Origin of the sequence: Streptosporangium sp. DT93 (assembly GCF_049844535.1) — a bacterium.
Taxonomy (GTDB): Bacteria; Actinomycetota; Actinomycetes; order Streptosporangiales; family Streptosporangiaceae; genus Streptosporangium.
In genome coordinates, this window is sequence record NZ_JBNCLF010000013.1 from 1 (window position 1) to 107,489 (window position 107,489).

The window sequence follows — 107,489 nt, forward strand, 5'->3', positions numbered from 1 at the left end:
CAACATCGTCCAGTACGACGACTGGGGCGGCAACAACCAGCAGTGGCAGCTCGTCCAGGTCGGCGGATCGGACCCGACCCCGACCCCGACCCCCACGCCGACGCCGACGCCGACGCCCGGCGGTACCTACAACAACCCGACCGTCTGGCAGGACTTCGCCGACGGCGACATCATCCGCGTCGGCGACGCCTACTACTACTCGGCCTCGACGATGCACTACTCCCCCGGCGCGCCGATCCTGCGCTCCTACAACCTGGTCGACTGGGAGTACGCCGGTCATTCGGTGCCCCGCCTGGACTTCGACTCGAACGCCTACGACCTCAACGGCGGCCGGGCCTACGTGAAGGGCATCTGGGCCTCGACGCTGAACTACCGGCCGAGCAACAGCACGTACTACTGGATGGGGTGCACCGAGTTCAACCGCACCTACGTCTACACGGCGTCGGCGGTCGACGGCACCTGGACCAAGCGGGCGCGGATCAACAACTGCTACTACGACGCGGGCCTGCTCGTCGACGACAACGACACCATGTACGTCGCCTACGGCAACGGCACGATCAGCGTCGCCCAGCTCTCGGCCGACGGCCTCAGCCAGGTGCGCAGCCAGCAGGTGTTCCAGACCCCCTCCAGTGTAGGCACCCTGGAGGGCGCCCGCTTCTACAAGCGCGGCAACTACTACTACATCTGGCTGACCCGCCCCGCCAACGGCCAGTACGTGCTGCGTTCCACCAGCCCGTTCGGCCCGTACGAGATGCGCCAGGTACTGCTGAACATGCCCGGCCCGATCTCCGGGGGCGGCGTGCCGCACCAGGGTGGCATGGTCCAGACGCAGAACGGCGCCTGGTACTACATGGCGTTCGTCGACGCCTACCCCGGTGGCCGGATGCCCGCCCTGGCACCGATCAACTGGAGCGCCGACGGCTGGCCGAGTGTGCAGACGGTCAACGGCGGCTGGGGCAGCACGTACCCGCGGCCGAACATCCAGACCACCAAGACCGTGCGGTCGATGATCGGGCCGGACACGTTCACGTCGAGCGCGCTGGACCACCGGTGGGAGTGGAACCACAACCCCGACAACTCCAAGTGGTCGTCCGGCAGCGGGCTGCGGCTGCAGACCGCGACCGTCACGAACGACCTGTACAACGCGCGCAACACGCTGACGCACCGCATCCAGGGCCCGTCCTCGACGGCGACGATCGAGCTGGACTACTCGGCGATGGCCAACGGCGACCGGTCCGGGCTGGCGATGCTGCGCGACTCCTCGGCGTGGATCGGTGTGCGGCGTGACAATGGCGCCTACCGGGTGGTCATGAACAACAACCTGACGATGAACAGCAGCTGGCAGACCACGTCGACCGGCAGCGAGGCGGCCTCGGCCGCGATCTCCGGAGGCCGGATCTGGTTGCGAGCCAACGCCGACATCCGGCCGGGCTCGGGACGCCAGGCCCGTTTCTCCTACAGCACCGACGGGGTGAACTTCACCTCCCTCGGCCCGGCGTTCACGTTGAACAACGCCTGGCAGTTCTTCATGGGCTACCGCTTCGCGATGTTCAACTACGCCACCCAGTCCCTCGGGGGCGCGGTGACGGTACGCCGGTTCGACCTCACCACTCCGTAGAACGAAAGGCGTCATCTGATGAACCCCCCAGACCGCTCGGCCCGGCCTTCCGGGCGCCCGAGGCTTCGGAGATTCCTGTCCTTCCTGAGCGCCGGTGTACTCGCCGCCGGCCTGTCGGTGGCGATCTCCGCCCCGGCTGACGCCGCCTCCACGCTGGGCGCGTCGGCGGCCGAGAGAGGCGGCCGCTACTTCGGCGCCGCCGTCGCCGGAGGCAAGCTGAGCAACTCCACCTACGTCAACATCCTGAACCGCGAGTTCAACTCGGTGACCGCCGAGAACGAGATGAAGTGGGACGCCACCGAGCCCCAGCGCGGCACCTTCAACTACACCAACGCCAACCGGATCGTGAACCACGCCCTGGGACAGGGCATGAAGATGCGCGGTCACGCCCTGCTCTGGTACCAGCAGCAGCCCGGCTGGGCCAAGAACCTGTCCGGTTCGGACCTGCGCAACGCCGCGATCAACCACGTCACCCAGGTCGCCACCTACTTCCGCGGCAAGATCCACTCCTGGGACGTCGTCAACGAGGCGTTCGCCGACGGTGGCTCCGGCGCGCGGCGCGACTCCAACCTCCAGCGGACCGGCAACGACTGGATCGAGGCCGCCTTCCGCGCCGCCCGCACCGCCGACCCGGGCGCCAAGCTCTGCTACAACGACTACAACACCGACGGGATCAACGCCAAGAGCACCGGCATCTACAACATGGTGCGCGACTTCAAGGCGCGTGGCGTGCCGATCGACTGCGTCGGCTTCCAGTCCCACCTGGGCGGCTCCCTCTCCGGTGACTACCAGGCCAACCTCCAGCGCTTCGCCGACCTCGGCGTCGACGTCCAGATCACCGAGCTCGACGTGGCCCAGGGATCCAACCAGGCCAACATCTACGCCGGCGTGACCCGGGCGTGCCTGGCGGTGTCCCGGTGCACCGGCATCACCGTCTGGGGCATCCGCGACAACGACTCCTGGCGCGGTGGTGAGAACCCGCTGCTGTTCGACGCCTCCGGCAACAAGAAGGCCGCCTACACCAGCACGCTCAACGCCCTCAACGCCGGCGGTACCCCCAACCCCACGCCGACCCCGACCCCGACGACCCCGGGTCAGGTCGACACCAACGCCTGGTACGTGCTGGTCAACCGCACCAGCGGCAAGGCCCTGGACGTCTACAACATGGCCACGAACGACGGCGGCCGGATCACCCAGTGGACCCGTAACAACGGCAACCAGCAGCAGTGGCAGTTCGTCGACTCGGGCAGCGGCAACTACCGCGTCAAGTCCCGCCACTCGGGCAAGGTCCTCGACGTCAGCGGCTTCTCCACCGCCAACGGCGGCGCGGTCGTGCAGTGGTCCGACCTCAACGGCACCAACCAGCAGTGGCGCCTGGCCACCTCGTCGGACGGTTACCTCCGTCTGATCAACCGCAACAGCAACAAGGCCCTGGAGGTCCAGGGCGCCTCCACCGCCGACGGCGCCAACGTCGTCCAGTACGACGACTGGGGCGGCAACAACCAGCAGTGGCAGCTCTCCCGTGTCAGCTGAGCGGTTCTCGAACAAGGAGTTCACCTTGGACATCACACACACCCGGCATCCGCGCCGGAACACGGTGGCGATCATCGCGGCCGTGACCACGCTCCTGGCCGGTCTCCTGGTCGCGCTGGGAGCGACGACCGCCGCGAACGCGGCGACGGTCGACACGAACGCCTGGTACGTGCTGGTCAACCGCACCAGCGGTAAGGCCCTGGACGTCTACAACCTGGCCACGAACGACGGCGCGCGCATCACCCAGTGGACCCGTAACAACGGCAACCAGCAGCAGTGGCAGTTCGTCGACTCCGGCGGCGGCAACTACCGCGTCAAGTCCCGCCACTCGGGCAAGGTCCTCGACGTCAGCGGCTTCTCCACCGCCAACGGCGGCGCGGTCGTGCAGTGGTCCGACCTCAACGGCACCAACCAGCAGTGGCGCCTGGCCGACAGCGCCGGCGGCTACGTACGACTGGTCAACCGCAACAGCAACAAGGCCCTGGAGGTCCAGGGCGCCTCCACCGCCGACGGCGCCAACATCGTCCAGTACGACGACTGGGGCGGCAACAACCAGCAGTGGCAGCTCGTCCAGGTCGGCGGATCGGACCCGAGCCCGACCCCGACCGTGACCCCCACGTCGGGGATCTGCAACCTGCCCTCGACCTACCGCTGGAACTCCTCCGGCGTGCTGGCCAACCCCAAGTCGGGCTGGGTCTCGCTCAAGGACTTCACCGTCGCCCCCTACGAGGGCAAGCAGCTCGTCTACGCCACCACCCACGACTTCGGCAAGAGCTGGGGGTCGATGAACTTCGGCCTGTTCACCAACTGGTCGGAGATGGCCTCGGCCAGCCAGAACACCATGTCCGCCTCCACGGTGGCACCCTCGCTGTTCTACTTCGCCCCCAAGAACATCTGGGTGCTGACCTACCAGTGGGGCGGCGGAGCGGCCTTCTTCTACCGCACCTCCACCAACCCCACCAACCCCAACGGCTGGTCGGCCCAGCAGGTCATGTTCTCCGGCAGCATCACCGGCTCCGGCACCGGCCCGATCGACCAGACCGTCATCGCCGACGACACGACCATGTACCTGTTCTTCGCCGGCGACAACGGCAAGATCTACCGGACCAGCATGCCGATCGGTAACTTCCCCGGCAACTTCGGCACCTCCTCGACCGTCGTCATGAGCGACACGACCAACAACCTCTTCGAGGCCGTGCAGGTCTACAAGCTGCAGAACCAGAACCGCTACCTCATGATCGTCGAGGCCATCGGCTCGCAGGGGCGCTACTTCCGCTCCTTCACCGCCACCAGCCTGAACGGCTCGTGGACCCCGCAGGCCGCCACCGAGTCCAACCCGTTCGCCGGCAAGGTCAACAGCGGCGCCACCTGGACCAACGACATCAGCCACGGTGAGCTGCTGCGCACCAACGCCGACCAGACCATGACCGTCGACCCCTGCAACCTGCAGCTCCTCTACCAGGGCCGCAACCCCAACGTCAACCCGCCGGACTACGGCCTGCTGCCCTACCGTCCGGGCCTGCTGACCCTCCAGCGCTGACGACGTGACACCGATCCGGCTCTTCGCGGATCACCCATGAACCGGTCCCGGGCGCGGGGGAGGGAGAGACCTCCGCGCCCGGGACCAACCAACACCCCCCGTGAAACATGTGTCCGAGGGAGACGACAGGTGAGATCCGCTCCGCGCACGATCCTGTGCATCGTGGGCCTGCTTCTTACGACCATGCTGTTCCCGTACCCGGCCAGGGCGGACAACCCGATCGTGCAGACGATCTACACCGCCGACCCGGCGCCGCTCGTCCACAACGGCCGCGTGTACGTCTACACCGGCCACGACGAGGACGGCTCGACGTACTTCACCATGCGCGACTGGCGGGTGTACTCCTCCTCGGACATGGCCAACTGGACCGACCACGGCTCGCCCATGAGCCTGTCCACCTTCGCCTGGGCCGACGCCAACGCCTGGGCCGGCCACGTCGTCCCCCGCAACGGGAAGTTCTACTGGTACGTGCCGGTGCGGAACCGGGCGACCGGCGGGATGGCCATCGGCGTCGCGGTCGGCGACAGCCCCACCGGGCCCTTCCGTGACGCGCTGGGCCGCCCGCTGGTCGAGAACGGCGAGATCGACCCGCACGCCTTCATCGACGACAACGGCCAGGCCTACCTGTACTGGGGCAACCCCCGCCTGTGGTACGTCCGGCTCAACGCCGACATGATCTCCTTCTCCGGTGGCCCGACCCAGATCCCCCTGACGGCCGCGGGCTTCGGCGCGCGCAGCGGCAACGCGAGCCGTCCCACCCTCTACGAGGAGGGTCCCTGGGTCTTCAAGCGCGGCAACCTCTACTACAACGTGTTCGCCGCCGAGTGCTGCTCGGAGTTCATCGCCTACTCCACGGCTCCCAGCGCCACCGGACCGTGGACCTACCGGGGAACGATCATGCCCCGCCAGGGCGCCAGCTTCACCAACCACGCCGGGATCGTCGACTTCGCCGGAGGGTCGTACTTCTTCTACCACAACGGCGCCCTCCCCGGCGGGAGCGGTTACACCAGGTCGGTGGCCGTGGAGAAGTTCGCCTACAACGCCGACGGCACCATCCCGACCATCGGCATGACCTCCGCCGGGCCACCGCAGGTCATCCCCCTCAACCCGTTCGTCCGCCAGGAGGCCGAGACCATGGCCTGGGCGTCCGGGGTGGAGACCGAGGTCTCCGGTGAGGGCGGCATGAACGTCGGCTTCATCGAGAACGGCGACCACATCAAGGTCAAGGGCGTCTCCTTCGGCAGCGGAGTCTCCTCCTTCACCGCCCGCGTGGCATCGGGCACCTCCGGCGGCCGGATCGAGGTCCGCCTCGGCGGCACCACCGGCCCCCTCGTGGGCACCTGCACCGTCCCCGGCACCGGCGGCTGGCAGACCTGGACCACGGTCACCTGCCCGGCGTTGGGCGCGAGCGGCACGCGCGACCTCTACCTGCGGTTCGCCGGCGGCAGTGGCTACCTGTTCAACCTCGACTGGTGGCAGTTCACCCCGGGCGGGGGCAACGGCGGCGGGAACCTGCTGACCAACGGCACGATGGAGGACGGCACCACGGGCTGGACCGGCTCCGGCGGCACCGTGTCCTCGGCCACCACCGTGGCCCACGGCGGCAGCCGCTCCCTGCTCAACTCCGGCCGCACGGCCGCCTGGCAGGGCCCGCACCAGAACGTGACCGCGCAGCTCACCAACGGCAAGAGCTACACCACGAGCGTGTGGGTCCGATCGCAGAGCGGCACCCCCGGCGCGAAGGCGACCCTGACGCTCACCGCGAACGGCACGACGAACTACGTCCAGCTCACCCCGGCCCAGACGGTCAACGCCAACGGGTGGACCCAGCTCACCGGCACCGCGACGGTCTCGTGGACCGGGACGCTGACCAGCGCCTCCTTCTACGTCGAGACGGCCGCGGGCACCGACGGCCTCTACGTCGACGACGCCTCCTTCCAGTGACGAACGACATGCCGTACCACCAGCGGTGACGCGACCACCCCCGGTCGCCGACGCCCGAACCTCGCTAGGAGCGACAGCGATGAGAAAACAACGAGCACGTGTGCTGCTGAGCCTGGCGGCACTGGCCGTGGCGCTCACCCCCGCCACCCAGGCGCAGGCCCTGGAGAACGGTGTGGGCCGGACCCCGCCGATGGGGTGGAACACCTGGAACACCTTCGGCTGCAACATCAACGAGACACTGATCAAGCAGACGGCCGACGCCATGGTCAGCAACGGCATGCGCGACCTGGGCTACCAGTACGTCGTCGTCGACGACTGCTGGATGGACCCCAACCGCGACTCCGCCGGCAACCTCCAGCCCAACCTGTCGCGGTTCCCCAGCGGGATGAAGGCGCTGGGTGACTACCTGCACGCCCGGGGGCTGAAGTTCGGCATCTACCAGGCGCCCCTGGACAAGACCTGCGCCCAGTACTTCAACTCCTACCCGGGCGCGACCGGCAGCCTCAACCACGAGGTCCAGGACGCCCGGCAGTTCGCGGCCTGGGGCGTCGACTACCTGAAGCACGACTGGTGCTCCCCCACCGGCACCATCGACGACCAGGTGCGCATCTTCGCCAAGATGCGCGACGCCCTGGCGGCGACCGGGCGGCCGATCCTCTACAGCATCAACCCCAACAGCATCCACGACAAGACCGGCCCCCGGCGCAATTGGGGTGACATCGCCAACATCTGGCGGACCACCGAGGACATCACCAACAAGTGGGACACCGGCCAGACCAACGGCTACCCGATGGGCATCCAGAACATCGTCAACGTCACCGTCCCGCTGGCCTCGTACGCCAAGCCCGGCCAGTTCAACGACCCCGACATGATGGAGGTCGGCCGCGGTGGCATGAACGACACCGAGATGCGCAGCCACTTCGCGCTCTGGGCCATGATGGCCTCGCCCCTCATCGCCGGGAACGACGTCCGGAACATGGACAACGCGACCAGCACGATCATGAAGAACCAGAACCTGATCGCCATCAACCAGGACACGCTCGGCCTGCAGGCCACCCAGGTCAGCAACGACGGGACCCGCCGCATCCTGGCCAAGCGGCTGAGCAACGGCGATGTCGCGGTCGCCCTGTTCAACCAGGGCGGCAGCACGACCACGATCAGCACCACCGCGGCCGCCATCGGCCAGACCGGCACCTCCTTCACCCTGAAGGACGCCTGGACGAACGCCGTCACCACGACCGGCGGCGCCATCTCGGCGAGCGTCCCGGCCCACGGCACCGTGGTGTTCCGGGTCAGCGGCGGCACGCCGAACCCCACCCCGACCCCCACCCCCACCCCCACTCCCACCGCGTCCACGACCCGGATCCAGGGGGTCGGCTCGGGCAGGTGCCTCGATGTGACCGGCGCCTCCCAGGCCAACGGGACCCTGGCGGGGATCTGGGACTGCAACGGCCAGAGCAACCAGCAGTGGACCTCCACCGCCTCCGGTGAGCTGCGGGTCTACGGCAACAAGTGCCTGGACGTCGACAACGGCGGCACCGCCGACGGCACGAGGGTCATCATCTGGGACTGCAACGGCCAGAACAACCAGAAGTGGCGCCTCAACACCGACGGGAGCATCACCGCCCTCGGCGCGAACAAGTGCCTGGACGTCGTGGGCAACTCCACGGCCAACGGCGCCAAGGTCCAGATCTGGTCGTGCACCGGTGGCGCCAACCAGCGCTGGAACCGCCCCTGATCACGACGTGCCCGAAGCCCCGGGTCACCTGACCGGGTGACCCGGCCGGCGGTCGTGCCCCCCGTGCCCCGCCCCCGCCCCCGCTTTCCGGCGGGTGGGGGGCACGACCGTCCCGTCGATCACCGGCGGATTCCCGGCATGGTGCGGGGCGGGCGCCGGCCGTCCCGCACACGCCGCACGCCCTACCTCCGGGCGGGCGGCGCGGTGCTTCCCCGGACGATCAGTTCGGTGCTCAGGATGAGGCGGTTCTGGGGCAGGGACTCACCGTTGGCGAGGCTCACCGCCATCGACGCGCCGGCCATGCCCATGTCCTTGAGCGGCTGGTGAACGGTGGTCAGGGGCGGGCTGACCCACTGGGAGGGCGTGAGGTCGTCGAAGCCGATCACGCTCACGTCGTCGGGTACGCGCAGGCCCGTCCTCGCGACCGCCTGGTAGATCCCCATGGCCAGGCCGTCGTTGGAGCCGAAGATCGCGGTCGGCGGGTCGGGAAGGGCGAGCAGGGCCAGCGCGTGCTCGATGCCTTCCTCGAAGACGAAGCTGTCCCCGCGTACGAGGCCCGGGTCCACCGGCACGCCCGCCTGGTCCATCGCCGCGCGGTAGCCGTCGAGCCGGGCGCGCGCCGAGAGCAGGGACGACGGGCCGGTGATGATCGCGATCCGCCGGTGCCCCAGTTCCAGCAGGTGACGCGTGGCCGTCAGCCCCCCGCTCCAGTTGCCGGCGCCCACCGACGGGACCTCGTGGGAGGGTTCGCCCGTCGGATCCACGAGGACCAGGGGAATCTCGCGCTTGCGCAGGTGTTCGGTCTGGGCGGCGGTGAACCCGGAGAACACGGCGATGACCCCGGAGGGACACCGGTGCACGAGGCCCTCGAACCACGCGGGGTCCGCGACCTGCCGCCCCTGCAGTTGTGAGAGCACCAGGGACAGCCGGTGCCGCCGCGTCACCTGTTCGACCCCGCTGATGATCTCCATCGCGTAGCCGGACGCCGGTTCCAGCTCGTGGAAGACCAGCTCGATCGCCGCGGAGCGGCTCGCCCGCTTGCGCTGGCGGCGGTAGCCGTGTTCCTCGATGATCTTCTCGATGGCCACCCGGGTGTCCAGGGCGACCTCGGCCCTGCCGTTGACGACCTTGGACACCGTCGAGATCGACACCGCGGCCCGTTCGGCGATCTCCGCGATGGTCAGGGGCGCGGGCCGGTCGGGCGACGGCTCCCGTGAGGCGGTCATGGGGACAGCTTAGATCCCGGAGCGGTTCAGTCCGATGATCTTCTCGGTTCCCGCGATCACGCGATCCCCCGCGTGCGGACCGGCCGTCGCGTCCGGCGGCCGGTCGCGAGACCCCCGCACGCCCGGGCCGGCGTCACGGTCAGCGGCCGGTCGGGGCGGGGCGCCCGGCCGGGTCGTGGTCGTGGCGCGCCGTGACGTGCCCGGTCAGCCTCTCCCAGTTGCCGGACCCGATCGCGGCCTTCTCCTCGTACGTGAAGGGTGCCTGTTCGAGGAAGGAGCGGGCGACCCCGCCCGCGGTGTCGAGGAAGGGGAATCCGCCGGGCCTGGTCCCGAAGGTGTAGGGGTAGTCGGTCGAGTACATCATGCGCCCGGTCCCGACGACCTCGGAGGTCCACCTCATGTAGCGTTCGCTGACCGTGCCGCTGCCGCAGACCCAGAAGTTCCGCGTGAAGTAGTCGGCGAGCGGGCGCTCCAGCCCGGCGTTGTGCGCCATGATCCCGGTGTGGTCGAGGTAGAACAGGACGACCTCGCCCCAGTGTCCCGCGATCACCTGCAGTCCGGGGTGCCGGTCGAAGACGCCGGAGAAGATCATCCGAAGGTACTGGACACCCAGGTCGTAGTACCAGCCCAGGCCGGCCGTCGCGAGCGCCATCCCGGTGCCGCGCGACAGCCCGCCTCCGTCGTCGAAGCCCGAGTAGTAGGCCTTGACGACCTCGGGGACCGGGGTCTGGGGATGGAAGTGCAGCGGCACCCGGAGGCGTTCGGCGGTGGCGTACAGGTCGTCGAACTCCGGGGCGTCGGCCGTCCTGTCCCCCGTGCGCCCGTACAGCATCGCGCCGGGGAGACCGAGCTCGGTCACCGCGCGTTCCAGCTCGGCCGCGGCGGCCTCGGGCGCCGCGGTGGGGATGGCGGCGAAGGCCCGGAACCGGTCGGGGCGCCCGGCGACGATCTCGGCCAGCGTGTCGTTGGCCTCGCGGGCCACGGCGACGGCGTCGGCGGCCGCGAGGTTCTGCACGCCCGGTGAGGCCAGGGACAGGACCGCGACGTCGACGCCCTGGTCGTCCATGTCGGCGATGCGCTCCTCGCCGAAGTCCCGCAGCCGCCGCGCGAAGGGCTCGTCGCCGAAGCCGAGCTGCGGGATCGGCGGAACCCCCGCCCTGGCCCACGCGTCGAGCAGCGAGGGCAGGGCGATGTGCTCCTCAAGCGCCACGATCTTAATCTTTTCCGGCATGTCGTACTCCCTGATCTGCTGTTTCCATTGGAATCGCTTTTACCGTATCACTGGAACTACCAATGGAACCACCAGCACGATATCGTTGGAAAATGACATCACGTTCACGCGACGAGGACGGCGAGGACGGCACGGGCGGCGCGGGCGGCGAGGCCGCCGCCGGGTCCGGCACCGCGGCCCCGGGCCGCGAGCGGCTCCGGCAGCGGATCATCGAGGCCGCCGCCGGCCTGCTGGCGCGCGAGGGCCGCGACGCGGTCACCACCCGCGCGGTCGCGGTCGCGGCGGGAGTGCAACCACCGGCCATCTACCGCCTCTTCGGCGACAAGGACGGCCTGCTCGACGCGGTGGCCGAGCACGGCTTCGCCAGGTTCCTCGAGACCAAGGACGCCGGCCCCGATCCGCGGCACCCCGTCGAGGACCTGAGGGCCGGCTGGGACCTGGCGGTCGGGTTCGGCCTGGCCAATCCCGCGCTGTACACGCTGATGTACAGCGAGCCCACGAAGGAGACGTCGGCCGCCTTCAGGGCGGGCCTGGAGATCCTGCGAGGCCGCATCCGGCGCCTCGCCGTCGGCGGCTGGCTCCGCGTCGACGAGGAGCTCGCGATCACGCTCATCCACGCCACGGCGCGCGGTGCCGTGCTCACCTGGCTGACCCTGCCCGAGGACCGGCGCAACCCGGCCCTGCTGACCGCCCTCCGGGAGTCCATGGTCGCCGCCGTGACCGGCAGGGAACCCGCCGTGCGGGACGCGGGCCCGGCCGGCGCGGCCCGCGCCCTGCGCGCCGCCCTGCCCGAGCAGACGGTCCTCAGCGACGCGGAACGGCGCCTGCTGACCGAGTGGCTGGACCGCTTGGCCGCCGACGAGGGAGGGTGACGCTCGTCGCGACGCCTCGAATCCGCAACAGGTACCGTGAGGGAATGACCGGCAGCCGGCCCGGCGACATCATGACCCGCGTACGCGACCGCATGCGCGCCCGGCCCCCACGCTCCGCCGCCCCCCGCAGGGGGCACGCCGCTCCCGCGGCCACGCGCCCGGCCGCGTCCTGACCGGCTGGCGGGTGCCCGCCGGCACGACGGTTCAGTCCCGTGCCGCCCCCGTGGAGATCTCCCAGAAGCCGGCGTAGCGGCCGCCGTGGCGCAGCAGCTCGTCGTGGCCGCCCTCCTCCACGATCCGGCCGCCGTCGAGGAACACGACGTGGTCGGCGCGCCGGACGGTGCGCATCCGATGCGCGACCATCACCGTCGTCCGGCCCGCCGTCAGACGCTCGATGCCCTCGTGGACGGCCGCCTCGTTCACCGGGTCCAGGGCGGACGTCACCTCGTCCAGCAGCACGACGGGCGCGTCCTTCAGCAGCGCGCGGGCGAGCGAGATCCGCTGCGCCTCGCCGCCCGACAGCCGGACGTCCTGGCCGATCACCGTCTCGTACCCGCGCGGCAGCTCCAGGATCCGGTCGTGGATGCCGGCCAGCCGGGCGGCGCGCGTCACGTCGTCGGGGCCGGCGTGCGGCACCGCGAGCGCGATGTTGTCGGCGACCGTCGCGCGCAGCAGGCGGACGTCCTGGAAGACGAAGGAGACCGTCCGGTGAAGCGTGCGGCCGTCGAGCTCGCGCAGGTCGGCACCGCCCAGGAGGACCGCGCCGCCGGTCGGGTCGAAGAAGCGCGGCAGGAGCCGGACCAGCGTGGACTTCCCGCCCCCCGACGGGCCGACGATCGCGGTGACCGTCCCCGGTTCGAGCACCAGGTCGACGCCGCGCAGCACCTCGCGGTCGGCGTCGTAGCCGAACCGGACGCCGCGCAGCTCGATCCGGTGTCCCCGGGGCGCGACCGGGTGCGCGGGCTCGGGGAGCGGCCGCACCGCGAGCACCTCCCTGACGCGGCCGAGCGCGCGGCCGGCGGCCTGCAGGTCGTCGAAGCCGTGGCCCAGGGCCGCCACCGGGGCGGTCAGGCCCAGGCCGAGCAGCAGGAAGGGCAGCAGGTCGGCCCGGGCCAGGCCGCCGGAGACGATCAGGGCCGTGCCGCCGGTGAGCACGACCAGCAGCACGAACGGCGGCGACAGCGCCAGCTGCATCCCCGCGGCGACCGGGGACATGCCGCGCACCCACCGGGAGAAGACCGCGACGAAGTCGTCGGTGGCCGTCAGGAACCCGCGATGGGCGCGCTCCGGCCCGCCGAACGCCTTGACCACCGCGATCCCCTGCACGAACTCGATCACGGAACTCGCGATCCGGCCCATGGCGGCGTCGAACTCCTCCTGCTCGCGCCGGCGGGCGGGGAGCATCAGCAGAGGGACCAGCGCCACCGCCGTCGCCACCGGGATCAGCGTGATCAGCGTGAGCCGGTGGTCGACGGTGAACAGGTAGACCAGCGACACCAGCGGCACCACGAACGCCGAGACGAGCTCCCCGGGAGCGTGCGCGACGAACGGGTGCACGGCGCTCACGTCCTCGCCCACCACCTTCGCCAGCTCGCCGGTCCCGCGCCGGGAGAGCCAGCCGATCGGCGCGCGCCCCAGCCGCGCCGCCAGCCGCCGGCGGAGCGCGAGCTGCACGCGGATGTCGAGGAGGTGCCCGAGCCCGGACGAGGTGGCCGTGAACAGCAGCCTGACCAGCAGGCCGGCCACGCCCGCGAGCACGGCCGTCCGGACACGGGCCTGGTCGACGGGGCCGGGCGACAGCAGGACGCGGCCCAGCTCGACGACCGCCAGCAGCGGCACCAGGCCCGCGACGGCGCCGATCACCTGCAGGATCACCACGGTCGCAAAACTCCGCGCGTGGGGGCGGAGCAGCCCCGCGGTACTCTCTGCCGTCGCGGGATCGGCGTCAGGCGGTGGCGCGGACGCCTCCCTCGCCCCGGCGAGGCCGGTGGTGGTCATCGCTCTCCCGTCTTCATCGGTCTCGTTCGTCCCGTCCCGTCCCGGCCCGTCCCGGTCCGGCCCGGCCCGCGGTCGGGCAGTGGTCGGCAGTGGTCGGGCCGTGCCACGGACTCCCCCGGCCGGCCCGCCCCTGTGCCGGCCGGCCGGCGGTCATCTCGTCCACGGTGGCGATCCGGTGGCCTCGCGCACGCGATCCTCCCGGCTCGACCGTTTCGCTACCCCAGGTATCGATACCTAAGGTAGCGCAACCCGTCGCCGTACGGCCAGGGTCCGGGCGCGCTCGTCCGCCGGACCGCCCGGACGGCGCGGCGGGGCCACGCGGGGGCCGTGACGCCACGCCGTCGACGGAGCCGCCGGACCTCGGGCCCGGTCGCGGCGAGGTCACCTCGCCAGAGCGCGGCGCAGGGTGGCGCCGAGCTCGGCGATCTGCCGCTGCGACACCTCGGCCGACAGGATCGCCTGCGACCCGTGGAAGGTGCCGGGCCACTGGTGCAACTCGACCGACACGCCCGCCCGCGGGCGTACGCGCGGGCATCGGCGCCGCCGAGAGCCCCGACCGGTCGTGGCACCAGGCCCGTACCGCCCTGCGTTTCACCACCCCGCGCCGGCCGGTCGTCCACCACGACGAGCTGGGCGCGCTTGCGCTGCTCGCCCAGGTGCCCCCGGACGCCGCGCGGGGCAACCCCGACGTTGCCGCGATCGCCCGGGCGGCCGCGAACCCGGAGGACCTGGAGACCCTGGACGCCTACTGCGAGACCGGCTCCCTGCGCCGGGCCGCCGACCTTCTCCACCTGCACCACAGCAGCGTCGCCCGCCGCGTCGAACAGCTCGGGAGGAGCCTGGGCCTCGACCTCACCGAACCCGCCGGGATGACGCGGGCCAGGCTCGCCCTCACCGCCTGGCGGCTGCTCGGCGACTGAGGACCCCGCCCCACCGGCCGGGGGCTCTCCGGACCGTGCTCTACAGCCTGTAGAGTATCGGCGATCGTTCGGAGGGAAGGGTGAGGCATGCTGCGCTGGTTCCGGGTCCTGGCGGTGGCCGAGGCGTGCTCGTGGGCGGGGCTGCTGGCCGGGATGTTCTTCAAGTACGTGGCCGCGACCGGTGATCTCGGGGTGAAGGTGTTCGGGCCGGTCCACGGGGCGCTGTTCGTGCTGTACGGCGCCGGGGTGGTGCTCTCGGCGCGGGAGGCCGGCTGGAAGTGGGGCACGGTGGCGCTCGGCCTGGCGTGCGCGGTGCCGCCGTTCACCTCGGTGTGGTTCGAGCGGCGGATGGCGGCGCGCGAACCGGCGCCGCGAACCGCCTGACCGCCGGGCCTCAGGCCGGGTTTCAGCCCGCCTCCCCGGTCGGCGGGTGCGGGCGGCCGGTGTGCTCGCGGATCGCCGAGGCGAGCACGGCCCAGTCGGCGCGTTCCACGCCGTGTCCGGAGCCGGGCAGGACCAGCAGCCGCGCGCCGGGGATCTCCCCGGCCAGCGCGCGCCCGTGTGCGAGCGGGAACATCGGGTCGGCGCCACCGTGCACCACCAGCGTCGGCACCCCGAGGCCCGACAGCGGCGGGCGCTCCCTCGGCGCGTCCGCGAGGAGGTCGTGGTTGCGCGCCGAGGCGGGGTCGAGCGCGCGGCCGAGGTCGGCCCGCACCAGCTCCCGGACCTCCCGTTCCGGGAAGGGACGGCGGCCACCGGTGAGCATCCTGGCGTACTCCACGAGGTGGTCGGCCGCCGGCGCGCGGCCGGCCGGGTCCGGCTCCGCCTCCCGCGCGAAGTCGGCGAACGCGCGGGAGGGTCCCGGCAGGTCGCGACCGCCGGGCGCGGGCACGGCGAACGTGGTGCTGATCAGGGTGAGGGTGACGACCCGGCCGGGATGATCGAGCGCCACCAGCTGCGCCAGGGCCCCTCCCGCGGAGACCCCCACCAGGTGCGCCGCCCGCACCCCGAACGCGTCGAGCACGCCGGCCGCGTCCCGTACGAGGTCGCCCGCGTCGTAGCCCGGGCACCCGGGCTCGTAGGTGACGGACCGGCCGGTGTCGCGGTGGTCGTAGCGGATGACGAACCTTCCCTGCGCGGCGAGCAGGCGGCAGAAGTCGTCCTCCCACCACAGCATCGACGCGCCGGTCCCCATGATCAGCAGCACCGGCGGCCGGTCCGGGTCGCCGAAGGACTCGGCGCACAGCCGCACCCCTCGCACCGTGATCATGCGCTCAGTCACGACGGGCCCCTCCGGCCGAGACGGTGGCCTCGCGCGGCGCCGGGAGCGCGGGGCCGTCCCTGAGCACCCCGCGCACGTGGTCGAGCGCCGTCTCCTCCGGTTCGAACTCCGTCAGGCACCAGGTGGCGCCGGCGGCGACGTACGCGGCGGGGTCGGCCCCCGGCCGCAGGGGCACCGCGATGTCGTAGGGCGCCGCGGGGTCGGGGCGCAGGCCGCGGATCGTCTCGCCGATCTCCGCGAGCTGCTCGGGATGGCGCAGCTCGACCGGGAAGAACCCGTCGAGGCCCGCCGCCCGGCGCAGCGGCCCGCGGCGGCCCGCGTACCCCCCGGCCCAGATCGGCACGCGCGGCCGCTGGACCGGCGTGGGCAGGAACGTCAGGTCGTCGACCACGTAGTGCGGCCCGCGGTGGCGCACGGGCCGCCCCGACCAGGCGGACGTGAGAACCTCCAGCGCCTCGTCCAGCATCCGCGCCCGGCCCCGGTCGTCGGCCCGCTCCCCGGTGCGTGCGAACTCCGCGCCGTAGAGGTCGCCGCCCAGCCCCACGCCCAGCGTCAGCCGGCCGCCGCTGAGCCGGTCCAGCGAGGCGGTCTCGCGGGCCAGCTTCGCGGGGCGGCGGCGCGCGACCGGCGTGACCATCGGGCCAAGCCGCAGCGAGCAGGTCGCCGTCGCCGCGGCCGCCAGCGAGATCCACGGGTCGGCGACCCGTTCGACCGGTGCGGGCCAGGTGAGCCTGTCCCACACGAAGAACCCGTCCCAGCCGGTCTCCTCGGCCTCGGCCGCGAGCCGTGCCACCACGAGAGGATCGGCCAGGTCGTCGAAGAGCGGCACCCACAGCGCCGATCGGGGATTAACAGACATGTCTGCGACCCTAGGTTTCCTCTTCCATCGTGAAAAGCGATGATTTCCGATGGTGGTGATGTGATTCTCCGAAGTACCGTGGCAGGTGTGACGGACGTGGAGCTTCGGCATCTGGCCACCCTCACCGCCGTCGTCGGCGCGGGTTCCTTCGGCCGGGCGGCCTCCCGGCTCGGCTACACCCAGTCCACCGTCAGCCAGCACGTCGCCGCCCTGGAGCGGGCGGTCGGCGGGCGGCTCTTCGACCGCCCGGGCGGCCCGCGCCGGGTCCGGCTCACGCCGCTGGGCGAGGTGGTGCTGACCCACGCCGAGCGGCTGCTCACCGGGGTCGAGACGATGCGCACCGCCGTCGAGCGGTTCAGGGCCGGTGAGGGCCGCCTCACGATCGGCACCTTCCAGAGCGTGTCCAACACGCTCCTGCCGGTCCTGGTGCGCGTGCTCCGCGAGGAGTTCCCCGGTTGCGACATCCGGCTCTTCGAGGACGAGCCGGACTCCCCGGACCTGTCGGCGGCCGACCTGCTCTTCCGCGACCACCGCGTCGCCGGCGCCGACGTCGAGCACCTCGAACTCCTCGACGACCCCTACCTGCTGGTGTGCCCCCGCGGGCGCTTCCCCGGCGCACCCGGCGAGCCCGTCGACCTGGCACGACTCGACGGGGAACCGATGGTCGCCTGGCCGCCCGACTGCGCGCAGCCCGCGCTCGACGCGGCGCTCGCCGCCGCCGGCGTCCACCCCGACATCGTCTTTCGCGCGGCCGGCAACGAGACCGTGCTCTCCATGGTCCGGGCCGGTCTCGGCTCGGTGGTCCTGCCCTGGCTCGTCGTCCACGCCGCCGGTGCCGCGGCCGACGAGGCGCTGAGCGTCCACGCGCTACGACCGCCGCCGGCCCCCCGGAAGATCTATCTGGTACGCCGTGCCCACCGCACCCTGTCCCCCCTCGCCGCCCGTGCCGCGCGCCTGGCCGCCGAGATCGCCGGCGACCTCGGGATCAGGGGCGGCCCGGAGGGGGTTCGCGCGCGAACCGCGCGGTGACCGACAGGCCGCCCTCGGGGCGCGCGACGGTGGTGAGGGTGGCGCCGTGGACCCGCGCGACGGCGTCGACGATGGCCAGTCCCAGGCCGTAGCCGTCGTGGCGGCCCCGGCGGTCGGGCGCCAGTTTCCGGAAGGGGTGGAAGAGGCGCGGGATCTGGTCCTCGGGGACGACCGGCCCGCTGTTGGCGACCGTGAGGGTCGCCCGCGCGCCGGAGGTCCCGGTGGTGACCCGCACGTGCCCGCCCGCGTGGTTGTGGCGGACGGCGTTGTCGATCAGGTTGGCGACGAGGCTCTCGACCAGTCCCGGGTCCCCGGTCGTCACCGCGGGCGTCAGGTGCCCCACGAGGTCGACGCCCGCGCTCTCCGCCCGGTCGCGGCGGGAGGCGAGCACCTCTCCGGCGACGCGGGCGAGGTCGAGGGGGTCGCGGCGGGCGAGGCCGCGCTCGCCGGTGGCCAGGGCGAGCAGTGCCTGGACGAGCCGCTCCTGGTGCGCGCCCAGGGCGAGGGCCTCCCGGCAGGCCGCGCGCAGGGTGCCGGTGTCGGCCTCGGGGTCGGCGAGGGTCACCTCCAGGAGGGTACGCAGGCCCGCGAGGGGGGTGCGCAGCTCGTGGGAGGCGTTGGCGACGAAGTGGCGCTGGGCCTCGAAGGAGGCGTGCAGGCGGGCGAACAGGTCGTCGAGGGTGTGGCCGAGCTCGGTCAGCTCGTCCGTGGGCTCGCCGAGATCGAGGCGCCGGTGGAGGTCTCCCGCGGAGATGATCCGTGCCGTGGCGGTGATGGCGCGCAGCGGGCGCAGGAACCGGCCGGCGACGAACCAGCCCAGCGTCAGGGCGACGGGAACCAGGAGGACCATGGCGACGGCGGACGCCGTGAGGAGCCTGGGCGGGCCGACCACGGGTCCGGTCGCGGGTCCGGTCACGGGTCCGGTCACAGGTCCGGTCACAGGTCCGGTCGCGGGTCCGGTCACGGGTCCGGTCACAGGTCCGGTCACAGGTCCGGTCGCGGTGATCGTGCCCGGTGAGGGCGGGCCCGCGGGGACAGCCGCGTGGACGCCGGCGAACGGGACCGCGACGAGGAGGAGCACCAGGAACCCGGCGGCGTAGAAGCCCGCCGCGTAGGCGAGCGCGAGCCGCGTCCGCAGGGACCTTCTGGTGATCGCGCGGGGAGTCACGACGAGCCGATGCGGTAACCGCCCTCGCGGACGGTCTCGATCACCGGCGGGTCGCCGAGCTTGGCCCGCAACCGGTGCACGGTGTGCTTGACGGCGCTGCTGAAGGGGTCGGCGGCCTCGTCCCAGACGCGTTCGAGCAGCTCCTCTGCGGAGACGACCAGGCCGGGTACGGCCAGCAGGCATTCGAGCAGGGCGAACTCCCTGGGGCTCAGCTCCAGGCGGCGGTCTGCCCGGGACGCGGCGCGGCGGGCAGGATCGAGGGTGATGTCCCCGCATGCCAGGACGGGTGGCAACGGCGGGACGGCGCGGCGGGCGAGGGCACGGACGCGGGCGACCAGCTCGGCGAACGCGAACGGCTTGGGCAGGTAGTCGTCGGCGCCGAGGCCGAGCCCGGCGACGCGGTCCTCGATCGTGCCCGAGGCGGTGAGCATCAGGACGCGGGTCTCGCAGCGGCCGCGGGCGAGCCGCCGGCAGATCTCGTCCCCGTGGACGCTGGGCAGGTCGCGGTCGAGGATCACCACGTCGTAGCGGGTGACGGCCAGGCGGTCGAGGGCGGCGGTCCCGTCCAGGACGACGTCGACGGCCATGCCCTCGCGGCGCAGCCCGGTCCCGAGGGAGCGGGCGAGGATCTCGAAGTCCTCGGCGACGAGGACCCTCACCGCCGCTCACCGCCGGTCGTCGTGCGGGTGGTGCGGCGCAGCCTGCCGCCGGGTGGGGGTGCCATGGCTCAACGATCCCAGCCCTCCGGTCGCAACAGGGTCGCGGCCGTCGCGACCCCGGTGCGACCGGGTGCCGCGTACAACCGTCGGCATGAGTTCATCCACGCCTCACCGATCCGGCCGGCGGGCCGGGCGGGACGGCTTCTCCCGATCGCTGCGCGCGCAGTGGGCCGCCTTCCGCTCCGCGCGGGACCTGCTGCTCACCCTGGCGGCCTCCGTGCTGGTCACCGTGTCGCTCGGGCTGCTGGTCGCCGGAGGTGCCCGCAGCACCTGCGTGACCTCGAAGGGCGAGGGTCCCTGCCCGGCGCCCCTGGTGGGACCCGACGGCACGGCGGTGAGGGACAGGTACTACTTCGTGCACCGGCCGCTCAGGGGGAACGGCGAGATCACCGCCCGTGTGTCGGACCTGACCGGGCGGATGCGGCTGCCGGACGCCGTGCCCGGGGTGCGCAACGTCAGGGAGGGCGTGGTTCCGTGGGCGAAGGCCGGCCTCCTCGTCAGGCAGAGCCTCACGCGGGGCACACCGTACGCCGCCGTCATGGTCACCGGTGGCCACGGCGTGCGGATGCAGCACGATTTCGTCCACGACGTGGCCGGTGGTCCCGTACGGGGGCCCGTGTGGCTGCGGCTGACCAGGTCGGGCGACACGCTCACCGGCCACGAGTCCCGCGACGGCACGAGGTGGACCGAGGTCGGCACGGTCACGCTGCCCGGGCTGCCGGAGACGGTCGAGATCGGGCTGTTCGCCACCTCGCCGGGCGTGCTGTGGCAGGCGGCGCAGGCCTTCTCCCAGGTCACCGCCACCTTCGACCGGATCGGGCTGCGGGGTGCGGACGGTCCGTGGCGGCGTGACGACGTCGGCGTCTCCCTCGGGCCCGACGGCAGGACCCCGCACCACCCGGGCGGGGTCGTCGAGTCCGGCGACAGGTTGCTGGTGACCGGGGGCGGTGACATCGGGCCCGCCTCGGTGGAGGGCGGTATGCGCGCCGATCTCATGCTGATCGGCGGGACCGTGGGGCTGATCCCGGTGCTCGTGGTGGCGGTCCTGTTCCTCACGACGGGACACCGGCGCGACACCCGCGAACCGGCCGACACCCGCGAACCGGCGAACACCGGCGGACCGGCCGACACCGGCGGACCGGCCGACACCGGCGAGCCGGCCGACACCGGCGGACCGGCCGACACCGGCGAACCGGCCGACACCGGCGAACCGATCGACACCCACGGATCGGAGGGCACCCGCGGACCGGCCGGGAGCGGACCGCCAGCCGAGCCCCGGCCCGCGCTCCTCCTGGCGGCCAGGGTCACGGTGGCCGGCGCGGCCGCGTTCGTGACGGGGCTGGTGGCGGCCGGGATCGTGATCCCCGCCGGCCTGGCGATCCTGCGCGCCAACCAGAACCCGATCCAGCCGATCACCCTGGGCACCGGGCTGCGGGTGGTCGTCGGGTACGCGGCGCTGACCGCGACCGCCGCCGTGCTGGCCTCGGGCCTCGCCGCCCTGGTCAGGCGGAGTGTCGTCGCCATCGGGCTGGCCGTCGCGCTGGTCGTCGTACCCCACCTGACGGCGACCGCGGGCCTGGCGCCGTGGCTGTCGGCGGTCACCCCTGCCGCCGGGTTCGCGATCACGCAGAGCGTCCCCGCGTTCGCGCACGTGGACGTGCGGTGGTCGCCGATCGGCGGCTACCACCCGCTCCCGCCCTGGGCGGGCCTGGCCGTGACGTGCGGGTACGCCGCCCTCGCCCTCGGGGCGGCGACGGTCGTGCACCGCAGGAGGGCTGCGCGCCCGCCCGCTTGATCAACGCGAATGGATTCATGAATCCAACCCGGTTGATGATCCTGGACCTGCCGGCGGCCCAGGGCCCGTTGCACGGTCACGAGATCAGGCGCGTCGCCACCTACACCGACGTGTCGGAGTGGGGCGGCGTCGGCGTCGGCGCCATCCACCGCGAGCTGCGGCAGGCCGACGCGGCGGAGCTGATCAAGCTCGCCAAGGCCACCCTGCGCGGCCGCCGGTCCGGCCCCCGTCACGGCCCCCGGTTCACCACGGTCGGTCAGACCATGAGCCGGACCTCACCGGGAGGCGGTCACCTCCATCCTCACTGTCAGCCCAGGCGGCCCAGCCTGACGGCCCGTTTGAGGAAGACGATGCCGTCGATCATGTGGAGGTGATCCGGGTCCAGCGGGAAGTAGGCGAAATCGCGGGAGACGCGCGGGGCGGGCTCCGCGACGGCCCCGGCCAGGCGGCGGGCGTCGACGAGGGCGTGGTCCCACGGGAGCGTGGACAGGATGCCCTCGACGGTGCCGGGGGCCGGGACGTCGTCGCCGGCGGTGCCCAGGGCCGAGGCGAGGAAGGCGTACCGGTCGCCCAGGTGCGCCCCGGCGATCGCCCCCGCGCTCCACCACTCCAGCGTCCGGTCGCCGAACGCCATGAGGCTCCTGTTCCGTTGCAGGTGGAGGTTGGAGGCGAAGACCAGGGCCGGGCCGTGCTCGGCGACGGCGCGCAGGTTGGCGGCCATCATCGCGTCCCGCAGGGCCGACAGCCGGGTCCAGCGTGCCGGGGAGTCGTCGGCCATCCAGTGGTGGTAGCGCAGCAGGCCGGTGGCGGTGCGCGCGTACAGCTCCGCCCGCTCCCTGTCCTCCGCGCTCAGCTGCGGCGTCCGCGTCTCCAGCAGCGCCACCAGGTCGTCGGCGATCAGGCGCAGCCGCCGGGCCTCGTCGGTGCGGCCGATCGACCGGGACGGGTCCATGGCCGTGGCCTCGTCCGACCACCGCTCGTCCGGGCCCAGCAGCGCGTCCAGGGTCTCCGCGGTCACCACGGTGCCGAGCAGCGGGCCGTCGAGGAGGTCGTACAGGCCGGTGAGCGCCTGGCGCGGGCTCGCCGCCCAGTACTCCAGGGGGCCGTCGAACCCGAAGAAGCGGATCTTGTCGTCGTGCTCCTCGTTGTGGGCGCGCATCCAGCGTACGAGCTCGCGGTTGGCCGGGAACGCGCCGAAGCCGTGGCTGAAGCCGCGTTCCATGACGTCGTCGAGCGTGCCCGCGCCCGTCGTGACGTACTCGTCGACCACCAGGCCCATCAGGCAGTCGCTCTCGGCGGCGAACGACCGGTAGCCCTCGTGCTCGACCAGGTGCCGGAAGATCTCGTTGCGCACCTCGCCCAGCTCCTCCACGAAGTGCCTGGCCTCGCCCAGGCCGAGCAGCAGGGGCGGGGCGGGAAGCGACCGCAGGAACTCCGAGACGCCCGCGCCGTCGAGCGGCCTGGCCATGTTCTTGATATCCATTCCCTCAACGGTATCGTTGAACTTTCGGTGTAAACTTTTCCCGGAAAAAGCCCGCTTTCTCGCGAGGGACCTTCAATCGGTGATGCACCCATGAGGCCGGTGGACCTGGCGCGCGAGCACGGCCTGTCCACCCAGGCGGTCAGGAACTACGAGGACGCCGGCATCCTGCCCCCCGCCGGTCGCACCGTCCACGGCTACCGCGTCTACACGCCGCTGCACGCCCACGCCCTGCGCGCGTTCCTGGCCCTGGCGCCCGGGCACGGGCACCGCACGGCCACGGCGATCATGCAGGCGGTCAACCGGGCCGCCGTCCAGGAGGCGCTGCTGCTCATCGACGAGAGCCACGGCCGGCTCCTCGACGACCGCCGCACCCTGCGGGCCGTCGAGGCCGCGCTCCGCGATCTGGCGCCCGTGCCGCAGGAGCGCGGCGACACGTTCATCGGCCCCCTGGCCGGCAGGCTCGGCGTCCGCCCCGCCACCCTGCGCAAGTGGGAGAACGCCGGGCTGGTGCGGCCGCGCCGCGATCCGCGCACGGGCTACCGGATCTACGACCCGGCCGACGTACGGGACGTCCGGCTGGTCCACCAGCTCAGGCGGGGCGGTTACCTGCTGGAGCAGATCGCCCCGCTGATCGCCCAGGTCCGCGCCGCCGGAGGCGTCGCCCCGCTGGAGTCGGCCCTGCGCGACTGGCAGGCCCGCCTGTCGGCCCGGGGCCGCGCCATGCTCGCGGGTGCCGCCGGCCTGGAGGCCTACCTCGGCGCCCGCGACCTCTGAGGCCGGGGCGGCGCCCGGCCGTCGGGCCGCGCGGTGGTCGGCCGTTCCCACATGTGATCTGCAACACTTCACAATATGAAACATTGCAGAAACTGAAAGGTCTTCCCTACTGTTGGCCCGTGACCACCCCGCAGAGCGCCTACGAGCTCGGCCGTAGAGATCGTAAGAAGCTCGAGACCCGCGCCGCCCTGGAGCAGGCCGCCCTGACGCTGGTGGCAGAGCGCGGTCTGGCGGGCGTCACCGTTGAGGACATCGCCCAGGCGGTGGACCTGTCCTCACGGACGTTCTTCAACTACTTCCCCTCCAAGGAGGACGCGCTCGTCGGCGCGAGCCCCGCCTCGGCCGACGAGCTGCGCGAGAGGCTGGAGAGCGTGCCGGCGCGGGTGCCGGTCCTGGAGGCCCTGCGCCTGACACTGCGGGCCGAGGCCGAGTGCGTCCAGGAGCGGCGCGAGCAATGGCTGCTGCGGCTGAAGGTGTTCGAGCAGAACCCCTCACTGCTGCCGCGCCTGGTCGCCGGCGGCACCGAGACCGAGCGCGTCATCTCGGCCGCCGTCGCGCGCCGGTCCGGCGTCGAGCTCGGCACGAGCGGCTTCCCCGAGCTGGTCACCGCGGTCGCCACGACGGCCTTCAGGGTGGCGATGATGCGCTGGAGCGCCGCGCGGGGCCGCCCGGCGCTGGCCGGCCTGGTCGACGAGGCCTTCTCCCAGCTCGCCGCCGGCCTGCCCAACCCCTGACCGTCCCGTTCCCCCCGAACGTCTTCGTTCATCCGGCGCCCGCACGAGTCCCCGTGGCGCCGGCCCCCGCATGAGAGATCGAGGAAAGATGACATCCACCAGCGCGCAGCCCGAGGCCGAGGCCGCGGCGCCCGCCTCCAGGAAGAAGGTCCTGCAGGCGCTGTCGGGGCTGATGGTGGGCATGTTCGTGTCCATCCTGGCCTCGACCGTCGTGGCCAACGCCCTGCCCCGCATCATCACCGACCTGCGGGGCTCGCAGACCGTCTACACCTGGATCGTCACCTCCGAGCTGCTGGCCATGACGGCCACCGTGCCGCTCTGGGGCAAGATGGCCGATCTCTACAGCAAGAAGCTGCTGATCCAGCTCTCGCTGGGACTGTTCGTGGTGGGCTCGCTGATCGCGGGCCTCACGCCGAACGTGGAGATCCTCATCGTCAGCCGCGTCGTGCAGGGCGTCGGCGCCGGTGGCATGACCGCGCTCGCCCTGATCGTGATGGCGGCCATGATCCCGCCGCGCGAGCTCGGCCGCTACGCCGGGATCTTCGGCGCCGTGTTCGGTGTCGGCACCGTGGCGGGGCCGCTCATCGGCGGCGTGCTCGTGGACACCTCCTGGCTCGGCTGGCGCTGGTGCTTCCTCATCGGCGTGCCGTTCACGATCCTGGCCATCGTCCTGCTGCAGCGCACGCTCGACCTGCCGGTGGTGCGCAAGGACGTCAAGGTCGACTACCTGGGCGCCCTGCTGATCACGGTGGGCGTGTCCACGCTGCTGATCTGGTCGTCACTGGCGGGCAACCAGTTCGACTGGGTCTCCGGGTGGAGCGCCGTCCTCGTGGGCTCCGCCGTGGTCGTCCTCGGGCTGGCCGTCCGGGTGGAGTCGCGGGCGGCCGAGCCGATCATCCCCCTGCCCATCCTCAGGAACCGCACCGTCGCCCTCGCCACCGTCGCCAGCGTCCTGGTCGGCGTGGCCATGTTCGGCGGCACGGTCTTCCTGTCGCAGTACTTCCAGGTGGCGCTCGGCAAGTCGCCGACGGTCGCCGGCCTGATGAGCCTGCCGATGGTGTTCGGCCTGCTGATCTCCTCCACCGTGGCCGGCCAGCTCATCACCAAGTGGGGCCGCTGGAAGGGCTTCCTGGTGGCCGGCGGCATCGTCATGCTCGCCGGAATGGGACTGCTCAGCACCATCGACGGCCGGACGAGCACGGTGCTGCTCGGGATCTACATGGCGGTGCTCGGCGCCGGCGTGGGCATGCTCATGCAGAACCTGGTCCTCGCCGCCCAGAACGACGTCCCCGCCCACGACCTGGGCGTCACCACCTCGGTGCTGACCTTCTTCCGCAGCATGGGCGGCGCCGTCGGCGTCAGCGCCCTGGGGGCGGTGCTGGCCAGCCGGATCACCACGCTCATGACGGAGAAGCTCGGCCCGATGACCGCCGGTGCGGGCGGCGGGAGCGACGCCGTCCCCGACATCTCCGCGCTGCCCGCCCCCGTCGTCCGCATCGTCCAGGACGTGTACGCCACGGCCACCGCCGAGCTGTTCCTCATCGGCGTGCCGCTCACCGCGCTCGCGCTGGTGGCGGTGCTGTTCATCAAGGAGAAGCCGCTCAACACGCTCTCGGGCGAGGAGCGGCTGGCCAGGGAGCAGGCCATGGCCGCCGGTCACTGAGCCGCCCCCGTCCGGGCCGCTCACGTCCGGGCCGCTCACGCCTGGGTCGCGCCGGGGGCGCGGTTCGCGAGGAGAACGAGCACGGGTTCCCGCACCGGCCCTGATCCGCCGGTACGGGGACCCGCGCTCGCCGCGGATCCGGCCCCGGCGCGGGTCACCTCCCCGTGGCTTTGGTGGTCGCGGCGGCGTGCTCACCGGCACCCGTGCCGCTCATCCCTCCGCGGCTCTGGCGCACGCGGCGGCGTGTTCGTCGGCGCCCATGCCGCGGTCGGGGAAATGCCGGTTGAGGTCGTACTGGTCGTCGGCCCACCGCCGGTAGTCCCGCCGGACGGCCGCCTCGTCGGAGTCGGTGACGCGGGCGATGTCGGCCCAGGTGACCCCGGCCAGCAGCGCGTGGTGGACGTTGGAGGGGTGGCGCACGGTGCGCGCGATGCTCTCCGCCAGCGCCAGCAGCTCGATGTGCTCGGCCACGGTGAGCGCGGGCCGCTCACCGGCCCCGTGGCGGGCCGGATCGTAGATCCCCCGGGCCACCAGCTCGGTCCGGGCGCGGGACGACGCGCCCTTGGCGGCCAGCTCGTCGTAGCGCTCCAGTTGCCGGCCGACGGGCATGTCGTAGTGGGCGTCGTGCCAGGTGGTGCCGTGCCCGGGTGCGGTCATGAGGGCTTCTCCAGAGGGTGGGGGTGGGTGGGAACTCCCGGCCGGCGGGCCCGTGGACCGGTCGCGGCACTGTCATCCGGCACCGTCGGCGCTGTCAGGCGGAGACGTAGCCAGCGCGGTGCCGGCGTACCGCGTCGCGGTTGGCGCACCGCTGGGAACAGTAACGCCGGCGCCCGGTGCGGGAGGTGTCGGCGAAGACCAGGACGCACCCGGTCACGGCACACCGCCGCAGCCGATGCATGCCCCGCCCCGCCAGGTGCAGCGCGGTGCCGACGCAGATCAGCGAGAACAGTACCGAACCGAGTGGCTGCCCGTCGCCGCGGTAGTGCAGGTGCCAGCCGGTGCCGGCGTGATCGGTCAGCCGCGGGTAGGCCGCCGCCTCCGCCAGCATCCGGTTGACCAGCTCGGCACGCCCACTCTCGCCGGTGGCGTCGACGACCCTCTCCCACATCTCCAGGACGGCGTGGACACGCTCCAGATCCTGTGACGTCACCGGGCCCTCCAGCACGAGCCCGGCGGCGCGGCAGCGCTCCGCGAGCTCCCCGGCACTCGCCGGACGCCGGTTGACCAGATCCGCCGCCAGGTTCACGGCATCCTCGCCGTAAGGGTTGAGATGCATAAGACCATTACATCACCCTGTTCACATGACACACCACCCCCGGGTACGGCAGGCCTCGCACGACGACATCCCCGAGCTCGTACGCCTTCGGGCCCTGCTGTTCGGCGACCTCGGTGGTGACTTCTTCAACCCCCCGTCGGCGGACGAGTCCTGGCGCGACGCCCTGACCATGGTCCTGAAGGAGAAGCTGACGGACGACGACGCGCGGATCCTGGTCGTGGAGGGCAACCGCGGCCTGGCCGCCTGCGGCATCGGCACCGTCGAGCGGTGGTTTCCCGGCCCCCACTCACCAACGGGCCGGATCGGGCACGTGATCGGTGTGGTCACCGACCCGGCACACCGCCGGCGCGGTCACAGCCGCGCGATCATGCAGGACCTGCTCACCTGGTTCCGGGAACGCCGGGCCGTCCGGGTGGACCTGTACGCCTCCCGCGAAGGCGAACCTCTCTACCGGGAACTCGGTTTCTTCGACCACCCCGACCCTGCACTGTGCTGGCGTCCATGACGTCCCCTCGGCACCCCCGGCGCACCCGGCGCGCCGGATGCTCCGGCCCGCCACCCCCCACCGGCCCGGCCGGGCGTCGTACGAGGTGCGAGATCCGATGAGCGGCGACCGGCTCGCCCACCACGCGTGGCGGTACCGCTGGGTCGTCCTCGCCGTCGCCACCTTCACCCAGGCCGCCTCCGGATTCTTCGTCCAGGGCATCGCGGCGATGAGCGCCCACCTGCAGCACGACCTGAACATCGGCACCACCCAGCTCGGCCTCCTGCTCTCGGCGGCGCAACTGCTCCCCCTGGTCGGGCTGCCGGTGGCCGGTGGACTCCTGGACCGCCACGACGAACGCTGGGTCGTCGGCGCGGGCGCCACCGTCGTCGCGCTCAGCCTGGCGGCGGGAAGCACGGCACCGGGGTACACCTTCCTGCTCGTCGTCCTGCTCATCGCCGGCGCCGGATACAGCACCGTCCAACCCGGCGGCAGCAAGTCCGTGGCCTCCTGGTTCCACACCTCCCGGCGCGGACTGGCGATGGGGGTCCGCCAGGCCGGGCTGCCCCTGGGCGGCGTACTCGCCGCGGCCACGCTGCCCGGCCTCGCCACCGCCCTCGGCCTGCGGGCGACGCTCATGACCGGCGCGCTCGTCGCCCTGGCGGGTGCCCTCGCCTTCATGTGCCTCTACCGCCGCCCTCCCGCCCAAGGCCCTTTCCCCGGCCCCGCCCCTGCCGGTCCTGCTTCCGCCGGCACCACCCCTGTCGGCCCCGCTCCTGCCGGCCCCGCTTCCGCCGGCACCGAATCGCGTCTTCCGCTCACCTCGCGATTCGGCGCGCGACTGCGGACGCTCCGCGAACCGCCCATGGCGAGGATCGTCCTGTCCGGAACGGCCATGGTCTCCGTGCACAGCGGCATAGGCGTCCTGACCGTGCTCCACCTCCGCGAGGTCACCTCCCTCGGAGCGGGCCCGACGGCCCTCGTGTTCGTGGCCGTACAGACGGCCGGTGCCGCCGGCCGCGTCTGCCTGGCGGCCTGGAGCGACCGCGGCCGCCCGGGACGCCACACCTGCGTCCTGATCTGCATGATCGCCGCGACCGCGGGAATGATCGCCCTGACGACCCCCCTGGGGCACTCCCCCGCGACGGCCTGCCCGCTGTTCGTCTGGCTCGGCTTCTTCGGGATCGGCTGGTACGGCCCATGGGTCACCCACGCCGCCGAGTCGGCGCCACCGGGCAGGACGGGAACCACCCTGGGCCTGGCCATGGCCGTCAACCAGATCGCGATCATCGTGGCACCGCCCGCCCTCGGCCTGCTCAAGGACCTCACCGGCAGCTTCGTACCGGCCTGGGGCCTGCTCTCCGTGATGACCGCGACCACCCTGACGATCACGGCCCGCAGGCCGTGACGCCGCCGCCCGCCCTCAGCCGCCGTCAGCCGCCATCAGCCGCCCTCAGCCGTCGAGGCGCTCGTACGCCGCCGCCGCGACGACCAGGTCCTGCCAGGACATGCCGGTGGACTTGAACAGCACCGGCCGGTCGAGGTCCACCGAGTCCGGGTCGGTCACGATCCGGCGCATCGGGATGAGGCGCGCCTCCTCGGCGTGGCCTTCCCGGATCGCCTGGATGATGTCCCCGGCCTCGCGCAGCGCGGTCGCGACGTCGTCGACGACGACGTGCGCCCGGCCCGTCAGCGCGCCGTCGACCTCGCGGGCGCCGGGCTCGTGCGAGCCGACCGCGATGACGACGGCCCGGTCGTGGAGTACGGCCGAGTCGAAGAGCGGTTCGCGGGCGGTCGTGGCGCAGACCACGACGTGTGCCCGGGAGACGGCCCGCGTGGCCCCCGTGCCGCCGGAGGCCGCGACCGTGACCGGCACCGCGCCGTGACCGGGCACCTCGGTTCGCCGAGGGTCGCGTACGAGATAGGTCACCTCGGCGAGCGGGCGGTGCCCCGAGAGGGCTCCGAGGAGGGTGTCGACATGCCCGCGCCCCTGGGGACCGGCGCCGAAGACGGCGACGCGCAACGGGTCGCGCGTACGGCGCAGCAGCGGCAGGACGGCGGCTACCGACACGGCCGGCGTGCGCACCGTGGTCAGCGCGATACCGTCGATCAGGGCGACCGGGGACAGGCTCCGCGCGTCGAAGAGCAGGTAGAACCCCTGGATGCGGGGTCGCCCGTGTGCCGGGTTGTCCGGCGCCACGCTCACGACCTTCACCCCCGCGTGAGCGCCGCTCTCGGCCGGCATCAGCAGCAGGTGCCCATGAGCGGTGGGCACGACGGTACGCGCGGGGCCCGCGGCCGGATCGAGACCGTCCCGCAGCGCGTCGACGACGGCCTGGACGGCTTGGCGGGGACCGAGCAGCCGCCGCAGGCGGTCGCCGGTGATCAGTGGAACCTGGTCGGTCATCGCGGGTGGACTGTTTTCGGTCATCGCAGGTGGAATCTGTTCGGTCATCGCAGGACGAATCCGGGGAAGAGCTCGTCGGCGGGGTCGGCCGTGAACAGGTGCTCGCCGGTCCTGTGGGCGGTGCCCGAGACGACGGGAACGACCGCCGCCCGCCCCTCAGTCGTCACGTGCCGCAGGACCCGGGCATGGAAGCGCGATCCCACGATGGAGTCGTGGACGAGGTGACGGTCGTCGCCGAGGCGGCCGGTGGCGCTCAGCACGGCGACGCGGGAGGCCGTGCCCGACCCGCACGGGGAGCGGTCGACCTCCCCGTCCGCGAAGATCGTGACATTGCGCTGGTGAAGGTCGCCCCCGTCGTCCTGCCCCAGGTCGTCGTAGAAGATCACGCCGTAGATGCCGCTGAGACGGTCGTCGCCGGGGTGGCGGGCGTGAGGGCTGCCGCTGAGCACCCCCTTGATCTCACGGCCGAGGGCGATGAGCCGGTCGAGGTCGCGCGGCTCCACGGCCAGCCCGGCCGCCGAGGCCGCCACGTGCGCGTAGATGGCCCCGCCGTAGGCGATGTCCGCCCGGACGTCGCCGTACGTGGTCGGCACGGTGACGTCGTGGGCGATCGGGTAGGCGGGCACGCTGACGAAGTCGACGCCCCGGACCCTGCCGTCCTCGGTGTGCACCCGCGCCGTCACCCGGCCGGACGGCACGTCGATCACCACCTCGGTGACGCCGGAAGGATCGGTCTCGACCAGTCCCGACTCCACGGCCCACGTCCCGAGCGCGATCGTGCCGTGCCCGCACGCGGTGGAGAACCCGTCCTTGTGCCAGAACAGGACGCCGAACAGCGCGCCGTCGTCGTCGGGAGGGGTGATGAACCCCCCGTACATGTCGGCGTGCCCGCGCGGCTCGAAGCACAGCATCCGGCGCAGCCCGTCGACGGCCGGATCGGCGATGGCGAAGACCCGGCGATCGGCCACCGACTCACCGACGATGGCGACCGGCGGGTCGGCGACGATGCGGAAGGGTTCGCCGCCGGTGTGGTAGTCGACGGTACGGACATCGGACTGCGGCATTGCGAGGCCCATCTGCTGGTGACCGGGTGAGGCCCCTCGGAGCGTACCGCCCGTGCGTGATCTTCAACCCGCCGGTGCTCGCACGGCCGGTGCCCGGACGGCCTTCCCGGCCCGGACGGACGATGCGGCCCGGCCGGACGATAGCGGCCCGGCCGGACGATGCGACCCGAGGCCCCGTCACGGTCCGGGCGGCGGGGCGGCGAGTCACCGCCCCGCTCGTCAAAGCGGGGTGCGGGTGAGCTTGTCCGCCATCCTCGCGGCCTCGACCCCGCCGTACTCCGACCGGCGCCGCGTGGGATGGATCTCGCCCGGGCGGGTGTAGAGGGCCACGGTCCTGCCGTGCCGCATGACGGTGGCCCCCTCGAACGAGGTGACCTTGAAGATGCCGACCATGAACGCCTCGTCGCCGATGCGCGTGTCCTTCACCCGACAGGTATGGGGGTTTCGCGCATCGCATCGCCGGATGTCCGAGCGCAGGCCCCTGACGGCCGCCCGTGCGGCTCTCTCGTCCCGGTAGACGATCAGCTGTTCGGAGTGGTCGCCGTCCCCGGTCACCGAACGACCGGTGACGGTCCGTGCGGCCAGGCGGTGCCCGTCCGCCTGCTTCGCGCGGTTACAGGGATTGACCAGCAGTGGCACCCCAGGACGGTCGGTCACCTTCCAGCGCATGGGGCGTTCGAACGAATTTCTTCTCGGTCTCCTTTCTCGTCTTCTTGCTCTCGAACAGAAGGAAACCTTCGGGGATGACCGTCTTGACGGCCATGCCCCCCGCGGTCGTCGGGGCCACCGTGGACGACGTCCGGCTCGCCGCACCGGCAGGCCCGGCCATGCCGATCACCCCCGTCGCGCCGATCATCGTCGTCACGGCGAGCACAACCGTCGGCAGTGCCGCGGCCCGGCGAACGGCGAAAGGTCGCGCCGAGATTTTCTTGTGAACACCCATGGCTTACCTCCTGGACCGTCAGCATTCAGTGACGTAGATGCCGAGATCACTTGATTGGTTCGCCATGGGCGCCCGCACGATCGAGAACTTCCACGCCCGCGCACGGGACCTCCGGACGGCCGTCGACCGTTGGCCACCGACCGCCGACCGCCGACCGCCGACCGCCGAAGAGCGGACAACAAGGTCGCGCACCCCCTCCGTACACACCCGGCGAAATCGCCCCTTGTGCGCGCTCGGTAGCGGGGAACCGGCAGTCGATTCCCCGCTGTCGGCTCCCCGCGCCCGGACCACGGCGCGGGTCCGGCCGCCGACGGGCACTGAACTGATGGGCACTGATGGGCACTGACGGGCACTGAAAAAGCACTGACAAGCGCCGACGAGCACGCAACCACGGGCGCCGACGGGCTCGTCAGGCCCAGGGGTCGAAGGGGATGGCGCCGGGCTTGGCGCGCGAGAGCAGGTCCCCGAACCGGCCGTCATTGATCTTGATGGTCGCGGAGCCGAAATTCGCGTTCATCAGCCTGTCGCGCAGCCAGGTACCGGGCCAGCCGTTCCAGTCCACGAGCGGGGGGTAGCGCCAGTTGTGATAGTGGTTCTCCGGTGGCTCGTCGTTGCCGTTGGCGAGCCGGATGAAGTGCGTGGACGCCCCGTCCTTGTGGTAGACGACCTTGGGGTGCGACCCGTCGAAACGCACCTGCGAGCGCGGGTAGGTCACGACGGTGCTGTGTTGCGTGGTCGAGACGTACTCCACCTGGTTGGACGCCTGGTTGATCCAGGAGATGACGTGTTCCCAGTCGTGTCGGTGGCCACCGAGGCTGATGCCCGGAAGCGCCTGGTCCTTCTCGAAGTAGCTGGCGTACACGACGGCGCACCAGCCGTTGTTGCACTTGGAGCGTGCGTAGGTCTGGGAGTTGTCCAGGTCCGACTGGTCACGGCAGCTGCCGTTGACCGCGCCGGTGGGCTTCAGACCCGGGGCGAGGGTTCCGTCCGGGCCGATGGCGGAGGTGGCGTAGCAGCCGTCGCCGTCGTAGTCGTAGGCCGGTGAGAACGACGTCTCGTACCCTCCGGCCGACTGGGGCAGGTTGCCCGGCGGATCGGCGTGGGCCGCCGACGCGGGGATCACGATCCCCAGAGCGGTGATGCCGAGCACGATCCCGAGCCGGGAACGCACACGCGTGAGAAACGCCGGGGAGGGCCTCCTTTTCCCTGGCACGGTCGCTGACGTCGATGCTTTCGCGGTGGATGTGAATGACGACGGCTTTCGCATGCTTCCGCCTTCTCGAGGGACTGGCTCCATGACCTGACGACGCGTCGGCGCGGTGGGATGTCGGTGGCGTTCTCCGCGCCGAAATGAGGACGTCTCACACTTTTCCGGCACAACGGAACCACGGAACCGACGCTTGATCAAGGTCCTCGCGTCAGATGACGCCGACATGCATCGGCGAGGACAGAAAGGCGAACCACGAGCGAACGATCATGGCGACGTTCACATGACGAACGCCCGGGCAAACAAACCCTTTTCGGCTGGCCACGGTCATGCGTCGCGAAAAGTGATCGCCACGGACGCCACGAGGAGGGCGATCACGACGTACCCCGCCAGGACGGCGGCGGCCGTGAAAGGGCCGAAGGCACCGGAGTCGGGAACACCGGCCAGTTGCCTCGCCAGCGCCGGGATCGTCAGGGAGCTCATCCAGTCGTTCCAGGGGGCGGGAAGGAAGCGCTCGACGCCGACCGGAGCCAGCAGGAGGGTGACCAGCGCGATGAGTGCTCCCGGTGTGGAACGCAGGAGCGTGGCCAGGCCCAACCCCGTCACCGCGGCGACGGCGCAGCAGACGCCTGCCACCAGCACCTCGGTCAGAACGGCCGCTTCGGAGAACGAGGCGCCGATCGGGCGTCCGGCCACCACCGCCTGCGCGGTGAGGAAGGTGGCGAACGCCAGCACCTGGCCACCGATCGCGGCGACGGCGGCCAAAACGGTGGCCTTGGCCAGGGGCAGCGTCCAGGGACGCCGGATCGTGGTCAAGGTCAGCCTGATCATGCCGGTTCCGTACTCGCCGGAGATGGCGAGCACACCCAGCGTGCCGAACAGGACGGCGGGAATGTCGGCGCTGAAGGCGAGCCCGGTACCCACGGGCTCGGTACCGGGCCCCTCGGTGTCGAAGTAGCGCGAGATCGAGAAGGCTGCGAAACCGGTGAGCACCAGGGCCGAGAGCGTGGAGGCCAGGACGTGGTAGGTGGATCGGAGCGAGCGCAGCTTGAGCCATTCCGACGCGACGACGTTGATCATCGGGTGATCTCCAAGAAGGCCTCTTCCAGTGACCGCCGACGTGCCGTCAGCTCGTGTACGGCGCAGCCGTTCGCCAGGGCGACATCACCTACGGCGGCCGCGGGCAGGCCACTCACCAGCAACTCCTCCTCGCCCCCTGCGGAAGAAGCCGGCGTGGTTGAGGCGTCCGTTCCCCGCGTGCGGCGCACGGTCGCCCCCGCGGCTTCGAGCACCTCGGCCAGGCGGACGGCACGGGGTGATCGGACCAGCACGTCGCCCTGGAAGCGGGCCAGCAGTGCAGTCGTGGTGGTGTCCTCGATCAGCCGCCCGTGGCCGATGATGACGAGCCGGTCGGCGGTAAGGGACATCTCGGTCATCAGATGGCTCGACAGCAGAACGGTTCGCCCCTCGGCCGCCAGGGATCTCAGCAGCGTCCTGAGCCAGCGGATCCCGTCGGGGTCGAGGCCGTTGACAGGCTCGTCGAGAATAAGCACCCCCGGGTCGCCGAGCAGTGCCGCCGCGATGCCGAGACGCTGGCGCATCCCCTGGGAGAATCCGGCGATCCGCCTGCGTGCCGCGCCGGTCAGCCCGACCTCCTCAAGAACCTCCGTAACCCGGCGGCGCGCGATCCCCCCGGCGTACGCCAGCGCCTGGAGGTGATCGAACGCGTTGCGCCCGCCCTGCACCTCGGCGGCGTCGAGCATGGCGCCGACCTCGCGCATGGGGTCGCAAAGGTCGTGCTTGCGGACGCCGTTGATCAGCGCCTTGCCCGAGGTCGGCGCGTGAAGGCCGAGGATCGCTCGCATGGTGGTGGACTTGCCCGCGCCGTTGTGCCCGAGAAAGCCCGTGACCTGCCCGGGCTTGACGTCGAACGTCAGGTGCGAGACCGCCCGTGTGGAGCCGTACGTCTTCGTCAGATCGATGACCTGGATCATTTTCCCACCCTGTGGATCCGTTCGGCCGGGCAGCGTGTGCCCGGCGCGGGCAGCGCCCCCGTTGTCAGGTAGGCGTGGACGTACCGCCGCAGGCAGGTGTTGCCCGCCCATGAGGCGTGGCCGTCGCCGTGCCAGAGGATGCGCGCGGAGGGAATCTGCTCGGCCACATGCCGCTGCCCGAGATGGTTGGTGTTGTTGTCCAGCTCCCCGATCGCGAAGAGAATCGGCGGGACGTCCCTCACACGCAACGGGTGGGGCGCCCAGGACGCGCCCCCGGCGCGCCCCCAGCACCGTCCGAGCTCGTAGCGTCCTTCGATCCAGCCGAACCTCGGCGCGATCTCACGGAGCCTGGCCTCGATGCCCTGGAACTCCTCATACGTCGGGAGCGTCGGCATGAAGTCGTTGCACAGGGAATCTCCGCCCACGGACGAGGCACCCTGGTTCGGCGCGAGCTCCGTCAGGAAGTTCGCGGCGTCACCGTCGAGGGCCTTGCGGATGGCGGTCGCGAGCAGCGGCCACAGCGCCGGGCTCATGCCCTTTACCGCGCCCGCGTACAACTGTCCCTCGTGCACCGTCCTGCCGGCCGACGCCGGCAGGGGCGCGCGGCGGGCCCGTGCGACCAGCTCGTCCCAGGCTCGGCCCGCGTCCCTGCCGTGCAGGGCACAGTCCGGGCGGCGAGCGCACCAATCTCTGAAAAGAGTGAGGTGCCCCTCCTGTGTCAGTGCGTAGTTGCGCAGCCAGGGCTCGAACCCGGGCTGGGTGTGATCGGCGGTGCCGTCGAAGTACATCCGGCCCACCCGTTGCGGGAACAGTTCCAGGTAAGCCTGGGCGTAGACGGTGCCGTAGGAGTTGCCCGCGTAGCGAAGCCGCTCCTGGCCGAGCGCGGCGCGCAGCGCGTCGAGGTCGTGCGCCACGTTCCACGACGTCAGCCCGTACCACGCGGATCTGACCGCCTTGCGGCAGCTCGCCTGATGGGCCGCGTTCAGGGCGGCGTGGGCATCCCAGTCCCGCCTCGTCCTCGCGCTGATCAGCCCGAAGGAGGAGGCCTCGGGTTGCGCGCAGCTCACCGCTCTGCCGCTCCCGGGCTCGGACAGGCCGCGCGGATCGAGGGCGATGACGTCGAAGCGGCCGCGCAGTTCCTTGAGCAGGGTCGGCAGTTCCGGTGGGATGTCGGGATCGCTCGACGGCCTGAGCATCGACGTGCTGGTGCCGGGGCCCCCGAAGTTGACGATCAGCGGCCCCGCGCTCCTGCCCGTCGCGGGAAGTTTTGCCACGTGCACCGAGGTCTTCGGCCCGCCCGGGTCCGCCCAGTCCACGGGAACGACCAGCTCGGCGCATCGCAGGCCGTCACCGCACTCCCGCCAGACGAGGCGATGCGCCTGCGCCGAGGCCACGGCGAGGCCGCCGAGCGACACGACCAGGCAGGCGGCGATGCACAGGGCTGTGAATGCGCGTCGATTCATGCCGACAACGATCCCGCTCGGTGACGGGTGCGCGCATCGGAGCCGGATCCGGTTCTTCCGATCGGACCGGGGTCGTACGGTGCGGGGTGTTCGGCAGGAGGATACGACCGTGGTCCGACGGCTCGTACGCCGATCCGCCGGCGGTCGTTCCTCGATAACGTCGGGGTGTGAATCTGCTCGTCCGGCGGCCCCCGCAGTGGCTGCTCGTCCACGCCGACACCGCCGTCGCGGTGCTGCTCGCGCTGGTGTCCGTGACGGATCGTCCGGGCCTGAACGTGAGCACCGCGTCGGCGCTGGTCTGCTGGCTGCCTGTGGCGGTGCGAAGGATCCGGCCGGTGCCCGCCTACTGCGGCGCGCTGCTGGCCGGCCCCCTGGTGCTCGCGCTGCAGGTGAACCGTATGACGACGATCGCGGTGGTGGCCCTGACCCTCTATCCGGTGGCGCTCACCCTGCCGGTGCGGCGATCGGCGATCGCCCTCGTGCCGGGTCTCCTCGTCACCGCGGGCGTCCTGCTGGTGTCGGTGATGAGCGCACCGCGCCGGGCGAGCGGCTGGCCGGACCCGGTCTTCATCGTCGGGATGGCGTGGCTGGTCGTGGGAGCGAGCTGGAGTCTCGGCACGGCGGCGCGCACCCGCCGCGAGTTCGCCGCGCGCGAGGCCGACAGGCGGGCCGAGAAGGCGGTGGCCGACGAGCGGTTGCGTATCGTGCGCGAGCTGCACGACGTCGTCGCCCATTCGATGAGCGTGATCACCGTCAGGGCGGGGGTCGCGGCCAAGGTCCTGGACCGTCATCCCGAGGAAGGGCGTGAGGCGTTGCGGGCCATCGAGGAGATCGGGCGCGGCTCGCTCGTGGAGATGCGCCGGTTCCTCGGTGTGTTGCGTTCGCCTGGCGGCGCACCCGAGAGCGCCCCGCTCCCCGGCCTCGCCGACCTGCCGTCCCTGGCGCACCGGGCGGCGGAGGCGGGTGTACGGGTCGATCTCTCGGTGAGCGGAACCGTGCCCGAGAGCATGGAGCTGCCCGTCTATCGCATCGTCCAGGAGGCGATCACCAACGTCGTCAGGCACGCCGCTCCCGCCCGCTGCCGCGCCGGCGTGTCGGTGGCCGACGGGATGGTGAGGATCTCCGTGGTCGACGACGGGCCGGAGCGGCGGATTCGGCCGGGTGAGATGGGACGGCGGGTACCACCAGGTGAGATAGGGCGGCAGGTCCCTCCAGGTGCGACGGGCGAGGCAGACATAGCGAAAAAAGCGGGCAAGGCAAACAGGGTAAAGAAGGCGGGCGAAGCGGGCAGAATGGAAAAGGCGGGCGAGGCGGGCGAGAGGGGCGGACACGGCCTTGTAGGGATGCGTGAACGAGCCATGATGTACGGCGGCGCCTTCGAGGCCGGCCCTCTGCCGGGGAGGGGGTTCGGCGTGTACGCGTCCTGGGAGATTCCTTAGCCCCGGACAGAGGTCCGCGGATCAGGCCGGGCCTGCCAGAAGTGGGCGTGTTGGGAGAGATCTCTTGATTCGAGTGCTCGTCGCCGACGATCAGGCACTGCTGCGCGGCAGCTTCCGTCTGCTGATCGACTCGGAGGACGATCTCGTCGTGGTCGGTGAGGCGGCCGACGGGCGGCAGGCGGTGGCGCTCACGCGGACGGAATCACCCGACGTTGTCCTCATGGACGTCAGGATGCCGGAGATGGACGGCATCACCGCGACCGAACAGATCTCCGGGGACACCAAGGTCCTCATCCTGACCACGTTCGACCTCGACGAATACGTCTACTCGGCGCTTCGGGCGGGTGCCAGCGGGTTCCTGCTCAAGGACGCGCCACCCGACGACCTTCTGAGGGCGATCCGGGTGGTCGCCTCAGGCGAGACGCTGCTCGCGCCGAGCGTCACCACGCGGTTGATCGCGGAGTTCGTACGGCGACCGGCCCGGCCGGTCCTTCACGGGCTCGACACGTTGACGGATCGGGAGCGCGAGGTGCTCACGCTCATCGCTCACGGGCTGTCCAACGCCGAGCTCGGCGCCCGGCTCCGGCTGAGCCCCGGGACCGTGAAGACGCACATCGGCCGGCTGCTGGCCAAACTACGGGCCAGGGACCGTGCCCAGCTCGTCATCTCCGCCTACGAGTCCGGCTTGGTGACGCCGCGTTAGCCGTACTCGGTGATGACGCCGGTGACAGTCGGCTGATCGGTGGAAAGCCATCGGTGCGCGGGAGCCGGGCGCGGCAGGACCTCCACGCGTCACCTTTCCCGCGTCTCCGTTGCGCACGTCACCTTTCTGTGCCTCCCCTTTCCGCGCGTCACCTTTCCTACGCCCCCTTTCCGCGCCTCCCCTTTCCAACGTCACTTTTCCGGCGTCACCTTTGGGCACGTCACCTTTCCGCGCCTCCCCTCCCCCCGAGTGGACGCACGAGCTCTTACCTGTGGACGCGTACGGACAGCGACTCCCGCGCGCGCAGGGTGTTGTTGTGATGGCGCCGAGTTGTGCCTGCGAGCAGGTCAAAAGTCTAGAAACGAGCCAAAGAACCGAGAACAAGTCAGAGGTCGAGGACGAGGCGGTCGGGTCGCGTCCTCGGAGCGGCGTAAAAGGCTCGACGAGGTAGGTGCCGCGGGCTGATCTTAGGTGGCTGCCGTTTCGGGTGTCGAGTCGGTGGCCGGGGTGGCCGTAGTGGCTGTCGGGCGGAACAGCTGGGCGAGGCAAGCAGGGCTCTGCGCAGGTACTGCAGGATGCGCAGGCCCTTGGAGGTGATGGTGAAACCGCGCCAGCCGCGGGCGGCGCGGTCCAGCACCGCCCAGGCCGGCGAACCGCCGAAGCGGCTGGTGGGCTGGGCCCGGGTGACCCTCGCGCCGAACGCGTCCCGCATGGTGGAGATCACCGTGGATCCGGCGGCCGTGAACCGTCCGCTGTCCTACTGGGACGCCGCGGCGGACCGGTGGACCATGCCGTCGGGACAGTACACGGTCCAGGTCGGCGGCTCCTCACGGAACATCTCGCTGAACGGCACGTTCCGCGTGTCCTGACGGGACGGCCTTCTCCCACGGACGTTTCCCCGATGGAGCGGTTGTCCCCGGGACACCCCCGGCGGGACGGTCGCTCCCCGAGCCGGGGATGTTCAGGGATCGGCCCCGGAGCGGGTGGAGCGGTTCCCCCGCCCCCCGCTCCCCCGCTCCCCCGCTCCCCCGCTCACTGTCGCTCCACCCGCTCTCCGACGTCCACCAGGACCGCGCGCAGCCATCGGTGCCCCGCGTCGGCCTGGTGGACCGAGTGGTACCAGAACGCCTCGATGACGGGCACCGCCTCGTAGGGGCAGGGCAGGATCTGGAAGTCCTCCAGCCCGGACATGCGCAGGGCCAGCCGCTCCTGCAGCAGGCAGATGCGCCGGGTGCCGGGAACGAGGAACGGCAGGGACTGGAAGTTCTCCACCACGATCTCGACCCGTGGCTCCACGCCGAGCATGGTGAGCTGGCGTGCCGCCGAGGCGATCGCCGTCGGGCCGCGGAAGGTCACCGCCCAGGGAAGCTCGCGCAGGTGGTCCATGGTGACGCCGTCGCGCAGGTCCGGGTGGTCGCGGTCGGCGACGATGACCCAGCGGTCGGTGTAGACGTCCACCGCCGGATGGGTGGAGATGAAGCCGTGCGGCATCAGCAGGCCGTCCACCGAGCGCAGGGTGGTGTCGATGTCGTCGACCCGCTGGACGTTGATCTGCAGGAACCGCAGGCGGACCCCGGGGGCCTCGCGATCGAGGGCGCGCATCAGCTCCTTCCCCAGGACGGTCAGCGCGTAGTCCGAGCTGACCAGGGTGAACTCGCGGTCGCTGACGGCGGGGTCGAAGTCGGGTCTGGCGGAGAAGACCCGGTCGACGACGTTGACCGCCAGCGCCGTCGCGTCGACCAGTGAGGTGGCCAGCGGGGTGAGCTCGAAGCCGTTGCCGACGCGCAGCAGCAGCTCGTCCTGGAAGTGCCGGCGCAGGCGGCCCAGCGCGGCGCTCGTGGCCGGCTGGCTGAGCCCGATCCGCACGCCGGCGCGGGTGACGTTGCGCTCCTCCAGCAGCGCGTGCAGCGCGGCCAGCAGGTTCAGATCGAGGCTCTCCAGTCTCATCGGATTCCCGGGATTCACTCGGTGGATGGGTTATCGAACACTATCCCCCTCCTGGATTCACCGTACGACGGCCGACCGTCCGCCATCTCGACGATTTAACCCCCTGGGGGTATGTTAAAGTCGCATGTCGAGATACCCCGCAGGGGTACATACGAGAGGGGAACCCTATGTGCACGGCATGCTCTTGCGGCACCGCGGACAACGCTTCCGCACGGAAGGAGACCGGCGGCGAGAGCGTCTACCGGGTCGACGGGATGACCTGCGGGCACTGCGTCTCCTCGGTCTCCGCCGAGATCGGCGAGGTCACGGGCGTGAGCGATGTCCGGGTCGACCTGGCCGGCGGCAGCGTCACCGTCACCGGGACGGGCTTCTCCGACGAGGAGATCCGCGCGGCCGTGGACCGGGCCGGCTACACGCTGGGGGGCGTCTCGCCCGCCGTGGCCTCCTGAGACGACCTTCGAGAGAACGAACGGCGGGCGCGCACCCGCACGCATGCCCGCCCGCCAGGCCGGTCGGACCCGAGCCCGCGACGCGTCCTGTCACCATGGCGGCGCGTGACGGTTCCCGGGGCGCACCCGTGGAACCGTCACCCCCGGAACACCGCCCGGAACACCGCCCGGAACACCGCCCGGAACACCGCCCGGAACACCGCCGACGACCGTACCCGGCGGTCCCGGAACCTCTACGCATACCATACGGGGGTATCCTGGCGGAGGAGATGACGACGAAGGGCGGCGGCATGCACGGCTACACGCACAACAAGCAGGACCACCTGCGGCGACTGCGCCGGATCGAGGGGCAGGCGCGGGGACTGCAGCGGATGGTCGAGGAGGACACGTACTGTATCGACATCCTCACCCAGGTGTCGGCGGCCAACCGTGCCCTGCAGTCCTTCGCGCTGTCCCTGCTGGAGGAGCACCTGGCGCACTGCGTGGCCGAGGCCACCGCCAAGGGCGGCGCCGAGGCCGAGCAGAAGGTCAAGGAGGCCACCGACGCCATCGCCCGCCTCGTGCGCTCCTGACCGGCGAACAGGCGCGGACCAGAGGCCGGGGCGCCAGCAGTTCCCGCCCTTCGACGGTGATCGGCACCAGGTCGGGGGCGACGGCCTTCCACTGGGAGCGGCGGTGACGGGTGTTGCCGCGCGAGGTCCTGCGTTTGGGGACGGCCACGTTCACCAACTCGCCTTCGTGACGGTGGTGCCGCGTGAGGTCCTGCACTCAGGGACGACCATGGTTCGCCAGCTCGCCTTCGTGGTGCCGGGCAGCTCGCCGCGGTGGGCCATCTCGCGGAAGCGGATGCGGGACAGGCCGAACTTCGTCAGGTGGCCGCGGGGGCGGCCGTCGACGGAGTCGCGGTTGCGGACGCGGGTGGCGGAGGCGTCGCCGGAGCCCGTACCGGTTCCGGTTCCGATTCCGGCGCCGATCGCGGGACGGGGGCGTTTCTCGTCATTGTGTTCCTCTCAGGGTGTCGAGGCATGCAATGATAATGGGAACGGTTTTCATTTACGCAAGCGGAGCCCGACACACGAGACCGTTCCCACACCCGGAAGGAGACCCGTGCCCACTCCCGTCCTCCTCGTCGCGGGCCTGCACGCCCAGGCCCGCACCGCCACCGTCGACCGGCTGCTGCACGACCACCCCGGCGCCGTCGCCGTCCACCACGACCTGCGCTCGGTGGCCACCGGCCGCGTCGAACGCCTCGTCCGCGACCGCTCCGGCGTCCTCGACCTCACCGAGATACGCCTCGCGCACGGCTGCGTCACCTGCACCGTCCGCGAGGACCTGCTCCCCCAGCTCCTCCGGCGCGCCTCGACCGCCTCCCTGCTCGTCGTGGACCTGTGGGACTCGGTCGAGCCCCGGGCGGTGGCCGAGGCGATCGACCGCGAGGAGGCCCGCGGCCCGCTGCGCCTGACCGCCGTGCTCACCGCGCTGCACGCCGAGCACATGCCGATCGACATCACCCGCGGCGACCGCCTCGCCGAGGCCGGCCTGTCCGCGGCCGGCGGCGACCGGCGCCACCTGGCCGAGGTGCTGGCCCGTCAGATCGAGTACGCCACCGGCCTGGTCCTGTACGGCGGCGACGCCGACGACGAGGACCTGTCCCGTCGCGTGCTGACCCACCTCGCCCCCCTCACCCCCGTCCACCGGACCACCGCCCTGCCCGGGGTGCGCGCCGACGCGCTCTGCACCGTCGAGCTGGCCGAGCGGGTGGACCCCGCGACCGCCCGGCTGCCCTGCGACACCAGCACCGAGGAGATCACCACGCTGGTCTGGCGCAGGCGCCGCCCGCTGCACCCGGCGCGCCTGTTCGACGCCGTGGACGAGCTGGTCACCGAGTCGGTCCGCTCCCGCGGGCGGTTCTGGCTGGCCACGCGCCCCGAACGGCTGCTGGCCTGGGACGCGGTGGCCGGAGCCGTCTCGGTGGAGGACGCCGGGCCGTGGCTCGCCGCCCTTCCCGGAGCCGCCTGGGAGCTGGTGTCCCCCGCCCGCCGTACGGCCGCCTCCCTGGACTGGGACGCCGAGTACGGCGACCGCGTCCAGCACCTCGTCCTCACCGGCCCCGACCTCGACGTCGGCCGCGTCACCGCGTTGCTCGACTCCTGCCTGCTCACCGAGGCCGAGCGGCGGGCCGGCCCCGCGGCCTGGACCGCCTGCCCCGACCCGTTCGCACCCCTCCTCACCCTCCGGGAGAGCGCATGAGGCCCCGGCGCCGCGCACGGCGGCCCCTCAGCCGTCCCGGCCCCACCGGTGCAGGGCGGTGAACCGGCCTCTGGAAAACTTGGTATTCCGAAATTTCGGATTTGTGGTTGAATCGATGTATGCATTCCATCCTCAGCATGCTCCTGACCACGGCGCTGGCGGCTCCGATGACCGGCGCCGTCGCCGCTCCCGCCGACCTCAAGGACGTTGAGGCCGTCCTCGCCTACATCCGCGCCCACCCCGACGACGTCGCGCTGGTGACCCGGGGCCTCAGCCACAACGCCGGCCGCCTCACCCCTGTGGCGTCGGCCATCAAGATCACCCACCTCGCCGCGTACGCCGACGCCGTCCGCAGGGGGAAGGTCACGCCGGGCGAGCGCGTCCCGGTGGCCCTGTGGAACGCCTACCACCTTCCCGGCACCGACGGCGGCGCCCACGAGGCGGCGCTCAAGAGGCTCAAGCCCGGTGCGAGCGTCACGCTCGACCAGGTCGTCTCCGCCATGATCGAGGAGAGCGACAACGCCGCCGCCGACCTGCTGCGCGACCGCCTCGGCCCCGGCGCGCTGCGCAAGGTCGCGCGGACGCGCGTCGGCACGATCAACGGCGAGATCCTGCGCGCCTTCGGCGGCTGCCGCCTCCCCGCCGACACCTGCCTGAGGAAGTACGTCAAGGCCGGCAAGCCGGTACAGGTCACGCTCCCCGCCTTCACTCGGCAGGCCGACTGGGCCGAGACCGTCACCCGCGTCGAACCCGGCGTCCTGCGCGGGGTGCTCGCCGGGCTCAGGAAGGACAGGACGGCGAGCCGGCACCTGGAGTGGCCGATGCGTCAGCCCGGCGCCGACCCCGGCACGCTGCTCATCGGCACCAAGGGCGGCTCGCTGCCCGGCGTCATCAGCGAGGCCATGTACACCGTCCGGCCCGGTGAGAAGCCGCGCGAGACCGTCCTCGCGCTGCGGCGCCTGCCCGAGGAGACCTGGTCCTCCGGGATGCGAAGCTATGCTCATCAGCAGTTCCTCGTACGGATGGCGACCGATCCCGCCTTCTTCTCGAGGGTCCGCGCAGCGTTGAAGTGAGGCCACCCTGACCAGTGCCGACGACAGGTTCCGCGACCTCGAGGCACGGGTCGCCGCCCTTGAGACCGCGCTCGCCGCCTCGACGGCACCGCAGACACCGGAGATCGGCGACGACAGCGGCCTGATCACCTACGGCGGCCAGGCCAGGTTCGGCGGCTACCGGTGGCTGTGGGAGATGGCACGCAGTCCCGGCTGGCTGCTTCGGCAGCCGGCCGGTCCGCTGGCCGCGGTGCTGGCCGCCGCCGGGCATCCGGCGCGCTTCGAGATCCTGCAGCTCCTGGTCGTGGGGCCCAGGGCGGTCGCCGACCTGCAGACCGAGCTGGCCCTGGCCTCGCCCGGCCAGCTCTACCACCACCTCAAGACGCTGGCCTCGGCCGGGCTGGTCGAGCAGCCCGAGCGAGGGGTCTACCGGGTGCCGCCGCACGCGATCTTTCCCGTGCTGGCCCTGGCCGCCGCCGCGACCGACGTGACCGAAAGCCCCGGCACCTCGGCGAGGCCCCACGACCCTCCCGGCTGAGGTCCGGGGAGCGCGCGACGGCGGGGCACCGCCGGGCCTGACGCGACAGGGAACGGGTCGATCAGGAATCGAGAAGCGCCGGCCTCCGGTCCGCCCCTAGCATGACCGGCAGGAGCGTCTCCGTTCGCGCGGGTCCTCCTCCCGCACGGCCCGGACGCGTCCCCGGCCCTCCGTTCGCCCTCTCCCGGGGCGATCCCGGCCGGAGACCCACGACACCAGGAGCGACCATGACCGGCTCTTCCCCCCGGGGCACCTCGACCGTGCCGCATCACGTTCCCGGCCCGGTGAGCGCCGAGGTCCGCGGCCGATGAGCGCCGCTCCCCGCTCCCCCGCCCGGCGCCGTCAGGACAGCGAGCACCGGCTCGCCCACGACGTCGACGTCTGGGTGGCCACCGCCTCGGCCGACGGCGTACCCCACCTGGTGCCGCTGTCCTTCGACTGGGACGGCGAGGCGCTGCTGTTGTCCACGTCGGCCGGCAGCCCGACCGGCAGGAACCTGGCCGCCACCCGGACCGTCCGGCTGGGCCTGGGCCACACCCGCGACGTCTCCATGATCGAGGGCGACGTCGAGGTCCTCGAGATCGACGCGCTGCCTCGGGAGCGGGGGGACCGGTTCGCCGCGCGCACCGGCTTCGACCCGCGCGCGGCCTCCACGCCCTACCTCTGGTTCCGCGTCGTCCCGCGCCGCGTCCAGGCGTGGCGCGAGGTGAACGAGATGTCCGGCCGGGAGCTGATGCGCGACGGCCACTGGACGACCTGACCTCCCGGCCGGGCGCACCTGCCGGAACGTCGGCATGGTCGGGATGTCCGTCCCGTGCGGCGCGGTGCCGCGTTTCCCTCCCGGCCCCGGGGCCGGGATTCTCCCCTTGAGAGGTACTCGATGAGCATGGCCGAGAGCACGGACCCGCCCGCGCCGCACGCCGCCGACGGGCACGACCTGATCCGCGTGCACGGCGCGCGCGTGAACAACCTCAAGGACGTCAGCGTCGAGATCCCGAAGCGCCGGCTGACGGTGTTCACCGGCGTCTCCGGCTCGGGCAAGAGCTCGCTGGTGTTCAGCACGATCGCCGCGGAGTCCCAGCGGCTGATCAACGAGACCTACAGCGCCTTCGTGCAGGGCTTCATGCCGACACTGGCGCGTCCCGAGGTGGACGTGCTCGACGGCCTGACGACCGCGATCATCGTGGACCAGCAGCGGATGGGCTCCGACCCCCGCTCCACCGTCGGCACCGCCACCGACGCCAACGCGATGCTGCGCATCCTCTTCAGCCGGCTCGGGCAGCCGCACATCGGCTCGCCCCAGGCCTTCTCCTTCAACATTCCCACGGTCCGGGCGAGCGGCGCGATCACCGTCGAGCGCGGCTCCCAGAAGACCGAGAAGGCGACCTTCACCCGCATCGGCGGCATGTGCACGCGCTGCGAGGGCCGGGGCTCGGTCACCGATCTCGACCTCGCCGAGCTCTACGACGACTCCAAGTCGCTCGCCGAGGGCGCGTTCACCATCCCCGGCTGGAAGTCCGACAGCTTCTGGACCGTGCGGACCTACGCCGAGTCGGGCTTCGTCGACCCGGACAAGCCGATCCGCGACTACACCGAGAAGGAGCTCCACGACTTCCTCCACAAGGAGCCGGTCAAGGTCAAGGTCGACGGCGTCAACCTCACCTACGAGGGGCTGATCCCGAAGATCCAGAAGTCGTTCCTGTCCAAGGACCGGGAGGCGATGCAGCCGCACATCCGGGCGTTCGTGGACCGGGCGGTCACCTTCACGACCTGCCCCGAGTGCGAGGGCACCCGGCTCAGCCAGGACGCCCGCTCCTCGCGGATCGCGGGCGTCAACATCGCCGACGCCTGCGCGATGCAGATCAGCGACCTCGCCGCATGGATCGGCGGCCTCGACGAGCCGTCGGTCGCGCCGCTGCTGGCCGCGCTGCGGCACACCCTCGACTCGTTCGTGGAGATCGGGCTGGGCTACCTCTCGCTCGACCGGCCGTCGGGCACGCTGTCGGGCGGCGAGGCGCAGCGCGTCAAGATGATCCGCCACCTCGGCTCGGCGCTCACCGACGTGACCTACGTCTTCGACGAGCCCACCATCGGCCTGCACCCCCACGACATCCAGCGCATGAACGACCTGCTGCTGCGGCTGCGGGACAAGGGCAACACCGTGCTCGTCGTCGAGCACAAGCCGGAGACGATCGTGATCGCCGACCACGTCGTCGACATCGGCCCCGGCGCCGGTACGGCGGGCGGCACCATCTGCTTCGAGGGCAGCGTCGAGGGCCTGCGGGCCGGCGGTACCGTCACCGGCCGCCACCTCGACGACCGGGCCTCCCTCAAGGAGACGGTGCGGACCCCCAAGGGCGCGCTGAAGATCCGCGGCGCCGACCGTCACAACCTCCAGAACGTCGACGTCGACATCCCGCTCGGCGTCCTGTGCGTCGTCACCGGCGTCGCCGGATCCGGCAAGAGCTCGCTGATCCACGGATCGATCCCCCCGGGCGCGGGCGTGGTGTCCGTCGACCAGGCACCCATCCGCGGCTCACGGCGCAGCAACCCGGCGACGTACACCGGGCTGCTCGACCCGATCCGCAAGGCGTTCGCGAAGGCCAACGGCGTGAAGCCCGCGCTGTTCAGCGCCAACTCCGAGGGCGCCTGTCCCACCTGCAACGGCGCCGGCGTCACCTACATGGACCTGGGGATGATGGCCGGCGTCGCCACCACCTGCGAGGAGTGCGAGGGGAAGCGGTTCCACGCGTCGGTGCTGGAGCACCACCTCGGCGGCCGCGACATCAGCGAGGTGCTCGCCATGCCGGTGGTCGAGGCCGGGGAGTTCTTCGGTGCCGGTGAGGCGCGCACCCCGGCCGCGCACGCCATCCTCGGCCGCCTCGCCGACGTCGGGCTCGGCTACCTCCGGCTCGGCCAGCCGCTCACCACGCTGTCCGGCGGCGAGCGGCAGCGGCTCAAGCTGGCCACCCACATGGCCGACAGGGGCGGCGTCTACGTCCTCGACGAGCCGACCACCGGCCTGCACCTCGCCGACGTCGAGCAACTGCTCGGCCTGCTGGACCGGCTCGTCGAGTCCGGCACGTCGGTCATCGTCATCGAGCACCACCAGGCGGTCATGGCGCACGCCGACTGGATCGTCGACCTCGGTCCCGGCGCCGGCCACGACGGCGGCCGAATCGTCTTCGAGGGCACACCGGCCGACCTCGTCGCCGCCCGCTCCACCCTCACCGGCGAGCACCTCGCGGCCTACGTCGGCACCGGCGCGAAGGTGGCTCCCTGACGCTCCCGCCGGGCGGCGGGACCACGGCGAACGGCAGGATCGCGGCGAGCGGCGCACCCGGGGGCGCCCTCGTCGCGTTCCACCCGCGGACGCGTTTCATCCGCGGACGCGTTTCTCCTCAACGGACGCGTTCCCGCCGTGGAGGCGGTCCACTCACGGACGTGATCCACTCGCTGACACGCTTCCCCCACGGAGCGGACGCGGTCCACCCGCGGCCCCGGACGCGCCCCACCCGCGGACCGGACGCGCCCCACCCGCGGAGTGGACGCCCCCCCTCGGATACGTGATCGATGTCCGGCCGAGCCGCCGCTGATACACCGCTTCGGCGGGGTTGACATCCGCGTCGCCCATGGTGACTCCCATGAGAGCCCGTCGTCCTGTCACCACCCCGGCGAGCGGCACCGCCCCGCCCGGTCCGGTCCTGCCCGCCCTGCTCACCCTGGTCCTGCTCACCCTGGTCATGACCGGCCTGGTCCTGGCCGGTCTCGTCCTGCCCGGTCCGGGGAGGGCCGGGTCCGTGACCGACGGCGACGGGTTACCCTGGCCGCGGGAGGGCCAGGCCGCCGTCGAGATCGAAGGCCGCGGTGTCCTCGGCGTCAGGGGCACCCGGACGCCGGTGCCGATCGCGAGTCTCGCCAAGGTGATGACGGCCTACGTGGTCCTCGAAGACCATCCCCTCATGGGGAGTCGGAGCGGCCCGCTCATCACGATCGACGCCACGGCCGAGCGGGAGAGCTCCTCCCCCGACGAGTCGACCGTCTACGTCATCCGGGGCCGGACCTACACCCAGCGGCAGTTGCTGCAGCTCATGCTGATCCGCTCGGGCAACAACATCGCCCGGCTGCTGGCGCGCTGGGACGCGGGCGGTCAGGCCGCCTTCGTCGCGAAGATGAACCGGACCGCCGCCGCCCTGGGCATGGCCGACACCGTCTACACCGGCGCCAGCGGCTACGAGGACACCACCCGCAGCACCGCGGCCGACCAGTTGAAACTGGCCCGCGCGGCCATGGGGAACCCGGTGTTGCGCGCCATCGTCGCCACGAGGGAGACCACCGTTCCCGGCATCCCGGGCATGATCGTCAACACCAACACGCTGCTCGGCACGTCGGGCGTGATCGGCCTCAAGACCGGTTCCAGCACCGCCGCGGGAGGGAACCTGATGTGGGCGGCACGCGGCGGGCGGCGCCTGATCCTCGGCGTCGTCCTGCACCAGCGCGCGGGCTCGCCGCCCGCCCGGGGGCTGGGGGCCGCCCTCGACGCCTCCGGGCGGCTCGTCGCGGCGATCCAGCGGGACATGGGAGAGCCCGCCGGCGGTCGCGACGGCCCCGGTGTCCGCGGGGTCAGCGGTCCGGCGGCGGGTCGTCCGGCGGCGGGTCGGGCAGGGTGACGGTGACGCTCGCGCCACCGCCGGGGGGATCGGCGAACCGGAGAGCCGCGCCGATGACGCGGGCGTGACCGAGCACGATGGTCAGCCCGAGCCCGTGCCCCCGCCCCCGTTCGGCCCGTCCCGTGCGGAAGCGCTGCGCCTGCCCGTCGTTCAGATTCGCGAGGAGGTCGGGAGGGAAACCGGGGCCGTGGTCGCGGACGACGACCCGGTGGGAACCCACGGTGATCTCCACCGGACCGGCGCCGTGCGTGCGGGCGTTGAGGACCAGGTTGGCGATGATCCGCTCCAGGCGCCGCGGGTCGGTGACGACCGTCGCACCGGCTCCGCCGCCCCCGCCGCCGTCGGCCGCGCCACCGGCCGCGTCGTCCCCGTCGCAGGCGGTGGTACGGAGATCGTCGGTGGTACGGAGATCGGCGGGCACGCCGAGGCGGTGCAGCGACTCGCGGACCAGATCGGCCAGCGGCACCGGCTGCCGGTCGGCCCGCTCGTCCCCGGCGTCCAGGCGGGATATCTCCAGCAGGTCGTCGACCAGGCCGCGCAGCACGTCGATCCGGTCGCGGACCAGGTCGGTGGCCTGCCCCTCGGGCAGCAGCCGGCCCGCGGTCAGCAGTCCCATCAGCGGGGTGCGCAGATCGTGTGCGACGTCGGCCGTGAAGCGCTGCTCGGCCAGCAGCCGCCGCTGCAGACCGGTGGCCATGGAGTTGAGGGCGGCACAGATGTCGGCGATCTCGTCCCGGCCGCCCGCGTCGGCGCGGGCGTCCAGGTCTCCGCCGGCGATCCGGCGGGCGGTGCGGGCGACCCGCCGCAGCCTCCGGTTGGGCAGTTCGGCCACCAGTACCGACAGCGGTACCACTCCGGCCAGGGCGAGCAGCCCGGCCTTGGCCATGTCGCGATCCAGCGCGTACAGGCCGCGCAGTTGTGAGCCCATCGAGATCTGTACGCGCACCACCTGGCGGCCGTCGCCACCGTAGGGCCGGGCGGCCCACATCCACGGTTCGTCCCGGTGATCGAGCCCGTACCAGGTCACCGGCCGGTCGGGGCGCAGCCGGCCCGCCAGGGCGGCCGGGAGCTCCCCGGCGTCCACGACGTCGCCGGGCCGGTCGCCGGGCGGGTCCGCGAGCACCTCCCCGGCAGGACCGCCGGCGGGGGTCGTGAGCCGGTCGACGGCCTGCAGGGCCCGTGCCTCTCCCTCGTCCAGGCTGCGCTGCCAGCTCGACCGGTGCACCAGGAGGCCGACCACGGTGGCGACGGCGGCGGCGGCGAGCGTGACGAGAGCGGCGATCTTCCAGCGCAGCGAGGCCGGATTCACGTGCCGCACAGCTTGTAGCCGAATCCCCGGACCGTCTCGATGCGATCGGCGCCGATCTTCCTCCGCAGGCGCTGCACGCACAGGTCGACCACGCGGCTGTCGCCGTCCCAGCCGTAGTCCCACACGCTGCGCAGCAGCGTCGCACGCTCCAGCACGATGCCGGGGTGGGCGGCGAACTCCAGCAGCAGCCGCAGCTCGGTCGGGGCCAGCTCGACGCGCCGCCCGGCCCGCCGTACCTCCAGTGCGGCGGTGTCGATGCTCAGCTCGCCGAAGGTCAGCACGCCGCCCGCCGGGTCCTGTCCCGTCGCGGGCCGGGTGAAGGTGGCGCGGCGCAGCAGGGAGCGGATCCTGGCCACCAGCACCGGCAGGTCGACCGGTTTGACCACGTAGTCGTCGGCGCCGCCCTCGAGGCCGGCGACGACGTCCAGGCCGTCGCCGCGGGCCGACATCATGAGGATCGGCACCTGGCTGGTCTCCCGGATCCTGCGGCACACGCTGATGCCGTCCAGCCCGGGCAGCATCACGTCGATCAGCAGCAGGTCGTGGTCGCCCGCCAGGGCCGCCTCCAGGCCGTCCAGCCCGTCGGCGGCGGTGCTCACCCGGTAGCCGTAGCGCTCCAGGGCCAGGCCGACCGACGTACGGATCACCGCGTCATCTTCGACGAACAGCAGAGACGTCACCCGGACACCGTATATGCACCTATATGTACGAATTCTCGTTTCCGGCGTCGCACTCGGGGAGATCCCGACCTTTCCGATCTTCCCGGCCCCCGGCCGGGTGATCCCGACGCTGCCGGTCCCACCGGCCGCGCGGTTTGTCCCTCCCGTAACGGGAGGGTCTACCGTCCCGGGGCATGAGAATCATCGTGCACGACACGGCGTCCGCCATGACCGACCTCCTGCGGCGCCCGCTGGAGGAGCGGCCCGACGCCCTGCGGGACCTGCTCGAGCCCCTGCGGAGCGTCATGGCCGTGGCGGGTCACGGGGACATGGTCCAGTTGCACCTGATGGGCAGCGGTTTCCGCATCGACCGCGAGGACCCGCGCTACCTGACGGCCCTGGAGCGGATGCGGGAGGCGGGGGTGTGGAACGAGATCGAGAACCGCCTCGCCGCGGCGTGGAAGCGGCTGAGCGACGCGGTCCCCGGGGTCGGGAGCGCCGAGACGGTGCACGTCTTCCTGGTGCTCGGCAATCCCGACGAGGAGCTCCTGACGGGCCTGAACTCCGGCTACTTCGGCATGGGCGGCATCCCCGGGGGGATCCACCTGACGATGTGGCCCACCGGGACGAGCCTGGCGAAGATCGGCCACGCCGCCGCGCACGAACTCCACCACAACGTCCGCTACGCCAACGTGGTCTGGAACCCCATGACGGTCACGGTGGGCGAGCAGGTCGTGGCCGAGGGGCTGGCCGAGGCGTTCGTACGGGAACTGTCGGGCGAGGAGGCCATGGGCCCCTGGGCGACGACGCTGACCGGCGCGGCGCTGGACGAGGCCTACGAGAAGGTCGTGGCCGGGATCGACGTGGCCGGGATGGGGAACCTGTCCGCGTACGTGCACGGCGACACCACCGCGCGGCACATGGGACAGGAGCCCGTCGGGCTGCCGGACTTCGCCGGATACGCGGTCGGCCTCAGGATCGTGGACGCCCACATGGCGGCCTCCGGCCTGACCGCCGCCCAGAGCGTCGCGCTGCCGGCACGCGACATCCTGGTGAACGCGGGCGTGCCGACCCGCGCGTGACGCGCCCCGCGGATCGGGCGGCGAGACCCCGTCCGACGATCCGGCCGGCGATCCGGACGACCGGGCCGGCCGGGCCCGCCGGGAGCGCGTCGCAGGGCACGGGGCGGACACCGGGGGTGCGGCTCCGGCTGCCTGCCGCGCGGCACTGGGACACTGACCCGGTGACGAGCGACGACCGCGAACGGGAACCGGCCACCACCGGGCAGGACGCCGGGCCGCCCGGCGTCGGCGGTCTCACCGTCGGCCGGACGGCCGCCCTGGTCGGGGTCAGCGTGCGGACCCTGCACCACTGGGACGAGATCGGCCTCGTGTGCCCCAGCGAGCGCACCTGGGCCGGTTACCGGGTGTACTCGGGCGACGACGTCACCCGCATCCACGGCGTCCTCGTCTACCGCGAGCTCGGCCTTCCGCTCGCCGAGATCGGCCGCATCCTCGACGACCCGGACGCCGACGCGCGCCACCACCTGCTCCGGCAGCGCTCACAGCTCGCGGAGCGCATCTCCCGGCTGCAGACGATGGTCGGCGCCGTCGACCGCATGCTGGAGGCGTCGAGACCCGGGATACGGCTGACCCCGCAGGAGCAGGTGGAGATCTTCGGCGCCGACTGGCGGCCCGCCCTGGTCGAGGAGGCCGAGGAGCGCTGGGGCGGCAGCGCGCAGTGGGCGCAGTACGCCCGGCGGGCCGCCGCGATGACACCGCAGGACTGGAAGGAGATCATGACCGTGACCGAGACCCTCAACGCCGATCTCGCCGCCGCCCGGCGCGCCGGCGTCGTGCCCGGCTCCGACGAGGCGAACGCCCTGGCGGAGCGGCACCGCGCGTCGATCGCCGGGTACTTCGACTGCACGCACGCGAGGCAGGCCTGCCTCGGGCGGATGTACGTCGACGACCCCGGATTCACGCGGACCTACGACGCGCTCGAACCGGGCCTGGCCGCCTGGCTGCGTGATGTGATCTTCGCGAACGCCCGGCTCCACGGGGTCGACCCGGAGTCCGCGACGTGGGAGTGACCGCCCCGGGCGGCGCGGGAGCGCCACCGGGCGGCGCGCCCGGTGGCGTGGCGTCGGCCCCCCGGCCCGGCGCCACGGCCCCCTCGGGACGGTCAGGCGTCCGACGTCGCGAATGTTGTCCAACCGATACCGGGACGAGCGGCTTTTCGATCACGTCGTGAGGAGGATGGTCACCATGTCGCGTACCCTCACGGCGGGAGCGGGGGCGGCGATCTTCGTGATCTCCCGCATCGCCGCGCGAGGGGTGTTCGGCCTGATGCAGGGCTGCCTGTGGGCGCGCTACCGCAACATCTGGGCGATCATCCTCGTCCACGTCCTGACCGACCTCGTCCACGTGGGCCTGCTCATGGGACGATGAGTCATCACGCGCCCGAGACCGCATCGGCCGTACCTCATCCACCCAGCGGGCGCGTTTGTCCGAGCCCCACAACTCCGGCCGCGAAAGACGCGCCGTCCCCGCCATTCCGGCGGCCGGGGGCAGCCGGGAGGATGGAGCCCCGTTGGGGCGGGGACGACCGCCGTGTTCACCGCCTCCGAAAGGCCCGCTCAGTGTTCAGTCGTGTCGCCATCGTCAACCGCGGTGAAGCCGCCATGCGGCTCATCCACGCCGTCAGGGACCTGTCCGCCGAGACGGGGACCCGGATCGAGACCGTCGCGCTGTACACCGACTCCGACCGGACGGCCACGTTCGTCCGCGAGGCCGACCTCGCCTACGACCTGGGACCCGCGGCGAACCGGCCCTACCTCGACCACGCGGTCCTGCGCAGGGCCCTGGTCGAGACCGGCGCGGACGCCGCCTGGGTCGGCTGGGGCTTCGTGGCCGAGGACCCGGCGTTCGCCGAGCTGTGCGCCGAGGTGGGCGTGACGTTCGTCGGCCCCAGCGCCGAGGCGATGCGCAAGCTGGGCGACAAGATCGGCTCCAAGCTGATCGCCGAGCAGGTCGGCGTGCCCGTCGCGCCGTGGAGCCGCGGCCCCGTGGAGACCTTGGAGGAGGCCACGGAGGCCGCGGAGCGGATCGGCTACCCGCTGATGCTCAAGGCGACCGCGGGAGGCGGCGGCCGCGGCATCCGCATGATCTCCAACGCCGAGGAGCTGGCCGGCGCCTACGAGCTGACCCGCCAGGAGGCCGCGCGCGCGTTCGGCAGCGGCGTGGTGTTCCTGGAGCGCCTGCTGACCGGCGCCCGGCACGTCGAGGTGCAGGTCATCGCGGACGGCCAGGGCGGTGCCTGGGCGCTGGGCGTACGCGACTGCTCCGTCCAGCGCCGCAACCAGAAGATCATCGAGGAGTCGGCCTCGCCGGTCCTCGACGCCGGCCAGGTCGCCGAGCTGAAGGCCTCGGCCGAGCGGCTCGTCCTGGAGGTGGGCTACCGGGGCGCCGGGACCATCGAGTTCCTCTACCACCCCGGCGACCGGATGTTCGCCTTCCTTGAGGTCAACACCCGGCTGCAGGTCGAGCACCCCATCACCGAGATCACCACCGGCGTCGACCTGGTCAAGACCCAGCTGCACATCGCCGCCGGTGGAAAGCTGGAGGGGGAGGCGCCCGCCGAGTGGGGACACGCCGTCGAGGCGCGCCTCAACGCCGAGGACCCCGACCGCGACTTCGCCCCCTCCCCCGGCCGGATCGCCCGCCTGACGCTGCCCAGCGGCCCCGGCGTCCGGGTGGACACCGGCTTCAGCGAGGGCGACACGATCCCCGCCGACTTCGACTCGATGATCGCCAAGATCATCGCGCACGGCCGTGACCGCGCCGAGGCGCTGGCCCGCCTGCGCCGCGCCATGACGCAGACGACCGTCATCATCGAGGGCGGCGTGACCAACAAGGGCTTCGTCCGCATGCTGCTCGACGAGCCCGCCGTGATCGACGGGTCGGCCGACACCGGCTGGATCGACCGCGTACGCGCCCAGGGCGCCCTGGTCTCCCACCGCCACTCCGCGATCGCGCTCATCGCCGCCGCCGTCGAGGCCTACGAGGACGAGGAGAGCCTGACCCGCGGGCGCTTCCTGACGGCCGCCCACGGCGGCCGCCCGCAGTCGCAGCACGACAGCGGCCGCGCGCTGGAGCTCAAGCTCCGCGACGTCGGCTACCGCGTCCGGGTCGCCCGCACCGGCGGGCACCGCTTCCGCATCGGCATCGCCGTCGGCGCCGGGGGCCCCGAGCACGCCGCCGACGTCGACATCGAGCGCTTCGACGAGCACAGCGGCCACCTCACCGTCAACGGCGTCCGCTTCAAGGTCGTCACCGGCACCCACGGCCCCACCCACCTGGTCGAGGTCGACGGCGTCACCCACCGCATCAGCCGCGACGAGGGCGGCGTCGTCCGCTCGCCCGTGCCCGCGCTCGTGGTGGCCACCCCGCTGCAGGCGGGCGACGAGGTCGAGGCCGGCGCCCCCCTGCTGGTGGTCGAGAGCATGAAGATGGAGACCGTGCTGCGCGCCCCCTTCAACGGCCGCGTACGCGAACTGTCGGTCTCCGTCGGCAGCCAGGTCGAGACCGGCGCACGCCTGCTCAGCCTGGAGCCGCTCGGCGACGGCGACGAGAAGGCGGGCCCCGCGGCCGGCGCGCCGGACGTCGAGCTGGACCTGCCGCCCGAGCCGGCCGGCGTGCCCGCCGCCGAGAGGGCCGCGCGCGGCCTGCAGGACCTGCGCGGCCTGCTGCTCGGCTTCGACGTCGACTCCCGGGACGAGAAGCGCCTGCTGGAGGGCTACCTGGCCGCGCGTGACGAGCTCATCGCGAGCGGCGAGCACGACCCGGCCGGCGAGGTCGAGCTGCTGCGCCTGTTCGCCGACCTGAGCGAGCTCAGCCGCAACCGGCCCGCCGTCGAGGAGACGAAGTCCCCCGCCGCGGTGCACAGCCCCCGCGAGTACTTCCACACCTACCTGCGCTACCTCGACCCGGACCGCTCCGACCTGTCGGAGACCTTCCGCCAGCGCCTGACCCAGGTGCTGTCGCGCTACGGCGTCGAGAGCCTGGACCGCACCCCGGAGCTGGAGGACGCGGTCTTCCGGATCTTCCTGGCCCAGCAGCGCGCCGCCACCGACGTCGCCGTGGTGACCACGCTGCTGCGCCGGTGGGCCGAGGAGCCCTCGCCCGCCGAGGCCCACCGCGTCACCGTCGGCCTGGCGCTGGAACACCTGGTCGCCGCCACCCAGATCCGCTTCCCCGTCGTCGCCGACCTGGCGCGCGGCGTCGTGTTCGCCTGGTTCGCCCAGCCGCTGCTGCGCCGCGCCCGCGCCAAGGTCTACGCCTCCGTACGCAAGCACCTGCGCCACCTCGACCACCACCCCGACGCCCCCGACCGCGCCGAGCGCATCTCCGCCATGGTCGCCAGCGCCCAGCCGCTGGTGCGGCTGATCGGCCAGCGCATCGGCCGCGAGGGCGCCGACCCCGTGCCGCTGCTGGAGGTGCTGAGCCGCCGCTACTACGGCAACCGCGCGCTCGGCGACATCCGCGTGCGCAAGGTGGCGGGCTGCACGTTCGTCGTGGCCGACCACCGCACCGCCACCGGCACCGGGCGCGTCGTCACCACCGCCATCGACCTGCCCGCCCTCGACCAGGCCGTCAAGGCGGTCGACGCCTTCGTCGGCGACGGCGAGCTCGTCGCCGACATCTACCTGAGCTGGCCCGACGCCCCCGGCGACCCCGACGAGATGGCCGGGCGCCTGCGCGAGGTCCTGGCCGCCCAGCAGCCGTCGGGCCGCATCGGCCGCATCACCGTGACCGTCGCCGGCAGCAGCGGCGCCGTCATGCACCCCCACTTCACCTTCCGGCCCTCCACCGGCGGCTTCGCCGAGGAGCGCCTGCTGCGCGGCCTGCACCCGCGCATCGCCGAGCGCATGCAGCTGGAGCGGCTGCGCGACTTCGACCTGGTGCGGCTGCCCGCCCCGGACGAGGAGGTCTACCTCTTCCGCGCCACCGCCCGGCAGAACCCCTCCGACGAGCGTCTCGTCGCCCTGGGCCAGGTCCGCGACCTGACCCCGCTGCGCGACGACGAGGGCAGGCTCGTCGCGCTGCCCGCCGCCGAGGACATCATGGTCACCTGCCTGGACGCGATCCGCCGCGCCAGGAAGCCCGGCGCCAAGACCTCGGCCACCAACCGCATCGTCATCTACGTCTGGCCGCCGACCGACCTATCCCCCGAGGACCTCAAGGCGGTGGCCGAGCGCGTGCTGCCCACGACCGCGGGCGCGGGCCTGGAGGAGGTGCTCTTCCTGGGCCGGCGCCGCGACGCCACCACCGGCGAGCTCGTCGACATCGCCGTCCGGGTCGGCTACGAGGTCGGCTCCGGCATGCGGCTGTCCATCACGGCACCGCCCACCGAGCCCGTCGAGCCGCTGGACGACTACCGCCAGGAGGTGCTGCGCGCCCACGCCCGCGGCACCCACCACCCCTTCGAGCTGACCGACATGCTCGCCGGGCCGCTCGGCTCGTTCACCGAGTACGACCTGGACGAGCGGGCCGTGCTGGTGCCGGTGAACCGTCCCAAGGGGCGCAACACCGCCGCGCTCGTCGCCGGTGTCGTCAGCACGCCCACGCCGCGCCACCCCGAGGGCATGACCCGCGTCGTCCTGCTGGGCGACCCCACCAAGGCGCTGGGCGCCCTGTCGGAGCCCGAGTGCGCGCGGGTGATCGCCGCCCTGGACCTGGCCGAGCGGATGCGGGTGCCGCTGGAGTGGTTCGCCCTGTCGGCCGGCGCCCGCATCTCGATGTCGTCGGGCACCGAGAACATGGACTGGGTGGCCGCCGCGCTCAAGCGCATCGTGACCTTCACCCAGGACGGCGGAGAGATCAACATCGTGGTCGCGGGCATCAACGTCGGCGCCCAGCCGTACTGGAACGCCGAGGCCACGATGCTCATGCACACCAAGGGCATCCTGGTGATGACCCCGGACTCGGCGATGGTGCTGACCGGCAAGCAGTCGCTCGACTTCTCCGGCGGCGTGTCGGCCGAGGACAACCACGGCATCGGCGGATACGACCGCATCATGGGCCCCAACGGCCAGGCCCAGTACTGGGCGCCCGACATCCGCGGCGCGCGGGCCATCCTGATGGCGCACTACGACCACACCTACGTCGCCCCCGGGGAGAGCCGTCCCCGCAGGACCGTCACCGGCGACCCCACGGACCGCGACGTGTCGACGTTCCCCCACGCCGTGCCCGACAGCGACTTCACCACCGTGGGCCAGATCTTCTCCGTCGAGTCCAACCCCGACCGCAAGAAGCCCTTCGACATCCGCACGGTGATGCGCGCGCTGTCCGACCAGGACCACCCGGTCCTGGAGCGGTGGGCGGGCATGGCCGACGCCGACACCGCCGTGGTCCAGGACGTCCACCTGGGCGGACGGCCGGTCTGCCTGCTGGGCATCGAGTCCCGCTCCGTGCCGCGCCGTGGCTTCCCGCCCACCGACGGCCCCGACACCTACACCGCCGGTACCCTGTTCCCGCAGTCGTCCAAGAAGGCCGCCCGGGCCGTCAACGCCGCCAGCGGCAACCGTCCCCTGGTCGTCCTGGCCAACCTGTCGGGGTTCGACGGCTCCCCCGAGTCGATGCGCAGGCTCCAGCTGGAGTACGGCGCCGAGATCGGCCGCGCGGTGGTGAACTTCCAGGGCCCCATCGTGTTCTGCGTGATCTCGCGCTACCACGGCGGCGCGTTCGTGGTGTTCTCCAAGGCGCTCAACCCGAACATGACCGTCCTGGCCGTCGAGGGCTCCTTCGCCTCGGTGCTCGGCGGCGCCCCGGCCGCCGCCGTGGTCTTCGCCCGCGACGTCGACAAGCGCACCGGGAACGACCCCCGCGTCCAGGCGCTCGCCGCCCGCGTCGCCGAGGCACCGGCCGCCACCCGTGCCGCGCTGGCCGCCGAGCTGGCCGAGCTGCGCTCCTCGGTACGGGCCGAGAAGCTCACCGAGGTCGCCACCGAGTTCGACCGCGTGCACAGCATCCAGCGGGCGGTCGACGTCGGCTCGGTGGACGCGATCATCAGCTGCGCCGAGCTGCGCCCGCGGATCATCGAGGAGGTCGAGAAGGGCCTCGCCGGCCACTCCTGACCCGGAGACGACCGGCCGCCCCCGGGGCCTGGGCCCGGACCGGGGGCGGCCGGTCGCCACACGTGCCCGCGCACATCGGAGCGGGCGGCCGGTCGCCACGCGTGCTCGCATCCACCGGCCCGGGGGCGGCCCCGCCGGAGTGATACGGCGCTGAAGAGCCTCAGCGTTCCCCGAGAGTTCGTGAATTCCGAAGGGGGCATGGGGCGGAACCCACGGTGAGATACCTCGGAGGGTGGCATGTCAGGTCGCGGGTTGGCGAACAGGAGCCGTTTCTCCGTGACCTGCGATGTAGGGGCCTGGGTGCCGCCAGGACGGCCGTCGGCGTTGGTGGCTTCGGGCCTCGGGGCGTCGCCCATTAGTGCGGGGCTTCGTGGTCCCGACGCTGGCCGGGGCGGCGATGGCGGCATCGGGGAGAGGATGCATGTGGCGGGGCTGCGGCACAGGTGATGGCCGGATGAGGTCATGTGGTGGCGGTGTTTACGGCGGTCCTGGCCGTGACCGATGGGACGAAAGTGACGCAGCGGGTGCGGGGCGCCCTTCGGAGGGCGGGCCAGGCTTGCCGGTCCGGCTTTTTCAGGCCTGGACCTGCGGTTTCGCGTCGGCTGAGGTCTGCCGGGGAGCCTGTCTGGTCCTGGCCGGATGGATAGTGAATGGGTATGGAACGGTCCGCAATCAAATGAGAACTTCATTCGGTTTGTTTTGGTCTGACCTGACTTGATGTGGTCATTGTGTGTATCGACGTGATTTCTTACCGTCATCGGCGTGGGCCCGCGGGGCCCGGCCGGGAGGCGTGCGATGGGATTTTTGCGCAGTAGGACCACAGGATTCTCTGCGGCCGTCACGACGACGTTGAACCAGCCGTGGACGTTGTGGTGCCTGCGCGGGGATGAGGCCGCGCTGGTCGACACGAAGGCTCTGCAGTGGCGCAAGCCGCTGGCACAGGCGTTCGACGGAGCGTTCGCCACGCTGCCCGAGCCGTTCGCCAGCTGCAGCGACGGCCTCATACGCCTTAGCCACGGCTCCACGCTCTTCCTCGCCGGCGACCAGTGCCTGGAGCAGGACTGGGGCAAAAAAATCCTCTATCGGGGGCCGATCACCGGCTACCCGGGCCTGGGGGCTCACATCCCGGCCGCGTTCCGCAGCGACCTCGACATCGCCGTGCAGTTACCCGCCCTCTACGACACACGCCGCACCCTGCTGATCAAGGGCGATCAGTGCGCGGTCATCATGTGGGGCCAGGGCGTGGGCTATCAGGGCCCGCTGTCGGGCATGGAGGGCGCCGGGTGGAAGAGGCTGCCCAAGGACATGAGCGGCGACTTCGATCACGCCATCATGTGCTTCCCCGGCGGGGGGTATCGGACCTTGTTCATCAAGGGCGACAAGGCGATGGACCTCGACTGGGGCCAGGGCCCCATAGCCGTGGGCACCTGGGCGGAGGTCCTGCCCGGACTGGCCGCCCTGCCCGCCGACTTCCAAAAGCCCCGCCTGCCGGCCGCGGGGCGGTTCATCGGGACCACCGAAGACGGCGGCTCGAAGATCGACTTGCGGGTCGACCTGGTCGGTGCGCTCCCGGTCATCTCCGGCGACATCTTCGACATCACTGCAAACGGGGAGGAGTACTCCAACTCCTTCGTGCTGGAGGGAACCGCGCCCCTCGCCCTGCCGGGCACCCTGGAGGGCACCGCGACCTACGCCGAGGAGACCATGCGGCCAAGGCTGTCGGTGACGGTCGGCAAGCTCGCCCCCGGCGGCACCGCCACCGTCACCCGCAGCAACCCCGACGACGAGGACGTCGAACCCTACGTCTACACCTGCGCCTACGTCTCCCGGTTCCTGCGCACCATCGACTGGGAGATCGACTACATCGCAGGAACCACGCCGGTCGGCCAGTACGCCACCACCGACCACCCTCGTCCGCCCGGACTGGACAAGAGGGTCATGACCGTCCAGGCGGCCTTCGCCGACGCCGGAGTCGAACTGCGCACCGGGGGCGCCGCCAACGAGGTGGCTCTGTCCGAGGCGGACAAGGACCTGATGTGGTCGACGGCCGAACTGCACGCCGCGATGAGCCGCCACTTCAGCCTGCACCGCGACACCCAGCAGTGGAAGCTGTGGACCTTCATCGCCAATCGCAAGGCCAACAACGACGGTACCCCCAGCAGAGCCGACGGCACCATGTTCGACAGCAACGGCACCTTCCAGCGGCAGGGCATGGCCACCTTCTACGACGTCATGCAGGAGGTCGAGATAGTCGGCACGCGCGATGAACTGTTCACCTTCATCCACGAGATCGGCCACGCCCTCAACCTGGCCCACACCTTCGGCAAGGACAGCACCATCCCCCCGCAGCCGATGGGCCCGCGCGACGGCTACGGCGACAAGTCGTTCATGAACTACCAAGACGATTACCAGGGAGACCCAGCGACAGGGGAAGGAGACGGCGGGGCCGCCTTCTGGTCGGTGTTCGCCTGGCAGTTCACCCCCGGCGAGCTGCGGCATATGCGCCACGGCTTCTACGCAGACGTCGTCATGGGCGGCAAACCCTTCATGACCGGCGCCGCCCACCTGCCCGCCCTCCCCCCGCCCGCCCCCACCCAGTCCGGGCTGCGCCTGCGGCTGTCGGGCAGCGAGTCCTTCTCCCACGGAGAACCCGTCACCGTCGAGATCAAGCTGTCCCTGGACGGCAGCCGACCGGCGGCCGAGGCCGTCGACGATCTCACCCCGGCAGGCAGCCACCTCACCGTCCTGATCACCGATCCGGCCGGTCAGGTCCGCCCCTTCCAGCCGATCGCCCGCGACTGCGGCAACCACCATCGCCTCACCCTCGACGCCGGCACCCCGGCTCTGTACGCCGGCGCCTACCTCGGCTACGGCGCCGGCGGCTTCACCTTCCCCGAGCCCGGCACCTACCGCCTCCAGGCCCGCTACCGGGCACCCGACGGCTCCACCGTCGTCTCACCCGAGCACCTCATCACCGTCAAGGCGCCCGCCGACGACACCGACCGAGCCGTCGGTGATCTGCTGCTGGGCGACCAGCAAGGCATCCTGCTGGCCCTGCGCGGCTCGGACGCCCCCCAGCTCGCCGACGGCAACGCCGCCCTGGACACCCTCATCGCCGACCACCCCGACCACCCGCTGGCCGTGCACGCGCGGATGGCCAAGGGCGCCAACGCCGGACGCAACTTCCTCACCCTCACCGAGAGCGGCGTCGAAGTCCGCACCGCCGACACCGACACCAGCATCGAACAACTCGCCGCGGTCGTGGAGACCACCCTGGACCCCACCACCGACGCCGGAGTCGACAACATCACCCTGAACGAGACGATGCGCCGCCTGGCCCGCGCCCACGCCCGCGCCGGCGACCTCACCGAAGCCGACACCGTCCTGGACCAGCTCGTGGAGACCTTCCGCGACAAGGACGTCCCGAAGCCGGTGCTGGCCACCATCGTCGAGCAGGCCGAAGCCGCCCGCACCGAGCTGCACGACCAGGCCTGACAGTCTCCGGGCCTGCGCTGTCCCGGCGGGCAGCGCAGGCCAACCAGGCGGCGACAACCTCACCGAGATCAATGCCCCTGCCTGCGGCGGCGGCGGTAGAGGTCACTCGCCGTCTGCGTGAATCCGCGATGTATAGCGATCATGATCCGCCGCCGTCCCCCACCACCGTTCGAAGGATGTCCGATGACAGGAACCCGCGCCGCCCTGCCCGACGCCACCACCCCGGAGTTCCAGGCCGAGGCGCTCGCCGAGGCCAACGCCTACCGCACCAAGCACCACGCGCCGCCCCTGGTCCTGGACGCCGAACTCAACGCCTACGCCCTGGAGCGGGCCTCCTCCCGTTCCGAGCAGGAAAGGCTCGCGGCCGGTCACACCGGCCTGCGCGCGCAGACGGGAGAGAACATCTTCTGGGGCGGCGACGCCGAGGCCCTGCCCGGATCCAGGGCGGTCAAGAAGTGGTACGACGAGATCTCCGCCTACGACTTCGCCGCCGCCCAGTTCTCCTCCGGCGCCGGTCACTTCACCCAGCTGGTGTGGAAGGCCAGCACCAAGGTCGGCATCGCGCGCGTCGCGGGCCAGCCGGGTGAGTACTTCGAGACCTACATCGTGTTCGTCTTCGAGGAGCGCGGCAACATGGAAGGCGCCTTCGCCGACAACGTGCTGCCCGCCTGACCGGATTCCCGCCGCCCCCGCCTCGCAAAGCCGAAGCGCTCGGAGCGGACGGCTGCGGGGCGCCACCCCATCATGAGCGGCGCCAACGGCAACGACAGCATCAACGTCCACGACGGCGCCGCAGGTGACACCGCCAACGGCGGCCTGGGATCCGACACCTGCACCACCGACGCCGGAGACACCACCAGCTGCTGGCCACCGCACGGCCGTGGGTGCGCCGCATGCTCGGCGCACCCACCCTCCGCGCTCACCAGCCAACTCAACAGCCAAAGAGGAACCCGCCATGACATCTGACCCCACGCGGCATCGTGACGCACCTCGCAGACAGCGCACCTGGCACCGGCTGATCGCCTTCACCGTGCTGATCACCACGGCCGCGCTTCTTCCCGCCCCGGCCGCTCACGCGGCCGCCAGCGCCACCTGCACCGGCAGCTCGGCCATCAGCTACAGTCCCGGCCTGACCTTCACCCCGCAGACCGTCACCTACAGCGAAACCGACACCCTCACCTCCTGCACCTCCACCGTCTCCGGCCTGACCAGCGGCACCTCCGGCACCGTCTTCACCCTGCCCGGCGCCTCCTGCCTGGCCGCGCCCAGCCTCAACACCGACCCGACCTTCACCATCACCTGGAACACCGGCCAGCACAGCGTCATCAACCTGACCTTCACCGACCTCATCGTCGCCGGCACCGAACAGGTCACCGGCACCGGCACGGTCACCAGCGGCCCGTTCACCGGCGGCAACGCCACCGTTGTCTGGGTCTACCCGGTACTCAACCCGCTGCAATGCCTGGCCAGCCCAGGCCTGACCAGCCAGAGCGGAACCCTGATCGCCCAGCTCACCCTCATCTGAACACCCGGCGGGTCAGATGAGCGGATCCGGGGTGAACAGGACGTAGCGGTACAGGTTCGATGCAGTCGGCTCGGGTTCGAGCGGCGTGATTGTGGAGGTAGCGATGGACAAGATCAGTGAGGTGCGGGCGGCCAAGCTCGCGACCCGTTTCGCCCAGCACGACGTGGACGGCGACGGGTTCATCGACCAGAACGACTACCGGCAGCTGGCCCGGCGGCTGGGCGAAGGGCTGGGCGCCTCTGCGGTGCTGCAAGAGGAGATCGCGGCGGGGTTCGCCGAGCAGTGGACCCAGCTGGCGGCCCTGGCCGACGTCGATCACAACGGGCAGGTCAGCCTCGCCGAGTACACCCACGCGATGGGCGCCGGCATCTCCGCCGATTCCGCCGCGCTGGAGCGCGCGGTCTTGGCGACCTCGCGGGCGGCACTGCGGGCGGCCGACTCCGACGGCGACGGGTATCTGGACCTGGCCGACTACCTTCGCCTCGCCGAACTGCTGAAGGTGCCCGGCGCCCAGGAGGGCTTCCACGCCCTGGACACCGATGGCGCCGGACGGCTGCGCACCGAGGTCGTCCTGGCCGCCGTCCATGACTTCTACGTCAGCGACGATCCCGACAACCCCGCCAACCTCGTCTTCGGCCGTCCGGAGTCAACGCCGTGACCCTCACCGATCCGGCGCCCCCGGCGGTGCCCGGCGTCCTGGTCGTCAATTCCGGCCGCTGCGGATCGACGCTGCTGTCACGGCTGCTGGGAGGACATGAGGACGTCCTGTCGCTGTCCGAATACATGATCAGTCTCGGTTCGCTGGCCTACACCGCCCCCGGCCCGCTCACCGGCGCCCAGTTCTGGGACATCATCAGCGGGCCCAGCGCGATCGAAGAACTGCTGAACCGCCTGGACCTTCACCCGCCCGAGATCACCTACCGCGGCCCGATCCGCGCCTGCCGCGACGGCCGGACCGCCATGCCCCGCTTCCTGGGCGCCGCCCTGCCCGGCCTGACCGCCGACCCCGACGCGCTCTTCGGCGAGCTGGCCCTCCAGGTCCCCGCCTTCCCCACCCAAACCCTGGCCGCCCACCACCGCTGGCTGTTCGGTCTGCTCGCCGCCAGGTTCGGCCGGCGGATCTGGGTGGAACGCTCGGGCGCCAACAGCTTCTACGCCGACCGGCTCGTGGAAATGTTCCCCGACGTACGGGTGGTCCACCTGCGCCGCGACTGCCTGCCCGCGGTGCTGTCGATGCGCGCCCACCCCTACTTCCAGCTCGCCACGATCGGCGAGCAGTTCGTGCGGCTGTGCGCCCTCAACCCCTTCGACGAGGACGCACCCCACTACCAGGACGGCATCCCCGAGAACCTGCGCTCGATGCTGCCCCAGCACCTCACCGCCGACCTCCTGAGGCGGCGCGGGGAACTGCTGGAGCCGTTCGTGCTGGCCTGGGTCGCCCAGAACATGTACGCCCAGGCGCTCCTGGCCCGCCTGCCGCAACACCAGACCGCCGTGATCGACTACGGCACGCTCCTGGAGGCGCCCGCGACCGAACTCACCCGCCTGGGCCGCTTCCTGGGCCTGACCGACCCCGAAGGCTGGGCCGCCCGATCCGCGAGCGAGGTCCGCAAGCCGGCCGACCGTTCCACTCTCGACCTCGCCCGCAAGGTCGAGCAACTCAAGGAGAAGATCACCGCAACCCTTCAAGCCACCGGCCGGTACCAGCCCGTCACCATCGCCTGACATTGAGGCAGGTGGCAGAGGGCCAGCCGTAGCGTTCGGCGTGCTCGGCAACAAGGTGGTCGAAGGCCTCGGTCAGCGCCGCGTCCGGTGCGGGCGGGAGACCGGCGCGAAGACCGGCGGCCAGATCGCGGTGCGGGTCAAGAAGGGTGAGCTGGCGGTGGCCGACGGGGCCGATCGGTTCTCTGAGGTGTGCGTGTCGCGGGGCCGGGGGTCACCGGGAACAGTTCTCAGTGCTCAGGGAACGGTGCGGCCGGCTCCCCGCGAGGTGGCGGCGGGGACGCCAGGGCGCACCAGACGATCTTGCCGCCGGGGGCAGGGCCGGTAGTAGCCCCAGCCGGTGGCGAGGAGGTCGACGAGATGGAGACCGCGGCCGCTCTCGTCGTCGGGGCCGGGGTCGCGCAGGAGGGGCGATCCTGGATCAGGCTGCCCTGTTCCGGGCGGTGGGCGGAGACCTCGTCATGCGCGCTCAGCTCGAACATCTCGCCCGGCAGGCCGAACGACCGCACATCACCGTCCAGGTCATCCCGTTCTTTGCCGGAGCCCATCCAGGGATGCCCGGCAGCTTCATCGTCTTGAAGTTCGCTGCGGGCAATCCCGATGTGATTCACATCGACAGCATGGCCGGTGACCTTTTCCTTGAGGAAGAAACCGATATCCAGCGGTATAACGATATGTGTCAGCATCTTCGCGCGATGGCACTCAGCCCCGCTGACACAGCAGCGTTACTCGCGTCTCTACAGAGAGATCACTGGCGAGAGGAATCATGATGAACCCAGACCTGTCCGGTGCACGCTGGCGCAAGAGCACCCTCAGCGCCGACGGACCGAGCTGCGTCGAGATGGCGTTCGTCGGCGACGACGTCGCCGTCCGCGACACCAAGGACCGCGACGGCGGAACGCTCCTGTTCCGCCGTGAGAAGTGGACGGCCTTCGTCGGCGGCATCAAGAACGGCCGCTTCGACGCCCTCACCTGATCCTCAAGGACAAGGGCTGTCCTCCGGCGTCGGCCCGGACCGCCGACGCCGGTTCCGGTGCTTTCCCGATCGTGTCTCCTGCCGGCTTCGCGCCTTGCGGACGGGCGGTTGATACTCGTTTGCAGTGGGCGGTCAAGCGGGGTGAAAGCGGTGCATCACAGACTGTGGGCACAGCAGCCGGAAAGGAACCCCTCCCATGACGATGACCCGCTCCCTGACGGGACTCGCCCTCGCCTCCGCCCTCGTCGCGATCGCCCCCGCGGCCGCGCAGGCGGCCACCGCACCGGCCTCACCGGTCGCGGCTCCGGTCGCTGCGAACCCCGCCGCAGGGCAGAGCGCCACCCAGGGCACCATCAAATGGGGCACCTACCACGCCCCCGGCCGCAGGGCCAGGACGCACGGCACCCTGACGGTCTCGGGCGAGGACCACGCGGTCCTCCCGGTCGCCGCGCGTGGCAGGATCTCCGGCAAGGTCTACGACCTGACCCGCGCCACCTCCTCCTGCGGCTGGGCGGTCTTCCGCCTCACCTACCGCACCGCCGACGGCAAGAACCTGCCGTTCAAGCACCGCAGCATCGTCGACTGCTCCTACGGCACCCCCAAGTCGTTCACCTTCACGCAGCACGACCTCTACCAGGTCCAGCTGAAGGTCTGCTCGGAGCCCAAGGCCTCCAAGCCCTCCCTGAACTGCCTGTACGAGGGCACCTGGAAGGTCCTCTACACCTCGAAGTGAGCCACGGCCGGTGGGCCCGTGCCGGGGCGGGGCCCACCGGACCGGAACTCCCCCCGGGAACGGCCCGGGCCCCGGAAACGGTCCAGGAGGACAGGGCCGGGAGAAGGGGCCCGGGTCACGGCGTACGAGCGCGGGTCGAAGGGCGCGGGCGGGTCAAGGTGTGAAGCGGTAGCCCATGCCCGGTTCGGTGATCAGGTGGGCGGGACGGGCCGGGTCGCGTTCGAGCTTGCGGCGGAGCTGGCCCATGTACTGGCGCAGGTAGTTCGTCTCCTTGACGAACGCGGCGCCCCACACCTCGGTGAGGATCTGGCGCTGGCTGACCAGCTTGCCCGGGTGGCGCACCAGCAGCTCCAGGATGTGCCACTCGGTGGGGGTCAGGCGCACGTCACCGGAGATCGTCTTTCCGGCCAGGTCGACGACGTGGCCGCCGATCTCCACGCGGGCGGGCTCGGCCTCCTGGGCCCCGGCGCGCCGGGTGACCGCGCGCACGCGGGCCAATAGCTCGTCGAGCCCGAACGGTTTGGTGACGTAGTCGTCGGCGCCGGCGTCCAGGGCCTCGATCTTGTCCTGGCCGCCGTCCCTGCCGGACAGCACGATGATCGGCACGGCGGTCCAGCCGCGCAGGCCGTGGATGACGTCCACGCCGTCCAGGTCGGGCAGCCCCAGGTCGAGGATGACCAGGTCCGGCGGCCGGTCGGCGGCGGCCCGCAGGGCCGAGCCGCCGTCGGGGGCGACCTCCACCTCGTAGTGCCGGGCGACCAGGTTGACGCGCAGCGCGCGCAGGATCTGCGGTTCGTCGTCCACGACGAGGATGCGCGTCACGACGTCACCGCCCCGCTCCGGACGGGCAGTGTGACGACCATCGTGAGACCTCCCCCGGGTGTTTCCTCGGGTACGAGTGTGCCGCCCATCGCCTCGGTCAGGCCACGCGACAGCGCCAGGCCCAGGCCGACCCCCGAGTGGTTGTCGCGGTCGCCCAGCCGCTGGAAGGGCTGGAACACGCGGTCGTGCGCCTCCGGCGGGATTCCCGGCCCCCGGTCGGTCACCCGGATCTCCAGGTGCGCGCCGTGCCGGCTCGCGCTGATCAGCACCGGCTCGCCGGGCGGGCTGTAGCGCACCGCGTTGGACATGAGGTTGACCAGCACCCGCTCCAGCAGGGCCGGGTCGGCCAGCACCTCGGGCAGCTCGACGGAGACGTCCCCCTCGATCCGGTCCCGCAGCGGGCCCAGGTCGTCGACGGCGCGCGGGACGACCTCCTCCAGCGCGACCGGCCGCGGGATGGCGCCGAGCACCCCGGCCTGGAGGCGGCTCATGTCGAGCAGGTTGGCCACCAGCCGGTCCAGCCTCTCCAGGGACTCCTTCGCGGTGGCCAGCAGCTCGGCGCGGTCGTCCTCGCTCCAGACGACGTCGGTGCTGCCCAGGCTCTCGACGGCGATCCTGGCCGAGGCCAGGGGGCTGCGCAGGTCGTGGCTGACGGCGGCGAGCAGCGCCGTGCGCATCCGGTCGGCCTCGGCCAGCGGGCGCGCCCGTTCGGCGGCCTCACGCAGGCGTTCCTGGCGCAGGGCCACGGCGGTCTCGGCGGCGAACGCCTCCAGCACCGTGCGGTCGGCGGCGTCCAGCGGCCCGCCCCGGACGGCCATGACCAGGTCGTCGTCGATGACCACGTCGGTGTCGGAGCGTCCCGGGCAGGTGGACGGGGTGCCGCCGCTGGTGGCCACGATCCGCCACGCCTGCGGGTCCGAGCGTTCCTCGGGGGCCCGGGTGGCCTCGGGCAGCCGTTCCAGCAGGGTGACCGAGGTCAGGCCGAACGTCTCGCGCGTCCGCTCCAGCAGGGAGGGTACGGCGGCCTGCCCGCGCAGCACGTGCCCGGCCAGCGTCGACAGCAGCTCGGCGTCCGCGCCGGCGCGGGCGGCCTCGCGGGTACGGCGGGCGGCGATGTCCACGATCGTGCTGACCGCGGCCGCCACCAGGACGAACACGACCAGCGCGAACAGGTTCTCCGGGTCGCTGATGGTGAACTCGCCGACCGGTGTGGTGAAGAACCAGTTGAGCAGCAGCGACCCGCCCACCGCCGTGGTGATGGCCGGCCACATGCCCCCGGCCAGCGCGACGGCGACGGTCAGGCAGAGGAAGAGCAGGATCTCGCTGGGCAGCGACAGCACGTCCCGGAACGGCGACAGCGCCAGGACCAGGCCCGGCAGCCCGGCCGCCGCCATCCCCCAGCCGATCAGCCGCCGGGTGCGGGTGAGCGCGGCCCGGGAGCGCACCGGCCGGCGCCGCCCCCTCCTGGCCTCGTCGTGGGTGATCATGTGGACGTCGATGGTCCCGGAGCGGGCGATGGTCTCCAGCCCGACGCCGCGCGACAGGAGCTGGGCCAGGCGGCCCCGGCGGGAGGCACCCAGGACGAGCTGGGTGGCGTTGACGCCGCGGGCGAAGTCGAGCAGCGCGCGCGAGACGTCCTCGCCGGTGACCTGGTGGTAGGTGCCGCCCATGTCCTCGACCAGGGTGCGCTGGACGGCCAGGGCGGCAGGGTCGGCCCCGGCGGGCCCGTCGGCGCTGGTGACGTGCACCGCGAGCAGGTCGGCGCCCTTGGTGCGGGCGGCGATGCGGGCGGCCCTGCGGACCAGGGTGGCGCCCTCGGGGCCGCCGGTCAGGGCGACGACCACGCGCTCGCGGGCCTCCCACGTGACGGCGATGCCGTGGTCGGTGCGGTAGCGATCGAGCTGGTCGTCGACCTTGCCCGCGACCCACAGCAGCGCCAGCTCGCGCAGCGCGGTCAGGTTGCCGACGCGGAAGTAGTTCGACAGGGCCGCGTCGACCGTGCCCGGGGCGTAGACGTTGCCGTGGGCCATGCGGCGGCGCAGGGCCTCGGGCGACATGTCGACCAGCTCGACCTGGTCGGCCCGCCGCACCACCTCGTCCGGTACGGTCTCGCGCTGCGGGACGCCGGTGATCTCCTCGACGACGTCGTTGACCGACTCCAGGTGCTGGACGTTCACGGTGGAGATCACGTCGATGCCGGCCTGCAGGATCTCGTCGACGTCCTGCCAGCGCCTGGCGTTCCTCGAACCCGGCACGTTGGTGTGGGCCAGCTCGTCGATCAGCGCCACCCTCGGCGCGCGGGCGATCACCGCCTCGGTGTCCAGCTCGCCGAACGTCGCGCCCCGGTACGTCACGCTCCTGAGCGGGATCACCTCCATGCCCTCCAGCAGGGCGGCGGTCCGGGCCCGGCCGTGGGTCTCGGCCAGGCCCACGACCACGTCCCGGCCGCGCTCCAGCGCCCGGTGGCCCTCGCAGAGCATCGCGTACGTCTTGCCGACCCCGGGCGCCGCGCCGAGGTAGACCCGCAGGCGGCCGCGGCTCACGGGGTCTCCCCAGCCGGTCCCGCGGGCGGGCCGCCGTGCCGGTACCCGCTCGTCCCGTCGCTCACCCTGTCACCCGCCCGTCACTTCGCACGCACTCACCGTCACCCATCATCCCCGCCTGCTCCCCCGCGGCTCACCTCGGCCGCGCGTTGTCGAGCGCCAGGTTGAGTTCGAGCACGTTGACGGCGGGTTCGCCCATGAAGCCGAGTGCCCGGCCCGTGGTGTGCTCGGCGATCGTCCGCCGCACCTCCGCGAGGGCGATGCCGCGTTCGCGGGCCACGCGCGGCGCCTGCAGCGCGGCGTAGGCGGGCGAGATGTGCGGGTCCAGGCCGGAACCGCTCGCCGTGACCGCGTCGGCGGGCACGGCGGGTGCTCCGGCGTTCCCCCGGACCGGGACGGTCAGGCCCGCGGCGTGGTCCTCGCCCGGCGTGGCGCACCGTACCGGAAGCCCCCGGTAGGAGGTGAGGAACGGGGTGGCGGGGCAGGCCTGGTTGACGCTGACCGCCCGGCCGGGGAAGACCTTCAGCACCGCGCCGGTCCCCTCGGGGGTGCAGTACGGGCGGGCGCCGCTGACGCCCTCCAGCTCGCCGACCGCCTTCGAGCGGGCGCACACCCGGGTGAGCAGCGAGAGCCTGCCCTCGTCCGGCTCGCCGTCCTCGTTCACGGCGCCGGGGACCGGCAGCGTGTCCACGACGTCCTCGGGGCCCAGGTTGCTCGCGCCGGTCGAGGTGGGGTCGTAGCCGTCGCCGGCCGCCGACGGGCGCGACTGGAAGTACGTCGCGACCGGGGCACCGGCGGCGTCGGTGAAGGACTGCCCGATGATCGCGCTGCCTACCTCCCTGTCGCCGGAGCGGACGATCGAGCCGCCCGCGCCGCCGGGCGCCAGCAGCCGGGCGACGCCGGTGACGGCGAGCGGGTAGAGCAGGCCGAGCAGCACGGTGAGGACGGCGAGCGCTCGGATCGCGGTCAGGTGGCGGCGCAGCGGAGCGGGTAGGTGGCGCATCAGGACATCCCTGGAAGGAACCGGAGGACAAGGTCAATGATCTTGATGCCGAGGAACGGCGCGACGACGCCGCCCAGGCCGTAGACGTACAGGTTGCGCGACAGCAGCGCCGAGGCGCCGGAGGGCCGGTAGCGCACGCCGCGCAGCGCCAGCGGGATCAGCGCGACGATGACGATCGCGTTGAACACGACCGCGGACAGGATCGCGGACTGGGGGCTGGCCAGGCGCATGACGTTGAGCGCGTCCAGCCCCGGGTAGACGGCCGCGAAGATGGCCGGGACGATCGCGAAGTACTTGGCGATGTCGTTGGCGATGGAGAACGTGGTGAGCGCGCCCCGCGTGATGAGGAGCTGCTTGCCGATCTCGACGATCTCGATGAGCTTGGTCGGGTCGGAGTCCAGGTCGACCATGTTCCCGGCCTCCTTGGCGGCCGAGGTGCCGGTGTTCATGGCGACGCCGACGTCGGACTGCGCCAGGGCGGGGGCGTCGTTGGTGCCGTCGCCGGTCATCGCGACCAGCCGGCCGCCCTCCTGCTCCTTCCTGATCAGCGCCAGCTTGTCCTCGGGGGTGGCCTCGGCCAGGAAGTCGTCCACCCCGGCCTCGTCGGCGATGGCCTTGGCGGTCAGCGGGTTGTCACCGGTGATCATCACCGTGCGGATGCCCATCCGGCGCATCTCGTCGAAGCGTTCCCGCATGCCCGGCTTGACCACGTCCTTGAGGTGGATCACCCCGAGCATCCGGCCCTTCTCGGCCACGATCAGCGGGGTCCCGCCGGAGACGGCGACGGCGTCCACGAGGTGGCCGATCCCCTCGGTGCGGCCGCCGTGCCCGCCCACCCAGGCCATGACCGCCGCCGCCGCGCCCTTGCGGACCTGGCGGCCGTCGAGGTCGACGCCGGACATGCGGGTCTGCGCGGTGAACGGCACCCAGGTCACCCGGTCGGGCTCGGCCGGCCACTCCTCGCTCAGGCCGTGGGCCCGCCGGGCGTGGGCCACGATGGAGCGGCCCTCGGGGGTCTCGTCGGCCAGGCTGGACAGCTGGGCCGCCCGCGCCAGCTCCGTCTCGTCCACCCCGTCGACGGGGACGAACGCGACGGCCTCCCGGTTGCCCAGCGTGATCGTGCCGGTCTTGTCCAGCAGCAGCGTGGACACGTCGCCCGCGGCCTCGACCGCGCGGCCGGACACGGCCAGGACGTTGCGCCGCACGAGGCGGTCCATGCCGGCGATGCCGATGGCCGACAGCAGCGCCCCGATGGTGGTCGGGATCAGGCACACCACCAGCGAGACCAGCACCACGCCGCTGACACCGCCGGCGTTCAGCGCCACCGAGTCCGGCATGCCCGGGTTGACGAGCGTGGAGTAGACGGCCAGCGGCTGCATCGCCGCGGTGGAGACCAGGAAGACGATCGTGAGCGCGGCCAGCAGGATGTTGAGCGCGATCTCGTTGGGCGTCTTCTGCCGGTTCGCCCCCTCCACCAGCGCGATCATGCGGTCGACGAAGCTCTCGCCGGGCCTCTGGGTGATCCGGACGACGATCCGGTCCGACAGGACCTTCGTGCCACCGGTCACCGCGGAGCGGTCGCCGCCGGACTCGCGGATCACCGGCGCGGACTCGCCGGTGATGGCCGACTCGTCCACCGACGCGATCCCGTCGACCACGTCGCCGTCTCCGGGAACGGTCTCCCCCGCCTCGACGACGACGAGATCGCCCCGGACGAGCTCGGAGGCGGAGACCTCGTCCCACCCGGTCGAGGTCACGCTCCTTACCCGGCGGGCCCGGGTGTCGGTCCTGGCCTTTCGCAGCGTCTCGGCCTGCGCCTTGCCCCGCCCCTCGGCCACGGCCTCGGCCAGGTTGGCGAAGATCACGGTCAGCCAGAGCCACACCACGATGGCCCAGGAGAAGAACGACGGGTCGGCGACGGCCAGCACGGTGGTGAACGCCGCGCCGATCTCGACGACGAACATCACCGGGTTGCGCCACAGCGTGCGCGGGTCGAGCTTGCGCAGCGCGTCCGGCAGCGACGCGATCAGCCGCCGGGTGCCGGGCAGGCCCGCGCCCGCCCGGCCGGCGCGCGCCGGGGCTCCGGCCGGGGCTCCGCCCGGGGCGCCGGCCGGTGTTCCGTCCGGTGTCGCGGCCGGTGCGTGGGCCGTGGGGATCGGCATGTCAGGACAGTCCTTCCGCGAGGGGGCCGAGCGCGAGCGCCGGGAGGTAGGTGAGCGCGACCAGGACGATCGTCACGCCGACGACCATGCCGGCGAACTGCGGGCCGTGGGTGGGCAGCGTGCCCGCCGACGCCGGTACCGGGACCTGCCGGGCCAGCGATCCGGCCAGCGCCAGCACCAGGACGATCGGCAGGAACCGGCCGAACGCCATGCACAGGCCCAGGGCCACGTCGTACCAGGGCGTGGCGGCCGACAGGCCGCCGAAGGCCGAGCCGTTGTTGTTGGAGGCGCTGGTGAAGGCGTACAGGACCTCCGACAGGCCGTGCGGGCCGCCGTTCAGCATGCTCGCCCGCAGCGTGGGCGAGCCCATCGCGAGCGCCGTGCCGGCCAGCACCAGGGTGGGGGTGACCAGCAGGTACAGCGACACCAGCTTGATCTGGCGGGTGCCGATCCGCTTGCCCAGGTACTCGGGGGTGCGGCCGACCATCAGCCCGGCCACGAAGACGGTGATCACCGCCAGGACGAGCATGCCGTACAGGCCCGAGCCGACCCCGCCGGGGGCGACCTCGCCCGGCATCATGGCGAACATCGTCATCATGCCGCCGAAGGGGGTGTAGGAGTCGTGGAAGGAGTTCACCGCCCCGGTCGAGGTCAGGGTGGTCGCCGCGGCGAACGTGGCCGAGCCCGGGACGCCGAAGCGCACCTCCTTGCCCTCCATCGCCGCGCCCGCCGCCTGGGCCACCGTCGCGTTCCCGCCCAGCTCGAACACGTTCGTGAGCACGACGACGGCCAGCGCGATCGTGGCCATCACCGCGAGGATCGCGGTGCCCTGCCGCGGCTGCCCGGTCATCCTGCCGAAGGCGCGCGGCAGCGAGAACGGGATCAGCAGGATCAGCAGGATCTGGAACCAGTTGGTCCAGCTCGTGGCGTTCTCGAACGGGTGGGCGGAGTTGGCGTTGGAGAAGCCGCCGCCGTTGGTGCCCAGCTCCTTGATCGCCTCCTGTGAGGCGACCGGGCCGCCGGTGATCGCCTGGGTGCCGCCGGTCAGCGTCGCGACCTCGTGCGCGCCGGAGAGGTTCTGGATCACCCCGCCGGCCACCAGCACCAGCGCGCCCGCGAACGCGAGCGGCAGCAGGATCCGCGTCGTGCCGCGGACCAGGTCCACCCAGAAGTTGCCGACCGTCTCGGCCCCGCGCCGGGTCAGGCCGCGCACCAGCGCGACCGCCACCGCCATGCCCACCGCGGCGGACACGAAGTTCTGCACGGCCAGGGCGGCCATCTGGGTCAGGTGGCCCATGGTGGACTCACCCGAGTAGGCCTGCCAGTTGGTGTTGGTGACGAAGCTGATCGCGGTGTTCCAGGCGACGTGGTCGGTGACCGGCTCCATGCCCAGGCTCAGCGGCAGCCTGTCCTGCAGCCGCTGGACGGCGTACACGGCCAGGACCGAGATCATCGAGAACGCCAGCAGCGCGCGGGCGTAGACGCCCCAGCTCTGCTCGGCGTCGGCGCGCACGCCCAGCAGCCGGTACACGCCCCGCTCGGCGGCGGTGTGCCGCGGGCTCGTGTACACCCGGAAGATGTGGTCGCCCAGCGGCCCGCAGGCCAGGGCCAGCACGGCGACCAGGGAGACGACGAAGATCGTCCCCGCGACGGCCGGGCTCATCAGAACCGCTCCGGGAACAGCAGCGCCACGACCATGAAGATCACCAGGACGGCGACCGTCACGAGACCGGCGGCGTTGACGGCGCTCACAGGCGCTCCACCGCCTTCACGACCACCCCGAGGACCACGAAGATCGCGATCGTCAGGGCGACGAAGATGACGTCGGCCATCCTCACTCCTCGACTCCGGAACGTTGCCACCGCCCGGAATGGGCGGCACTCGACCAGCAAAGCCCGGAAAAAGGGGTCTTCGACCGTTCTTGACGGCTTCCATACGGCCGTGACGGCATTCTTGACGCGATCCATACGGCGGCCCGGGCGGGGCGCGAAACGGGAACGCCCGGCGGCCCCGGAGTCACCTCCGGGAACCGCCGGGCGTCCGCGCCGTCCGGCCGGGTACGGCTACGGCCTTCGCGGCAGGCTCTGGCTGTACCCGGTCAGCCGGCCGTCACCAACCCGCCGACCGCGTACGTCTAGCCGCCGAGCGTGACGCGCAGGATCCTCTCGTTGCTGTTGTTGGGGGTGCTGTCCTTGTCACCGGTGTTGGAGGTGGTCAGCCACAGGCCGCCGCCCGGGGCGGGCTCCACGGTGCGCAGCCGGCCGTACGTGCCGTTGAAGTAGGTCTGCACGCTGGTCAGGCTGCTGCCGCTGATCACCGCGCGGTACATCCGGGTGCCGCGCTGGCAGGCCACGTAGAGCGCGTCGCGCACGATCGCGATGCCGGAGCAGGAGCCCTCCGCGGTGGGGTAGGTGCGCTTGGGGGCGATGAACCCGGCGGTGCCGCAGGATCCGCTGGTGCCCTCGCACGCCGGCCAGCCGTAGTTGCCGCCCCTGGTGATGAGGTTGGTCTCGTCCATGACGCTGTTGCCGAACTCCTGCTCCCACAGCCTGCCCTGGGAGTCGAACGCCAGCCCCTGCGGGTTGCGGTGACCGTAGCTCCACACGAGGTTGCCGAACGGGTTGTCCGACGGGACGCTCCCGTCCGGGTTGATCCTCAGGATCTTCCCGCTGAGGTGGGCCGTGTTCTGCGCGTGGTCGCCGTTCTGCGCGTCGCCGGTGCTGGCGTACAGCTTGCCGTCCGGGCCGAAGCGCAGGCGGCCGCCGTCGTGGTACTTGTTGCGCAGGATGCCGCTGACCAGGATCTGCTCGGTGGCGGTGTTGAGCCTGTCGTTCTCCAGCTTGATCCGCACGATCCGGTTGTCGGTCGGCGAGGTGTGCATGATGTACACCCAGCGGTCGCCGGCGAAGGAGGGGGAGATCTCCAGGCCGAGGAGGCCGCCCTCGCCGTCGGTGCCGGCCACGTTCGGCACGGTGCCCACGGTCGTCTTGGCCCCCGTGGAGGGGTTGAGGCGGACGATGTCGTCGGCGTCGCGGCGGCTGTAGAGGATCGTGCCGTCGGGAAGCGTGACCAGGCCCCACGGGATGTCGGTGTCGGTCGCGACCTGCGTCACCGTGCACACCGGGTTGGCGCACGCCGCGCCGGTGGTCGCCGTCACGGTGCCGCTGCGCGACGAGACGTTGGCCTGCCCGTCACGGGCCACCACGTAGTACTGGTAGGCCGTGCCGGCCGCCAGCCCGCTGTCGATGAAGGTGGTGGCCGGCGGGGTGCCGTTGACCGCGCCGACCTTGGCGCCGCCGCGGTGGACGTCGTAGGCCCGGACCCCGACGTTGTCGGTCGAGGCGGTCCACCTCAGCGTCACCGTGGTCCCGGACACCGAGGCGGTGAGCTGCGTCGGGGCGCTGGGGGCCTGGGTGTCGGCCTGGCACTGCGGCGGGTTGATCGTCACCGTGGTGCTCGCCTGCGAGACGTTGCCCGCGGCGTCGCGCGCGTTGACGTAGAGACCCCAGGTCGCCCCGGGGACCACGGTGAGGGTGGTGGACAGCGTGGTGCCGCTCACCGTCTTCATCTGCTGGCCGTCGTGGTAGACGTCGTAGAAGGCCACGCCCACGTTGTCCGTCGCGGCGTTCCACGCGAACGTCACCGAGTCGCACGTCAGGCCGCTCACCCGCGCGCCGCCCGGCACCGTCGGGGGCTGGGTGTCGGCGCTGCCCGTGGACGTCGTCCACTTCTGGTTGCCGCGCCCGGTGCAGGTCCACAGGCCCACCAGGGCGCTGTTGGCCGTGCTCTCGCCGGTCACGTCCAGGCACAGGCCCGACTGCACACCGGTGATCGTGCCGTCGGCGTTGACCCTCCAGCGCTGGTTGGCGCCGCCGGTGCAGGTGTAGATCTGCAGCGCGGCCGGGGCGGTGGTGTCCTGGCCGACCACGTCCAGGCACATCGTGGCGTTGTACACCCGGAACTCACCGGCCGCGGTGAAGGTCCAGGACTGGTTGGCCTGCCCGTTGCAGGTGTAGATGTTGACGCCGGTCCCGGAGGCCGCGCTGTTGCCGATCACGTCGAGGCAGCGGCCGGAGGCCACGCCGACCACGGTCGCCGGCGCCGCCGAGGCGGGCGCCGCGACGGCCACCGTCATCGCGAGCGCGGCGGCCACCGTGGCCAATGCGGCCATCGCGGCCACCAGCACGCGCGGCCATGACCTGCGGCCGTTGATCGAGGGGGGTGTTCGCACCTGTTCTCCAAGTGGGATCGTCCGCGGGTTTCCGAAGCGAGGCTATCGTCGGCCTCTGCGATGATGCAGACCGTTTCGGGAGTTTTGTGCTGCTTCATCTGTCCGAAAAGGCCGGTGGGAAACCGTTCGCGGCAGCCCCTCGTGGCCCCGCGACCGCACGGCCGCGTGGTCGCACGACCGCGCGGTCATCCGGCCGCGCGGTCATCCGGCCGCGCGGCCGCTCGCCGCGGATCAGCTCGTCACGCGGAAGGTGGCGTCGCCACGGCTCTGCGCGTCACCGATCGGGTCGAGCCGGAGCAGGTAGCCGTAGTGCCGGATGTAGCGGTCGGGGTGGTTGTAGGACTGGAAGGACGTCCACGACGAGCTCGCGAGCCCGGCGACCTGACGGAACGTGGAGTCGGCCGCGAAGGTCGCGCTGCCGTCGTCGGGCGCGAGGACGAAGTCGAACCCGTAGTGCCGCAGGTAGTACCCGGGGTAGTTCACCGACGCGAAGGACACGTAGCCGTTCCCGTTCGCCAGGCCCGGCACCAGCCGGAACTGCGCGTCCTGGGCGGGGCTGACGTTCGCGTCGATGCGCACGTCGAGGTCCGCGTGCCGCACGTACCGGGTCTGGAAGTTGTACGACTGGATGCGGTTGACCGGCGTGGTGGCGCCCCAGCGGCCCAGGACGCGGTTCTCCTCCGCGGCGGTCAGGTTGAGGATGGAGCCGTGACGCTTGCGGTTGGTGCCCATGCCGTAGTCGGTGCGCGTCCGGAAGTTGCGCGTGCTGCCCAGGTCGGTGGAGGTGACGGGCATGTAGCCGCGGCCGGTGGCGTACTGGTCCAGCCACAGCGCCCACTCGTTGCGGCCGTTGAACTGCGCCCACATCGGGCCCTCCACGACGTTGCCGCCGCCGGTGCCGTTGGAGATCCCCATGTGCGAGAGGTTCCCGAGGGTCGTCCAGGATCCCAGGATCGAGTTGCTCGCCTCGATCGTGATGTGGCCGTCCGCCGAGGCCCGGTAGTACCGGTAGCCGCCGACCGAGCCGGGAACGTCGACGATCTGCGTGTCGATGATGCCCTGGCTGCCGCCGCGCTCGATGTAGAGCTGCGGTGCCGTGAAGCTGCGGAAGTCACCGGTGCGCGTGTACCAGATGCGGTGCTTGGTCACGCCGTTGCGCGCGGAGTTCGTCGCCCAGTACAGGACGTAGTCACCGGTCGCGGGGTTGTACACGGCCTCGGGTGCCCAGGCGTTGCCGGCGCCGGGGATGGCGCCCGCGACGTTGATCAGCCACGGGGCCGACCAGTTCACCAGGTCGCTGGACTCCCACACGACCAGCGAGGTGCTCCCCCGGTTCGCGGCGTCGCTCCACGAGGTGCCGGCGGCGATGCGCAGGTCCGTCGCGACGATCCAGTACCGGTCACCGGCGGGAGATCGGACGAGGGCGGGGTCGCGGACGCCTCGCGTGCCGACCGTGGAGCGCAGGACCACGCCGCCGTTGTTCAGGTCGCTCCAGCGCAGCCCGTCGTCGCTGTGGGCGAGGTAGATCTGCTCGCCGTTCGCCGACTCCCCGGTGAAGTGCGCCATCAGGTATCCGGTGAAGGGGTCGAGGGCGGCCGCCGCCTTCGGGGCGGCCATCGGCCACGACATGAACATCAGGCAGGCGGCGAGCATCGCGCCCACCCGGGACAGGACTCTCGGCATCGTTTCTCCTTCGAGGGGTGAGCACGGCGGGCGGCCGACGGTGTCGCGGGCCTTCGTCCCTCCTGGCGGCCCGCGGGTGTTAGCGTTAACACCTTTTCTCGCGGGCGTTCGCCCGTCGCGGCGACACGGGACCACCGGCACGCCGGAATCACGGCACGCGTCCCCGGCCGGCCGGAGATCACTTCGGCGTCACATCAGTGTGATCGCTAACATAGGGCCGGTCAATACCTTCGTGACACCCGGCCGACGGGCGGCCACCGACATCGGGCCGCCGAGCCGGGACGACCCTTCCGAAGTCGCAGGTCATGGGTGCCCCACCGGCGCACCGGCCCGTCCCGCCCTGTAAGCCGGATGTTGACAGCCGGGTTGTGAACGTTAACATCCTGCGAAGAACAGGAACACGGGCACCACCCGATCACCCCGGGTTCCGGACGGCCTCCGGCGGGGACGCGGGCCAGGCACGGAGCGCGACGTCGAGCGTGTCGAGCACCCGGCTCCAGGACTCGTCCGCGCCCCGCGGGTGGTGGCGGAATCCCCCGGTCCGCTCCAGGCTCACGAAACCGTGGAAGACGCTGCCCAGCAGCCGGACCGCGTCGGTCTGGTCGGGCTCCGCGAGCGCGTACCCGCGCAGGATGGCCCGCATCATGTCCGAGTGCCGGCGTCCCGCGCTCGCCCTCGCGGTCTCCGGGTCGAGCTCGACCTGCATGGCCGCGTACCGGCCCGGGTGCTCCCTGCCGTAGTCGCGGTAGACGCCCGCGAAGGCGACCAGCGCGTCCTTGCCCGCCCGGCCGGCCAGCGCCACCGCGCCCCGGTCGGCGAGCTCGGCCAGCGCCAGCACGGCCACCCTGACCCGCAGCTCGTGCGCGTTCCCGAGGTGCGCGTACAGGTTCGCGTCCTTCACGCCGAGCCTGCGCGCGACCTCCGAGACGGTCATGCCCTCCAGCCCCGCCTCGTCGGCCAGCTCCGCCGCCACCTCGGCCAGCCGTGCGGCGGTCACCCGGCCCCGCGCCATGGACCCTCCCCTCTTCCTAGGGACTCTAGGAAAATCTATAATGTTTTGCCTCCCCAGCTTACAGCGGGTAGCTTTCAGGTCATGCGACCGATTTCCGAGAGCGAGATCCGCGCCTCCTTCGTCAACTGCACCAAGGGCGAGGTCAAGCGCCTCGCCGTCCCCAGGGACCTCGACACCCGCCCCTGGGACGACCTGGACTTCCTCGGCTGGCGAGACCCCGCCTCCCCGGGCCGCACCTACCTGGTCGCCGAGCACGGCGACCGCCTGGTCGGCGCGGCGCTGCGCCGGGCCACCCCCCACGCCGGGCACCTCCGGCGCAGCATGTGCTCGCTCTGCCTGACCACGCACACCGGGGAGGGCGTGTCCCTGATGACCGCCCGCCGCCCCGGCGGCAACGGCGACTCCGTGGGCGCCTACATCTGCACCGACATGGCCTGCTCCCTCTACCTGCGCGGCAAGAAGGACGCCGGGCCCGGCGGGCGGATGCCCGAGTCCCTCACCCTGGAGGAGAAGATCGGCAGAACCGTGGCCAACGTGGCCGAGTTCCTCCAGAAGGTCACCGCCTGACGCCCTGACAGTCGCCTTGACCGCAACGTCAGTCTTCCGTTCCCCCCTCTGTACGCCGGGCCCGGACCGATTCACGATCGGCACAGCATCCGGCACACCCCCCTGACAGAGGTAGGACCCTTGTCACGACTGTCACGACGCCATGCCCTCCACCTCTTCCTCGCCCTCGCCGCCGCCCTCGGCTGGGCCCTCGTCCCGGCCACCCCGGCCGCCTCCGCCACCCTCGCGCCCCCCGGCTCCATGTCCGGGCTGGGCGACTCGATCACCCGCGGGTTCAACGCCTGCGGCTGGTTCGTCGACTGCACCAGCCGATCGTGGTCGACGGGGTCGAGCACCTCGGTCGACAGCCACCGCAACCGGATCAGGACGCAGAACCCCGACCTGGTCGCCTACAACGACGCCAGATCCGGCGCGAAGATCGCCGACCTCGCGGGGCAGGCCAGGACCGCGGCCTCCCGGGGCGTCGGCTACGTGACGATCCTCATGGGCGCCAACGACGCCTGCACCTCCTCGGAGTCGTCCATGACCTCGGTCGCCGACTTCGAGGGCCACTTCCGGGCCGCCATGCAGGAACTCGCCACCGGGATCCCCCAGGCCGCGGTGTTCGTCGCCAGCATCCCCGACCTCAAGCGCCTGTGGTCCGTCGGCAAGGACAGCTCCTCGGCCCGTACCGCCTGGAGCACCTTCGGCATCTGCCGGTCGATGCTGGCCTCCCCCCGCTCCACCGCCCCCGAGGACGAGGCGCGCCGCGACCGCGTCAGGCAGCGGGTCGCCGACTTCAACGGCGTGCTCGCCCGGGTCTGCGCGGAGTACACCACCTGCAGGTACGACGGCGGCGCCGTCTTCTCCTACCCCTTCGCCCTCGGGCAGCTCAGCACCTGGGACTACTTCCACCCCAACACCAGCGGCCAGCGGGCGCTCGCCGAGGCGACCTACCAGCCCGTCCTGCAGGCGTCCGACGTCTAGCCCGTTCCCCTCTTCCCCCGCTCATCACGGTCACGGACACCGCGCCATGGAGGAGGGCACCGGCGACGGCCGGCGCCCTCCGCGGCTCAGGGCCTGAGGACGACCTTCTCGCAGCCGTCCCTCTTGTTCTTGAAGATGTCGAAGCCCTGGGCCGCCTGCTCCAGCGGCAGGGTGTGCGTGACGATCCGGGTCGGATCGATCTCCCCCCGCTCGATCCGGCCCAGCAGCGGCTTCATGTACCGCTGCACATGACACTGCCCCGCACGCAGGGTCAGCGACCGGTTCATCCACGCCCCGGCGGGGAACTTGTCCACCAGGCCGCCGTACAGGCCGATGACCGACACGATGCCGCCGCTGCGGCATGACATGATGGCCTGCCGCAGCGCGTGCGGCCGGCCGGTCTCCGACCGCACGGCCTGCTTGACCCGGTCGTAGGCCGCGAGGTGGGTGCTGCCGTGCGTCGCCTCCAGGCCGACCGCGTCGATGCACTTGTCCGGCCCCCGCCCGCCGGTCAGCGTCAGCAGCTCCGAGCGCACGTCGACCTCGTCGAAGTTGACGGTCACGTGACCGGCCGCCTCGGCCATGCGCAGCCGGTAGGGCTCCTTGTCGATCGCGATGACCTTCGCCGCCCCCAGGGCCCTGGCGCTGTCCATGGCGAACTGCCCCACCGGACCGGCACCCCACACCGCGACGACGTCGCTGGAGGTGATGTCGCACATCTCGGCGCCCATGTAGCCGGTCGGCAGGATGTCGGACAGGAACAGCACCTGCTCGTCACTCAGGTCCGACTCGATCCTCAACGGGCCCACGTCGGCGAACGGCACCCGCGCGTACTGCGCCTGCCCGCCCGCGAACCCGCCGGTCAGATGCGAGAACCCGAAGAGCCCCGCGACCGGGTGACCGGGTGACCGGGTGACCGGGTGACCGTACATCTTCTCCGCGATACCCGCGTTGGGGTTGCTGTTCTCACAGCACGAGTACAGCTCCGCCACACACGCCGCGCACGCACCGCACCCGATCGGAAACGTTCCACGACGATGGCCGAACGCAAAGGCTCCGGCGTCCTTCACCGCCGGATCGTCGCCTCACGTCGTGGATTCACCGTTCCCGGGAAAGGACGCGCGTCAGCGGTGGTCGTTCTCCTTCAGCTCGACGACCCAGGCGCGACGCTCGGCGATCCTGCCGTCCCGCATGACGAACACCTCCGCCATGGACATGCGCATCTCGCCGCCCGCGGCCCGTCGCACCGTCCCGGTGAGCTCGGCCATGACGACGTCACCCTGCTCGACCATCCGCACGACCTCCAGGCGAGGGGGGTCGAGGAGCTCGGGCGGGCCGTCGATGGCCTTGTCGTAGGCGTCCTTGCCGGTCAGGCGAAAGGCGCCGAAGACCGTCCACTCGATGTCCTCGGTCAGGCAGGACAGGATCTGCTCGTGGTCGTTCCTACGGAAACCGTCCAGGTAGGTGGTGACGGTCTCGATGTTCCGTGACATGCCCGCTCCTTCGATCGCCTGCCGTCCGGGGCCGCCGTGCGATCCGGCGGTTCCCCCACGGTAGGTCGGAGCGGCCCAGGCGTCCTTGACATCGCGCGCGTCACCCGCCGGCCCGGGTGCGGAAGAGGTCCCGGACGTCCTCGGCACCGCGCGCGTCACGCGGCCGGCGTCACCCGCCCGTCCGGGTGAGGAAGAAGTCCCGGACGTCCCCGGCGAACGACTCCGGCACCTCCATCGCGGCGAAGTGGCCGCCGCGCTCGAACTCCGACCAGTGGGTGATGTCGTACAGCCGCTCGGCCAGCGGCCGCACCGGCCGCGTGATGTCGTGCGCGAACACCGCCACCCCGACCGGCACCGGGCACGGCTCGGTCCGCCGCGGGGTCTCGCGGTGCAGCCGCGCCGAGGAGGCCGCGGTGGCGGTAAGCCAGTACAGCGAGACGCCGGTGAGCATCCGCTCGTCGTCGATCCGCGAGCGGGGGTCCGTCCACCGCTCGAAGCGCTCGGCGATCCAGGCCAGCTGGCCCACCGGCGAGTCGGTCAGCGCGTAGCCGACGGTCTGCGGGGTGGTGGCCTGCAGGGCCTGGTACGGCGGGCGGTTCGCCATCAGGTGCCTGATCTTTTCCAGCCGGGCCTCGTCCTCCTCGGACAGCTCGATGCCGGCGTCCGGGTCCGGCCGGGTGGGCAGGTAGTTGACGTGCACCCCGGCGACCCGCTCGGGTGCCACCGCGCCCAGCGCCAGCGAGATGCCCGAGCCGAAGTCGCCTCCCTGCGCGCCGTAGCGCTCGTACCCCAGGCGGCGCATCAGCTCGGCCCAGGCCCGCGCCACCCGGACGATGTCCCAGCCGCGCTCGCGGGTGGGTCCGGAGAAGCCGTATCCCGGGATGGACGGGATCACCAGGTGGAAGTCGCGCGACAGCGGCTCGACGACGTCGAGGAACTCCAGGAACGAGCCGGGCCAGCCGTGGGTGAGGATCAGCGCGAGCGCGTCCGGTCTCGGGGAGCGGACGTGGACGAAGTGGATGTTCTGGCCGTCGATCTCGGTGGTGAAGTGCGGAAGCTCGTTGAGCCCGGCCTCGTGCGCGCGCCAGTCGTGGCGGGTGCGCCAGTGCTCGGCCAGTTCCCGCAGGCGCGCCAGCGGGAAGCCGTAGTCCCACCCGGCTCCGGCGATCTCGTTGGGCCAGCGGGTGCGGGAGAGACGGCCGGCCAGGTCGTCGAGGTCGGCCTGGGGAACGGCGATACGGAACGGCTTGATCACGATCGTGACTCCGGGGGACGCGTTCGGCGGCCGCCGATCGGCCGGACGGTGTCCGGCGGCGAGAGCGGTCGGCGCCTTCGATGTTGGTGACACCAACTATAAACGTATTCGTTGGCTTGACCAATAAAGACGGGCTCGGCGGGCAGAGGTCCCGAGGGCCGCGTACCGCGTCGAGCAGGCGACCCCGGCCCGCCGCCGGGCCGGGGCAGCGGTCGCCCGGCCGCCGCCACCCCTCGTTCCGGCACTCCCGGACGGACGGAGTCACATATCGCCCATTGACGGACACCTCCACGGCGGGCTACTAATACGCCCAGCGCACCGATCACCGTCCCGGTGTGTTCGCGGTGAGATGTTAGCGTTAACATATGGAGGTACCGGAATGCGCGCGTACCGACGGGTTCTCACGACACTGGTGGCGTTCTCGGTGTTCTCGGCGACCGTCCTGGCCGCCGTCACGGCCCTGGTGCTGGTACCGACGGCGGCCCACGCCGCGGGACCGGTCCCGCACTACCTGATGACGGCCTTCACCAACAGCAGCGAGTCGAACATGTACGTCTACGACTCGCCGAACGCCTCGACCTTCTCCCTGGTGCGGGCCAACGCCTACACGCCGCCGTCCGGGCTGATCAGGGACCCCAGCGTGCTGCGGCACACGGACGGCTACTACTACCTCGTCTACACGACGAACTGGACCGGCGACACCATCGGCTTCGCCCGCAGCGCCGACACGGTGAGCTGGACGTTCCTGCGCAACGTGACCGTCGGGCTGAACGGCGCCACCGGCAGCACCTGGGCGCCGGAGTGGTTCAGGGACTCCGACGGCAGCGTCCACGTGATCTTCTCCGCCTCGGCGACCGGCACGGCGGGGCAGTTCAGGCCGTACCGGATCACCGCCACCGACACCGCCCTGTCGTCCTGGAGCGCGCCGGTGGCCCTGGGCATCCCGGCGAACTACATCGACAGCTTCGTGGTCAAGGTGGGCTCGACCTACCACAACTTCCTCAAGAACGAGACGACGAAGTACATCGAGCACGCCACCGCCACCTCGCTCACCGGCCCCTGGAGCTTCACCGGCACCGGCAACTGGGCGGGCTGGGGCTCGGGGCTCGAAGGACCCGCGCTGACCCGGCTGCCCGACGGCAGGTGGCGGATCTACTTCGACAACTACACGGGCCGCCGCTACTACCACGCCGACAGCTCCGACCTGGCCACATTCTCCGCCAAGGTCGAGATGACCGGCCTGTCGGGCACCGCCAGGCACTTCACCGTGCTGCGCGAGGACGTCGGCGACACGACGGCGGTGCCGACCGGCAACCGTTCGCTGCGCTCGGCCAACTTCCCCGACCGCCACCTGCGCCACCGCTCCAACGTGGCCTACGTCGACCCGCTGAACGCCTCCAGCCCGCTCGCCGACCGCAGGGACGCCACGTTCACGGTCGGTGCCGGACTGGCAGGCGGCGGTTGCCACTCCTTCCAGTCGGTGAACCTGCCGGGCTACTACCTGCGCCACTACAACATGCGGCTCGTCCTGCAGCGCGACGACGGCTCGGCGATCTTCAAGGGGGACGCCACCTTCTGCGGCCGGGCGGGACTGGCGGGCGGCGGCACGACCTCGTTCGAGTCGTACAACCTGCCGGGCCGCTACCTGCGCCACTACAACTACGAGATGCGGCTGGACCTCAAGGCGTCCGGGTCGGTGTTCGCCTCCGACGCCTCCTTCATGGTGACCTCGCCGCTGGCCTGACGAGCCGTCTTCCGGCGAGGACGTCATGCCGCCCCTCGCTCCTTAACCCCCGCCCCCCGGGCCCCCTCCCCCGGTCCGACGAGACAAGGACGACCCGATGCCCCCCACATCCGCGCGCCGCCCGCTGCTGACCGTACTGATCACCCTGCTCGCGGTGATCGGCGGCCTGCTCCTTCCGGTGACGGCCCACGCCTCCCCCGCCGTCCAGTACACCAACCCGCTGGCCGCCCAGCGCGCCGACCCGCACATCTTCCGCCACACCGACGGCTACTACTACTTCACCGCCACCGTCCCCGAGTACGACCGCATCGTGCTGCGCCGCGCCACCACCATCCAGGGCCTGGCAGGCGCCCCGGAGACGGTCATCTGGCGCAGGCACACCAGCGGCGAGATGGGCGCCCACATCTGGGCACCGGAGATCCACTTCATCAACGGCAAGTGGTACGTCTACTTCGCCGCCGGCCGCGCCGACGACGTCTGGCGCATCCGGATGTACGTCCTGGAGAGCTCGGCGGCCAACCCCCTGACCGGCTCCTGGACCGAACGCGGCCGCATCACCACCCCCTGGGACACCTTCGCCCTGGACGCCTCCACCTTCGTCACGAACGGGGTGCGCTACCTCACCTGGGCCCAGCAGGAGCCCGGCATCGCCACCAACTCCAACCTCTACATCGCCCGCATGGGCGCCAACCCCTGGACGATCACCGGCGCCACCACCCGGCTGACCGTGCCCACCCTGGCCTGGGAGACGCGCGGGTTCAAGGTCGCCGAGGGACCGGCGGTGATCCAGCGCAACGGCCGGCTCTTCCTGACCTACTCCGCCAGCGCCACCGACGCCAACTACTGCCTGGGCATGCTGACAGCCCCGGCCTCGGCCGACCCGCTCAACGCCTCCTCCTGGACCAAGAGCGCGGGTCCCGTCTTCGCCACCAACGCCGCGACCGGCCAGTACGGCCCCGGCCACAACTCCTTCACCGTCTCCGAGGACGGCCAGAGCGACATCCTCGTCTACCACGACCGCAACTACCGCGACATCACCGGTGACCCGCTCAACGACCCCAACCGGCGCACCCGCGTCCAGAAGGTCCACTGGAGGGCCGACGGCACCCCCGACTTCGGCATCCCGGTCCCCGACGGCGCCACCCCCGCGCGGCTGATGTCCTACGACGTCCCCGGCTCGGCGGTGCGCCACTGGGAGTACCGGGCCCGCCTGGAGACCAACGTCTCCCCGCTGGCCGACTCCCAGTTCAGGCTCGTCACCGGCCTGTCCGGGTCGGGCACGGTGTCGCTGGAGTCCACCAACTTCCCCGGCTACTTCCTACGCCACCGCAACCACGAGGCCTGGGTGGAGAAGAACGACGGCTCCGCCCTGTTCAAGGCCGACGCCGGCTTCACCCGCCGCGCCGGGCTGGCCGGGTCCGGGACGGTGTCGCTGGAGTCGGTCAACTTCCCCGGCTACTACCTGCGCCATCGCGCCGGCCAGGTGTGGGTCGAGCAGAACGACGGCACCGCCGCCTTCCGCGGCAACGCCAGCTTCGTCCTGGAGTGAGACGCGCCGGGAGTCCGGGATGAGACGCGCCGAGGACGTGGAGTGAGACGCGCCGGGAGGGGGTGACGACGGCCGCCCCCTCCCGGACGGGGCCCACGGGATCGGCCGCTCCCGGACGGGACACGCCGGGATCGGCCGCGGGCCCGGGAATATGTCCCCTACGGATCACGTCCCCCGAGATGGAACGTGCCCGCCGGGCCTGTAGCGTTGCCCCCGTAGGGGGGTGAGCCGCTGTGAAGGCGGAATCGAACGAGGGCGGGCTGTTCTCCAGACCCGCGGTGCTGGAGGACGTCGCCGCGCTCGCCGGGGTGTCGGCGATGACCGTCTCGCGGGCACTGAACGCGCCCGAGAGGGTGCACGCCGGAACCCGGGCGCGCGTGCTGGCCGCGGTGCGGGAGCTGGACTACCGGCCCAACACCGCCGCGCGCCGTCTCGTCACGGGCCGCTCCGGGGTGCTGGGCGTGGTCAGCATCGACACCCCCCTGTACGGCCCGGTCTCGACCCTCTACAGCATCGAGCGCGCCGCCAGGCTCAACGACTACTCCGTGAGCATCACCAGCCTGAGCACGCTCAACCGCCGCTCCATCGAGGAGAGCCTGCGCCAGCTCCAGTCGCAGTCGGTGGACGGCGTCATCATCGTCGCGCCGCACGAGTCCGCGGCCGAGGGCCTGCGCCACCTGCCGTCGATGATCCCCGTGGTCGCGGTCGACGCCGGGGAGGGCCTCTCCGTCCCGGTCGCCATGGTCGACCAGCGGGCGGGGGCGGCGCGGGCGACCAGGCACCTGCTCGACCTCGGCCACGAGACCGTGTGGCATCTGGCGGGCCCGGCCGACTGGATCGACGCCAACGGCCGGGTCGAGGGCTGGCGCGAGACGCTGGAGGCCGGGGGGCACCGGGTTCCCGAGGTGCCGCGCGGGGACTGGAGCTCGCGTTCCGGCTATCAGATCGGCCGGCGGCTGGCGGACGATCCCGAGGTCACGGCCATCTTCGCGGGCAACGACCAGATGGCCCTGGGCGTGCTGCGGGCGCTGCGCGAGGCCGGGCGGCGCGTACCCGAGGACGTCAGCGTGGTGGGCTTCGACGACGTGCCGGAGTCGGCCTACTTCTGGCCTCCGCTCACGACGATGCGCCAGGACTTCGAGGAGGTCGGCAGGAACGCCTTCCACCTGCTGCTCGACCGGATGGCGGGCAGGCCGGGCCAGGCCCGGCGGCTCGTGGAGCCCGAACTCATCGTGAGGGAGAGCGCCGCGGCCCCGCCGACCCGTCGCGGCCGGTCCCGGGGACGAACCGGCTGAGGGAGAGCGCGGGGCCCCGCCGACCCGTCGCGGGCGGTCCCGGGAACGGACCCCCTTGGCCTCGCCGCCGGGGCTTTCTCCCCGCCCCGCCCCGGTACGGCGCGCGGGCACGGGCGAAGGCCCGCCCCCGGAGGGGCGGGCCTTCCGTCCGCGGGAGGGTCAGAGCAGGACGGGCAGGCGGCGTACCAGGGGGGTGGTGGCCCACCAGGCGCCCAGGCCCCAGGTGGCGCCCGCGTTGCTCAGTGCCAGTCCGGCCAGGACGACGGCGTAGACGAGGTGGTCGTCCAGGACGGGGTTGGTCTCCAGCGGCAGCGCCGCGGCCCACATCAGCACCATCATCAGGCCTCCGGCGATCGCGGCGACGCGCAGGCCGATGCCCAGGATCAACGCGGTGCCCACGCCCAGCAGGCCGAGCATGAACAGCCAGTCCACCCAGCCCTGCCCGGCCAGGGCGCCGAACACCCCGCCCAGGGCGTTGTCGCCGGTGCCCTTGAGGAAGCCGGTGGTGGGACTGCCGCCGTTGAGCCAGGCCCGCTCGGCGGGGGTGGAGAAGCCGAGCCCGAAGGTCTTGTCCAGGAACGCCCACAGGAAGATGAAGCCCAGCCCGATCCGGGTGATCGCCCAGGCGTAGGCCGCCGGGCGCCGGTCGGCCGGTACGGGGGTGGCGTCCACGACCGGCCCGGTGGCGGTGCTTCGTCCGTGAGTGGTGGCCATGACGGCTCCTCTTTCGCTGTGTTCCGCGGTCTTTGTCGCACCTCCATCCCATCGCGTCCGGTGATCGCGCCACAGTGCCGTACGACTCGCGTGCGAAGGACTTTCGGCCCTCTCCCCCGCGGCCCGCGAACTCCGGGCCCATGATCTTCAGGCCCGCGAACTCCGGGCGCGCGAACTCCGGGGCTGCGAGCTCCAGGGCTGCGAACTCCGGGGCTGCGAGCTCCAGGGCTGCGAACTCCGGGGCTGCGAGCTCCAGGGCTGCGAACTCCGGGGCTGCGAGCTCCAGGGCTGCGAACTCCGGGGTTGTGAGCTCCAGGTCTGCGAGCTCCGCACCTGCGGGCCCGCCGGCGGTCGCGTGCCCGTGTTCCCGGCCCGCCGATCCGCCCTACCGGTCGCCGGGGCCGGTCCCCTCGAAGACCTTCGCCATGGCGCCGAGGATCGTCTCGGTCACCTCCCGCCGGTGCTCGGCCATGAAGAAGTGGCCCCCGGAGAAGACGCGGAGGTCGAAGGACCCGGTGGTGAGCTCGCTCCAGGCCCGCACGTCGTCGAGGCTCGCCAGCGGGTCGGCGTCGCCGGTGAGCGCGACGATCGGGCAGCTCAGCGGTGTCAGGTCCGCGGGGCGGTAGGTCTCGATGGCCCGGTAGTCGCTGCGGATCACCGGGAGCACCAGCTCCCGCACCTCCTCGTCCTCCAGGAAGACCGCCTCCGCGCCGTTCACCTCCCGCAGGTGGGCGATCAGGCCGTTCTCGCCGAGCAGGTGCACGGTCTCCAGGCGGTCCCTGGAGGGCGCGCGCCGCCCGGACGCCAGCAGCAGCCCGGGCCCCCGGTCCCCGAGACGCCTGGCCACCTCGAAGGCGACGATGGCTCCCATGCTGTGCCCGAAGAAGGCGCGCGGCCGCTCCTGCTGCCGCAGCAGGGCCTCGGCGATGCGGTCGGCGAGCGGGTGGATTCCCCGGAACAACGGCTCGCCGTAGCGGTCCTGCCTGCCCGGGTACTGCACGACGAGCACCTCGGCGGACAGGGCCAGGTCCGCCGAGAACGCGTGGTAGTGGCTGGCGGACGCTCCGGCGTGCGGGAAGCAGACCACCTGCGCGGCGTCGCGCGGTGAGGGGTGGTAACGCCGGAACCATGGGTCGGTCGCCCTCACGGATGTCTCTCCTTCGCCGGGGGATCACGCCTTCGCGGGGGGTCACGGCCTCGCGGGCGCCACGACCTCGCGGGGGCGGCGTCGCCGGGGAATCATAACGTCGCGGGAGGTCACCTCCGTCCCGGTGGCCGTCGCCTCCCCGAACGGGGGTGTCGCGACGACCACCGGACCGGAGGGCGGGCGCGCCGGGCCGTCCCGGTGTTCCCCGTGGTGACCGGCGACGCGGCTAGCCGCGCTCGGCCAGCAGGCCGGCGATCGCCCCGTCCAGGCGGGCCGCGCGCCCGGCCGGGGTCCTGGCCTTCAGCAGCGGCAGGATCAGCCGGTAGCGGGCGGTCCTGCCCAGCGCCTCGAAGCGGGCGGCGGCACGCGGGCTGGCCGCCAGCGCCCCGGCCAGGTCTGCGGGGACGACGGCGTCGCGCTGGGCGGTGTAGGCCGCCTCCCAGCGCCCGTCCGCCCGGGCGGCGGCGACCTCGGCCAGGCCGGGCGGGCGCATCCGCCCGGCGGCGGTCAGCTCCTCCACGCGCTCGACGTTCACCCGCGACCAGCTGCCGCCCCTGCGGCGGCGCGAGTACCGCTGCAGGAAGGAGTGCTCGTCGTGGGCTCTGCGGTGGCTGTCGATCCAGCCGTAGCACAGCGCGACCTCCAGCGCCTGCGTGATCGTGACCGACGTGGTGGCCGACCCCTTCTTCGCGATCCTCAGCCAGGCGCCGTCGCCGCTGTCGTGGTGGGCGGCCAGCCACGCCTCCCACGCCCCGGCGTCCTCGAAGTGCATCATCGGTCCAGCATCTCCAGGTAGTGGGCGTTGTACATGACGCCCAGCACGTTGCCGAACGGGTCGACCACCGACGCGGCGACGAAGCCGGGACCGTGCTCGGTCAGCGGCGTGTGCAGTGTGGCACCCATGGCGAGCAGCCGCTCCAGCGCGCCCTCGACGTCGTCGACGTGCCAGTGGGTGATCGCGCCGCCCGGCGCGGTGGAGGCGCCCGGCGGGGCGTACCGCCGGTCGATGATGCCGAGCTCGGCCTGGTGGTCGCCGATCCGGAACTCGTAGTAGCCGGCCGGCTGCCCGTTCCCGGGCTTCTCGAAGTACGGCTCGACGCCCAGCAGGTCGGCGTACCAGCTCCTGGCCGCCTCCAGGTCGTCCGCCCAGAGGGTGACGGTGGCGAGTCCTCGCAACATGTGCCGCTCCTTCGCTGTCGTGGTCCGGCTGTCGTGCTCCGTTCCGATGTCCATGACTCTAGAAGTCCAATAGGTCATTGAACGTCCTAGCAGGGATGGCAGGATGGGGACATGCGCGATCCCTCCGGCCGACTGCTGCGGCTGCTGTCCCTGCTGCAGACCCCGCGCGAGTGGCCGGGCGCCGAGCTCGCCGACCGCCTGGAGGTCACCTCCCGGACGATCCGGCGCGACGTCGACCGGCTGCGCGAGCTCGGGTACCCGGTCCACGCCACCCAGGGAAACGTCGGCGGCTACCGGCTGACCGCCGGAACGGCCATGCCGCCGCTGCTGCTCGACGACGACGAGGCGGTCGCCGTCGCCGTCGGCCTGCGCGCCGCGGCCACCGCGGCCGTCACCGGCATCGAGGACACCTCGCTCCGCGCCCTGGCCAAACTGGAACAGGTCCTCCCGGCACGGCTGCGCCACCGGGTGGCGGCGCTGTCGGGGGCGGCCGTCGTCCTGCCCCGGCACGACGGCCCGGCCGCCGACGCCGGCACGCTGGCCGCGCTGGCCGCCGCCTGCGTGACGCACGAGAAGGTCCGCTTCCCCTACACCAGGCCGCACGGCGAGGCGACCCGGCGCCTGGTGGAGCCGCACCGGCTGGTGGTCTCCGACCGGCTGTGGTACCTGGTGGCCTACGACGAGCACCGGGCCGCGTGGCGTTCGTTCCGCGTGGACCGGATGGGCGAGGTGCACCGCACCGGCGTCCGCGTTCCCGCCCGCGAGCTGCCCGGCGGCGTCGACACCGAGACCTGGGTGACCCACCAGATGCCGGCCCGCGACGTCCGGGCACGGCTGCTGCTGCACGTGCCCGCCGACGAGGCCGCCGAGGTCGTCCCCGCCTGGCAGGGGGTGCTGGAACCGGTCGACCACCGCTCGTGCCGGCTGGTCACCCACCCCGACTCCCTGCGGCACCTGGCCCACCGCGTCCTGCTCCTGCCGGTCGGCTACACCCTCCTCGACCCCCCGGAGCTGGCCGGCCACCTTCGCGCGATCACCGAACGCGCCGGGCGCGCCGTCGAGGCGTTCACCTGAACACCCGGAGAGCCCCCCTCACGACCCGGGCCGCCCGGAGATCACCTTCATGGCCCGGACCCTCCGGAGGCGCCCTCGGCGGCCAGGACCGCGGACAGGGCGTCGAGGGCCGCCGGGTAGGCGCGTTCGGACGGGGCGGCGAAGCCGACCAGCAGCCCTCGCGCCCGCCCTTCGGGGTCGTGGTGGAGCTCGCTCAGGCCGCGCAGAGCCAGGCCCCGGCGGGCGCACCGGGCCAGCAGGTCGTCCTCGGCGGGGCCGCCGGGCGGGAGGGTCACCAGGGTGTGCAGGCCTGCGGGGACCCCGTGGGCGACGAGGCCGGGAACGGCGGCGATCCGGCCGAGGAGGAGCTCGCGGCGGCGGCGGTAGCGCAGGCGGGCGGCGCGGACGTGGCGGTCGTAGGCGTGGGTGGTGATCAGGTCGGCCAGGACGAGCTGGCCCAGCGTCTCGGTGTACAGGTCGGCGTGCCGCCTGGCCCGTGTGACCGGCTCCACCAGGTGGGGCGGCAGGGCCATCCACCCCAGGCGCAGGGCGGGGCCCAGGGTCTTGGAGACGGTGCCGCAGTACACGACCCGGTCGGGGGCGACGCCCTGCAGGGCCCCGACGGGCCGGCGGTCGTAGCGGTACTCGCCGTCGTAGTCGTCCTCGACGATCAGGCCGCCCGTGGAGCGCGCCCACGCGCACAGCGCCCGGCGGCGGCCGGGACTCAGCGGGACGCCGGCCGGGTACTGGTGCGAGGGCGTCAGGAACACCGCCGCCTCGCGGTGGGTCAGCTCCCGCGTACGGGCGCCGTGGCCGTCGACGGGCAGGGCGAGGACCGTGAACCCGGCGCGCCGGACGACGTCGCGAAAGGCGTTGTGGCCCGGGTCCTCCACGGCCGCGACGCGGGCGCCGCCCGCGACCAGCGCGGCGCAGAGCAGCCCCAGCCCCTGGTAGTGACCGGAGGTGACCACGATCCGGTCCGGGGTGGTGATCACGCCCTGCCCGCCGAGTACGAGCGGGCGCGCGAACTGCTGACCTCCCGGCATCCGATCCTGATCTGCCCCGGCAACCACGACGAGCGCGCCGCGTTCCGGCGGCACCTGCTGGGGTGGCCGGGAACGGGGGAACCGGTCAACCAGGTCCACCGCACGCCCGGCGCCGTCGTCGTCCTGTGCGACTCCTCGGTCCCGGGCAAGGACGAGGGGCTGCTGGAGGAGGAGACGCTGGCGTGGCTGGAGGACACCCTGGCCCGGACCCCGGCGGAGGTTCCCGTCCTGGTCGGCTTCCACCACCCGCCGGCCCTGCTGGGGGTCCCCTTCGTCGACGCCATCCGCCAGTTCGGGGCCGACGGGCTCGCCGGGGTCGCCGGCCGTCACCCCAACCTGGTGGCCTTCCTGTGCGGGCACGCCCACACCGCGGCGGCGACCACCTTCGCCGGACGGCCGCTGCTGGTGGCGCCGGGGGTGGTCTCCACCGTCCGCCTCCCCTGGGAGCGCCGGTCCCACCCCGGCGCCCCCGGCGATCACATCCATCTCGACCGGCCGCCCGCGCTGGCGTTCCACGTCCTGGACGACGAGGGACACCTGACCACCCACTACCGGTCCGTCGTCGTCTGATCGCCCGGCCGGTGCGCGGGTGGCGCCGTCTCAACCGGGCAGGAGCCCGATCGCCGCCTTGGCCCGGCGTACCTTCGTGCCGGCCAGGTCGCGGGCACGTTCGGCACCGGCCCGCAGGGCCTCCTGGACGTGCCGCGGGTCGGCCGCCAGCCGCAGGTAGCGCTCCCTGACGGGCGTGAGGGTGGCCACCACGGCGTCGGCGACCGCCTCCTTCAGCTCGCCGTAGCGGCCGAACTCCCCGGCCAGGCGCTCCGGCTCGCCGCCGGTGCAGGCCGCCAGGACGGCGAGCAGGTTCGACACCCCCGGCCTGCGCGCGGGGTCGTAGCCGACCACGCCCTCGGTGTCGGTGACCGCGCGCATCACCTTGCGCCGCAGGACGTCCGGCTCGTCGAGCAGCCGCAGCGTCCCCGCGGCGGAGGGGGCCGACTTGCTCATCTTGTCGCCGGGCGAGGTCAGGTCCATGATGCGGGCGGCGACCGGCGGGGTGACCGCGCGGGGGACGGTGAAGGTGGGGCCGTAGCGGGTGTTGAAGCGCTGGGCGATGTCGCGGGCCAGCTCCACGTGCTGGCCCTGGTCCTCGCCGACCGGCACCTCGTCGGTGTCGTACAGCAGGATGTCGGCCGCCATCAGGATCGGGTAGGTCAGCAGCGACATCCGCACCCGCTCCTGGCGGCCGGACTTCTCCTTGAACTGGATCATCCGCCGGGCCTCGCCGTAGCCGGTGACGCACTCCAGCAGGTAGTGCAGCTCGGTGTGCCCCGGGACGTGCGACTGGACCAGGAACAGGCACCTGTCCGGGTCGGCGCCCGCCGCCAGCAGGAGGGTCGCGAACTCCAGCGTCCTTCGCCGCACCTCGGCGGGATCGTGTTCCAGGGTCAGGGCGTGCAGGTCGGAGATGAAGATCACCGTGTCCGTGGTGGCCTGCCCGGCGACGATCGGCGCGATCGCGCCGAGGTGGTTGCCCAGATGCAGGTCGCCGGACGGGGTGAAGCCGGTCAGTCGTCGTGCCATCGGTCTGGCTCCCCTTCGGGTCGAAGGGCCGCCCCGGCCGGGCCGACGGGGTGCGAGAACGCGAAACGGCCGCCCGGTCGGGGACGGCCGCGTTGTCAGGTACGCGAATGAACGGTGCCGCCCGTCAGGGGCGCCACCGGCCGGTGAACAGGAAGATCATCCGCATACCGCGACCATACCACCCCGGGGTGGCGGGATGTCAGGCCGTTCAGGACGCGGGCGGGGCCTGCCGTGACGGGATCTCCCCGGCCAGCCGCCTGGCGCGTCCGGCGTCGATGAGGCCCAGCCGGTTGCGGGGCTCGCGGCCCAGGAGGAGGTTGCGCGCGACGCTCATCTGCGGGACGAGGTTGCCCTCCTGGTGGACGGCGGAGATCCCGGCGTGCCGGGCGTCCGGCGGGCCGGGCAGGCGCACCTCGCTCCCCCACAGCCGCAACCTGCCCCCGTCCGGCCGGTACACGCCGGTCAGCACCTTGACCAGGGTGGACTTGCCGGCGCCGTTCTCCCCGACGAGGGCGTGGACCTCTCCCTCCGCCAGGGTGAAGGAGACGTGGTCGAGGGCCCGCACACCGGGGAAGTCCTTGACGATTCCCGCCGCCTCGACGGCACGGGTGCCGGCTGTCATGAAGACCCTCCGTGGAGATAGCCCGGGAGCATGTCCTGATGATGACCGACAAAAGAAACAATTTCGTAAAGAGACAGACACCTTCGATCACAGATGATCGCCCGCCCCGGGCCGTGTCCCGAGGGTGGGGAGGCCACGCCTGCCGCCCCGCCCGACCCCACCGGGGGGAAGCCCGGTGGGACGCGCGGCGCGAGAGCGGTCGTGGGTGATCCTGCCGCCCGCCGGGGGCGGCAGGAGTGTCACCTCAGGTACGCGGAGAGGGGGAGTCGCTGGTCGCGCACCGCCTTGGTGACCAGGCCGGCGATCTGGCGTGCGCCCGCCGCCTCGAAGTGGGTGTGGTCGTCGGCGAAGAACGCGCCGACGGGGCCGGAGGAGTAGTCGCCGTTGAACGGGCAGAAGCGCAGGTTGTTGTAGAGGGTGATGCTCAGCACGTGCAGGTCGACGACCGGGGCGCCGGTGGCCCGGCCGACGTCGAAGGTCTCGGTCAGGAACCCGCGGGTGGGCACGGCGGTGCTTCCGCTGCATCTGAGGGCGGACACCGGGGTCACCAGCGTGGGGTGGGCGCCGCGCTGCTGGGCGGCGCGGACCATGGCGGTGAGCAGTTCGCGGTACCGGGCGGAGCCGACGTGGCGGGGACAGGTGGGCGAGCCGTCGTTGATGCCGAACTGGATGAACAGGTGGTCGCCGGCCTTCATCCCGGTGGAGGCGTTGAGCATCGCCTGCCAGCGGGCCGCGTAGGCGGTGGAGCTGAGCGCGCACTCCCCGGCGGAGTTCACGGTGGAGGTGACGGCGGACTCGTACAGCCAGGTCTGGACGCTGCGGCCGCCTACGGCGCTGTTGACCACGCCCGCGTCGGCGGTGAGGTAGGTGGCGAGCTCCCTGCCCCAGCCGACGATGTTGCCCCCGGAGTTGGCGGCGACGGTGGAGTCCCCGGCCAGCCAGACGGTGGTCGTGCCGGAGACGGGCGCGCCGATCTCCAGGTGGTCGAGGTTGGGCAGGCCGCCGGCGGTGGTGGGGGTCAGGCGGATGACGTTCTCGCCCGCGTTCAGCGACACGGTCAGCGTCCTGGTCACCCAGTTCGTCCACGCCCCCGTGGGGTCGAACGCGCTGCCCGCGTGCGCGACCGCGCCGTTGACCAGCACGTCGGCCGGACGGCCCGCGGTCCCGCCGTTGGCGTAGCGGACGGCGACACTCGCCGCTCCGGCGGCGGGCACGGTCACCGTGAACTGCGCCGCGGCCCCCACCGCGTTGTTCGCGTTGCAGAACCCGCTGCCGGAGAACCCGGCGTGGTTGGACTCGATGAGACCGTCACACGTGGCCGGCGCGCTCTCCGCCTCGTAACGGGTCGCCGCGGAGGCGGCTCCGGTGGTCATGACGACACCCGCGGCGGCCGTCGCCAGCGCGACGGCGGCGGCGGACAGCCTTCTTCGTAAGGACATGGGGAACTCCAAGGGGTGGGTCGGGTCTGGTCGTCGCGGGTACGGCACCTGCGCCGGGCGGGTCAGCCGGGCGCGCATCCGGGGTCGTCGAGGGCGGGGGATCCCGGGGCGGTGTCACAGGCGCCGGCCGTGCCGCTCGACGCATCCGTGGAGGTGGAGGCGGACGCGGGGCTCGGCGGGAGGTGGGCGGCCACGATCGGCGCCAGCCTCGCCGCGATCGCGCGGTGCCCGACGTCGTTGGGGTGGACGGCGTCGGACAGGCCGTCCGCGGGCACCCAGCCGTCGGTGTCGACGAAGAAGACGTTGCGGTCCCCGGCGTTGCCGAGGGCCTGCACCGCGGCCTGGGTCTGCGGCACGAACCGCCCACGGAAGGTCTCCAGGGCCAGGATCGCGGCCTCCGGGTACCTGGCGCGGATCGTGCGCAGCAGTTCGGTGTAGGAGGTCTGGAACTGGGTCGTGGACACCCCGTGCCCGGCGTCGTTGGTACCCAGGTTGACCACGACCACATCCGCCCGGTACCGCGTGAAGTCGTGGTCGGCCGCCCCGTCGGCGGCGCTCACCTTCACGAACCGCCGGTCCAGGCCGACGCAGCCGTCGGCGGTGCTCACCAGGCAGGCGCCTCCCTGGGCGACCTGCGTGTGATCCAGGCCGAGTTGTTCGCCGACCAGCCATCCGTACGCGGTGAGCGCGTTCTTCGAGCTGGTGGTGCCGACCGTGATGGAGTCCCCGACGAACTCCACCGTGCCGCGGGACGGCTCGGCGGGCACCGTCCGGGCGCCCGGGTCGAGCACCAGCCCCTGGAACACCGCGTCGCCGCGGTAGGAGCCGGCCACCACCCGGTAGGACACGCGCAGGCGGTGGGTGCCCGCCGCCAGCGGTGACGGGGTGAGGTTGACGGTGCCCTGCACGTTCTGCAGGTAGACGTCGGGGCGGCCGTCGATGCTGTAGTAGAGGTCGATGGCGTTGCGCTGCCTCAGCTTGACGGTGGTGCCGGTGAACCCGGTCGTGAGATAGGCGCCGGCCCAGCCGGGCACATAGGCGCCGCCGTTGCGGGTGTCCCAGCGGCCGACGAAACGGATGTTCGCATCGGTGGGCGAGCCGTCCCCGCCGCCACCGCCGCCCGTCGTGACCTCGACGTAGTCGATGTTCCCGAGTCCGCCGGCGGTGGTCGCGGCGAGCCGCACGGTGGTGGTCCCCGCGTTCAGTTGCACGGACACGCTCCTGGTCGCCCAGGTGGTCCACGCGCCGGTGCCCTCGAAGCCGAGCCCGGACCGCACCGTCGTCCCGTTGACGCTGACGTCCGCGGGCCGGTTCGCCGTGGTGCCGTTGGCGTAGCGGACGGTCAGGGTGGCGGTGCCCGCGGCCGGTGTGCTCACGGTGAACCGCGCGGCGCTGCCGACGGCGTTGGTCGTGTCGCAGAAACCGCTGCCGGAGTAGCCTGCGTGGTTGGAGGCCACGACGCCGTCACACACGGCGGGCGCGGACTCCACCTCGTACCGGGTCGTCGCGGCGGGGGGGGGGGGGGGGGGCCCCCCCGGGCCCCCCGGCGGGCCGGCGGGGGCCCCGCCCCCCGCCGGCCGGGGGGGGGGCGGGCGCCCCCCCCCCCCCCCCCCCCCCGCCCCCCCCACGCCAGTGCCGTCGTCATCGCCGCGAGCAATGAGATCTTCGGCAGCCATTTCATCGGGGCTCCTGGGGGGTGGGGGCCGGCTGGGGGGATGCGCCACGGCTCGGGTCACGGCCCGGCGGCCCGGCGGGGTGCCGGGCCGCCGGGCGGTCGGCGGACGTGGATGTCGGGCCGCCGGGCGGTCGACGGATGTGGATGTCGGGCCGCCGGGCGGTCGACGGATGTGGATGTCGGGCCGCCGGAGGGTCAGCGGACGTGGATGTCGGGCCGCGGCGGGGTGCTCATGCCGTCGCCCAGGAAGAAGCTCGGGTGGGGCGGCTGGTTGTAGGCGGTGTTCTGCCAGGCGACGGCGACGCGGTACTGGGGGTCGTGCATCAGCGTGTAGAGCCGCCGGTCGGTCTGGACGGGGGTGGCGTAGACGCGCAGCGCGGCGTTGTCGTCGCGGGGCAGGATGATCTCCTCGCGCCAGTCGCCGAACAGGTCGCCGGACAGCGACGGGGTGGCCTTGGTGCCGTTGATCGAGTGCGCTCCGGAGGCGGTGAGCAGGCGGGTGTCGCCGCCGGTGCCGTACTTGTCGACGTGGTTGCCGTCCAGCAGTTCCCGCACCGGGTCGCCGTCCCACCAGGCCAGGAAGTTGGAGCTGCCGGGGGTGCGCCCGACGCTGCCGCCGGAGGCGTTGAACAGGCTGGTCAGGCCGGTGCCCGCCCCCCAGAACTCGGCGCCGGGGTTGCCGGCGTAGATGTCGCCGGCCACGCCGCGGCCCGGGCCCTCGCAGTTGCAGGCGTTGTTCTTCTGCATGATGATCGAGCCGTTGCCGGCGTCGCGCAGCGTGGCGGCGGCGCCGGAGTTCTGCTCGTGGATCTGCCAGATCTCCTTGCCCGCGCGGCCGGGCACGAGGTCCCCGACGTGCAGGGCGTCGCCGTGGGCGTAGAAGCCGGTGGTGTAACGGCCGGTGCCGTCGGCGTTGACGGTCATGCCGCCGTAGACGACCTCGTCGGTGCCGTTGCCGTCGACGTCGGCGATGGACAGCGAGTGGGTGCCGCGGCCGGTCCACTGGCTGCCGGCATTGGCGGAGTCGAATTTCCAGCGCCGGGTGAGCCGGCCGTCGCGGAAGTCCCAGGCCGCGATCGCGCTCTTGGCGTAGTAGCCGCGGCCCATGATGATGCTCGGCCGCCGGCCGTCCAGGTAGGCCGTGCCGGCCAGGAACCGGTCGCCGCGGTTGCCGTAGGTGTCACCCCAGTCGCCGATGCTGCCGCGGGCCGGATCGAAGTTCACCGTGGAGCGGACCGCGCCGGTCAGCCCGTCGAACACGGTCAGATACTCGGGTCCGGTGAGGATGTAGCCGTCGGAGTTGCGGTGCAGGGCGCCGCCGTTGCCGATCACCTGCCCGGTGCCGGACACGGTGCCGTCGCCGGTCTTGACCGCCATCTCGGCCCGGCCGTCGCCGTCGTAGTCGTAGACCTGGAACTGGGTGTAGTGCGCGCCCGCCCGGATGTTGCGACCAAGGTCGACGCGCCACAGCCGCTGGCCGTTGAGCCGGTAGGCGTCGATGTAGACGTTGCTCGTGACCCCGGCCTGGGAGTTGTCCTTCTGGTCGCTCGGGTCCCACTTGAGGAAGATCTCGTACTGCCCGTCGCCGTCCGCGTCGCCGACGCTCGCGTCCCCGGCGGTGTAGGTGCTCCCCGGCCGGGAGATCGGCACGTCCAGGTAGGTGCCGCCGGCGAAGCGCAGCGACGGCCCGGACGCCGCCTGCTCCACCCCGTTCACCACCGCGCGGACGGTGTAGGAGGCGTCGGCCGCGGCGCCGTTGTCCAGGTGGTTGGTGGCGCCGGTGAGGGGGGAGGCGTTCAGCTTGGCCGAGCCCCGGTAGAGGTTGAACCCGGTGCTCATGCTCTCGGTGCCGAGCAGCCGCCACGAGACCAGGTTGCCGCTTCCCGAGCGCACGCTGATCAGGCCGCGGTCGAGGTCCTCCATCTGGCGGCCGGTCGGGGTCGGGTCCGTACCGCCCTGGTCGACCTCGAGGTGGTCGAGGTTGGGCAGGCCGCCGGCGGTGGTCGGGGTCAGGCGGATGACGTTCTCGCCCGCGTTCAGCGACACGGTCAGCGTCCTGGTCACCCAGTTCGTCCAGGCGCCGGTGGGGTCGAACGCGCTGCCCGCGTGCGCGACCGCGCCGTTGACCAGCACGTCGGCCGGACGGCCCGCGGTCCCGCCGTTGGCGTAACGGACGCCGATGGTGGCCGCGCCCGCAGCGGGCACGGTCACCGTGAACTGCGCCGCCGCCCCCACCGCGTTGTTCGCGTTGCAGAACCCGCTGCCGGTGAACCCGGCGTGGTTGGACTCGATGAGACCGTCACACGTGGCCGGCGCGCTCTCCGCCTCGTAACGGGTCGCCGCGGAAGCCTCCGCGGCGATGGCGACACCGGCGACGGCCGTCGCCAGCGCGACGCCGGCGGACAGCAGGGCGACGCGTGGTCTGCGTAAGGACATGGGAACTCCAGCGGGTGGGGGGCGGGTCGTCGCGGGTGCGGCAACGGCGACAGGTCCGGCTCGCGCGTGCGCCGCAGGACGAGCCCGGCGAGGCCGCGGGCGGAGTCGGGGGGTGAGGCCGCGCGTTCTCCTCACAGGCGCGGTCAGGCTCTGTGAACGTGCACGGTAACGCACAACCCGGCGCGCTGAAAATGCCCGCCCGAAGCCCGAGGTGGACGCCGGCACCGCCCTCGTGCGACCGCCACCGGCGACGACGAGGCCCTTTTTCTCCCTGTGAACGTTCCCGGGGCCCTCGGCGTCCTCCGGCGTGATGTGAACGTTTCACGCGTGCCCGCCGTCACCGGATCCACGGCGGCCCGGACGCGGAGGGCCGCGGACGGCGCCGTCACGGAAGCAGCCCGTCCCGGGTGCGGTACGGGGCGTGTCCTATCGCCGGGCGACGTGCAGCCGTACCCCCCGGGAGGCGAGGTCGTCCAGGACCTCGGTGGGCGCGCCGTCGTCGGTGACGAGGTGCGTGATCTCCTCGGTGGGCACGGTCCGGACCATGGTGTCGATACCGATCTTGGTGTGGTCGGCGAGCACGACCACGTCCTCGGCGGCCCGCACGATCGCGCGGTCGACGCTGGCGACCTGGAGGTTGGGGGTGGACAGACCGCGCTCGGCGGTCAGGCCGTTGCCCGAGACGAACGCGCGGCGCACCCGCAGCCCGGCCAGCGAGTGCTCGGCGGGGCTGCCGACGAGGGCGTGGATGGAGCCGCGCAGCGTGCCCCCGGTCATCACCACCTCGATGCGCGGGCAGTCGGCCAGGGCCTGGGCCACCAGGAGCGAGTTGGTGACGACGGCGAGCTCGGCGTAGCGGGTCAGGCGCCGGGCGAACGCCTGGGTCGTGGTGCCGGCGCCGACGGCGATCGCGTCGCCGTCCTCGACCAGGGAGGCGGCCAGGTCGGCGATGACCAGCTTCTCCGCGTCGGCGAGCTGGGCCTTCTGCGAGTAGGTCGGCTCGCGGGAGAGCTCGCCGGGCAGGGTGGCGCCCCCGTGGTGGCGGTCGAGGAGCCCCTCGGCCTCCAGGATCCGCACGTCGCGGCGGACGGTGACCTCCGAGGAGCCGACGGCCCGGGCGAGGTCGCGCAGGGAGACGGCGCCGTTGGCGCGCACCAGCTCCAGGATGCGCTGGCGCCGCTCGGCGGCGAACACCGGCCGGGCACCCTCGGCCATATCGCTGGTCTTTCCGTCGGTCACCTGTCTGCCCGCCCTGGACTAGTGCTGATCGGCCTCGATCATAAAGAGTCCGGATTACGGGCAGATGACAGCTTCCGTGATCGGCCCGCGCCGACCCGCGACCGGGTCCACGTCCGGCGCGTGCCCTCTCCCGGCGTCCGGGAGGGGGCACGATCATATTCGGTCAAATATTGACATACAAAGCCTCGAAGTATTCACTTCTGATCATCCCCTTCGCCGGGTGCGCGCCGTGCCGGTTCACGGCGGGCACCCGGCGAACCGCACGGCAGAAAGGCCCGCACCCGTCCCCGGTCCTTGGTCCCCGGGAACACCTCACCGCGATCCCCGCGCATCTCCGAGCCCTCACCCCCCTGAGGAGATCCCATGCAACGCGCACACCGTCGACGGCGGCCGCTGAACGCGGTCGTCGTCCTCCTCGTCGGCCTGGCCACGTTCGCGACAGGCCTGCCGCAGGCCGCCGCCGCCCCGCCCCAGCCGTCCCCGCTGACGACGCCCTGGACGAACCAGGCGCTGAACGGCACGCCCCTGCCGGAGTATCCCCGGCCGCAGATGACCCGCCCCGACTGGCAGAACCTCAACGGCGAGTGGCAGCTCCGGCAGTCGGCCACCAACGACGCGCCCGTGTTCGGCCAGACGCTGCCGGAACGCGTCAACGTGCCGTTCCCGGTGGAGTCCGCCCTGTCCGGCATCAAGCGGGCGGCGAACGACAACCGCCACTACCTGACCTACCGGCGGACGTTCACCGTGCCGGCCGGCTGGAACGGCCGCCGGGTGCAGCTCCACTTCGGCGCCGTGGACTGGCAGACGACCGTGTGGGTGAACGGCGCCCAGGTCGGCGGCCACACGGGCGGCTACGACCGGTTCGAGTTCGACATCACCCCGCACCTCAACGGCGGGACGAACGAGCTGATCGTGCGCGCCTTCGACCCGACCGACTCCGGCGCCGCCGGGAGCAGCCCCGCCAGGGGCAAGCAGGTCCGCTCCCCCGGCGGCATCATGTACACGCCGTCGTCGGGCATCTGGCAGACGGTGTGGCTGGAGCCGACCCCCGCCTCGTCGATCCACAGCGTCGACTTCTATCCCAACCTCGCGAACAACACCCTGCGGGTCCGCGTCTTCACCAAGGGCAACGTCTCGGGGCACTCGGTGTACGCCGAGGCGCTGAACGGCTCGACCGTCGTCGGCACCGCGACCGGCGCCTTCACCGACTTCAGCGTCCCGGTCCCCGACGCGCGGCGCTGGTCGCCGGACGACCCGTTCCTGTACAACCTGCGGGTCTCCCTGCGCGACGCCGGAGGCGCGACCGTCGACCGGACCACGCACTACTTCGGGATGCGCGAGGTCGGCAAGGCCGTGGTCAACGGCAGGCTCACGCTGACGCTCAACGGCCGGTTCGTCATGCAGAACGGCGTGCTTGACCAGGGCTTCTGGCCCGACGGCCTGCACACCGCGCCGACCGACGCCGCCCTGGCGAGCGACCTGCAGAAGACCAGGGACCTCGGCTTCAACATGGTCCGCAAGCACATCAAGGTGGAGCCGCAGCGCTGGTACTACCACGCCGACCGCCTCGGCCTGCTGGTCTGGCAGGACATGCCGAGCATGGGCGGCGGGAACGACGCCCAGCACGCGCAGTGGGAGAGCGAGCTGAGGGAGATCGTCGACGAGCACCGCTCGTCACCCGCGGTCGTCGCCTACGTCCCGTTCAACGAGGGCTGGGGGGAGTGGAACCTGGCCGACACCTCGCGGGTCATCCAGAACGTCAAGAACCAGGACCCGACCAGGCTCGTCAACGGGCACAGCGGCTACAACTGCTGCGCGTCCAAGGGCGACCCGGGCAACGGCGACATCATGGACTGGCACATCTACGTCGGGCCCGACTCCCCCGCGCCGACGAGCACCCGCACCGCCGTGCTCGGCGAGTACGGCGGCCTGGGCGTGCGGGTGCCCGGCCACGAGTACAGCCCCAACGGCCAGTTCGGCGCGTACGAGATGCACCCGAACGCGCAGTCGATCACCGACCGGTACGTGAGCCTCGTCGCCCAGTCGGCGAACCTCATGCACACCCGGGGACTCAGCGCGCTGGTGTACACCCAGCCGTTCGACGTCGAGGGCGAGGTCAACGGCTTCTGGACCTACGACCGGCAGGTGATGAAGTTCGACGCCGCCCGGGTCAGGGCGGCCAACCTCGGCATCATCGCCGCCTCCAAGCGGCTGAACACGGCCCCGCCCCCGCCCGGCCGGCCGGTCAACGGTCCCGGAGGCAGGTGCGTGGACGTCGCCGCCGACGACACCGGCGGCAACGGCGCCGCGGTGCAGCTGTGGGACTGCCAGATCCAGGCCGCCGACCAGCACTGGACCTGGAACGGCAGGGCGCTGCGAACGCTGAACCGCTGCCTGGACGTGACCGGCAACGCGACCGCCGCCGGATCACCGCTCCAGCTGTGGGACTGCAACGGCGGCGGCGC

General features: G+C 72.1%; 94 protein-coding genes and 2 pseudogenes. 49 read left to right on the plus strand and 47 right to left on the minus strand.

Annotated elements, in window-relative coordinates; translation table 11 throughout:
* The 5 genes from ACLQ2R_RS25345 to ACLQ2R_RS25365 form a co-directional block, all read left to right on the plus strand.
* A partial coding sequence (locus ACLQ2R_RS25345) for a family 43 glycosylhydrolase (RefSeq protein WP_425963057.1) occupies positions 1 to 1,618 on the plus strand: 1,618 nt, incomplete at its 5' end.
* Between the two features lie 18 nt (positions 1,619 to 1,636).
* The gene (locus ACLQ2R_RS25350; RefSeq protein ID WP_425963058.1) at positions 1,637 to 3,151 is read left to right on the plus strand and encodes an endo-1,4-beta-xylanase; all 1,515 of its coding nucleotides are present in this window, start codon (positions 1,637 to 1,639) and stop codon (positions 3,149 to 3,151) included.
* 82 nt (positions 3,152 to 3,233) lie between these two features.
* Complete coding sequence (locus ACLQ2R_RS25355; protein WP_425963333.1) at positions 3,234 to 4,691, plus strand: non-reducing end alpha-L-arabinofuranosidase family hydrolase; 1,458 nt, start codon at positions 3,234 to 3,236, stop codon at positions 4,689 to 4,691.
* A 129-nt stretch (positions 4,692 to 4,820) separates the two neighbouring features.
* Positions 4,821 to 6,635, plus strand: coding sequence for a family 43 glycosylhydrolase (locus ACLQ2R_RS25360; protein WP_425963059.1), 1,815 nt, complete (start codon positions 4,821 to 4,823; stop codon positions 6,633 to 6,635).
* A gap of 79 nt (positions 6,636 to 6,714) precedes the next feature.
* Entirely contained in the window at positions 6,715 to 8,373 is a 1,659-nt protein-coding gene (locus ACLQ2R_RS25365; RefSeq protein WP_425963060.1) for a glycoside hydrolase family 27 protein, read from the plus strand.
* Between the two features lie 182 nt (positions 8,374 to 8,555).
* Here ACLQ2R_RS25365 and ACLQ2R_RS25370 read toward each other — a convergent pair whose 3' ends face one another.
* Positions 8,556 to 9,599, minus strand: a complete 1,044-nt coding sequence (locus tag ACLQ2R_RS25370; protein ID WP_425963061.1) for a LacI family DNA-binding transcriptional regulator — start codon at positions 9,597 to 9,599, stop codon at positions 8,556 to 8,558.
* Positions 9,600 to 9,738: 139 nt separating this feature from the next.
* Positions 9,739 to 10,830: an amidohydrolase family protein gene (locus ACLQ2R_RS25375; RefSeq protein WP_425963062.1), complete on the minus strand. Its 1,092-nt coding sequence runs from the start codon at positions 10,828 to 10,830 to the stop codon at positions 9,739 to 9,741.
* 92 nt (positions 10,831 to 10,922) lie between these two features.
* On the opposite strand from ACLQ2R_RS25375, the gene ACLQ2R_RS25380 reads away from it, so the two are divergent.
* Both ACLQ2R_RS25380 and ACLQ2R_RS25385 read left to right on the plus strand, forming a co-directional pair.
* Entirely contained in the window at positions 10,923 to 11,702 is a 780-nt protein-coding gene (locus tag ACLQ2R_RS25380) for a TetR/AcrR family transcriptional regulator (protein ID WP_425963063.1), read from the plus strand.
* A 44-nt stretch (positions 11,703 to 11,746) separates the two neighbouring features.
* The gene (locus tag ACLQ2R_RS25385) at positions 11,747 to 11,875 is read left to right on the plus strand and encodes a hypothetical protein (protein WP_425963064.1); all 129 of its coding nucleotides are present in this window, start codon (positions 11,747 to 11,749) and stop codon (positions 11,873 to 11,875) included.
* Positions 11,876 to 11,906: 31 nt separating this feature from the next.
* Here the strand turns inward: ACLQ2R_RS25385 and ACLQ2R_RS25390 are convergent, their stop codons facing one another.
* Positions 11,907 to 13,700 carry an ABC transporter ATP-binding protein gene (locus ACLQ2R_RS25390; RefSeq protein ID WP_425963065.1) on the minus strand — a complete coding sequence of 598 codons (1,794 nt, stop codon included), beginning with the start codon at positions 13,698 to 13,700 and terminating at the stop codon, positions 11,907 to 11,909.
* 381 nt (positions 13,701 to 14,081) lie between these two features.
* Positions 14,082 to 14,207 (minus strand): hypothetical protein, encoded by a 126-nt coding sequence (locus ACLQ2R_RS25395; protein WP_425963066.1) that lies wholly within the window; start codon positions 14,205 to 14,207, stop codon positions 14,082 to 14,084.
* Between the two features lie 149 nt (positions 14,208 to 14,356).
* Here ACLQ2R_RS25395 and ACLQ2R_RS25400 point away from each other — a divergent pair, with 149 nt between their 5' ends.
* Complete coding sequence (locus ACLQ2R_RS25400) at positions 14,357 to 14,620, plus strand: helix-turn-helix domain-containing protein (RefSeq protein WP_425963067.1); 264 nt, start codon at positions 14,357 to 14,359, stop codon at positions 14,618 to 14,620.
* An 87-nt stretch (positions 14,621 to 14,707) separates the two neighbouring features.
* Positions 14,708 to 15,004 carry a DUF3817 domain-containing protein gene (locus tag ACLQ2R_RS25405; protein ID WP_425963069.1) on the plus strand — a complete coding sequence of 99 codons (297 nt, stop codon included), beginning with the start codon at positions 14,708 to 14,710 and terminating at the stop codon, positions 15,002 to 15,004.
* Positions 15,005 to 15,026: 22 nt separating this feature from the next.
* Here the strand turns inward: ACLQ2R_RS25405 and ACLQ2R_RS25410 are convergent, their stop codons facing one another.
* Positions 15,027 to 15,902: an alpha/beta fold hydrolase gene (locus ACLQ2R_RS25410; RefSeq protein ID WP_425963070.1), complete on the minus strand. Its 876-nt coding sequence runs from the start codon at positions 15,900 to 15,902 to the stop codon at positions 15,027 to 15,029.
* Positions 15,895 to 16,761, minus strand: a complete 867-nt coding sequence (locus tag ACLQ2R_RS25415) for an LLM class flavin-dependent oxidoreductase (protein WP_425963071.1) — start codon at positions 16,759 to 16,761, stop codon at positions 15,895 to 15,897. The genes ACLQ2R_RS25410 and ACLQ2R_RS25415 overlap by 8 nt, the downstream gene beginning before the upstream one ends.
* Before the next feature lie 87 nt (positions 16,762 to 16,848).
* On the opposite strand from ACLQ2R_RS25415, the gene ACLQ2R_RS25420 reads away from it, so the two are divergent.
* Entirely contained in the window at positions 16,849 to 17,790 is a 942-nt protein-coding gene (locus ACLQ2R_RS25420; RefSeq protein ID WP_425963072.1) for a LysR family transcriptional regulator, read from the plus strand.
* On the opposite strand, the gene ACLQ2R_RS25425 is transcribed toward ACLQ2R_RS25420, so the two are convergent.
* Together ACLQ2R_RS25425 and ACLQ2R_RS25430 are read right to left on the minus strand one after the other, a co-directional pair.
* Entirely contained in the window at positions 17,747 to 18,958 is a 1,212-nt protein-coding gene (locus ACLQ2R_RS25425) for an ATP-binding protein (RefSeq protein WP_425963074.1), read from the minus strand. The two genes, ACLQ2R_RS25420 and ACLQ2R_RS25425, sit on opposite strands and share 44 nt — an antisense overlap.
* A complete protein-coding gene (locus ACLQ2R_RS25430; RefSeq protein ID WP_425963075.1) occupies positions 18,955 to 19,617 on the minus strand; it encodes a response regulator transcription factor in 663 nt (220 codons plus the stop codon). Before ACLQ2R_RS25430 ends, ACLQ2R_RS25425 begins: the two co-directional genes overlap by 4 nt.
* Positions 19,618 to 19,768: 151 nt before the next feature.
* Here ACLQ2R_RS25430 and ACLQ2R_RS25435 point away from each other — a divergent pair, with 151 nt between their 5' ends.
* Both ACLQ2R_RS25435 and ACLQ2R_RS25440 read left to right on the plus strand, forming a co-directional pair.
* Positions 19,769 to 21,472, plus strand: a complete 1,704-nt coding sequence (locus ACLQ2R_RS25435; RefSeq protein WP_425963076.1) for a hypothetical protein — start codon at positions 19,769 to 19,771, stop codon at positions 21,470 to 21,472.
* Between the two features lie 17 nt (positions 21,473 to 21,489).
* The gene (locus ACLQ2R_RS25440) at positions 21,490 to 21,846 is read left to right on the plus strand and encodes a hypothetical protein (RefSeq protein ID WP_425963077.1); all 357 of its coding nucleotides are present in this window, start codon (positions 21,490 to 21,492) and stop codon (positions 21,844 to 21,846) included.
* On the opposite strand, the gene ACLQ2R_RS25445 is transcribed toward ACLQ2R_RS25440, so the two are convergent.
* Positions 21,780 to 22,955: an erythromycin esterase family protein gene (locus tag ACLQ2R_RS25445; RefSeq protein WP_425963078.1), complete on the minus strand. Its 1,176-nt coding sequence runs from the start codon at positions 22,953 to 22,955 to the stop codon at positions 21,780 to 21,782. The genes ACLQ2R_RS25440 and ACLQ2R_RS25445 overlap by 67 nt on opposite strands.
* Before the next feature lie 90 nt (positions 22,956 to 23,045).
* On the opposite strand from ACLQ2R_RS25445, the gene ACLQ2R_RS25450 reads away from it, so the two are divergent.
* From ACLQ2R_RS25450 to ACLQ2R_RS25460, 3 genes are all read left to right on the plus strand, one after another.
* Positions 23,046 to 23,729: a TioE family transcriptional regulator gene (locus tag ACLQ2R_RS25450; RefSeq protein ID WP_425963079.1), complete on the plus strand. Its 684-nt coding sequence runs from the start codon at positions 23,046 to 23,048 to the stop codon at positions 23,727 to 23,729.
* A 119-nt stretch (positions 23,730 to 23,848) separates the two neighbouring features.
* On the plus strand, positions 23,849 to 24,463 hold the full coding sequence (locus ACLQ2R_RS25455) for a TetR family transcriptional regulator (RefSeq protein WP_425963080.1): 615 nt from the start codon (positions 23,849 to 23,851) through the stop codon (positions 24,461 to 24,463).
* Between the two features lie 88 nt (positions 24,464 to 24,551).
* The gene (locus ACLQ2R_RS25460; RefSeq protein WP_425963081.1) at positions 24,552 to 26,126 is read left to right on the plus strand and encodes an MDR family MFS transporter; all 1,575 of its coding nucleotides are present in this window, start codon (positions 24,552 to 24,554) and stop codon (positions 26,124 to 26,126) included.
* A 210-nt stretch (positions 26,127 to 26,336) separates the two neighbouring features.
* On the opposite strand, the gene ACLQ2R_RS25465 is transcribed toward ACLQ2R_RS25460, so the two are convergent.
* Both ACLQ2R_RS25465 and ACLQ2R_RS25470 read right to left on the minus strand, forming a co-directional pair.
* Positions 26,337 to 26,783, minus strand: a complete 447-nt coding sequence (locus ACLQ2R_RS25465; protein ID WP_425963082.1) for a hypothetical protein — start codon at positions 26,781 to 26,783, stop codon at positions 26,337 to 26,339.
* Positions 26,784 to 26,877: 94 nt separating this feature from the next.
* On the minus strand, positions 26,878 to 27,402 hold the full coding sequence (locus tag ACLQ2R_RS25470; RefSeq protein ID WP_425963083.1) for a CGNR zinc finger domain-containing protein: 525 nt from the start codon (positions 27,400 to 27,402) through the stop codon (positions 26,878 to 26,880).
* Between the two features lie 25 nt (positions 27,403 to 27,427).
* Between ACLQ2R_RS25470 and ACLQ2R_RS25475 the strand changes: the two genes are divergently transcribed.
* Both ACLQ2R_RS25475 and ACLQ2R_RS25480 read left to right on the plus strand, forming a co-directional pair.
* Complete coding sequence (locus ACLQ2R_RS25475) at positions 27,428 to 27,907, plus strand: GNAT family N-acetyltransferase (protein ID WP_425963085.1); 480 nt, start codon at positions 27,428 to 27,430, stop codon at positions 27,905 to 27,907.
* A 97-nt stretch (positions 27,908 to 28,004) separates the two neighbouring features.
* Positions 28,005 to 29,294, plus strand: a complete 1,290-nt coding sequence (locus ACLQ2R_RS25480) for an MFS transporter (RefSeq protein WP_425963086.1) — start codon at positions 28,005 to 28,007, stop codon at positions 29,292 to 29,294.
* 45 nt (positions 29,295 to 29,339) lie between these two features.
* On the opposite strand, the gene ACLQ2R_RS25485 is transcribed toward ACLQ2R_RS25480, so the two are convergent.
* From ACLQ2R_RS25485 to ACLQ2R_RS25520, 8 genes are all read right to left on the minus strand, one after another.
* On the minus strand, positions 29,340 to 30,293 hold the full coding sequence (locus tag ACLQ2R_RS25485) for an ornithine cyclodeaminase family protein (RefSeq protein WP_425963087.1): 954 nt from the start codon (positions 30,291 to 30,293) through the stop codon (positions 29,340 to 29,342).
* A 44-nt stretch (positions 30,294 to 30,337) separates the two neighbouring features.
* Positions 30,338 to 31,357, minus strand: a complete 1,020-nt coding sequence (locus ACLQ2R_RS25490; protein ID WP_425963088.1) for a proline racemase family protein — start codon at positions 31,355 to 31,357, stop codon at positions 30,338 to 30,340.
* Positions 31,358 to 31,576: 219 nt separating this feature from the next.
* A complete protein-coding gene (locus ACLQ2R_RS25495) occupies positions 31,577 to 31,783 on the minus strand; it encodes a hypothetical protein (protein ID WP_425963089.1) in 207 nt (68 codons plus the stop codon).
* A gap of 187 nt (positions 31,784 to 31,970) precedes the next feature.
* Positions 31,971 to 32,300, minus strand: coding sequence for a hypothetical protein (locus ACLQ2R_RS25500; RefSeq protein ID WP_425963090.1), 330 nt, complete (start codon positions 32,298 to 32,300; stop codon positions 31,971 to 31,973).
* A gap of 409 nt (positions 32,301 to 32,709) precedes the next feature.
* Positions 32,710 to 33,471: an NPP1 family protein gene (locus ACLQ2R_RS25505; RefSeq protein ID WP_425963092.1), complete on the minus strand. Its 762-nt coding sequence runs from the start codon at positions 33,469 to 33,471 to the stop codon at positions 32,710 to 32,712.
* Between the two features lie 363 nt (positions 33,472 to 33,834).
* Entirely contained in the window at positions 33,835 to 34,587 is a 753-nt protein-coding gene (locus tag ACLQ2R_RS25510) for a hypothetical protein (protein ID WP_425963094.1), read from the minus strand.
* Positions 34,584 to 35,501 carry an ATP-binding cassette domain-containing protein gene (locus ACLQ2R_RS25515; RefSeq protein ID WP_425963095.1) on the minus strand — a complete coding sequence of 306 codons (918 nt, stop codon included), beginning with the start codon at positions 35,499 to 35,501 and terminating at the stop codon, positions 34,584 to 34,586. Before ACLQ2R_RS25515 ends, ACLQ2R_RS25510 begins: the two co-directional genes overlap by 4 nt.
* Positions 35,498 to 36,964, minus strand: a complete 1,467-nt coding sequence (locus tag ACLQ2R_RS25520; protein WP_425963096.1) for an alpha/beta fold hydrolase — start codon at positions 36,962 to 36,964, stop codon at positions 35,498 to 35,500. Before ACLQ2R_RS25520 ends, ACLQ2R_RS25515 begins: the two co-directional genes overlap by 4 nt.
* 167 nt (positions 36,965 to 37,131) lie before the next feature.
* On the opposite strand from ACLQ2R_RS25520, the gene ACLQ2R_RS25525 reads away from it, so the two are divergent.
* The 3 genes from ACLQ2R_RS25525 to ACLQ2R_RS25535 all read left to right on the plus strand — a co-directional run bounded on the left by ACLQ2R_RS25525 (position 37,132) and on the right by ACLQ2R_RS25535 (position 39,975).
* Positions 37,132 to 38,403, plus strand: coding sequence for a histidine kinase (locus tag ACLQ2R_RS25525; RefSeq protein WP_425963097.1), 1,272 nt, complete (start codon positions 37,132 to 37,134; stop codon positions 38,401 to 38,403).
* Positions 38,404 to 38,467: 64 nt separating this feature from the next.
* Positions 38,468 to 39,106: a response regulator gene (locus ACLQ2R_RS25530; protein WP_425963098.1), complete on the plus strand. Its 639-nt coding sequence runs from the start codon at positions 38,468 to 38,470 to the stop codon at positions 39,104 to 39,106.
* Between the two features lie 575 nt (positions 39,107 to 39,681).
* Entirely contained in the window at positions 39,682 to 39,975 is a 294-nt protein-coding gene (locus tag ACLQ2R_RS25535; RefSeq protein WP_425963100.1) for a fibronectin type III-like domain-contianing protein, read from the plus strand.
* A 163-nt stretch (positions 39,976 to 40,138) separates the two neighbouring features.
* On the opposite strand, the gene ACLQ2R_RS25540 is transcribed toward ACLQ2R_RS25535, so the two are convergent.
* Positions 40,139 to 41,053, minus strand: a complete 915-nt coding sequence (locus tag ACLQ2R_RS25540) for a LysR family transcriptional regulator (RefSeq protein ID WP_425963101.1) — start codon at positions 41,051 to 41,053, stop codon at positions 40,139 to 40,141.
* 167 nt (positions 41,054 to 41,220) lie between these two features.
* On the opposite strand from ACLQ2R_RS25540, the gene ACLQ2R_RS25545 reads away from it, so the two are divergent.
* A complete protein-coding gene (locus ACLQ2R_RS25545; RefSeq protein ID WP_425963103.1) occupies positions 41,221 to 41,502 on the plus strand; it encodes a heavy-metal-associated domain-containing protein in 282 nt (93 codons plus the stop codon).
* 269 nt (positions 41,503 to 41,771) lie between these two features.
* Positions 41,772 to 42,074, plus strand: a complete 303-nt coding sequence (locus ACLQ2R_RS25550) for a metal-sensitive transcriptional regulator (RefSeq protein WP_425963104.1) — start codon at positions 41,772 to 41,774, stop codon at positions 42,072 to 42,074.
* On the opposite strand, the gene rpmF is transcribed toward ACLQ2R_RS25550, so the two are convergent.
* Together rpmF and ACLQ2R_RS25560 are read right to left on the minus strand one after the other, a co-directional pair.
* The gene (gene rpmF, locus ACLQ2R_RS25555; RefSeq protein WP_425963105.1) at positions 42,031 to 42,270 is read right to left on the minus strand and encodes a 50S ribosomal protein L32; all 240 of its coding nucleotides are present in this window, start codon (positions 42,268 to 42,270) and stop codon (positions 42,031 to 42,033) included. The genes ACLQ2R_RS25550 and rpmF overlap by 44 nt on opposite strands.
* 20 nt (positions 42,271 to 42,290) lie before the next feature.
* A pseudogene (locus ACLQ2R_RS25560) lies at positions 42,291 to 42,434 on the minus strand (30S ribosomal protein S14); the annotation flags it as partial.
* A 175-nt stretch (positions 42,435 to 42,609) separates the two neighbouring features.
* On the opposite strand from ACLQ2R_RS25560, the gene ACLQ2R_RS25565 reads away from it, so the two are divergent.
* From ACLQ2R_RS25565 to ACLQ2R_RS25590, 6 genes are all read left to right on the plus strand, one after another.
* The gene (locus tag ACLQ2R_RS25565; RefSeq protein WP_425963106.1) at positions 42,610 to 43,752 is read left to right on the plus strand and encodes a CobW family GTP-binding protein; all 1,143 of its coding nucleotides are present in this window, start codon (positions 42,610 to 42,612) and stop codon (positions 43,750 to 43,752) included.
* A gap of 119 nt (positions 43,753 to 43,871) precedes the next feature.
* Positions 43,872 to 44,825 (plus strand): serine hydrolase, encoded by a 954-nt coding sequence (locus ACLQ2R_RS25570; RefSeq protein ID WP_425963107.1) that lies wholly within the window; start codon positions 43,872 to 43,874, stop codon positions 44,823 to 44,825.
* A gap of 175 nt (positions 44,826 to 45,000) precedes the next feature.
* Positions 45,001 to 45,342 (plus strand): ArsR/SmtB family transcription factor, encoded by a 342-nt coding sequence (locus ACLQ2R_RS25575; RefSeq protein ID WP_425963109.1) that lies wholly within the window; start codon positions 45,001 to 45,003, stop codon positions 45,340 to 45,342.
* A gap of 307 nt (positions 45,343 to 45,649) precedes the next feature.
* Complete coding sequence (locus ACLQ2R_RS25580) at positions 45,650 to 46,102, plus strand: pyridoxamine 5'-phosphate oxidase family protein (RefSeq protein WP_425963110.1); 453 nt, start codon at positions 45,650 to 45,652, stop codon at positions 46,100 to 46,102.
* Between the two features lie 120 nt (positions 46,103 to 46,222).
* Complete coding sequence (locus tag ACLQ2R_RS25585) at positions 46,223 to 48,625, plus strand: ATP-binding cassette domain-containing protein (protein WP_425963111.1); 2,403 nt, start codon at positions 46,223 to 46,225, stop codon at positions 48,623 to 48,625.
* Positions 48,626 to 48,986: 361 nt separating this feature from the next.
* Positions 48,987 to 50,012 carry a D-alanyl-D-alanine carboxypeptidase family protein gene (locus tag ACLQ2R_RS25590; protein ID WP_425963112.1) on the plus strand — a complete coding sequence of 342 codons (1,026 nt, stop codon included), beginning with the start codon at positions 48,987 to 48,989 and terminating at the stop codon, positions 50,010 to 50,012.
* On the opposite strand, the gene ACLQ2R_RS25595 is transcribed toward ACLQ2R_RS25590, so the two are convergent.
* On the minus strand, positions 49,966 to 51,330 hold the full coding sequence (locus tag ACLQ2R_RS25595) for a sensor histidine kinase (protein ID WP_425963113.1): 1,365 nt from the start codon (positions 51,328 to 51,330) through the stop codon (positions 49,966 to 49,968). The genes ACLQ2R_RS25590 and ACLQ2R_RS25595 overlap by 47 nt on opposite strands.
* The gene (gene cseB, locus ACLQ2R_RS25600; protein WP_425963114.1) at positions 51,318 to 52,001 is read right to left on the minus strand and encodes a two-component system response regulator CseB; all 684 of its coding nucleotides are present in this window, start codon (positions 51,999 to 52,001) and stop codon (positions 51,318 to 51,320) included. The genes ACLQ2R_RS25595 and cseB overlap by 13 nt, the downstream gene beginning before the upstream one ends.
* 173 nt (positions 52,002 to 52,174) lie before the next feature.
* On the opposite strand from cseB, the gene ACLQ2R_RS25605 reads away from it, so the two are divergent.
* From ACLQ2R_RS25605 to ACLQ2R_RS25660, 12 genes are all read left to right on the plus strand, one after another.
* Positions 52,175 to 53,062 (plus strand): DUF2268 domain-containing protein, encoded by an 888-nt coding sequence (locus tag ACLQ2R_RS25605; protein WP_425963115.1) that lies wholly within the window; start codon positions 52,175 to 52,177, stop codon positions 53,060 to 53,062.
* A gap of 161 nt (positions 53,063 to 53,223) precedes the next feature.
* Entirely contained in the window at positions 53,224 to 54,072 is an 849-nt protein-coding gene (locus ACLQ2R_RS25610) for a MerR family transcriptional regulator (RefSeq protein ID WP_425963116.1), read from the plus strand.
* 175 nt (positions 54,073 to 54,247) lie between these two features.
* On the plus strand, positions 54,248 to 54,430 hold the full coding sequence (locus ACLQ2R_RS25615; RefSeq protein ID WP_425963117.1) for a CPBP family glutamic-type intramembrane protease: 183 nt from the start codon (positions 54,248 to 54,250) through the stop codon (positions 54,428 to 54,430).
* Positions 54,431 to 54,621: 191 nt separating this feature from the next.
* The gene (locus ACLQ2R_RS25620) at positions 54,622 to 60,117 is read left to right on the plus strand and encodes a carboxyl transferase domain-containing protein (RefSeq protein WP_425963118.1); all 5,496 of its coding nucleotides are present in this window, start codon (positions 54,622 to 54,624) and stop codon (positions 60,115 to 60,117) included.
* Positions 60,118 to 60,966: 849 nt separating this feature from the next.
* Complete coding sequence (locus ACLQ2R_RS25625; RefSeq protein WP_425963119.1) at positions 60,967 to 63,612, plus strand: M12 family metallo-peptidase; 2,646 nt, start codon at positions 60,967 to 60,969, stop codon at positions 63,610 to 63,612.
* Positions 63,613 to 63,795: 183 nt separating this feature from the next.
* Positions 63,796 to 64,284 carry a CAP family protein gene (locus tag ACLQ2R_RS25630; protein ID WP_425963121.1) on the plus strand — a complete coding sequence of 163 codons (489 nt, stop codon included), beginning with the start codon at positions 63,796 to 63,798 and terminating at the stop codon, positions 64,282 to 64,284.
* A gap of 283 nt (positions 64,285 to 64,567) precedes the next feature.
* The gene (locus ACLQ2R_RS25635) at positions 64,568 to 65,137 is read left to right on the plus strand and encodes a hypothetical protein (protein ID WP_425963122.1); all 570 of its coding nucleotides are present in this window, start codon (positions 64,568 to 64,570) and stop codon (positions 65,135 to 65,137) included.
* Between the two features lie 103 nt (positions 65,138 to 65,240).
* Positions 65,241 to 65,795 (plus strand): EF-hand domain-containing protein, encoded by a 555-nt coding sequence (locus ACLQ2R_RS25640; RefSeq protein WP_425963123.1) that lies wholly within the window; start codon positions 65,241 to 65,243, stop codon positions 65,793 to 65,795.
* Positions 65,792 to 66,862 carry a sulfotransferase family protein gene (locus tag ACLQ2R_RS25645; RefSeq protein WP_425963124.1) on the plus strand — a complete coding sequence of 357 codons (1,071 nt, stop codon included), beginning with the start codon at positions 65,792 to 65,794 and terminating at the stop codon, positions 66,860 to 66,862. The genes ACLQ2R_RS25640 and ACLQ2R_RS25645 overlap by 4 nt, the downstream gene beginning before the upstream one ends.
* Before the next feature lie 230 nt (positions 66,863 to 67,092).
* Positions 67,093 to 67,629 carry a DUF5753 domain-containing protein gene (locus ACLQ2R_RS25650; RefSeq protein ID WP_425963125.1) on the plus strand — a complete coding sequence of 179 codons (537 nt, stop codon included), beginning with the start codon at positions 67,093 to 67,095 and terminating at the stop codon, positions 67,627 to 67,629.
* The gene (locus ACLQ2R_RS25655) at positions 67,626 to 67,835 is read left to right on the plus strand and encodes a DUF397 domain-containing protein (RefSeq protein WP_425963126.1); all 210 of its coding nucleotides are present in this window, start codon (positions 67,626 to 67,628) and stop codon (positions 67,833 to 67,835) included. The genes ACLQ2R_RS25650 and ACLQ2R_RS25655 overlap by 4 nt, the downstream gene beginning before the upstream one ends.
* A 196-nt stretch (positions 67,836 to 68,031) precedes the next feature.
* A complete protein-coding gene (locus ACLQ2R_RS25660) occupies positions 68,032 to 68,568 on the plus strand; it encodes a hypothetical protein (protein ID WP_425963127.1) in 537 nt (178 codons plus the stop codon).
* 153 nt (positions 68,569 to 68,721) lie between these two features.
* Here ACLQ2R_RS25660 and ACLQ2R_RS25665 read toward each other — a convergent pair whose 3' ends face one another.
* The 9 genes from ACLQ2R_RS25665 to ACLQ2R_RS25705 form a co-directional block, all read right to left on the minus strand.
* Positions 68,722 to 69,390: a response regulator gene (locus ACLQ2R_RS25665; RefSeq protein ID WP_425963128.1), complete on the minus strand. Its 669-nt coding sequence runs from the start codon at positions 69,388 to 69,390 to the stop codon at positions 68,722 to 68,724.
* Positions 69,387 to 71,933, minus strand: coding sequence for an ATP-binding protein (locus ACLQ2R_RS25670; RefSeq protein ID WP_425963129.1), 2,547 nt, complete (start codon positions 71,931 to 71,933; stop codon positions 69,387 to 69,389). Before ACLQ2R_RS25670 ends, ACLQ2R_RS25665 begins: the two co-directional genes overlap by 4 nt.
* 133 nt (positions 71,934 to 72,066) lie before the next feature.
* A complete protein-coding gene (locus tag ACLQ2R_RS25675) occupies positions 72,067 to 72,936 on the minus strand; it encodes a potassium-transporting ATPase subunit C (protein WP_425963130.1) in 870 nt (289 codons plus the stop codon).
* Complete coding sequence (kdpB, locus tag ACLQ2R_RS25680; RefSeq protein WP_425963131.1) at positions 72,936 to 75,098, minus strand: potassium-transporting ATPase subunit KdpB; 2,163 nt, start codon at positions 75,096 to 75,098, stop codon at positions 72,936 to 72,938. The genes ACLQ2R_RS25675 and kdpB overlap by 1 nt, the downstream gene beginning before the upstream one ends.
* Before the next feature lies 1 nt (position 75,099).
* On the minus strand, positions 75,100 to 76,761 hold the full coding sequence (kdpA, locus tag ACLQ2R_RS25685; RefSeq protein ID WP_425963132.1) for a potassium-transporting ATPase subunit KdpA: 1,662 nt from the start codon (positions 76,759 to 76,761) through the stop codon (positions 75,100 to 75,102).
* Positions 76,761 to 76,850, minus strand: a complete 90-nt coding sequence (locus tag ACLQ2R_RS25690) for a potassium-transporting ATPase subunit F (protein WP_362814422.1) — start codon at positions 76,848 to 76,850, stop codon at positions 76,761 to 76,763. The genes kdpA and ACLQ2R_RS25690 overlap by 1 nt, the downstream gene beginning before the upstream one ends.
* Before the next feature lie 382 nt (positions 76,851 to 77,232).
* Complete coding sequence (locus ACLQ2R_RS25695) at positions 77,233 to 79,329, minus strand: PQQ-dependent sugar dehydrogenase (protein ID WP_425963133.1); 2,097 nt, start codon at positions 79,327 to 79,329, stop codon at positions 77,233 to 77,235.
* Positions 79,330 to 79,560: 231 nt separating this feature from the next.
* Positions 79,561 to 81,012 carry a glycoside hydrolase family 43 protein gene (locus ACLQ2R_RS25700; protein WP_425963134.1) on the minus strand — a complete coding sequence of 484 codons (1,452 nt, stop codon included), beginning with the start codon at positions 81,010 to 81,012 and terminating at the stop codon, positions 79,561 to 79,563.
* Between the two features lie 415 nt (positions 81,013 to 81,427).
* The gene (locus ACLQ2R_RS25705; RefSeq protein WP_425963135.1) at positions 81,428 to 82,024 is read right to left on the minus strand and encodes a TetR/AcrR family transcriptional regulator; all 597 of its coding nucleotides are present in this window, start codon (positions 82,022 to 82,024) and stop codon (positions 81,428 to 81,430) included.
* Positions 82,025 to 82,105: 81 nt separating this feature from the next.
* Here ACLQ2R_RS25705 and ACLQ2R_RS25710 point away from each other — a divergent pair, with 81 nt between their 5' ends.
* Positions 82,106 to 82,591: an FBP domain-containing protein gene (locus ACLQ2R_RS25710; protein ID WP_425963136.1), complete on the plus strand. Its 486-nt coding sequence runs from the start codon at positions 82,106 to 82,108 to the stop codon at positions 82,589 to 82,591.
* Positions 82,592 to 82,711: 120 nt separating this feature from the next.
* A complete protein-coding gene (locus ACLQ2R_RS25715; protein ID WP_425963137.1) occupies positions 82,712 to 83,557 on the plus strand; it encodes an SGNH/GDSL hydrolase family protein in 846 nt (281 codons plus the stop codon).
* A gap of 86 nt (positions 83,558 to 83,643) precedes the next feature.
* Here ACLQ2R_RS25715 and ACLQ2R_RS25720 read toward each other — a convergent pair whose 3' ends face one another.
* The 3 genes from ACLQ2R_RS25720 to ACLQ2R_RS25730 form a co-directional block, all read right to left on the minus strand.
* On the minus strand, positions 83,644 to 84,549 hold the full coding sequence (locus ACLQ2R_RS25720) for a zinc-binding dehydrogenase (protein ID WP_425963138.1): 906 nt from the start codon (positions 84,547 to 84,549) through the stop codon (positions 83,644 to 83,646).
* Between the two features lie 132 nt (positions 84,550 to 84,681).
* Entirely contained in the window at positions 84,682 to 85,050 is a 369-nt protein-coding gene (locus tag ACLQ2R_RS25725) for a nuclear transport factor 2 family protein (RefSeq protein WP_425963139.1), read from the minus strand.
* A gap of 169 nt (positions 85,051 to 85,219) precedes the next feature.
* A complete protein-coding gene (locus tag ACLQ2R_RS25730) occupies positions 85,220 to 86,305 on the minus strand; it encodes an epoxide hydrolase family protein (RefSeq protein ID WP_425963140.1) in 1,086 nt (361 codons plus the stop codon).
* A gap of 379 nt (positions 86,306 to 86,684) precedes the next feature.
* On the opposite strand from ACLQ2R_RS25730, the gene ACLQ2R_RS25735 reads away from it, so the two are divergent.
* The 3 genes from ACLQ2R_RS25735 (at position 86,685) to ACLQ2R_RS25745 (ending at position 90,893) form a co-directional block, all read left to right on the plus strand.
* A complete protein-coding gene (locus tag ACLQ2R_RS25735; RefSeq protein WP_425963141.1) occupies positions 86,685 to 88,049 on the plus strand; it encodes a glycoside hydrolase family 43 protein in 1,365 nt (454 codons plus the stop codon).
* 97 nt (positions 88,050 to 88,146) lie between these two features.
* The gene (locus ACLQ2R_RS25740; protein WP_425963142.1) at positions 88,147 to 89,598 is read left to right on the plus strand and encodes a family 43 glycosylhydrolase; all 1,452 of its coding nucleotides are present in this window, start codon (positions 88,147 to 88,149) and stop codon (positions 89,596 to 89,598) included.
* A gap of 233 nt (positions 89,599 to 89,831) precedes the next feature.
* On the plus strand, positions 89,832 to 90,893 hold the full coding sequence (locus tag ACLQ2R_RS25745; protein WP_425963143.1) for a LacI family DNA-binding transcriptional regulator: 1,062 nt from the start codon (positions 89,832 to 89,834) through the stop codon (positions 90,891 to 90,893).
* 159 nt (positions 90,894 to 91,052) lie between these two features.
* On the opposite strand, the gene ACLQ2R_RS25750 is transcribed toward ACLQ2R_RS25745, so the two are convergent.
* Complete coding sequence (locus ACLQ2R_RS25750; protein WP_425963144.1) at positions 91,053 to 91,607, minus strand: hypothetical protein; 555 nt, start codon at positions 91,605 to 91,607, stop codon at positions 91,053 to 91,055.
* Between the two features lie 211 nt (positions 91,608 to 91,818).
* Between ACLQ2R_RS25750 and ACLQ2R_RS25755 the strand changes: the two are divergent.
* Positions 91,819 to 91,908: pseudogene (locus tag ACLQ2R_RS25755) on the plus strand (pentapeptide repeat-containing protein); the annotation flags it as partial.
* An 84-nt stretch (positions 91,909 to 91,992) separates the two neighbouring features.
* Here ACLQ2R_RS25755 and ACLQ2R_RS25760 read toward each other — a convergent pair.
* The 3 genes from ACLQ2R_RS25760 to ACLQ2R_RS25770 all read right to left on the minus strand — a co-directional run bounded on the left by ACLQ2R_RS25760 (position 91,993) and on the right by ACLQ2R_RS25770 (position 93,933).
* Complete coding sequence (locus tag ACLQ2R_RS25760; RefSeq protein ID WP_425963145.1) at positions 91,993 to 92,754, minus strand: thioesterase II family protein; 762 nt, start codon at positions 92,752 to 92,754, stop codon at positions 91,993 to 91,995.
* 226 nt (positions 92,755 to 92,980) lie between these two features.
* Positions 92,981 to 93,529 carry a YdeI/OmpD-associated family protein gene (locus ACLQ2R_RS25765; protein WP_425963147.1) on the minus strand — a complete coding sequence of 183 codons (549 nt, stop codon included), beginning with the start codon at positions 93,527 to 93,529 and terminating at the stop codon, positions 92,981 to 92,983.
* Complete coding sequence (locus ACLQ2R_RS25770; RefSeq protein ID WP_425963149.1) at positions 93,526 to 93,933, minus strand: VOC family protein; 408 nt, start codon at positions 93,931 to 93,933, stop codon at positions 93,526 to 93,528. Before ACLQ2R_RS25770 ends, ACLQ2R_RS25765 begins: the two co-directional genes overlap by 4 nt.
* Before the next feature lie 111 nt (positions 93,934 to 94,044).
* Between ACLQ2R_RS25770 and ACLQ2R_RS25775 the strand changes: the two genes are divergently transcribed.
* A complete protein-coding gene (locus tag ACLQ2R_RS25775; protein ID WP_425963151.1) occupies positions 94,045 to 95,007 on the plus strand; it encodes a helix-turn-helix transcriptional regulator in 963 nt (320 codons plus the stop codon).
* Between the two features lie 47 nt (positions 95,008 to 95,054).
* Here ACLQ2R_RS25775 and ACLQ2R_RS25780 read toward each other — a convergent pair whose 3' ends face one another.
* Positions 95,055 to 95,981, minus strand: coding sequence for a PLP-dependent aminotransferase family protein (locus ACLQ2R_RS25780; protein WP_425963153.1), 927 nt, complete (start codon positions 95,979 to 95,981; stop codon positions 95,055 to 95,057).
* Here ACLQ2R_RS25780 and ACLQ2R_RS25785 point away from each other — a divergent pair.
* Positions 95,940 to 96,602 carry a metallophosphoesterase gene (locus ACLQ2R_RS25785; protein WP_425963155.1) on the plus strand — a complete coding sequence of 221 codons (663 nt, stop codon included), beginning with the start codon at positions 95,940 to 95,942 and terminating at the stop codon, positions 96,600 to 96,602. The genes ACLQ2R_RS25780 and ACLQ2R_RS25785 overlap by 42 nt on opposite strands.
* A gap of 30 nt (positions 96,603 to 96,632) precedes the next feature.
* Here ACLQ2R_RS25785 and trpS read toward each other — a convergent pair whose 3' ends face one another.
* The 6 genes from trpS to ACLQ2R_RS25815 all read right to left on the minus strand — a co-directional run bounded on the left by trpS (position 96,633) and on the right by ACLQ2R_RS25815 (position 105,000).
* A complete protein-coding gene (gene trpS / locus ACLQ2R_RS25790; protein WP_425963157.1) occupies positions 96,633 to 97,613 on the minus strand; it encodes a tryptophan--tRNA ligase in 981 nt (326 codons plus the stop codon).
* A 208-nt stretch (positions 97,614 to 97,821) separates the two neighbouring features.
* Positions 97,822 to 98,235 (minus strand): ATP-binding cassette domain-containing protein, encoded by a 414-nt coding sequence (locus tag ACLQ2R_RS25795; RefSeq protein WP_425963159.1) that lies wholly within the window; start codon positions 98,233 to 98,235, stop codon positions 97,822 to 97,824.
* 239 nt (positions 98,236 to 98,474) lie between these two features.
* Positions 98,475 to 99,674: an SGNH/GDSL hydrolase family protein gene (locus tag ACLQ2R_RS25800; protein WP_425963161.1), complete on the minus strand. Its 1,200-nt coding sequence runs from the start codon at positions 99,672 to 99,674 to the stop codon at positions 98,475 to 98,477.
* Positions 99,675 to 99,736: 62 nt separating this feature from the next.
* Positions 99,737 to 101,164 (minus strand): GDSL-type esterase/lipase family protein, encoded by a 1,428-nt coding sequence (locus tag ACLQ2R_RS25805; RefSeq protein WP_425963163.1) that lies wholly within the window; start codon positions 101,162 to 101,164, stop codon positions 99,737 to 99,739.
* Positions 101,165 to 101,544: 380 nt separating this feature from the next.
* Positions 101,545 to 103,785, minus strand: a complete 2,241-nt coding sequence (locus ACLQ2R_RS25810) for a carbohydrate-binding protein (RefSeq protein WP_425963165.1) — start codon at positions 103,783 to 103,785, stop codon at positions 101,545 to 101,547.
* A gap of 426 nt (positions 103,786 to 104,211) precedes the next feature.
* A complete protein-coding gene (locus tag ACLQ2R_RS25815) occupies positions 104,212 to 105,000 on the minus strand; it encodes a DeoR/GlpR family DNA-binding transcription regulator (protein ID WP_425963334.1) in 789 nt (262 codons plus the stop codon).
* A gap of 387 nt (positions 105,001 to 105,387) precedes the next feature.
* Between ACLQ2R_RS25815 and ACLQ2R_RS25820 the strand changes: the two genes are divergently transcribed.
* Positions 105,388 to 107,489: sugar-binding domain-containing protein (locus ACLQ2R_RS25820; RefSeq protein WP_425963166.1), on the plus strand; the 2,102-nt coding region annotated here is incomplete at its 3' end.

Bases quoted from the DNA above. Each gene is read 5' to 3' on its own strand.
- ACLQ2R_RS25465 (WP_425963082.1), bottom strand. From the start codon at position 26,783: ATGACCGCACCCGGGCACGGCACCACCTGGCACGACGCCCACTACGAC.
- ACLQ2R_RS25655 (WP_425963126.1), top strand. From the start codon at position 67,626: ATGATGAACCCAGACCTGTCCGGTGCACGCTGGCGCAAGAGCACCCTC.
- ACLQ2R_RS25615 (WP_425963117.1), top strand. From the start codon at position 54,248: ATGTCGCGTACCCTCACGGCGGGAGCGGGGGCGGCGATCTTCGTGATC.
- ACLQ2R_RS25450 (WP_425963079.1), top strand. From the start codon at position 23,046: ATGAGGCCGGTGGACCTGGCGCGCGAGCACGGCCTGTCCACCCAGGCG.
- ACLQ2R_RS25375 (WP_425963062.1), bottom strand. From the start codon at position 10,830: ATGCCGGAAAAGATTAAGATCGTGGCGCTTGAGGAGCACATCGCCCTG.
- ACLQ2R_RS25550 (WP_425963104.1), top strand. From the start codon at position 41,772: ATGACGACGAAGGGCGGCGGCATGCACGGCTACACGCACAACAAGCAG.
- ACLQ2R_RS25590 (WP_425963112.1), top strand. From the start codon at position 48,987: ATGAGAGCCCGTCGTCCTGTCACCACCCCGGCGAGCGGCACCGCCCCG.
- ACLQ2R_RS25725 (WP_425963139.1), bottom strand. From the start codon at position 85,050: ATGTCACGGAACATCGAGACCGTCACCACCTACCTGGACGGTTTCCGT.
- ACLQ2R_RS25795 (WP_425963159.1), bottom strand. From the start codon at position 98,235: ATGACAGCCGGCACCCGTGCCGTCGAGGCGGCGGGAATCGTCAAGGAC.
- ACLQ2R_RS25585 (WP_425963111.1), top strand. From the start codon at position 46,223: ATGAGCATGGCCGAGAGCACGGACCCGCCCGCGCCGCACGCCGCCGAC.
- ACLQ2R_RS25800 (WP_425963161.1), bottom strand. From the start codon at position 99,674: ATGTCCTTACGAAGAAGGCTGTCCGCCGCCGCCGTCGCGCTGGCGACG.
- ACLQ2R_RS25580 (WP_425963110.1), top strand. From the start codon at position 45,650: ATGAGCGCCGCTCCCCGCTCCCCCGCCCGGCGCCGTCAGGACAGCGAG.
- ACLQ2R_RS25750 (WP_425963144.1), bottom strand. From the start codon at position 91,607: ATGGCCACCACTCACGGACGAAGCACCGCCACCGGGCCGGTCGTGGAC.
- ACLQ2R_RS25405 (WP_425963069.1), top strand. From the start codon at position 14,708: ATGCTGCGCTGGTTCCGGGTCCTGGCGGTGGCCGAGGCGTGCTCGTGG.
- ACLQ2R_RS25735 (WP_425963141.1), top strand. From the start codon at position 86,685: ATGCGCGCGTACCGACGGGTTCTCACGACACTGGTGGCGTTCTCGGTG.
- ACLQ2R_RS25480 (WP_425963086.1), top strand. From the start codon at position 28,005: ATGAGCGGCGACCGGCTCGCCCACCACGCGTGGCGGTACCGCTGGGTC.
- ACLQ2R_RS25520 (WP_425963096.1), bottom strand. From the start codon at position 36,964: ATGAATCGACGCGCATTCACAGCCCTGTGCATCGCCGCCTGCCTGGTC.
- ACLQ2R_RS25460 (WP_425963081.1), top strand. From the start codon at position 24,552: ATGACATCCACCAGCGCGCAGCCCGAGGCCGAGGCCGCGGCGCCCGCC.
- ACLQ2R_RS25415 (WP_425963071.1), bottom strand. From the start codon at position 16,761: ATGTCTGTTAATCCCCGATCGGCGCTGTGGGTGCCGCTCTTCGACGAC.
- ACLQ2R_RS25775 (WP_425963151.1), top strand. From the start codon at position 94,045: ATGCGCGATCCCTCCGGCCGACTGCTGCGGCTGCTGTCCCTGCTGCAG.
- ACLQ2R_RS25445 (WP_425963078.1), bottom strand. From the start codon at position 22,955: ATGGATATCAAGAACATGGCCAGGCCGCTCGACGGCGCGGGCGTCTCG.
- ACLQ2R_RS25380 (WP_425963063.1), top strand. From the start codon at position 10,923: ATGACATCACGTTCACGCGACGAGGACGGCGAGGACGGCACGGGCGGC.
- ACLQ2R_RS25740 (WP_425963142.1), top strand. From the start codon at position 88,147: ATGCCCCCCACATCCGCGCGCCGCCCGCTGCTGACCGTACTGATCACC.
- ACLQ2R_RS25370 (WP_425963061.1), bottom strand. From the start codon at position 9,599: ATGACCGCCTCACGGGAGCCGTCGCCCGACCGGCCCGCGCCCCTGACC.
- ACLQ2R_RS25770 (WP_425963149.1), bottom strand. From the start codon at position 93,933: ATGTTGCGAGGACTCGCCACCGTCACCCTCTGGGCGGACGACCTGGAG.
- ACLQ2R_RS25385 (WP_425963064.1), top strand. From the start codon at position 11,747: ATGACCGGCAGCCGGCCCGGCGACATCATGACCCGCGTACGCGACCGC.
- ACLQ2R_RS25545 (WP_425963103.1), top strand. From the start codon at position 41,221: ATGTGCACGGCATGCTCTTGCGGCACCGCGGACAACGCTTCCGCACGG.
- kdpB (WP_425963131.1), bottom strand. From the start codon at position 75,098: ATGCCGATCCCCACGGCCCACGCACCGGCCGCGACACCGGACGGAACA.
- ACLQ2R_RS25535 (WP_425963100.1), top strand. From the start codon at position 39,682: ATGCGCAGGCCCTTGGAGGTGATGGTGAAACCGCGCCAGCCGCGGGCG.
- ACLQ2R_RS25765 (WP_425963147.1), bottom strand. From the start codon at position 93,529: ATGATGCACTTCGAGGACGCCGGGGCGTGGGAGGCGTGGCTGGCCGCC.
- ACLQ2R_RS25350 (WP_425963058.1), top strand. From the start codon at position 1,637: ATGAACCCCCCAGACCGCTCGGCCCGGCCTTCCGGGCGCCCGAGGCTT.
- ACLQ2R_RS25570 (WP_425963107.1), top strand. From the start codon at position 43,872: ATGCATTCCATCCTCAGCATGCTCCTGACCACGGCGCTGGCGGCTCCG.
- ACLQ2R_RS25710 (WP_425963136.1), top strand. From the start codon at position 82,106: ATGCGACCGATTTCCGAGAGCGAGATCCGCGCCTCCTTCGTCAACTGC.
- ACLQ2R_RS25435 (WP_425963076.1), top strand. From the start codon at position 19,769: ATGAGTTCATCCACGCCTCACCGATCCGGCCGGCGGGCCGGGCGGGAC.
- ACLQ2R_RS25485 (WP_425963087.1), bottom strand. From the start codon at position 30,293: ATGACCGACCAGGTTCCACTGATCACCGGCGACCGCCTGCGGCGGCTG.
- ACLQ2R_RS25810 (WP_425963165.1), bottom strand. From the start codon at position 103,785: ATGTCCTTACGCAGACCACGCGTCGCCCTGCTGTCCGCCGGCGTCGCG.
- ACLQ2R_RS25510 (WP_425963094.1), bottom strand. From the start codon at position 34,587: ATGATCAACGTCGTCGCGTCGGAATGGCTCAAGCTGCGCTCGCTCCGA.
- ACLQ2R_RS25675 (WP_425963130.1), bottom strand. From the start codon at position 72,936: ATGCGCCACCTACCCGCTCCGCTGCGCCGCCACCTGACCGCGATCCGA.
- ACLQ2R_RS25605 (WP_425963115.1), top strand. From the start codon at position 52,175: ATGAGAATCATCGTGCACGACACGGCGTCCGCCATGACCGACCTCCTG.
- ACLQ2R_RS25660 (WP_425963127.1), top strand. From the start codon at position 68,032: ATGACGATGACCCGCTCCCTGACGGGACTCGCCCTCGCCTCCGCCCTC.
- ACLQ2R_RS25700 (WP_425963134.1), bottom strand. From the start codon at position 81,012: ATGCCGAGAGTCCTGTCCCGGGTGGGCGCGATGCTCGCCGCCTGCCTG.
- ACLQ2R_RS25640 (WP_425963123.1), top strand. From the start codon at position 65,241: ATGGACAAGATCAGTGAGGTGCGGGCGGCCAAGCTCGCGACCCGTTTC.
- kdpA (WP_425963132.1), bottom strand. From the start codon at position 76,761: ATGAGCCCGGCCGTCGCGGGGACGATCTTCGTCGTCTCCCTGGTCGCC.
- ACLQ2R_RS25500 (WP_425963090.1), bottom strand. From the start codon at position 32,300: ATGGGTGTTCACAAGAAAATCTCGGCGCGACCTTTCGCCGTTCGCCGG.
- trpS (WP_425963157.1), bottom strand. From the start codon at position 97,613: ATGGCACGACGACTGACCGGCTTCACCCCGTCCGGCGACCTGCATCTG.
- ACLQ2R_RS25815 (WP_425963334.1), bottom strand. From the start codon at position 105,000: ATGGCCGAGGGTGCCCGGCCGGTGTTCGCCGCCGAGCGGCGCCAGCGC.
- ACLQ2R_RS25390 (WP_425963065.1), bottom strand. From the start codon at position 13,700: ATGACCACCACCGGCCTCGCCGGGGCGAGGGAGGCGTCCGCGCCACCG.
- ACLQ2R_RS25470 (WP_425963083.1), bottom strand. From the start codon at position 27,402: ATGCATCTCAACCCTTACGGCGAGGATGCCGTGAACCTGGCGGCGGAT.
- ACLQ2R_RS25490 (WP_425963088.1), bottom strand. From the start codon at position 31,357: ATGCCGCAGTCCGATGTCCGTACCGTCGACTACCACACCGGCGGCGAA.
- ACLQ2R_RS25630 (WP_425963121.1), top strand. From the start codon at position 63,796: ATGACAGGAACCCGCGCCGCCCTGCCCGACGCCACCACCCCGGAGTTC.
- ACLQ2R_RS25575 (WP_425963109.1), top strand. From the start codon at position 45,001: ATGGCACGCAGTCCCGGCTGGCTGCTTCGGCAGCCGGCCGGTCCGCTG.
- ACLQ2R_RS25475 (WP_425963085.1), top strand. From the start codon at position 27,428: ATGACACACCACCCCCGGGTACGGCAGGCCTCGCACGACGACATCCCC.
- ACLQ2R_RS25515 (WP_425963095.1), bottom strand. From the start codon at position 35,501: ATGATCCAGGTCATCGATCTGACGAAGACGTACGGCTCCACACGGGCG.
- ACLQ2R_RS25540 (WP_425963101.1), bottom strand. From the start codon at position 41,053: ATGAGACTGGAGAGCCTCGATCTGAACCTGCTGGCCGCGCTGCACGCG.
- ACLQ2R_RS25635 (WP_425963122.1), top strand. From the start codon at position 64,568: ATGACATCTGACCCCACGCGGCATCGTGACGCACCTCGCAGACAGCGC.
- ACLQ2R_RS25365 (WP_425963060.1), top strand. From the start codon at position 6,715: ATGAGAAAACAACGAGCACGTGTGCTGCTGAGCCTGGCGGCACTGGCC.
- ACLQ2R_RS25440 (WP_425963077.1), top strand. From the start codon at position 21,490: ATGAATCCAACCCGGTTGATGATCCTGGACCTGCCGGCGGCCCAGGGC.
- ACLQ2R_RS25705 (WP_425963135.1), bottom strand. From the start codon at position 82,024: ATGGCGCGGGGCCGGGTGACCGCCGCACGGCTGGCCGAGGTGGCGGCG.